110 protein-coding genes and 1 pseudogene (2 of these 111 running past the window's edge) are annotated in these 114,750 nt (G+C 66.9%); 55 read left to right on the top strand and 56 right to left on the bottom strand.

Features of this window, described 5'->3' with window-relative positions:
* From nirB to ACPXCG_RS08575, 5 genes are all read right to left on the bottom strand, one after another.
* On the bottom strand, positions 1–203 hold the beginning of the coding sequence (nirB, locus tag ACPXCG_RS08595; protein ID WP_425791068.1) for a nitrite reductase large subunit NirB. The gene continues 2,371 nt to the left of window position 1, outside the view; 203 of the gene's 2,574 nt are visible here — the first part of the coding sequence; it begins with the start codon at positions 201–203; its stop codon lies beyond the left edge, outside the window.
* A 43-nt stretch (positions 204–246) separates the two neighbouring features.
* Positions 247–1,722 carry a nitrate/nitrite transporter gene (locus ACPXCG_RS08590; protein ID WP_425791067.1) on the bottom strand — a complete coding sequence of 492 codons (1,476 nt, stop codon included), beginning with the start codon at positions 1,720–1,722 and terminating at the stop codon, positions 247–249.
* Positions 1,723–1,902: 180 nt separating this feature from the next.
* On the bottom strand, positions 1,903–2,757 hold the full coding sequence (locus tag ACPXCG_RS08585; RefSeq protein WP_425791065.1) for a TIGR02569 family protein: 855 nt from the start codon (positions 2,755–2,757) through the stop codon (positions 1,903–1,905).
* 124 nt (positions 2,758–2,881) lie between these two features.
* Positions 2,882–4,057, bottom strand: a complete 1,176-nt coding sequence (gene moeZ, locus ACPXCG_RS08580; protein ID WP_425791063.1) for an adenylyltransferase/sulfurtransferase MoeZ — start codon at positions 4,055–4,057, stop codon at positions 2,882–2,884.
* 100 nt (positions 4,058–4,157) lie between these two features.
* A complete protein-coding gene (locus ACPXCG_RS08575) occupies positions 4,158–5,141 on the bottom strand; it encodes a DUF3152 domain-containing protein (RefSeq protein WP_425792080.1) in 984 nt (327 codons plus the stop codon).
* Positions 5,142–5,405: 264 nt separating this feature from the next.
* Between ACPXCG_RS08575 and ACPXCG_RS08570 the strand changes: the two genes are divergently transcribed.
* Positions 5,406–6,050, top strand: a complete 645-nt coding sequence (locus ACPXCG_RS08570; RefSeq protein ID WP_425791061.1) for a TetR/AcrR family transcriptional regulator — start codon at positions 5,406–5,408, stop codon at positions 6,048–6,050.
* 70 nt (positions 6,051–6,120) lie between these two features.
* Here ACPXCG_RS08570 and ACPXCG_RS08565 read toward each other — a convergent pair whose 3' ends face one another.
* Positions 6,121–6,354: a DUF3107 domain-containing protein gene (locus ACPXCG_RS08565; RefSeq protein WP_267629700.1), complete on the bottom strand. Its 234-nt coding sequence runs from the start codon at positions 6,352–6,354 to the stop codon at positions 6,121–6,123.
* 155 nt (positions 6,355–6,509) lie between these two features.
* Entirely contained in the window at positions 6,510–7,211 is a 702-nt protein-coding gene (locus tag ACPXCG_RS08560) for a ferritin-like fold-containing protein (RefSeq protein ID WP_425791058.1), read from the bottom strand.
* Positions 7,212–7,516: 305 nt separating this feature from the next.
* Between ACPXCG_RS08560 and ACPXCG_RS08555 the strand changes: the two genes are divergently transcribed.
* Together ACPXCG_RS08555 and ACPXCG_RS08550 are read left to right on the top strand one after the other, a co-directional pair.
* The gene (locus ACPXCG_RS08555) at positions 7,517–9,157 is read left to right on the top strand and encodes a DEAD/DEAH box helicase (RefSeq protein ID WP_425791056.1); all 1,641 of its coding nucleotides are present in this window, start codon (positions 7,517–7,519) and stop codon (positions 9,155–9,157) included.
* Between the two features lie 41 nt (positions 9,158–9,198).
* Complete coding sequence (locus ACPXCG_RS08550; protein ID WP_425791054.1) at positions 9,199–10,482, top strand: hypothetical protein; 1,284 nt, start codon at positions 9,199–9,201, stop codon at positions 10,480–10,482.
* A gap of 76 nt (positions 10,483–10,558) precedes the next feature.
* Here ACPXCG_RS08550 and ACPXCG_RS08545 read toward each other — a convergent pair whose 3' ends face one another.
* Positions 10,559–11,344, bottom strand: coding sequence for a ParA family protein (locus ACPXCG_RS08545; protein WP_425791052.1), 786 nt, complete (start codon positions 11,342–11,344; stop codon positions 10,559–10,561).
* A gap of 83 nt (positions 11,345–11,427) precedes the next feature.
* Entirely contained in the window at positions 11,428–11,835 is a 408-nt protein-coding gene (locus tag ACPXCG_RS08540; RefSeq protein ID WP_425792079.1) for a hypothetical protein, read from the bottom strand.
* Between the two features lie 227 nt (positions 11,836–12,062).
* On the opposite strand from ACPXCG_RS08540, the gene ACPXCG_RS08535 reads away from it, so the two are divergent.
* Positions 12,063–13,031 (top strand): diacylglycerol/lipid kinase family protein, encoded by a 969-nt coding sequence (locus tag ACPXCG_RS08535; protein ID WP_425791051.1) that lies wholly within the window; start codon positions 12,063–12,065, stop codon positions 13,029–13,031.
* Here ACPXCG_RS08535 and ACPXCG_RS08530 read toward each other — a convergent pair.
* Positions 12,959–14,185 carry an MFS transporter gene (locus ACPXCG_RS08530; RefSeq protein ID WP_425791049.1) on the bottom strand — a complete coding sequence of 409 codons (1,227 nt, stop codon included), beginning with the start codon at positions 14,183–14,185 and terminating at the stop codon, positions 12,959–12,961. The two genes, ACPXCG_RS08535 and ACPXCG_RS08530, sit on opposite strands and share 73 nt — an antisense overlap.
* Before the next feature lie 383 nt (positions 14,186–14,568).
* Here ACPXCG_RS08530 and ACPXCG_RS08525 point away from each other — a divergent pair, with 383 nt between their 5' ends.
* Positions 14,569–14,823: a WhiB family transcriptional regulator gene (locus ACPXCG_RS08525; protein ID WP_161062209.1), complete on the top strand. Its 255-nt coding sequence runs from the start codon at positions 14,569–14,571 to the stop codon at positions 14,821–14,823.
* Positions 14,824–15,012: 189 nt separating this feature from the next.
* On the opposite strand, the gene ACPXCG_RS08520 is transcribed toward ACPXCG_RS08525, so the two are convergent.
* On the bottom strand, positions 15,013–16,518 hold the full coding sequence (locus ACPXCG_RS08520; RefSeq protein WP_425791046.1) for a sensor histidine kinase: 1,506 nt from the start codon (positions 16,516–16,518) through the stop codon (positions 15,013–15,015).
* Positions 16,519–16,591: 73 nt separating this feature from the next.
* Positions 16,592–16,807 (bottom strand): biotin/lipoyl-binding carrier protein, encoded by a 216-nt coding sequence (locus ACPXCG_RS08515; protein ID WP_425791044.1) that lies wholly within the window; start codon positions 16,805–16,807, stop codon positions 16,592–16,594.
* A 171-nt stretch (positions 16,808–16,978) separates the two neighbouring features.
* Here ACPXCG_RS08515 and ACPXCG_RS08510 point away from each other — a divergent pair, with 171 nt between their 5' ends.
* Positions 16,979–17,053: a 50S ribosomal protein bL37 gene (locus ACPXCG_RS08510; RefSeq protein WP_370452957.1), complete on the top strand. Its 75-nt coding sequence runs from the start codon at positions 16,979–16,981 to the stop codon at positions 17,051–17,053.
* Positions 17,054–17,218: 165 nt separating this feature from the next.
* Here ACPXCG_RS08510 and rsrA read toward each other — a convergent pair whose 3' ends face one another.
* Together rsrA and ACPXCG_RS08500 are read right to left on the bottom strand one after the other, a co-directional pair.
* Positions 17,219–17,512 carry a mycothiol system anti-sigma-R factor gene (gene rsrA, locus ACPXCG_RS08505; RefSeq protein WP_223309103.1) on the bottom strand — a complete coding sequence of 98 codons (294 nt, stop codon included), beginning with the start codon at positions 17,510–17,512 and terminating at the stop codon, positions 17,219–17,221.
* A 29-nt stretch (positions 17,513–17,541) separates the two neighbouring features.
* Positions 17,542–18,465 (bottom strand): sigma-70 family RNA polymerase sigma factor, encoded by a 924-nt coding sequence (locus ACPXCG_RS08500; RefSeq protein WP_425792078.1) that lies wholly within the window; start codon positions 18,463–18,465, stop codon positions 17,542–17,544.
* A gap of 155 nt (positions 18,466–18,620) precedes the next feature.
* Here ACPXCG_RS08500 and ACPXCG_RS08495 point away from each other — a divergent pair, with 155 nt between their 5' ends.
* Positions 18,621–19,106, top strand: coding sequence for an aminoacyl-tRNA deacylase (locus ACPXCG_RS08495; RefSeq protein WP_425791042.1), 486 nt, complete (start codon positions 18,621–18,623; stop codon positions 19,104–19,106).
* A gap of 51 nt (positions 19,107–19,157) precedes the next feature.
* The gene (locus ACPXCG_RS08490; RefSeq protein ID WP_425791040.1) at positions 19,158–20,000 is read left to right on the top strand and encodes an SOS response-associated peptidase; all 843 of its coding nucleotides are present in this window, start codon (positions 19,158–19,160) and stop codon (positions 19,998–20,000) included.
* Between the two features lie 12 nt (positions 20,001–20,012).
* Here the strand turns inward: ACPXCG_RS08490 and ACPXCG_RS08485 are convergent, their stop codons facing one another.
* A complete protein-coding gene (locus ACPXCG_RS08485) occupies positions 20,013–21,041 on the bottom strand; it encodes a zinc-binding alcohol dehydrogenase family protein (RefSeq protein WP_425791038.1) in 1,029 nt (342 codons plus the stop codon).
* 31 nt (positions 21,042–21,072) lie between these two features.
* Positions 21,073–22,551: a flavin-containing monooxygenase gene (locus ACPXCG_RS08480; protein ID WP_425791036.1), complete on the bottom strand. Its 1,479-nt coding sequence runs from the start codon at positions 22,549–22,551 to the stop codon at positions 21,073–21,075.
* 230 nt (positions 22,552–22,781) lie between these two features.
* Here ACPXCG_RS08480 and ACPXCG_RS08475 point away from each other — a divergent pair, with 230 nt between their 5' ends.
* A complete protein-coding gene (locus tag ACPXCG_RS08475) occupies positions 22,782–23,207 on the top strand; it encodes a globin domain-containing protein (RefSeq protein ID WP_425791034.1) in 426 nt (141 codons plus the stop codon).
* A gap of 22 nt (positions 23,208–23,229) precedes the next feature.
* On the opposite strand, the gene ACPXCG_RS08470 is transcribed toward ACPXCG_RS08475, so the two are convergent.
* A complete protein-coding gene (locus ACPXCG_RS08470; protein WP_425791032.1) occupies positions 23,230–24,429 on the bottom strand; it encodes an ATP-grasp domain-containing protein in 1,200 nt (399 codons plus the stop codon).
* A gap of 210 nt (positions 24,430–24,639) precedes the next feature.
* Between ACPXCG_RS08470 and ACPXCG_RS08465 the strand changes: the two genes are divergently transcribed.
* Complete coding sequence (locus ACPXCG_RS08465; protein ID WP_425792077.1) at positions 24,640–25,788, top strand: MFS transporter; 1,149 nt, start codon at positions 24,640–24,642, stop codon at positions 25,786–25,788.
* A 2-nt stretch (positions 25,789–25,790) separates the two neighbouring features.
* Here ACPXCG_RS08465 and malQ read toward each other — a convergent pair whose 3' ends face one another.
* A complete protein-coding gene (gene malQ / locus ACPXCG_RS08460; RefSeq protein ID WP_425791030.1) occupies positions 25,791–27,944 on the bottom strand; it encodes a 4-alpha-glucanotransferase in 2,154 nt (717 codons plus the stop codon).
* 138 nt (positions 27,945–28,082) lie between these two features.
* Between malQ and ACPXCG_RS08455 the strand changes: the two genes are divergently transcribed.
* Complete coding sequence (locus tag ACPXCG_RS08455) at positions 28,083–28,697, top strand: cysteine hydrolase (RefSeq protein WP_425791028.1); 615 nt, start codon at positions 28,083–28,085, stop codon at positions 28,695–28,697.
* A gap of 12 nt (positions 28,698–28,709) precedes the next feature.
* Here the strand turns inward: ACPXCG_RS08455 and ACPXCG_RS08450 are convergent, their stop codons facing one another.
* The 4 genes from ACPXCG_RS08450 to ACPXCG_RS08435 form a co-directional block, all read right to left on the bottom strand.
* Positions 28,710–30,065, bottom strand: coding sequence for an MFS transporter (locus tag ACPXCG_RS08450; protein WP_425791026.1), 1,356 nt, complete (start codon positions 30,063–30,065; stop codon positions 28,710–28,712).
* Positions 30,066–30,166: 101 nt separating this feature from the next.
* The gene (locus tag ACPXCG_RS08445; protein WP_425791024.1) at positions 30,167–31,543 is read right to left on the bottom strand and encodes an FAD-binding oxidoreductase; all 1,377 of its coding nucleotides are present in this window, start codon (positions 31,541–31,543) and stop codon (positions 30,167–30,169) included.
* Positions 31,544–31,580: 37 nt separating this feature from the next.
* Entirely contained in the window at positions 31,581–32,228 is a 648-nt protein-coding gene (locus ACPXCG_RS08440; RefSeq protein ID WP_425791022.1) for an SDR family oxidoreductase, read from the bottom strand.
* 60 nt (positions 32,229–32,288) lie between these two features.
* Positions 32,289–32,558, bottom strand: a complete 270-nt coding sequence (locus ACPXCG_RS08435) for a GlsB/YeaQ/YmgE family stress response membrane protein (protein ID WP_425791020.1) — start codon at positions 32,556–32,558, stop codon at positions 32,289–32,291.
* Positions 32,559–32,816: 258 nt separating this feature from the next.
* Here ACPXCG_RS08435 and ACPXCG_RS08430 point away from each other — a divergent pair, with 258 nt between their 5' ends.
* The 3 genes from ACPXCG_RS08430 (at position 32,817) to ACPXCG_RS08420 (ending at position 36,828) form a co-directional block, all read left to right on the top strand.
* Complete coding sequence (locus tag ACPXCG_RS08430) at positions 32,817–33,266, top strand: MarR family transcriptional regulator (RefSeq protein ID WP_425791018.1); 450 nt, start codon at positions 32,817–32,819, stop codon at positions 33,264–33,266.
* Positions 33,267–33,323: 57 nt separating this feature from the next.
* Positions 33,324–35,114 carry an MFS transporter gene (locus ACPXCG_RS08425; protein WP_425791016.1) on the top strand — a complete coding sequence of 597 codons (1,791 nt, stop codon included), beginning with the start codon at positions 33,324–33,326 and terminating at the stop codon, positions 35,112–35,114.
* A gap of 202 nt (positions 35,115–35,316) precedes the next feature.
* On the top strand, positions 35,317–36,828 hold the full coding sequence (locus ACPXCG_RS08420) for an MFS transporter (RefSeq protein WP_425791014.1): 1,512 nt from the start codon (positions 35,317–35,319) through the stop codon (positions 36,826–36,828).
* A gap of 14 nt (positions 36,829–36,842) precedes the next feature.
* Here the strand turns inward: ACPXCG_RS08420 and ACPXCG_RS08415 are convergent, their stop codons facing one another.
* From ACPXCG_RS08415 to ACPXCG_RS08395, 5 genes are all read right to left on the bottom strand, one after another.
* Positions 36,843–37,133 carry a hypothetical protein gene (locus tag ACPXCG_RS08415; protein WP_425791013.1) on the bottom strand — a complete coding sequence of 97 codons (291 nt, stop codon included), beginning with the start codon at positions 37,131–37,133 and terminating at the stop codon, positions 36,843–36,845.
* A gap of 15 nt (positions 37,134–37,148) precedes the next feature.
* Positions 37,149–37,799 (bottom strand): hypothetical protein, encoded by a 651-nt coding sequence (locus ACPXCG_RS08410; protein WP_425791011.1) that lies wholly within the window; start codon positions 37,797–37,799, stop codon positions 37,149–37,151.
* 114 nt (positions 37,800–37,913) lie between these two features.
* On the bottom strand, positions 37,914–38,423 hold the full coding sequence (locus ACPXCG_RS08405; RefSeq protein WP_425791009.1) for an O-acetyl-ADP-ribose deacetylase: 510 nt from the start codon (positions 38,421–38,423) through the stop codon (positions 37,914–37,916).
* Positions 38,424–38,444: 21 nt separating this feature from the next.
* Entirely contained in the window at positions 38,445–38,663 is a 219-nt protein-coding gene (locus tag ACPXCG_RS08400; protein ID WP_425791007.1) for a hypothetical protein, read from the bottom strand.
* A 93-nt stretch (positions 38,664–38,756) separates the two neighbouring features.
* Positions 38,757–39,242 (bottom strand): hypothetical protein, encoded by a 486-nt coding sequence (locus ACPXCG_RS08395; protein ID WP_425791005.1) that lies wholly within the window; start codon positions 39,240–39,242, stop codon positions 38,757–38,759.
* A gap of 90 nt (positions 39,243–39,332) precedes the next feature.
* On the opposite strand from ACPXCG_RS08395, the gene ACPXCG_RS08390 reads away from it, so the two are divergent.
* Positions 39,333–39,806, top strand: coding sequence for an NUDIX hydrolase (locus ACPXCG_RS08390; RefSeq protein ID WP_425791003.1), 474 nt, complete (start codon positions 39,333–39,335; stop codon positions 39,804–39,806).
* 57 nt (positions 39,807–39,863) lie between these two features.
* On the opposite strand, the gene ACPXCG_RS08385 is transcribed toward ACPXCG_RS08390, so the two are convergent.
* Positions 39,864–40,391: an SRPBCC family protein gene (locus ACPXCG_RS08385; protein WP_425791001.1), complete on the bottom strand. Its 528-nt coding sequence runs from the start codon at positions 40,389–40,391 to the stop codon at positions 39,864–39,866.
* Complete coding sequence (locus ACPXCG_RS08380; protein ID WP_425790999.1) at positions 40,388–40,798, bottom strand: ArsR/SmtB family transcription factor; 411 nt, start codon at positions 40,796–40,798, stop codon at positions 40,388–40,390. The genes ACPXCG_RS08385 and ACPXCG_RS08380 overlap by 4 nt, the downstream gene beginning before the upstream one ends.
* A gap of 118 nt (positions 40,799–40,916) precedes the next feature.
* Between ACPXCG_RS08380 and ACPXCG_RS08375 the strand changes: the two genes are divergently transcribed.
* The 4 genes from ACPXCG_RS08375 to ACPXCG_RS08360 all read left to right on the top strand — a co-directional run bounded on the left by ACPXCG_RS08375 (position 40,917) and on the right by ACPXCG_RS08360 (position 45,213).
* Complete coding sequence (locus ACPXCG_RS08375) at positions 40,917–41,846, top strand: NADP-dependent oxidoreductase (RefSeq protein WP_425790997.1); 930 nt, start codon at positions 40,917–40,919, stop codon at positions 41,844–41,846.
* Positions 41,847–41,885: 39 nt separating this feature from the next.
* Positions 41,886–42,722 (top strand): aldo/keto reductase, encoded by an 837-nt coding sequence (locus tag ACPXCG_RS08370; RefSeq protein ID WP_425790995.1) that lies wholly within the window; start codon positions 41,886–41,888, stop codon positions 42,720–42,722.
* Positions 42,723–42,790: 68 nt separating this feature from the next.
* Complete coding sequence (locus ACPXCG_RS08365) at positions 42,791–43,975, top strand: pyridoxal phosphate-dependent aminotransferase (RefSeq protein ID WP_425790993.1); 1,185 nt, start codon at positions 42,791–42,793, stop codon at positions 43,973–43,975.
* A gap of 35 nt (positions 43,976–44,010) precedes the next feature.
* On the top strand, positions 44,011–45,213 hold the full coding sequence (locus tag ACPXCG_RS08360) for a serine hydrolase domain-containing protein (RefSeq protein WP_425790991.1): 1,203 nt from the start codon (positions 44,011–44,013) through the stop codon (positions 45,211–45,213).
* Positions 45,214–45,405: 192 nt separating this feature from the next.
* Here the strand turns inward: ACPXCG_RS08360 and ACPXCG_RS08355 are convergent, their stop codons facing one another.
* Positions 45,406–46,080: a DUF6891 domain-containing protein gene (locus tag ACPXCG_RS08355; protein WP_425790989.1), complete on the bottom strand. Its 675-nt coding sequence runs from the start codon at positions 46,078–46,080 to the stop codon at positions 45,406–45,408.
* Positions 46,081–46,192: 112 nt separating this feature from the next.
* Between ACPXCG_RS08355 and ACPXCG_RS08350 the strand changes: the two genes are divergently transcribed.
* The 5 genes from ACPXCG_RS08350 to ACPXCG_RS08330 all read left to right on the top strand — a co-directional run bounded on the left by ACPXCG_RS08350 (position 46,193) and on the right by ACPXCG_RS08330 (position 51,005).
* On the top strand, positions 46,193–46,849 hold the full coding sequence (locus ACPXCG_RS08350) for a class II aldolase/adducin family protein (RefSeq protein WP_425790987.1): 657 nt from the start codon (positions 46,193–46,195) through the stop codon (positions 46,847–46,849).
* Complete coding sequence (locus ACPXCG_RS08345) at positions 46,846–47,745, top strand: carbohydrate kinase family protein (protein WP_425790985.1); 900 nt, start codon at positions 46,846–46,848, stop codon at positions 47,743–47,745. Before ACPXCG_RS08350 ends, ACPXCG_RS08345 begins: the two co-directional genes overlap by 4 nt.
* A gap of 100 nt (positions 47,746–47,845) precedes the next feature.
* Positions 47,846–48,256: a RidA family protein gene (locus ACPXCG_RS08340; protein ID WP_425790983.1), complete on the top strand. Its 411-nt coding sequence runs from the start codon at positions 47,846–47,848 to the stop codon at positions 48,254–48,256.
* A gap of 183 nt (positions 48,257–48,439) precedes the next feature.
* Entirely contained in the window at positions 48,440–49,783 is a 1,344-nt protein-coding gene (locus ACPXCG_RS08335; RefSeq protein ID WP_425790981.1) for an FAD-binding oxidoreductase, read from the top strand.
* A gap of 82 nt (positions 49,784–49,865) precedes the next feature.
* On the top strand, positions 49,866–51,005 hold the full coding sequence (locus tag ACPXCG_RS08330) for a helix-turn-helix transcriptional regulator (RefSeq protein ID WP_425790979.1): 1,140 nt from the start codon (positions 49,866–49,868) through the stop codon (positions 51,003–51,005).
* 4 nt (positions 51,006–51,009) lie between these two features.
* Here the strand turns inward: ACPXCG_RS08330 and ACPXCG_RS08325 are convergent, their stop codons facing one another.
* On the bottom strand, positions 51,010–51,594 hold the full coding sequence (locus tag ACPXCG_RS08325) for a TetR/AcrR family transcriptional regulator (protein WP_425790977.1): 585 nt from the start codon (positions 51,592–51,594) through the stop codon (positions 51,010–51,012).
* 107 nt (positions 51,595–51,701) lie between these two features.
* Between ACPXCG_RS08325 and ACPXCG_RS08320 the strand changes: the two genes are divergently transcribed.
* The 9 genes from ACPXCG_RS08320 (at position 51,702) to ACPXCG_RS08280 (ending at position 62,129) form a co-directional block, all read left to right on the top strand.
* Positions 51,702–53,477 (top strand): acyl-CoA dehydrogenase, encoded by a 1,776-nt coding sequence (locus tag ACPXCG_RS08320; RefSeq protein WP_425790975.1) that lies wholly within the window; start codon positions 51,702–51,704, stop codon positions 53,475–53,477.
* 32 nt (positions 53,478–53,509) lie between these two features.
* Positions 53,510–54,271, top strand: a complete 762-nt coding sequence (locus tag ACPXCG_RS08315; protein WP_425790973.1) for an SDR family NAD(P)-dependent oxidoreductase — start codon at positions 53,510–53,512, stop codon at positions 54,269–54,271.
* 23 nt (positions 54,272–54,294) lie between these two features.
* Positions 54,295–55,059: an SGNH/GDSL hydrolase family protein gene (locus ACPXCG_RS08310; protein WP_425790971.1), complete on the top strand. Its 765-nt coding sequence runs from the start codon at positions 54,295–54,297 to the stop codon at positions 55,057–55,059.
* 34 nt (positions 55,060–55,093) lie between these two features.
* On the top strand, positions 55,094–55,882 hold the full coding sequence (locus ACPXCG_RS08305; RefSeq protein WP_425790969.1) for an SGNH/GDSL hydrolase family protein: 789 nt from the start codon (positions 55,094–55,096) through the stop codon (positions 55,880–55,882).
* 133 nt (positions 55,883–56,015) lie between these two features.
* The gene (locus tag ACPXCG_RS08300; RefSeq protein WP_425790967.1) at positions 56,016–57,251 is read left to right on the top strand and encodes a DUF222 domain-containing protein; all 1,236 of its coding nucleotides are present in this window, start codon (positions 56,016–56,018) and stop codon (positions 57,249–57,251) included.
* A gap of 232 nt (positions 57,252–57,483) precedes the next feature.
* Positions 57,484–57,984, top strand: coding sequence for a PH domain-containing protein (locus ACPXCG_RS08295; protein ID WP_425790965.1), 501 nt, complete (start codon positions 57,484–57,486; stop codon positions 57,982–57,984).
* On the top strand, positions 57,971–59,485 hold the full coding sequence (locus ACPXCG_RS08290; protein WP_425790963.1) for a PH domain-containing protein: 1,515 nt from the start codon (positions 57,971–57,973) through the stop codon (positions 59,483–59,485). The genes ACPXCG_RS08295 and ACPXCG_RS08290 overlap by 14 nt, the downstream gene beginning before the upstream one ends.
* Positions 59,486–59,643: 158 nt before the next feature.
* Positions 59,644–61,455 carry a hydroxysqualene dehydroxylase gene (locus tag ACPXCG_RS08285; RefSeq protein ID WP_425790961.1) on the top strand — a complete coding sequence of 604 codons (1,812 nt, stop codon included), beginning with the start codon at positions 59,644–59,646 and terminating at the stop codon, positions 61,453–61,455.
* 32 nt (positions 61,456–61,487) lie between these two features.
* On the top strand, positions 61,488–62,129 hold the full coding sequence (locus ACPXCG_RS08280; protein ID WP_425790959.1) for a TetR/AcrR family transcriptional regulator: 642 nt from the start codon (positions 61,488–61,490) through the stop codon (positions 62,127–62,129).
* Between the two features lie 15 nt (positions 62,130–62,144).
* Here ACPXCG_RS08280 and ACPXCG_RS08275 read toward each other — a convergent pair whose 3' ends face one another.
* Positions 62,145–62,630, bottom strand: a complete 486-nt coding sequence (locus ACPXCG_RS08275; RefSeq protein WP_425790957.1) for an NUDIX domain-containing protein — start codon at positions 62,628–62,630, stop codon at positions 62,145–62,147.
* Between the two features lie 213 nt (positions 62,631–62,843).
* Between ACPXCG_RS08275 and ACPXCG_RS08270 the strand changes: the two genes are divergently transcribed.
* From ACPXCG_RS08270 to rsgA, 4 genes are all read left to right on the top strand, one after another.
* Positions 62,844–63,080: a hypothetical protein gene (locus ACPXCG_RS08270; protein WP_425790955.1), complete on the top strand. Its 237-nt coding sequence runs from the start codon at positions 62,844–62,846 to the stop codon at positions 63,078–63,080.
* A gap of 2 nt (positions 63,081–63,082) precedes the next feature.
* Entirely contained in the window at positions 63,083–63,469 is a 387-nt protein-coding gene (locus ACPXCG_RS08265; protein ID WP_425790953.1) for a VOC family protein, read from the top strand.
* 75 nt (positions 63,470–63,544) lie between these two features.
* Positions 63,545–64,810, top strand: a complete 1,266-nt coding sequence (gene aroA, locus ACPXCG_RS08260; RefSeq protein ID WP_425790951.1) for a 3-phosphoshikimate 1-carboxyvinyltransferase — start codon at positions 63,545–63,547, stop codon at positions 64,808–64,810.
* A gap of 1 nt (position 64,811) precedes the next feature.
* The gene (rsgA, locus tag ACPXCG_RS08255) at positions 64,812–65,846 is read left to right on the top strand and encodes a ribosome small subunit-dependent GTPase A (protein WP_425790949.1); all 1,035 of its coding nucleotides are present in this window, start codon (positions 64,812–64,814) and stop codon (positions 65,844–65,846) included.
* A 166-nt stretch (positions 65,847–66,012) separates the two neighbouring features.
* Here rsgA and ACPXCG_RS08250 read toward each other — a convergent pair whose 3' ends face one another.
* Together ACPXCG_RS08250 and ACPXCG_RS08245 are read right to left on the bottom strand one after the other, a co-directional pair.
* Positions 66,013–66,750, bottom strand: a complete 738-nt coding sequence (locus ACPXCG_RS08250) for a GntR family transcriptional regulator (protein WP_425790947.1) — start codon at positions 66,748–66,750, stop codon at positions 66,013–66,015.
* Between the two features lie 64 nt (positions 66,751–66,814).
* Positions 66,815–67,834, bottom strand: a complete 1,020-nt coding sequence (locus tag ACPXCG_RS08245; RefSeq protein WP_425790945.1) for a LacI family DNA-binding transcriptional regulator — start codon at positions 67,832–67,834, stop codon at positions 66,815–66,817.
* A gap of 143 nt (positions 67,835–67,977) precedes the next feature.
* Here ACPXCG_RS08245 and ACPXCG_RS08240 point away from each other — a divergent pair, with 143 nt between their 5' ends.
* From ACPXCG_RS08240 to ACPXCG_RS08220, 5 genes are read left to right on the top strand one after another with little or no spacing between them, the layout of a single operon-like run.
* Positions 67,978–69,180: a phytanoyl-CoA dioxygenase family protein gene (locus tag ACPXCG_RS08240; protein WP_425790943.1), complete on the top strand. Its 1,203-nt coding sequence runs from the start codon at positions 67,978–67,980 to the stop codon at positions 69,178–69,180.
* A gap of 18 nt (positions 69,181–69,198) precedes the next feature.
* On the top strand, positions 69,199–69,978 hold the full coding sequence (locus ACPXCG_RS08235; protein ID WP_425790941.1) for an SDR family oxidoreductase: 780 nt from the start codon (positions 69,199–69,201) through the stop codon (positions 69,976–69,978).
* Positions 69,978–71,015, top strand: coding sequence for a Gfo/Idh/MocA family protein (locus tag ACPXCG_RS08230; RefSeq protein ID WP_425790939.1), 1,038 nt, complete (start codon positions 69,978–69,980; stop codon positions 71,013–71,015). Before ACPXCG_RS08235 ends, ACPXCG_RS08230 begins: the two co-directional genes overlap by 1 nt.
* An 11-nt stretch (positions 71,016–71,026) precedes the next feature.
* Positions 71,027–71,932 (top strand): sugar phosphate isomerase/epimerase family protein, encoded by a 906-nt coding sequence (locus ACPXCG_RS08225; protein ID WP_425790937.1) that lies wholly within the window; start codon positions 71,027–71,029, stop codon positions 71,930–71,932.
* Positions 71,929–72,930 (top strand): Gfo/Idh/MocA family protein, encoded by a 1,002-nt coding sequence (locus tag ACPXCG_RS08220; RefSeq protein WP_425790935.1) that lies wholly within the window; start codon positions 71,929–71,931, stop codon positions 72,928–72,930. The genes ACPXCG_RS08225 and ACPXCG_RS08220 overlap by 4 nt, the downstream gene beginning before the upstream one ends.
* Positions 72,931–72,972: 42 nt before the next feature.
* On the opposite strand, the gene ACPXCG_RS08215 is transcribed toward ACPXCG_RS08220, so the two are convergent.
* The 7 genes from ACPXCG_RS08215 to ACPXCG_RS08185 all read right to left on the bottom strand — a co-directional run bounded on the left by ACPXCG_RS08215 (position 72,973) and on the right by ACPXCG_RS08185 (position 80,485).
* On the bottom strand, positions 72,973–74,154 hold the full coding sequence (locus ACPXCG_RS08215; RefSeq protein ID WP_425790933.1) for a substrate-binding domain-containing protein: 1,182 nt from the start codon (positions 74,152–74,154) through the stop codon (positions 72,973–72,975).
* Between the two features lie 114 nt (positions 74,155–74,268).
* Positions 74,269–75,081, bottom strand: coding sequence for an ATP-binding cassette domain-containing protein (locus ACPXCG_RS08210; protein WP_425790931.1), 813 nt, complete (start codon positions 75,079–75,081; stop codon positions 74,269–74,271).
* 7 nt (positions 75,082–75,088) lie between these two features.
* Positions 75,089–76,147, bottom strand: a complete 1,059-nt coding sequence (locus ACPXCG_RS08205) for an ABC transporter permease (RefSeq protein ID WP_425790929.1) — start codon at positions 76,145–76,147, stop codon at positions 75,089–75,091.
* A gap of 35 nt (positions 76,148–76,182) precedes the next feature.
* Complete coding sequence (locus ACPXCG_RS08200; RefSeq protein ID WP_425790927.1) at positions 76,183–77,202, bottom strand: substrate-binding domain-containing protein; 1,020 nt, start codon at positions 77,200–77,202, stop codon at positions 76,183–76,185.
* Positions 77,203–77,285: 83 nt separating this feature from the next.
* Positions 77,286–77,426 carry an aquaporin gene (locus ACPXCG_RS08195; RefSeq protein WP_425792076.1) on the bottom strand — a complete coding sequence of 47 codons (141 nt, stop codon included), beginning with the start codon at positions 77,424–77,426 and terminating at the stop codon, positions 77,286–77,288.
* A gap of 426 nt (positions 77,427–77,852) precedes the next feature.
* On the bottom strand, positions 77,853–79,184 hold the full coding sequence (locus ACPXCG_RS08190) for an MFS transporter (RefSeq protein ID WP_425792075.1): 1,332 nt from the start codon (positions 79,182–79,184) through the stop codon (positions 77,853–77,855).
* A gap of 92 nt (positions 79,185–79,276) precedes the next feature.
* Positions 79,277–80,485, bottom strand: a complete 1,209-nt coding sequence (locus tag ACPXCG_RS08185; protein WP_425790925.1) for a Gfo/Idh/MocA family protein — start codon at positions 80,483–80,485, stop codon at positions 79,277–79,279.
* A gap of 189 nt (positions 80,486–80,674) precedes the next feature.
* On the opposite strand from ACPXCG_RS08185, the gene iolC reads away from it, so the two are divergent.
* The 6 genes from iolC (at position 80,675) to ACPXCG_RS08155 (ending at position 88,501) form a co-directional block, all read left to right on the top strand.
* Positions 80,675–81,667: a 5-dehydro-2-deoxygluconokinase gene (gene iolC, locus ACPXCG_RS08180; protein WP_425790923.1), complete on the top strand. Its 993-nt coding sequence runs from the start codon at positions 80,675–80,677 to the stop codon at positions 81,665–81,667.
* Entirely contained in the window at positions 81,660–82,601 is a 942-nt protein-coding gene (locus ACPXCG_RS08175) for a Cgl0159 family (beta/alpha)8-fold protein (protein WP_425790921.1), read from the top strand. Before iolC ends, ACPXCG_RS08175 begins: the two co-directional genes overlap by 8 nt.
* Positions 82,602–82,605: 4 nt before the next feature.
* A complete protein-coding gene (gene iolB, locus ACPXCG_RS08170) occupies positions 82,606–83,478 on the top strand; it encodes a 5-deoxy-glucuronate isomerase (RefSeq protein ID WP_425790919.1) in 873 nt (290 codons plus the stop codon).
* Positions 83,479–83,744: 266 nt separating this feature from the next.
* Positions 83,745–85,769 (top strand): 3D-(3,5/4)-trihydroxycyclohexane-1,2-dione acylhydrolase (decyclizing), encoded by a 2,025-nt coding sequence (gene iolD / locus ACPXCG_RS08165; protein ID WP_425790917.1) that lies wholly within the window; start codon positions 83,745–83,747, stop codon positions 85,767–85,769.
* Positions 85,766–86,824: a Gfo/Idh/MocA family protein gene (locus tag ACPXCG_RS08160; protein WP_425790915.1), complete on the top strand. Its 1,059-nt coding sequence runs from the start codon at positions 85,766–85,768 to the stop codon at positions 86,822–86,824. Before iolD ends, ACPXCG_RS08160 begins: the two co-directional genes overlap by 4 nt.
* Before the next feature lie 180 nt (positions 86,825–87,004).
* Positions 87,005–88,501, top strand: a complete 1,497-nt coding sequence (locus ACPXCG_RS08155; RefSeq protein ID WP_425790913.1) for a CoA-acylating methylmalonate-semialdehyde dehydrogenase — start codon at positions 87,005–87,007, stop codon at positions 88,499–88,501.
* 94 nt (positions 88,502–88,595) lie between these two features.
* Here the strand turns inward: ACPXCG_RS08155 and ACPXCG_RS08150 are convergent, their stop codons facing one another.
* On the bottom strand, positions 88,596–89,606 hold the full coding sequence (locus ACPXCG_RS08150) for a LacI family DNA-binding transcriptional regulator (protein WP_425790911.1): 1,011 nt from the start codon (positions 89,604–89,606) through the stop codon (positions 88,596–88,598).
* A gap of 105 nt (positions 89,607–89,711) precedes the next feature.
* On the opposite strand from ACPXCG_RS08150, the gene ACPXCG_RS08145 reads away from it, so the two are divergent.
* Both ACPXCG_RS08145 and ACPXCG_RS08140 read left to right on the top strand, forming a co-directional pair.
* On the top strand, positions 89,712–90,776 hold the full coding sequence (locus tag ACPXCG_RS08145; protein WP_425790909.1) for a Gfo/Idh/MocA family oxidoreductase: 1,065 nt from the start codon (positions 89,712–89,714) through the stop codon (positions 90,774–90,776).
* A complete protein-coding gene (locus ACPXCG_RS08140; RefSeq protein WP_425790907.1) occupies positions 90,776–91,549 on the top strand; it encodes a TIM barrel protein in 774 nt (257 codons plus the stop codon). Before ACPXCG_RS08145 ends, ACPXCG_RS08140 begins: the two co-directional genes overlap by 1 nt.
* Here ACPXCG_RS08140 and ACPXCG_RS08135 read toward each other — a convergent pair.
* On the bottom strand, positions 91,530–92,429 hold the full coding sequence (locus ACPXCG_RS08135) for a LysR family transcriptional regulator (protein WP_425790905.1): 900 nt from the start codon (positions 92,427–92,429) through the stop codon (positions 91,530–91,532). The genes ACPXCG_RS08140 and ACPXCG_RS08135 overlap by 20 nt on opposite strands.
* A gap of 81 nt (positions 92,430–92,510) precedes the next feature.
* Between ACPXCG_RS08135 and ACPXCG_RS08130 the strand changes: the two genes are divergently transcribed.
* Entirely contained in the window at positions 92,511–93,782 is a 1,272-nt protein-coding gene (locus ACPXCG_RS08130) for an MFS transporter (protein ID WP_425790903.1), read from the top strand.
* A 147-nt stretch (positions 93,783–93,929) separates the two neighbouring features.
* Here the strand turns inward: ACPXCG_RS08130 and ACPXCG_RS08125 are convergent, their stop codons facing one another.
* From ACPXCG_RS08125 to ACPXCG_RS08100, 6 genes are all read right to left on the bottom strand, one after another.
* Complete coding sequence (locus ACPXCG_RS08125; protein ID WP_425790901.1) at positions 93,930–95,129, bottom strand: fatty acid desaturase family protein; 1,200 nt, start codon at positions 95,127–95,129, stop codon at positions 93,930–93,932.
* A 68-nt stretch (positions 95,130–95,197) separates the two neighbouring features.
* Positions 95,198–96,520 carry a fatty acid desaturase family protein gene (locus tag ACPXCG_RS08120; RefSeq protein WP_425790899.1) on the bottom strand — a complete coding sequence of 441 codons (1,323 nt, stop codon included), beginning with the start codon at positions 96,518–96,520 and terminating at the stop codon, positions 95,198–95,200.
* 122 nt (positions 96,521–96,642) lie between these two features.
* Positions 96,643–97,743 carry a GNAT family N-acetyltransferase gene (locus ACPXCG_RS08115; RefSeq protein WP_425790897.1) on the bottom strand — a complete coding sequence of 367 codons (1,101 nt, stop codon included), beginning with the start codon at positions 97,741–97,743 and terminating at the stop codon, positions 96,643–96,645.
* A 45-nt stretch (positions 97,744–97,788) separates the two neighbouring features.
* Positions 97,789–98,913, bottom strand: a complete 1,125-nt coding sequence (locus ACPXCG_RS08110; protein WP_425790895.1) for a ferredoxin reductase — start codon at positions 98,911–98,913, stop codon at positions 97,789–97,791.
* A 113-nt stretch (positions 98,914–99,026) separates the two neighbouring features.
* On the bottom strand, positions 99,027–99,593 hold the full coding sequence (locus tag ACPXCG_RS08105; RefSeq protein ID WP_425790893.1) for a DUF6912 family protein: 567 nt from the start codon (positions 99,591–99,593) through the stop codon (positions 99,027–99,029).
* Between the two features lie 119 nt (positions 99,594–99,712).
* Positions 99,713–101,215: a wax ester/triacylglycerol synthase domain-containing protein gene (locus ACPXCG_RS08100; protein WP_425790891.1), complete on the bottom strand. Its 1,503-nt coding sequence runs from the start codon at positions 101,213–101,215 to the stop codon at positions 99,713–99,715.
* Positions 101,216–101,345: 130 nt separating this feature from the next.
* Between ACPXCG_RS08100 and ACPXCG_RS08095 the strand changes: the two are divergent.
* Positions 101,346–101,486, top strand: a pseudogene (locus ACPXCG_RS08095) (2,3-butanediol dehydrogenase); the annotation flags it as partial.
* Positions 101,487–101,506: 20 nt separating this feature from the next.
* Here ACPXCG_RS08095 and ACPXCG_RS08090 read toward each other — a convergent pair.
* From ACPXCG_RS08090 to hpf, 3 genes are all read right to left on the bottom strand, one after another.
* Positions 101,507–102,061 carry an Rv3235 family protein gene (locus ACPXCG_RS08090; RefSeq protein ID WP_425790889.1) on the bottom strand — a complete coding sequence of 185 codons (555 nt, stop codon included), beginning with the start codon at positions 102,059–102,061 and terminating at the stop codon, positions 101,507–101,509.
* A gap of 50 nt (positions 102,062–102,111) precedes the next feature.
* The gene (gene secA, locus ACPXCG_RS08085) at positions 102,112–104,961 is read right to left on the bottom strand and encodes a preprotein translocase subunit SecA (RefSeq protein WP_425790887.1); all 2,850 of its coding nucleotides are present in this window, start codon (positions 104,959–104,961) and stop codon (positions 102,112–102,114) included.
* A 166-nt stretch (positions 104,962–105,127) separates the two neighbouring features.
* Positions 105,128–105,943 (bottom strand): ribosome hibernation-promoting factor, HPF/YfiA family, encoded by an 816-nt coding sequence (gene hpf / locus ACPXCG_RS08080; protein WP_425790885.1) that lies wholly within the window; start codon positions 105,941–105,943, stop codon positions 105,128–105,130.
* Between the two features lie 560 nt (positions 105,944–106,503).
* Here hpf and ACPXCG_RS08075 point away from each other — a divergent pair.
* Positions 106,504–107,199, top strand: coding sequence for a ComF family protein (locus ACPXCG_RS08075; RefSeq protein ID WP_425790883.1), 696 nt, complete (start codon positions 106,504–106,506; stop codon positions 107,197–107,199).
* A gap of 45 nt (positions 107,200–107,244) precedes the next feature.
* On the opposite strand, the gene lpqB is transcribed toward ACPXCG_RS08075, so the two are convergent.
* The 3 genes from lpqB to mtrA are packed head-to-tail and all read right to left on the bottom strand — an operon-like array spanning position 107,245 to position 111,432.
* Entirely contained in the window at positions 107,245–109,023 is a 1,779-nt protein-coding gene (gene lpqB / locus ACPXCG_RS08070) for an MtrAB system accessory lipoprotein LpqB (protein WP_425790881.1), read from the bottom strand.
* A complete protein-coding gene (gene mtrB, locus ACPXCG_RS08065; protein ID WP_425790879.1) occupies positions 109,010–110,758 on the bottom strand; it encodes an MtrAB system histidine kinase MtrB in 1,749 nt (582 codons plus the stop codon). The genes lpqB and mtrB overlap by 14 nt, the downstream gene beginning before the upstream one ends.
* Positions 110,755–111,432 carry an MtrAB system response regulator MtrA gene (gene mtrA, locus ACPXCG_RS08060; protein ID WP_004023513.1) on the bottom strand — a complete coding sequence of 226 codons (678 nt, stop codon included), beginning with the start codon at positions 111,430–111,432 and terminating at the stop codon, positions 110,755–110,757. Before mtrA ends, mtrB begins: the two co-directional genes overlap by 4 nt.
* 105 nt (positions 111,433–111,537) lie before the next feature.
* Here mtrA and ACPXCG_RS08055 point away from each other — a divergent pair, with 105 nt between their 5' ends.
* Both ACPXCG_RS08055 and ACPXCG_RS08050 read left to right on the top strand, forming a co-directional pair.
* Positions 111,538–112,173: a dTMP kinase gene (locus ACPXCG_RS08055; protein ID WP_425790876.1), complete on the top strand. Its 636-nt coding sequence runs from the start codon at positions 111,538–111,540 to the stop codon at positions 112,171–112,173.
* 302 nt (positions 112,174–112,475) lie between these two features.
* Positions 112,476–113,207 carry a hypothetical protein gene (locus ACPXCG_RS08050; RefSeq protein ID WP_425790874.1) on the top strand — a complete coding sequence of 244 codons (732 nt, stop codon included), beginning with the start codon at positions 112,476–112,478 and terminating at the stop codon, positions 113,205–113,207.
* A 141-nt stretch (positions 113,208–113,348) separates the two neighbouring features.
* Here the strand turns inward: ACPXCG_RS08050 and ahcY are convergent, their stop codons facing one another.
* A protein-coding gene (gene ahcY, locus ACPXCG_RS08045; RefSeq protein WP_425790872.1) for an adenosylhomocysteinase crosses the window boundary here: on the bottom strand, positions 113,349–114,750 show its 3' portion. It continues 65 nt past the right edge of the window; 1,402 of the gene's 1,467 nt are visible here — the last part of the coding sequence; the start codon falls outside the window, past its right edge — the gene reads right to left on this strand; the stop codon is at positions 113,349–113,351.

The following is a 114,750-nucleotide window of genomic DNA, read 5'->3' as shown; positions in this document are numbered from 1 at the left end:
TTTCCCTCCAGCGCCAGCGAATCACGCTGCCACGAGCCCACATACGAGGACAGTCCCACGCGGTCATAGGCTGGATCCGGCTCTTCGCACACCACCTCGACACGCCAGATCCCGTCGGTGTCACGGTCACGTAGCGTCTGCACGAAACGGTGACCCACCATGCCGTGGCCCACCACGACAACCGTCCTGGATTCGCTGGTCACTGGTAACTCCCTTGATGTTCGACTTCGGAAACCCGACTCGCGGTCAGGCCATCGCCTTGTCGGTGGACCCGGGGTCCGTGGTCGGCTCGGTCGACGCGGCGGTGGGATCTGCCACCTGGAGGTCGGTGGTCGCCCCGGCGACGATCGGGCGGCGGGCGTAGAACCACCAGGTGATGATCCCGGCCACCACGTAGAAGCCCAGGAAGATCCAGAAGGCGACGGTGGCCGACTGATTCGACTTGTAGCTCGCCCGCAGAACGAGGTTGATCCCGACGCCGCCCAGACCTCCTGCGGCACCGGCGATCCCGATCAGTGCACCCGACATGCTGCGCGACCACTTGGCCTTGCCGTTCGCGTTGAGGCCGGTGATGTTCTGCGACTTGTGTTCCCAGATCGTCGGGATGATCTTGTACACCGAGCCGTTGGCGATCCCGGAGATCAGGAACAGCAGGATGAAGCCGACGATGAACGCCGCGAGGACACCGCCGCCGATCACCTTGCCGTTGGCGTCGGCGATCGAACCCGCGACCACCAGGATCGCCGCCGAGAAGGTCATCGCGACAAAGCTGTACATGGTCACCTTGCCGCCGCCGACACGATCGGCCAGCTTGCCACCGTACGGACGGGACAGCGACCCGAGCAGTGGACCGATCCAGGCGATCTGCGCGGCTGCGAGCGCCGGCTTGGCAGCGCCCGCGGAGGTGAAGCTGATGTTGAGGACCTGACTGAACGCGAAGCCGAAACCGATGAACGAACCGAAGGTGCCGATGTAGAGGAAGCAGATCAGCCAGGTGTCGCGGTGCCTGAGGCAGTCCAGCATCGCGCGGCCGCTCGACGTCTGGTGATCGAGGTTGTCCATGTAGATCGCCGCACCGACACCCGCGATGGCCAGGGCCACCAGGTAGACGGCACAGACGATCTCGGGTTGATCGGCCGCCAGCCAGATCACCAGCAGACCGATCAGTTGGACGACCGGGACACCGATGTTGCCGCCGCCCGCGTTGAGACCGAGTGCCCACCCCTTCAGCCGCTGCGGGTAGAAGGCGTTGATGTTGGTCATCGACGAGGCGAAGTTGCCGCCGCCGAAGCCGGTCAGTGCGGCAACGGCGAGGAACCAGCCGAACCCGAACTCGCCGGGATTCATCATCAGCATCATCGTGAGGCCGGTGGGGACCAGCAGCACGATCGCACTGAAGATCGCCCAGTTGCGCCCGCCGAAGCGCGCTGTGGCCTGGGTGTAGGGGATCCGCAGGCACGAGCCCACAAAGGTCGCCGTCGCGGCGATCACGAACTTCTGATCGAGGCTGATGCCGTACTCCGGCCCCATGAACAGAGCCATCACCGAGAACAGGGACCAGATCGAGAAACCGACGTGTTCGCAGATCACCGACCAGACCAGATTGCGCTTGGCGACAGCTGCGTTGCCGCCGTCCCAGGCCTCCCGGTCCTCGGGATCCCAATCGGTGATCTTGTGGTCACGTTTCAGCGCGCTCCGCAAAGAGGCGACGGGTGCAGGCATGGGCCATCCAATCGTGTGTTGAGCTGGTTGGCCGACGACAGTGTCGGACGATTGGATTCCAAGTTAGGTAGTCAGTGTTGCCGGGATTTTCCCTCGCGTGACCGAAGAGTCACGTTGTGCTCACTTTGTGGCGCGTTCCCTGTGAGAAGGCGTCCAGAGGCCCTACCTGCGACGATTGTCCTACAGTAGCAATCGGACGAGGTCGACGACCCGCTGCAGACCGGGCAGGGCGCCCGCGGTTGCCCGCGGATGTAACGCATGGACCCCCAGCCGGAACATCGTCGCCCGGAGCATCATCTGGGGCCACTCCGGCTGATCCGCCCAGCGATGTACCAGGTCGTCGTCGGCGCCACCCCACGCCAGCGAGTCGACAACGACGACCGCGGCGGCCCAGGGAGCGGGCCGCCAGTACGGGACGATATCGGTGATGCCGGGTGCCGCGGCGCCCGCGAACAGCACCGTGCCGAACAGGTCACCGTGTACCACCTGCGACTGCAGATCCACGTTCTTGCGAAGTGTGGCAAGTGTTTTCAGCATCTGGACGCTCGCCACCCCGTCTTCCGAGGTCGGCTCCCCCATGCCGGCCGCGCGCGCCGTGCGCATCGGCACGTCCTCCCAGGCCGCACGGTCGGCGGCGGTGAACACGTCGACGTCGGTATGCGGCGGTGCAGGCGACTGCAGCAGGAACCTCGGCCGCTCGAGCTCGGCGGTCGCCGCGTGCAGTCGATCGGCCACCAGGACGACCTCGTCATGACGCGGCTCGGGTATGCCCGCGATATAGGTGTCCGCACGCCAGCCCGACACCACATAGCGGCCGTCGGTGGCGCGGAAAGGGCGCGCGACCCGCAGCCCCTCGACGTAGAGCGACTCCCGGACCGATGCCGACCACGCCGCACGCGCGTGGTCGGGGACCAACGACAAGACCACCTCACCGACCCGCCAGCCGCCGATCCAGGAATCGCCCATGGGGATCGGCGGGTGGGCGGTCAGCCCGAACGTGTTGAGCACGTGTTCGGGCGGCTCGAGGGTCTTCACAACTGCAGAGATTACCGATGGAACCAGGGAGAACGCGGGAGCGACGCGGTGCCGTGGGCGACCGGGATGACGGATCGGTTGCTGTTCGTGCCGCAATTCGGCACCAACAGCAGCCCGCCTGCGGTCAGTAGACCGGCAATGTCTTGTCCACCTGGTTGGCCCAGGCCGTCACGCCGCCCTGCAGGTGGGTGGCGTCGGCGAACCCTGCGCGCTTGAGCGCGGCGAGCGCCTCGGCCGACCGGATGCCGGTCTTGCAGTACAGGACCGTCGGCCGGTCCTGCGGAACCTTCGCCAGACCCGCGCCCGAGAGGATCTCGTCCTTGGGGATCAGCGTCGCGCCCTCGATGTGGACGATGTCCCACTCGACGGGCTCGCGGACGTCGATCAGTGCGACTTTGTGGCCCTGATCGATCTTCTCCTTGAGTTCGGCCGGGGTCAGTGTGGAGCCTGCCGCGGCGTCGGCCGCGTCGGTCGAGACCACGCCGCAGAAGTCGTCGTAGTCGATCAGTTCGGACACTCGTTCACCCTCGGGATCCTTGCGGATCCTGATGGTGCGGTAGGTCATGTCCAAGGCGTCGTAGACCATGAGTCGACCCAGCAACGGCTCACCGATGCCGCAGATGAGCTTGATCGCCTCGGTACCCATGATCGAGCCGATGGAGGCGCACAGGATGCCGAGCACCCCGCCCTCCGCGCAGGACGGCACCATGCCGGGCGGTGGTGCCTGCGGGTACAGGTCGCGGTAGTTGAGGCCGCGACCGTCCGGCGCGTCCTCCCAGAACACCGATGCCTGACCTTCGAACCGGTAGATCGACCCCCACACATACGGCTTGTGCGCCAGCACCGCGGCGTCGTTCACCAGGTAGCGGGTCGCGAAGTTGTCGGTGCCGTCGAGGATCAGGTCGTACTGTGAGAACAGTTCGATGGCGCCCTCGGGTTCGAGCCGTTCGTCGTGGATGTTCACCGTGACGTACGGGTTGATCTCGCAGATCGAGTCGCGCGCGCTCTCGGCCTTGGGGCGACCGATGTCCGACTGGCCGTGGATGACCTGGCGCTGCAGGTTCGACTCGTCGACGACGTCGAACTCGACGATGCCGATGGTCCCGACCCCGGCGGCGGCGAGATAGAGCAGCGTCGGCGAGCCGAGCCCTCCTGCGCCGATCACCAGCACCTTCGCGTTTTTCAACCGCTTCTGCCCGTCCATCCCGACATCGGGGATGATCAGGTGCCGGCTGTAGCGCGCCACCTCTTCGTTCGACAGTTCCGCTGCGGGTTCGACCAGCGGGGGCAAGGACGACACGGGCGCCTCCAGTACATCTGACTCAAAGTGGACTGTTGTGGTCAACGGTCTGGACCCCGCGGTCATTCCGCCGCGACGGGTGACACGCGTGCCGCAACGTTCACTTGTTGGGGAACGGCCAGGGGTTCGGCTTGCAGACGAGGTTCCGATTGGCCTGCATCTGCGGATCGAGAGCCATGATCTGGCTGTTGGCGACCCCGAACGACTGCTGCATCATGACCGGGGCGAGCGCACCGTTCTCTTTGCAGGGTTCGTGCGACTCGTAGCCGATGCCGTGGCCGGTCTCGTGATTGACCAGGTATTGCCGATACAGCAGATCGTCGCCCTCATAGGACAGTGCCCCCCGGACCCAGCGCGCCTCGTTGAGGGTGACGCGCTTCTCCGGCGGGTAGAAGCACGATGTCTCGAGTTGGATCTGGTAGCCGCAGAGTTCGCGGGCGGTCGCCGGCGACGCGAGCGTGATCCGCAGGTCGGGTTCGCCGGCGGCGATCCGGCGGAAGGCCACCTTTCCGTCGCCGATCCAACTGCGCGGGTTGGCCAGCGTGGAGTCGACCATCTTCGCGAACGAGCGGTCGCCCCCGAAGTCCTGCGAGTTGACGCCGTTCTCCACCTCGACGGTGTACGTGTACACCTGCGCGCCGGTACCGATCTGCTTTCCCGCGCCGGGCACCGCGTGGTACGACTCCCGGCCCTTCTGCGTGTACGGCCCGCCCGGCGGCAGAGTCCCCGCGGGAAGCGACGCGGCTTGGATGGTGCCGGTGGGCGCGCCGATCGGTTTGGTCTCCTTGCTGACGTCGGTGTTGCGCGATGCCGAATCCGGATTGACGTCGGCCGTGGGCGTCACGGCGGAGTCGTTCCCGTCCCGGACGGTCACCACGATCAGCACGATCGTCAGGATGATGAGCAGCGGGATCGCATAGGCCCGCCAGCCGTAGGTCGCCACGAACCGGCCGAGAGCACTCTGCTTCTTCCGCTCCGGCTGCGCATCGCGGTCGACGCGGGCACGTCCGCTGTCGTCGGTCGGATCCCACCGCGCCCGTAATGGCTGATCGGGCCTCGGACGGGTCCGCGGCCCCGACTCCATGGTCGACGGCCCACCGATCGTCGGTCCGCCCGACGACCCACCATCCCGCCGGGGCGCCCGCGGCCCCCTGTCCCTGGCACGTGCTCGCGTGCCGCCGACCCCGGCGTCGGGTGCGCCGGCACCTGCGCTCCCGGAGTTCGGCCCGCCTCCTGGGTGACTCACAGGATCAACTTTCTCACAGGTCAGCGTGGATCCGGGGAACCGAGGGCCGACGTCGGTCTGTGCGAATCGGTTCCGCCGTATGACGCCGAGTACTCTCAACGCATGTCGACCACCACGAACTCTGCGCACAGCGCGGGGCGGAGCACGCGTCTGCCACGTAGTGCACGTCGGATGCAACTACTCGACGCCGCCAGCGAGATCTTTGTGGAGCGTGGCTACCACTCGGCGGGGATGGACGAGATCGCGGTACACGCCGGCGTCAGCAAACCTGTTCTCTACCAACATTTTCCGTCGAAGCTCGACCTCTACATCGCCGTGGTGGATTCGCATGCGGAGAAGTTGGTCAGCGATGTGAACCGCGCGCTGCTCACGACCACCGACAACAAGCAGCGCGTGCAGGCGGCCGTGCAGGCCTTCTTCGACTTCATCGACCAGGACAACTCGGGATACCGACTGATCTTCTCCTCGGACGCGATGGACCCCGCGGTGATCCGGCGGGTCGAGGGCGCCACCGAGGCCTGTGTGGATGCCGTTTACGGACTGGTCATGCACGACTCGGGCCTGGACCCGTACCGATCACGGATGCTGGCTGCCGGACTGGTCGGGGCGAGCCAGGTGAATGCGCGCTATTGGCTCGAGGCGAAACGTCCCGTGGACAAGCAATCGGCCGTCGACACGACCGTCGCGCTGCTCTGGGGTGGACTGTCACACGTGCCGATGCACGAATCGGCCGAGGAAGAATCCTGACCGACCGGCGGCTGTCGGGCACTCGGAGCGCAGTGCCCGGTCCCGACAGCAACCGATCGGAGAGCGCGGATCAGGTGGCGCCGAAACCGACCCGGCGATTCTCCGAGCTACCCACCTCGACGTAGGCGATCTTCGTGACCGGAACCAGGAACCGCGCACCCTTGTCGTCGACAAGAGCGAGCAGCTGCTGCTTACCCGACAGTGCAGCCTCGACCTCGGCGTACGCCTTGTCACTGGTGAGCGTGGTCTGAATGGACAGCTCACGTGAACTGTCGGTGATACCGATCTTCACTTCAACGGCCATGGCCACCCTTCTTCTCCTCTGACGGCGCCCACGCCGACGGGCCGACACCGGTGGTGCCGACGCCGATGGCGCACGACGACTCTGTGCCGCACCAGGCTAGTTCAGCCGACGACGGCCCCGACAGCGGCTCCGCTCACAGCGGAAACGGCGGTCCCTCAGCCGAGACCGAGCTCGTTCATCCTCTTGCCGTGCTCGTCGGCGATCGCATCGAAGAAGCCCGCGACCCCGTGCAGGGAGGCCGCCCCCGCAAACAGCAGATCGGTGACCTCCTCCTCGGCCGCGAGAACCCACTGCGCATGGGTGACCGCCTCACCGAGCAGCCGACGGCCCCACAGGGTGAGGGGCGACTTGAGCGCCGGATCCGCGGTCACGGCCGCCGCGACCTGCTCCCGGGCGAACCGCGAGTTGGCGGTCTCCGCCATCACCTCGCCGACGATCGCCTGGGCCTCGACGGGCAGCACGCCCGCGACCTCGGTGTAGAAATCGGCGGCGAGCCCGTCACCGAGATACGCCTTGACCAAGGACTCATACCAGGTCTTGGGCGTCGTGACCTGGTGATACTGATCGAAGATCCCGCGATATCGTTCGACGGCCTCGGTCGGGTCGATCCCACGGGCCGCCACCTGCGCGGCGAGCGTGTCGAAATGTCCGATCTCCGAAGCGGCCATCCGGGCGATCGCGATCCGGCTGTGGACGTCCGGTGCCATCCGCGATTCGTCGATCAGCCGGTAGAAGGCGGCGTACTCACCAGCGAGGAGTACGGCGAACAGCTTGGCGATCCCACCGCCGTCGCGGTCGGTTCCCGGACGTGCTGCGGGATCAGGCGTGACTCCGGATGGGGGCGGCGCAGTCGACATGCTGGAGATGGTAGGCGGGGCCGAAGCGTTCACCAAGTACACTTGACAACGGTGCACTGACGCGACCATGACGATCCGGTGTCAGCCCGACGGCCGTATGGCCGGTCGACCGATCCGGATCACCCGCGCAGGCACCGAGACAATGTGCGCGCACTCATGTCGGGCGATGCCGCCCGACCTGGCCACCACACAGTCACCGACCACGGTTTGCCCGGTCCACCCGGACCCTTTCTCCGCAAGCCGCTCGATCCCACTGTGGTGCCTTTCGTGCGTGCGGGAAAATGCAGAAAGGCATACAACCTCACATGAGCGATTCCATCGCGACACAGACGAACCACACCGCGCCGACCAGCGGCACGGACGACGACGTGAAGACCACCATCGTCGACGAGACCCACACTTCCCCCACGTTCGCCGAACTCGGCGTCGACGAACGGATCGTCGCGGCCCTGGCCGAGGACGGCAAGACGCACACCTTCGCGATCCAGGAGCTGACCCTCCCACTCGCCCTGAGCGGCGACGACCTGATCGGACAAGCCCGCACGGGCATGGGCAAGACCTTCGGCTTCGGCGTTCCGCTGATCCACCGCCTCGCACACGCCGAGGAATCGGGCCTGCGCGCCCTCGACAACACGCCGCGCGCGCTGATCATCGTGCCGACCCGCGAGTTGTGCCTGCAGGTCACCGGTGACCTCGAGGTCGCCGCGCCCAAACTCGACGTCACCCTGGCCGACGGCACCAACCGGCCGCTGAAGATCACCTCGATCTATGGCGGTCGGCCCTACGAGTCGCAGATCGCCGAACTCAAGTCCGGCGTCGACGTGGTCGTGGGCACACCGGGCCGATTGCTCGATCTGGCCCAGCAGGGCCACCTGATCCTGGGGAAGGTGTCGATCCTCGTCCTCGACGAGGCCGACGAGATGCTCGACCTCGGCTTCCTCCCCGACATCGAGCGGATCATGTCGGCACTGCCCACACCGCGGCAGACGATGCTCTTCTCGGCGACCATGCCCGGCCCGATCGTCACCCTCGCCCGGACGTTCCTGCATCGACCGACGCACATCCGCGCCGAGCACGCGAACGATTCGGCCATTCACGAACGCACGACCCAACACGTCTACCGCGCCCACGCACTGGACAAGGCAGAGCTCGTCGCTCGCATCCTGCAGGCCGAAGGCCGTGGCGCCACAATGATTTTCACGCGAACCAAGCGGACCGCACAGAAGGTCGCCGACGACCTGGGCGAACGCGGGTTCTCGGTCGGCGCCGTCCACGGCGATCTCGGTCAGGTGGCACGAGAGAAGGCGCTCAAGCGATTCCGCAACGGCGACATCGATGTCCTCGTCGCCACCGACGTCGCGGCCCGCGGCATCGACATCGACGACGTCACCCACGTCATCAACTACCAGTGCCCCGAAGACGACAAGACCTACGTGCACCGTATCGGCCGCACCGGTCGCGCGGGCCGCACCGGCATCGCGATCACCTTCGTCGACTGGGACGAGATGCACCGCTGGGAACTGATCAACTCGGCCCTCGGCCTCGACATGGCCGACCCCGTGGAGACCTACTCCACCTCCGAACACCTGCGGTCGGAACTCGGAATCCCCGAATCGGCCACCGGACGGATCGCCGCGCCGAAGACGAGCTCGGACGACGACGCGAAGTCGGAGCGGCGTCCGCGGTCGGAGCGCCCCAAGTCGAATCGGACTCGTCGGCGCACCCGCGCCGGCCGCTCCTCGACCGCCGACGGCTCGCAGGCCGGTTCCGAGAAGTCCGCGAGCACGGCCCCGGCCACCTCGGCCGCCGACAACACCGATGCCTCCGCCGACGAGACCGGCGACAAGCCACGTCGACGTCGCCGCCGTGGCGGTGCCAAGCGCGGCGGTTCCTCGTCGAACGGACAGCACACCGAGGAGACGCCGGCCGCCTCGGCCGCCGAGTGATCCCGGCCTAGTCACTTCCCAGCGCGGCGACCGGAGGGTGCGTGGTACGAATCCGACCTGAGCGACGAACACCGGTCGACCTCGTCGTCAGCGCTGCCATCGTGGTGATCCTGCTCGTCGCAGGGCTGTTGGTGTGGGCCCACAGCGCGGTGCGTCACACCGACAGCATCCAGGCCGCGGCGTCGGTGCCCGACGTCGCCCCGGCCACTGCCGTACCGGCAGGATTCACGCCACTCTGGCGCGCACGGTCGACCGTCACCCACACCCCCGCGATCGCGCGGTCACTGGTGGTGACCGCCGACGGCGGGTCGGTGACAGGTCGGGATCCCGCCACCGGTCACGAGGTCTGGCACTACCGGCGCGATCTCGCCCTGTGCGCCGTACTCGCGGCCTGGCCGTCGAGCAACAACGAGGTGCTGGCCGCCTATCGGAACTCCCGTGGATGCGGCGAGATCACGGCTCTCGACGGTTCGTCCGGGCAGCGCGAAGGTGCCCGCAGCTCAGACGCCGACGACCGCGTACAGCTGGTGTCGGACTCGGGTTATGTTGTGTCCCAAGGCTCGACACGGCTCGAGACCTGGGGGTCGAATCTCGTCCGCGGCATCGAGTACGGGCGTGTCGACGCGCCAGTCAAACCGGACGTGCAGCCCGGCCGGACCGGATGCCGACTCATGTCGGCGACGACCGGAGGCGACCGCGTCGCGGTCATCGAACACTGCGGAGACGAACCCGGCTATCGGCTGACCGTCCTCGGAGCGGTGCTGAACAAGGACGAGGAGGTCCAGCAGTACAGGTCGTCGCTGATCACCGACGGCACATCCGGGCCTGCTCCGGTCGCGATCGCCATGAGCAGTTCCGGGATCGCGGTCTACGACGGCGGCGGCAATCGTCCCGCGCCGGCGTCGAATGACGCACCGGCGGGACCGGTCGCCCCCGCGGTGCGGCAGTTCACCACCGACGGCGTGCCCACCGTGGTGAACACGGTTGCCGGTGCCCCCGCTCCACCCGACGACGTCGTGCCCGTCACCAACGGCGGGCTGACCTCCTATTTCACCGGCGGTACCACCGTCGTGCTCGACGCCCAGAACGTGCGTCCGATCTACCAGGTGCCGGGCGCCATCGGCACCGGCGACGTGATGGCCGGTCAGCTCCTGCTGCCGACCGCGACGGGGATCAGCGTGCGCGACGCGGCCACCGGCCGCGAGGTGCGATCGATCCCGGTCCGGCGTGACGGATACACCCGCGGTCCGATCAGCCTTCGAGTACTGGGTTCCACCGTGATCGAACAGTGGGGATCGACCGTCGCGGCCTACGGACCGGCGTAGCGTCGGCCCCGAAGCCCGCGGCCGACGCCGTCGCGGCGATTCCCTCGAGGACGGAGCGGGTGGCCCGACCGCGGCCTCAGGCGGAGGTGCGGACCGGCTCGCCGGCGTCCCAGTATTTCCACAGATTCTCGGCGAGTTCACGATACGCGTTCGCGCCCTTGTTCTTTCGGCCACGCATCACCGAAGTTCCAGACGCCGATGCCTCCGCGAACCGCACGGTGCGGGGAATCGGCGGTTCCAGCACCGGGAGGTCGTAGCGGTCCGAGACATCGGACAACACGTCACGACTGTGAGTGGTCCGCGCGTCGAACAGCGTGGCCACCGCTCCGAGCATCGTCAGGCCCGGGTTGGTGATCTGCTGCACCTCGGTGACGGTCCGCAGGAGTTGTCCCACGCCGCGATGGGCCAGCATCTCACACTGGAGTGGCACCACCACCTCATCCGCGGCGGTCAGCCCGTTGAGGGTGAGCACCCCCAACGACGGTGGGCAGTCGATGAGGACGACGTCGTAGTCCTCGGCCACCTCGGCGAGCGCCCGTTTGAGTGCGTACTCGCGGCCCGGTCGCATCAGCAGCAACGCCTCCGCACCGGCCAGATCGATCGTGGCCGGCAACAGGGTCACGTTGTCGTCGGTGTCGAGGAGCACGTCGGCGATCTCCTCCTCGCCGAGCAGCACATCGTGCACCGACGACTCGAGCTGATCGGGGTCGTGTCCCAATGAAAAGGTAAGGCAGCCTTGGGGATCGAGGTCGACCACGAGGACGGACACGTCGAGGTCGGCGAGAGCCGCCCCGAGCGAAGCCACCGTCGTCGTCTTGGCCACCCCACCCTTTTGGTTCGCGATGGCGAGCATACGGGTCATGGCACAACTGTACGACCGATCACCGCCGCCGTCGGGGTTAACGCCGGGCGGGGCGAGGAATCGCCATCGGCGGCGCGCGAAGTTCAGCGCTTGCGCGCCCGGGAACCCTCGTCGGGCGGGCCGTCGGGCCCGTACTCCCCCACCAGCCAGTGCGTCGACGACGGACTGAAGATGAGAACCAGTACGGCCAGCGCCGCGACGGCCAGCGGAATACCGAGCCACGGCTGATGGCTGTCGGTGAGCAGTGCGTAGGCGACGGGCAGCAGCAGGATCTGGGCGACGACGGCGATCGCGCGCCCCCAGCGCCGCCCGGTCAGCAGGGCGATCCCGCCGATCATCACGCCCACGCCGATGATGCCGAACCACGCTGCCGTCCCGTAGCCGCTGATCGCGGCTTCCCGGTGACCGCCTGCCTCGCGAATCGCCAGGACGACGGCCACGATGACCGCGATCGCACCCTCTAGCGCGGTGACCGCCCCGGCCACCCGGATCGTTGTCGGCGCCTGGTCGGAATGGGTCTGTTCATCCGGCTCCCGATGCTGGTCGTCGCCTGCATCGGCGTTGCCGCCCCGCTTCGTGCTCACCCGTCCAGCCTATGGGTGAGGACTCGTGCGGCGCCGCTCGCCCCCGCACGGGAAGCCGGCCGGGACGGCCGCCGCACCGCACCGACGACGGGCGGATGTACGTCACACCTGCACACCCAATATCGTGGGGTCTCGTGCGCGTCATGCTCATCGTCAATCCATTCGCCACGGCCACCAGTCCGGCCGGCCGCGATGCGCTGGCGCACACCCTCGGCTCCCGGTTCGCCCTCGACGTCGAACACACCACGCACCGTGGACACGCAGGTGAACTGGCGCAACGTGCGGTCGTCGAGGGCGTCGACGTCGTCATCGTGCACGGCGGAGACGGATCGGTGAACGAGGCCGTGAACGGAATCTTGGGGGCACCGGGCGCCACCGATCCCACCCGCCGGCTGCCGAGCATCGGGGTGATCCCCGGCGGCAGCGCCAATGTGTTCGCCCGCACCTTGGGCATGCGCTCGGACCCGCTGGCAGCCACCGCGCAGATCATCGACCTCCTCGAAGCCGGTCGGTGCAGGCGGATCGGCCTGGGTCACACGCAGGACCGCTGGTTCCTGTTCAACACAGGCATGGGTATGGACGCCGTGGTGGTGCACGCCATGGAGGACAAGCGCCATGCGGGCAAGGCCGCGACTCCTTCCCGGTATCTGTGGACGACCGTCGCGTCCTTTGTCCGCCATGCCGCCAGCCGCGCGTCGTTCACCGTCGAGATCCCCGACCACGAACCGATCACCGGCGTCCGATTTGGATTCGTCAGTAACACCAGCCCGTGGACCTACTTCGGCGACTACGAGATCCGGACCAACCCGACGACCGGATTCGACACCCGCCTCGGCCTGTTCGCGGCGACCTCGACATCGGTGGCGCGGAATCTGCCCCTCGCCGCGCGGCTGCTCACGCACCGCAAGCCGAAGGCTCGGCATCTCCATCGCGACGACGACGTGGCGTGGGTGCGGTTCCGGGCCGACGAGCCGATCGACGTCCAGATGGACGGTGACTACATCGGGGCCCATCAGTCCATCGACTTCGGCTATCGCCCGGAGGCCCTCGCGGTGGTCGCACCCGACGACGAGACCATCAACACGACGGCGAGCACAGCGTAGGGAACCGCGGCCACGGCGAACGACGTCGTGGGCGCCAGCCACACCGATCCGGCCGCCCACGCACCGAAGGCGGCGATCGCGACCGTCTCCTCTCCCACTCCGACCACCGAGGTGATGGTGGCGCGGGCGCCCGTCGGGATGCGGTGCTGCATCATCGCATCCGCCATCACCAACGCCCAGCCGAAGACGCCGAATGCGAAGGCGACCAAGATGATTCCGACCGGATGACCGGAGATGGCGCCGAGCCCCAGAGCGATTGCACCGGCGAGCAGCCAGGGCGCCAGACGACGGGGCCGGAAGTCGGTGACGTCGGTGCGTGATGCCGCATGGCCACCCGCGATGTCCCCGACGGCCACCACCACCATGAGCATCGAGACGCCGGTGGCCGCCGCCGAGCCCGACCACATGGCGTCCGACCACATGGCGTCTGCCAGCAGTGGCAGATATTCGTCGAGAGCCGCCACCCAGGTCAGCGCGATCAGCAGGACGACGACGCGACGCAGTAGACGGTCGCCGCGTAGGCCGGCGAACGCTTCGCCGACGACGATGCGCCACCCCGCCGCGGTTCCACCGCACTCGGGGTCGGCCTCGTCGTGGTCGGCCTCGCGGCGTGGCGGCGCATCCTCGGGCAACATCGCCGACGCGACCGAGCAGACGATGCAGGAGGCGACGCCGGCCGCCCCCACGGCCGCGTAACCGCCCCAGGCGGTCAGTGGGATGGCCGCGGCGGTCCCGAGCAGGACTCCGGTCGCCCCCATCGCCCGGACCCGACCGGCCAGGGCTGCGTACTGCAGTGCCTGCCCCCGAGCCGCGAGGGTGTCATAGAGCAGTGCCTGCAGCGAGCCCGAGCGCAGCGCGGTACCCGCGGCCCACAGCACGAAACCGGCCGCGAAGGCCCCGAACGACGGCCACCAGGTCCACAAGGCGAAGCCCGCCCCGCTGCACAACGGCCCGGTCACCAGCAGCGCTCGGCGTGGTACGCGATCGGCCAGAATCCCGGTCGGGATCTCGAACAGGAAAGAGCATGCCGACCACAGGATGAACAGAGAGGAGATCGAGGCCGCCGACAACCCTGCCCCCGGTACCGTTGGGTCGGCGAATATCACCGCATAGAGCGGATAGAGCGGGTTGGCGTCTTCGGCCAGAGCGGCCACAGAAGCGGCCGCCCTCAGTCGATGTGATGAAGATCAACATCGTCGTCGTGGCATGGCTCACAGAATACTGTGGGTGACGCCAATGCCACCAGTGATCCGTGACGACGACCTGGGAAATCAGGCGAATTCCCCGTAAAGAACGGGTAGACTAGTCCATCGGTGCGCAAGGAGTGCAAGCACCCCCAGGAAATCGGGGTGGTCGCCACAGTGATATTGCACACGTGTTAACGGAACACCATTGACTTCGCCTGGATTCGTGAAAGTATTCACAAGCAACAGTGCGGAAACATTTGGTGGGTCCGCGTGAATTAGCGGTTACAGCCACAACAAACCAGACATGGGAGTTGTCGAGTGGTGCGCAAAACGCACCTGAAGGAGAAGGAATGGACTGGCGTCACAACGCAATCTGTCGCGACGAAGATCCGGAACTGTTCTTCCCAGTGGGAACCAGTGGCCCGGCCATCGCGCAGATCGCTGATGCGAAGCTCGTCTGCGCCCGGTGCCCCGTCACGGCCGAATGCCTTTCGTGGGCCCTGGAATCCGGCCAGGATGCAGGCGTCTGGGGAGGCATGAGCGAAGATGAGCGGCGTGCGCTCAAGCGGCGCACCGCACGAACCCGGACACGCAGCAGCGTCTGAGGCATGACCCCGAGCCGCGCGAGCGGCCATGAAAGAAACCCGGCCGCGGCCGGGTTTCTTTCGTTGTGCGGAGATCTGCCGGCGGCCTGACGTGCTGAGCGAACAGGGTTTCCGTGCCTGTTTTGTCGTAACCCGAACCGCTACCGGACAATTCGGCTCGGCGAACCTGCGATCGGTTGTCGCGCACGGCTAACGCAACGGGATGACGATGTTGACCTCGGTGCCCCAGCCCATCGGGTTCGGGCCCATCGTGAGGGTTCCGCCCAATTCGATCGACACCAGGGTCTGCACGATCTGCAATCCGAGTCGGTCGGACGTCGCCACATCGAATCCCTCAGGAAGTCCGGAACCGTTGTCACGCACCGAGATCCGCAATTCTCGGACATCTCGGTCGGCGACCACCTCGATCTCGCTGTCAGCAGTCGATCCGGTGAATCCGTGCTCGATGGCGTTCTGGATCAACTCGGTCAGCACCATCACCAGCGGCATCGCCAGTTCGGCGGTGAGCACGCCGAGTCGATCGCGGTGGGTCACCCGCACCGTGGCATCCCCGGACGCGACGTCCACCAGGATGGGGACCAGCCGATCGACCACCTCGTCGAGATCGACCTCCTCGTCGACGCTGCCCGAGAGCAGTTCGTGGACCAGCGCGATCGACGCCACCCGGCGGACCGCCTCGGTGAGAGCGCCGCGGGCCTCGGGATTGGTGGTGCGGCGGGCCTGTAGTCGCAGCAGCGCGGAGACCGACTGCAGATTGTTCTTGACCCGGTGATGGATCTCCCGGATGGTGGCGTCCTTGCTGATCAGTGCCAGGTCGCGCCGCTTCACCTCGGTGACGTCACGGATCAGGACCACCGCCCCGGTACTGGCACCGCGGGGGCGCAGCGGAACGGTCCTGAGCAATGCCGTCGCGCGCCGCGCGTCCGCTTCCATCCGCATCCCGACCTCCCGGTAGGGTCCGGTCGGCGGAGCGCTGGTGCCGACCGCCTCGTCGATCATCACCGCGACGTCCTCGGATTCGAACGGGTCGGTCAGCAACGACGCGGCCACCTCGGACAGGCGGGTGTGGGTGAGCTCGGCGGTCCACCCCATCCGGTGGAACGCGGACAACGCGTTGGGACTTGCGTAGACCACCATGCCGTTCTCGTCCACCCGGACGAACCCGTCGCCCGCACGCGGGGTGGACAGGCCTCGCGGATTGCCCTCCAGTTGCGGGAACGAGCCGTCGGCGACCATCTGACACAAGTCGTTGGCCGAATCCTGATAGGCGAGCTCCAGCGGCGACGGCAGGCGCGGATGGGTCAGATCGATGGCACGGGTCAGCACAGCGATCACACCGTCGGCGTCGGTGAATCCGACCGGCACCGCCTCACGCCTGATCGCCACCGCACCCAGCCACTTCGGATCCTCGTCGCGCAACACCCGGTCGGCGGAGAACGCACGTTCGAGCTGCCGGTTGACCGTGGGATCCGCGATACGACCCACCTCGTCGCTCGGGAAGACCGTCGAGGCCGTGTTGGGGCGGCACTGGGCCACCGTGACGATGTCGCCGTTCTCGGTGCGCACCGACATCAGGAAGTCGGCGAACGACAGATCGGCGAGCAGCTGCCACTCGGCCACGAGGCGTTGCAGATGCGCTGCCGCCGCGTCCGACAACGTGGTGTGCTCGGCGAGAAGGTCGGCCAGGGTGGACATGACGTGACCGGCTCAGCGGAGCCGCGACCGCAGCGGTGTCGGCGGGGAAGGATTCGGTGCCACCTCGGACGGACTACTCGTAGACCGCGATGGTGTCGCCGGCCTGGATCACATCACCGACCTTGACCTTGACGTCCGCGATCGTGCCGGATTCCTCTGCGAGGACGGGGATCTCCATCTTCATCGACTCGAGCAGGACGAGCGTGTCGCCGACGTCGACCAGTTGACCGGCGGTCGCCCGCACCTCCAGCACGCTTGCCACGATCTCCGCAACGACGTCTTCAGCCATGCACATAACCTAGCCCACTTCCGACGGCCCCATGACGGGTCCCGGCCGCCTCTCGACGGTGTCTCGGCGAGCCGGGCACCGGTCCCCGACGGCCTCGAGGCGAGGCGATTGGGACCGCGGACCCTGGACATGGGAGAATCGAGGACGCACACAGCACGAAGGAGGTCCGTCATGGGTAAGCGCGGACGCAAGAAGCGCGCTCGGAAGAAGAACGCTGCCAACCACGGCAAGCGTCCCAACTCCTGAGTCGAGCACGACTCAGCCGAGTACGAGCACAACATCCGGGCGCCGGCCGACGACATCACGTCGACAGCGCCCACCGAGACATCGAGAGCATCCACACCGGCCTCGCGAGCGAAAGCTCTGGGGCACCGTGGATGCTCTCGACGTTTCTGGGCGTCGAACGCGAGGTCAGTCGGCCGAGCCGCCGGTCTCGCGGACGATGACGGTCTTGCGGATCTCGATCCGCAGGCGGTCACGCAGCCCCTCGGGCGCGTGTTCGCCGCCGCATTTGCGGTTGATCAGGGTCTTGAGCTGCTGCTCGATGCCGTAGTGGGCAAAACAGGACGGGCAGCTGTCAAGATGCCCCTGAAGGCGCGATCGCGCGTCCGAGTCGCACTCGTTGTCCAGCAGCAACCACACATCGGCGATCACCGCCGAGCAGTCGAGCTGCAAGAACTCCGGATCGATGTCGTCGGAGCCCATCCGCGGCTCCTCGGGACGAGGTGTGCCTGTCATCGTGCCGCCCCGCTCTCCGAGGTCTGGGCGGATCGGTTGAATCCACGTTCACGAGCGACGTCGGCGAGCAGTTCGCGCAGTTGACGGCGTCCGCGATGTAAACGCGACATGACGGTGCCGATCGGCGTGTCCATGATCTGGGCGATCTCCTTGTACGGCAGACCCTCCACGTCGGCGTAGTACACCGCCATGCGGAAGTCCTCGGGCAATTCCTGCAACGCCGCCTTGATGTCGTCGTCCGGGAGCGCGTCGAGGGCCTCGATCTCGGCCGACCGCAAGCCGGTCGAGGTGTGTTCGGCAGTGGCGGCGAGCTGCCAGTCGGTGATCTCGTCGGTGGGGTACTGCGCGGGCTGCCGCTGCTTCTTGCGATAGCCGTTGATGTAGGTGTTGGTGAGGATCCGGTACAGCCAGGCCTTCAGGTTGGTGCCCTCGCGGAACGAGGAGAAGGCCGAGAACGCCTTGACGTATGTCTCCTGGACGAGGTCCTCGGCGTCGGCCGGATTGCGCGTCATGCGAAGGGCCGCGCCGTACATCTGGTCGAGCAGCGGCAACGCGTCGCGCTCGAAACGCTCGGTGATGGCCTCGGGCGTCTCGCCCGGATCGGCTCGACGGGGAGCCTGTGACCCGGCACCCGCCGATTTCGACGCCGACCGGGACGCCTTCGCCGGGGCCGGCTCTGCGCGGTCGATGTCCTGGGGCGACTGATCCTGTGAATCGGGTTCGACCACTACGATCCCTTCGGTGACGGCATGCGCGGAACCGATGTCCGCCGGCGTGACCTTGCGGGACGCCGACGCGATCTTTCCGCTGTCGGTCAAGCTTACCGATGCTGTCGCGGTCGCGAGGCCGCGCGGGGCGACGGCCTCGGAGAACCTGTCGTGAACCGCTGGAGTGGGTGCGAGCAAGCCGGTGGTCATCAGGCTGATCGACCTTCCTTCGGAGTCGTGGGTGGTGCAGTGGTCACGGCGACGATACGGCTCTCGCCCTCGTCGCCAACCGTGTCAACAGACGAACCGCGACAAATGTTCCACGGCGACCGATGCGATTGGGTCCCGACCAGGAAAGAGGCGATCGAATGGCCGCGACGCCTGCGGTGATGGTGCTCGAACGCGTCGGCATCGACCACGCCGTACATCGATACCCACACGACCCCCGCGGCGATTCCTACGGTGACGAAGCCGTCGCCGCGCTCGGCGTCCATGCAGAGCAGGTCTTCAAGACTCTGGTCATCGACATCTCGGGTGCGCTCGCGGTGGCGGTCGTTCCGGTGCCGCGACGTCTGTCACTGAAGGCAGCGGCCGCCGCGCTGTCGGAGGCCACCTCCGGCGGGACCAAGGCACGGATGGCCGACGAGAAATCCGTGACCCGCGCGACCGGCTACGTCCTCGGCGGCGTCTCACCGATCGGGCAGCGGACCGTGTTGCCCACCGTGGTGGATCGAACGGCGCTCGACTGGCCCCTGGTCTTCTGCAGCGCCGGGCGACGTGGCCTGGAGGTGTCGCTGGCGCCGGCCGACCTGATCTCCGTCACCGGTGCCGTCGTGGCCGACGTCGCCACCTGAGGCCGCGCGCAGACGCGCACATCGTCGGGGCCGCGTGACAGCATGGAGATCATGTGCGGACGTTATGCGGTGACCACCGACCCGGCGAAGCTCGCCGCGGAGATCGACGCGATCAACGAGGTCCCGGTCCCGTTGGACCCGGGAACCGGCTCCGGTCGTACCGAGGATTCGTCCACCGCCGAACCGGACGCTGCCGAGTCGAGTACCGACGGGTCGACTGCCGCCGATACGGACACGCCCGCCCGGCGGGCGCCCGGCCCGAACTACAACGTCGCCCCGACCACCACCGTGATGACCGTGGTGAAGCGTCACTCCCCCGACGAACCGGACGACGACCCCGCCCTGCGTATCCGCGCGATGCGCTGGGGTCTGGTACCACCCTGGGCGAAGGAGGTCGGCAAGGGGCCGCTCCTGTTCAATGCGCGCGCGGAGAGTGCGGCCGAGAAGAGCTCGTTCCGGACCTCGGTCAAGTCCAAGCGCTGCCTGGTCCCGATGGACGGCTGGTACGAGTGGAAGAAAGGCCCGTCGGACGCCAAGGGCAAGCCGACGAAGGTGCCGTTCTTCATGTCCCCGCACGACGGCACGCGGCTGTTCATGGCCGGCTTGTGGTCGGTGTGGCGCCCGAAGGGTGCGTCGAAAGACGAGCCTCCGCTGCTGAGTTGTTCGATCCTCACCACCGATGCCGTCGGTCAGCTCCGCGACGTACACGACCGGATGCCACTGATCATGCCGTTCGCGCAGTGGGACCAGTGGCTCGATCCCGACCACACCGCACCCGAGGACTTCTTCGCGCCACCGACCGAGGCGATCGCGGACGCCATCGAGATCCGTGAGGTCGCGCCGCTGGTCAACCGCGTCGCCAACAATGGGCCGGAGCTCCTCGAACCCGCGTGACGCCGACCCAGCTCAGTCGGGAACCAGAACTGCTGCGCCGTCGAATCGTCCGGCCTCGAGGTCGCTCAGCGCGTCGTCGGCTCGTGATAGCGGATAGACGTGCGTGGTGGAGGTGATGCCGTGTCGTGCCGCCAGGCGCAGGAACTCGTGGCCGTCGTCCCGGGTGTTGGCGGTCACCGACCGGATCTCCTTCTCGTAGAACAACTCCCGCTCATAGTTCAACGACGGGACATCGGACAGGTGGATGCCGGCGATGGCGAGGACCCCACCGCGGTCGAGCGCCCGCATCGCGACCGGGACCAGTTCGCCGACCGGCGCGAAGGTGATCGCCGCATCCAGCGGCTCGGGCGGGCCGTCGGCGGGGTCGCCGGCCGACGCCGCACCCAGGGCGAGCGCGAGCTTCCGCGCAGGTGCTCCCCGCGTCATGACGTGCACGCGTGCGCCCAGAGCGACGGCGAGCTGGGCACACAGGTGAGCGCTCGCACCGAAACCGTAGAGACCGAGTCGCGGCGGCACCGTCAGCGTGGTGCCGTCCGACCCGGCGACCGCGCCGGCCCGCTTCAGGGCGCGGTATCCGATGATGCCCGCGCACAGCAGTGGTGCAGCAGCGACGCTGTCGAGGTCGTCCGGGATTCGATAGGCGAAGGCTGCGGGTACCGTCGTGTACTCCGCGTATCCACCGTCGGCATCCCATCCCGTATAGGACGAAGCGGGACAGAGGTTCTCGGCGCCGCGTCGACAGTACGAGCACGTCCCGTCGGTACTGCGCAGCCACGCCACCCCGACGCGGTCGCCGACCGAGAATCCGGCGGTATCCGCACCGAGTGCGACGACCTCCCCGACCACTTCGTGACCGGGCGTGACCTGCTCCCGATGAACGGGGAGATCACCTTCGGCGACATGCAGATCGGTGCGGCACACCCCGCACGCGAGCACCTCGACGACGAGCTCGTCGGCAGCCGGATCGGGTGTCGGCTTCGCCACCCACCGCAAGGGGTGTTGGTCGATCGGCCCCGGTCGGTTCACCACCCACGCGCGCATGTGGTCAGGATAGGACGATCTGGGCCGATACTCAGCTGTAGCGGTAGGCGTCGAGGGGGAAACGCTCCATCCGGCGCAAGGTGCTCAGGGTCGAGTTGGGGCGCAGCAACGCGGCCTCGCCGTGCTGATTGAAGTAGTAGCTGCGCGACGAGGCGCAGTTGCCGTTGTAGAACACCGACGACTGCAGGTTGTCGGTGACCTCCGCGAGGAACGCGTCATTGGCTTCCTCGGTGACCTCGAAGGTGGTTCGGCCGCGACGTCGCAACTCACCGAACAGTCGACGCATGTGCTTCATCTGGCCTTCGATCGTCGTGAAATACGACAGGCCACTGTAGGAATACGGACTGTTGAGCGACAACAGGTTCGGGAACGACGGAATGGTGATCCCCTCGTAGGCCTGAAAACGGTTCTCCCGCCACCACTTCCCGAGATCTTTTCCGTCCCGACCGACGATCTGGAATGCCGGGAAGTTGACGTCCCACAGATTGAAACCAGTGGCGAGCACAAGAGTGTCGACGAGGATCTTCTCTCCGTCGGCGGTCACGATCCCATCGGGTTCGACGCGCTCGATCGAACTCGTCCGCAACGAGACGTTGGGCTCGTTGAACGTGCGGAAGTACGCGTTGGAGAACGTCGGTCGCTTGCAGCCGAAATCGTAGGACGGCGTCAGCGACCGCCGTGTCGCGCGATCGCGCACCTGAGCGCGCAACTGCGCCTTGGCGATCAGCGCCGCCAGGCGATTACCGGGTTTGGCCTGCTTGAAGTGCAGCACCCCGAACACCATGAGCGCCTCGAGTAGGGACGTGTTGACCGTTCGCGCGATCCGCTGCGTGAACGGGACCCTGGCGAAGATCTTCTGCACACCGGACGGGATCGCGAAATCGAGCTTGGGCACCACCCAGATGGGAGTCCGCTGGAAGACCGTCAACTCATCTGCGCTCTCGGCAATCTCGGGGATGAGCTGCACCGCGGTCGCGCCGGTGCCGATGATCGCGGCACGCTCACCGGCGAACTCGTGGCCGTCCTCCCACGCGGTGGTGTGGATGATGGCGCCCGCGAACGAGTCGATCCCGGGAAAGTCCGGCGTATGGGGCTGGGAGAGGAACCCCGTCGCGGTGACGAGATACCGACAGGTACGCACGCCGTTTCCAGTGGTCACCCGCCAGACCTGTTCGGCTTCGTCCCATTGCGCCGTCCGCACGACCGTACCGAACTCCATGTGCCGCTTGAGGTCGTATTTGTCCGCGACATGTTCGGCATACCGTTTGAGCTCGACGCCCGGGGCGAACAGTCGTGACCAGTACGGATTGGGCTCGAACGAGTAGCAATAGGTCACCGATGCGATGTCGACCGCGAGGCCCGGGTAGTGGTTGACATGCCACGTTCCACCGAGATCGTCTTCTCGTTCGAGAACCGCGATGTCGTCGATGCCGAGCCGCTTCAGCTCGATTGCCGCACCCATGCCGCCGAACCCCGCACCGACGATCACCACGTCATGGTCTGGCCGCATGTCCCACTCCCGTGTGACGTCAGAGGGACGTCGTCCCCAGAGTTACTGTTACTCGAGACACACTAACCTTCCGCGCGCTCCGTGGCCAGGGCCCACCGGCCCCGTTCCGGCGTTTCCCACGGTTCTCACCGCGCGCCGATCGCTCTGTGAGAAGTTCGTTACCAGGTCCGCCACCAGCCTTGCCTCCGCGGTAATTGCCCGGTAACGCACCTTCACCACCATCGTTGTGCATGAACAAGACACTTCTCGAGCACAGCCTCGCGCTCGTCGATCTCCCCGATGACGGGCTCACCGTTCGCTTCTACGACATCCTTTTCGCCCGCTACCCCGAGGTGGAACCGATGTTCAGCCGGGAGACCCGGCAGCAGGCGGCCATGCTGCGAACCGCGATCGTCTCGGTCGTCGATCACCTGGACGACTCGGCGTGGCTGTGGACGAATCTCGGGGCGCTCGGTCGACGACATGCCGGTATGGGCGTCACGGAGCCCATGTATGCCGCGGTCGCCGAGTGCATGATCGCCGCGATGGCCGAGATCGGCGGCGAACGGTGGACCGCCGAGATGACCGAGGGGTGGGGTGAAGCGCTCACCGCCGTCGCATCGTTGATGCTCGCCGGCTACCCGGCCGAGGACGACGCCACGTCCGGCGCGGCGTGAACCCGCAGCCGGGCCGGACGACTCAGCCGATCGCCGAACCGTCCCACGACACATCGAAGAACTGTGTCGCCATCAGCTGCTCACGGGTGTTGCGATCGATCCCGAGTTCCTTGCGGTAGTGCATGACGTGCTGGAGGGACAGTGCCGAGTACAACAGCGGCAGGCGATCCCCCTTCTGGTCGTACACGCCGGTGGCCCCGCGAGCTGCCACGAGGTCGGTGTGCAGGTGACGCGGGTGCTTCAGGACATCGCGGAGGACCGCTGCGGTGATCATCTTCTTGCGCCCGGGCGGAACGACGACAAGACCGTCGGGATCGAACAGAGCGGTGGCGAACTCCGGGGCCGAGGCGACGGTGCAGCCCGCCGTCGGGCGGGGATTGCACTCGACCATGTGGTGGACACCGTCGCCCGTCATCAGGTAGTCGAAGCTGAGTTGCCCGTGCCAGTTCAGCGCTCGTGCCACGGTCTGCGCCGTGGCGAGCGATTCGGGTGACTCGACCGACTCGAAGACGATGCCGCCGCGGTTGTCGATCGCGAGTGGGTGTTCGTAACACGAGTGCAGGACCACCTCTCCGTGGTGGACCACACTCCAACTGCAGCGATCGACGCCCTTCAGGTACTCCTGCACCAGCCACGGTTCCTCGGCGGTCGGATGGATCTCGTCGAGGGCGGTTTCACCGGCGAGCGGACCGGAATTGGTGATCACATCCAGACCACCGCGACCGAACGCCGCCCGGGCGAACCACCCATCCCACCGACCGACCGCCGCACGCAGTTCTCCGGCCGTGGTGGCCGTGATCGATTCCGCCACCGGCAGTCCCAGGCCTTGGCACAGATCGGCGAACGAGACCTTGTCGTGCACCCTCGCCAGGATGTCGAACGAGGGAAAGAACAGTTCGAGATCCGGTCTGCCTGCCGCCAGGCGATCACGGTGCGCGGCAAGGTAGAACACCTCCTCGAACATCGGCAGGAGCCAGGTGATCTCGAACCTGTCCAGTGCATCGACGACGGCCGCGACGAATTCATCGGGGTGCTGCGTCGGGGCGGGTACCTCGACATGCCGGCGGGCACCGCGCGAGTGACTGCCCGGCGACGCCGAGAACGTATCGGCGGCGGTGACCTCGTGGCCGGCGACACCGAGTTTGTGGATCTCGTCCACGGCGAAGGGCATCCGGGACGTGGTGGCGAGGACGCGTTCGACCGACGCGGCGGGACCTTCCATCGACCGACCGTATCCAACCGCGGGTCACGACGCTGAGCGGATGCGAATCCTCGGCACCGGCGGAGGCGCCCGCGATGAGGAATAGTGTCCGAGGTGATGATGCTGGGTAGGGGTATGCCGCACGGACACCCGAAATCGGATGGCGACGCGCCACGGAACGCCGCGGGCGTGCGGGCATTCGTGTCCGTGGTCTTCGCGTTCACCGTGGTCATGCTCGGGACCACACTGCCCACTCCCCTCTACGCGATCTACTCCGGCGACCTCGGCTTCGGAGTGACCACCACGACCGTGATCTTCGCGATCTACGCGGCCGGTGTGATCGCCGCGCTGATCGTCTTCGGACGCTGGTCCGACGTGGTGGGACGCCGGCCGCTGCTGGTCGCCGGGGCGCTGTTCTCGGTGGCCAGCGCGATCGTGTTCATCACCGCAGGTCCCGTCTGGCAGCTCATGATCGGACGCGTCCTGTCCGGACTCTCCGCAGGCATCTACGCAGGCGCCGCGACCGCCGCCGTCATCGAGCTCGCCCCACCGGGATGGCGGCAGCGCGCGCCCGCGATCGCGACCGCCGCGAACATCGGCGGTCTGGGGCTCGGACCGCTGATCGCGGGACTCCTCGCCCAGTTCGCGCCCGCGCCGCTGCATCTCCCCTTCGCCCTCGACCTCGTTCTCCTCGTGCCGGTCCTGGTCGGGATCTGGCTGATCACCGAGCCTGTCGAGGTCAAGCCCGGAGCGCGGCTCTCGGTGCAACGGCTGTCGGTGCCGCCAGAGGTACGCGGGGTGTTCCTCCGCGCCTCGATCGCCGCCTTCGCGGGATTCGCCGTGATGGGCACCTTCACCGGTGTGACTCCGTCGTTCATCTCGCACATCCTCGGGATCGACAGCCATGCGGTCGCCGGGACCGTCGTGGCGGTGCTCTTCCTGTCGTCGGCGGCCACTCAGATCGCGGGACGGGGCTTTCCCACCGAGCGTGCACTGGTCGCCGGCTGTGCGATCCTGGTGGCCGGGACCCTGGTCCTGATCGCCGGCCTCCTCGCGTCATCGCTCGTCGCGCTCATCGCCGGTGCCGTCGTCTGCGGTGTCGGACAGGGACTCTCGTTCAGCAAAGGCCTTGCCGCCGTCGTCGCGGCCAGCCCGGCCGAGCGGCGCGCAGAGGTCACCTCGACGTATTTCGTGGTCGCCTATGTCGCCATCTCCATCCCGATCGTCGGCGAGGGAATCGCAGCCGCGCACTGGGGATTGCGCACGTCGGGCGTGGTGTTCAACATCGCGGTCGCCGTCCTGGCGCTGTTGGCGCTGCTACTGACCGCGGTCGCCGTCGCCCGGTCCCGGCGCACCGACGACACCCCGTCACCTGGCTGACATCACGCCCAGCCGGAGCCGACTCCGGCGTCGTTCAGCGCCGCGACGAGACTCGCGAAGCGGGCATTGCCGGCGAGATCCTCCACCAGGACCGGATTTCCGCGGTCGTCGGCGAGCGGAATACACCAGTTCGGGTACTGCGCCGACCCGGTGCCCGGCTGGTTCTGGATGCGCCGCTCCCCGACCGCGTCGACGAGTGCGACACCCAGGAGCGCCGACGGAGTGGCCGCGATGAGGCGGTAGAGCGCCTCGACCGTTCGCTGGTCCGTCCGCGGAGTCCCCTCCTGCAGCAGCCCACGATCGCGCGCCATCGCCAGCACGGCGTCACGCTCACGCGCGTCGCGCGCCCGTTCGGCCTCTTCGCCGGTCTCCAGCAAACCGAGCCGGGAACGCAGTTCGATGTGATCCCCGGCGAGGTGGCCGACGGTCGGCGGTAGGTCGTGCGTCGTCACGGACGTCAGGCAGAGCTGTCGATATTCTTCCGGCGGGATGGCACCGTCGGGACCGTGTTCGAACCAGAGGATCGATGTCCCGAGAATCCCCCTCTCCGCCAACGCATCCTGGACATGACGCTCGAAGACCCCGAGATCCTCGCCGATCACCACAGCGTCGGCCCGCTCGGCCTCCAGTGCCAGAATGCCGATGAGAGCGTCGTGGTCGTAGTGGACATAGGTGCCGTCGGCAGGCCCCATGCCATCCGGAATCCACCACAGCCGGAACAGCCCGAGGATGTGGTCGACGCGCAACCCTCCGGCATGCCGCAGCACGGTCCGGAGCATGTCCCGGTAGGGCCCGTACCCTGCCTCCGCCAGCCGCCGGGGATGCCATGGCGGCTGATCCCAGCCCTGACCCTGCTGATTGAAGCCGTCCGGAGGCGCACCGACCGTTGCCCCGCGCGCCAGGACGTCGCCGAGCATCCAGACGTCGGCACCATGCCGGGCCACCCCGACCGCGAGATCGGCGATGATCCCGATGTCCATCCCTGCCGAGCGTGCCGCGTGCTGCGCGGTGGCCAACTGCTGGTCGCAGATCCACTGGAGCCAGGTGTGGAACTCCACCCGGTCCGCAAGACGACGACGCTGTCGTTTGACAAAGGCCTTGTCCTGCAGCCGATCGGACCACTTCGGATCGTCCGGTGCGTATCGCTCGGCCAATGCGCACCAGGTCGCGAACCGGCGCAGCCCCTTGCCCTCGCGTTTGCGGAAGGCGCGATACTCCGCCGCCCGGACCGCATCGAGTGGTTGTCGATGGATCAACTCGAGGATCGCCATCTTGGCGCGGAAGGACTTGTTGCGCTTAATCTTCCGCGGGTTCAGATTGTCGTCGAAGAATTTCTGCTGGAGCGAGCGAAGCGCTTTGCGCGCGCTCTTGTCCAGCCCCGACAGCTCAGGGATGTCGGTGACTCGGATATAGAGCGGGTTGACGAACCGACGGGTCACCGGCAGGTAGGGCGACGCCTCGATGGGCGCGTGCGGCTGTGCGGCGTGCAGCGGATTGACCTGCACAAAGTCCGCGCCGTAACTGCTCGCCGCCACCTCGCAGATCTCGGCGAGGTCGGCGAAGTCGCCGACTCCCCACGATCCGGCCGACCTCGTCGAGTAGAGCTGTACCGCCAGACCCCACCGCTTTCGACCGGTCAGCCGCTGCGCGGTGGACAGCCGTCGGGGCGTGACGATCAGCGGCCGCTCGGCCGTCGTCTCGGCGACGGGATCGAGCGCGTGCAGCACGTGGTAGCCGGGTGCCAGTTCACGTGGGACCTCGAATGTCGCACGGCCGACCAGGGTCTCGTCGACCTCGCAAGGCTCCACCCAGACATCGACCTGCAACGGGTGCGCGGCACCTCCGTCTTCCGTGGTGATCCATACGTGCACGGGATTCCAGTGCGGAACATGGACGACGAACGTCGATCCGGACCCCTCGGTGGACACCGTCACCGGCGGGAGCATCGTGCGCCACGGTTCGTCGTCGAGAGCGGCGTGCGCCGCGGCGATCTCGACGGCCGAACCCGCCGCGATGCCCAGCGAACCGAGCACCGAGACGATCGTCGTCGAGCTCACGTCGTGATCGAGCTCATCCCAGCCCACGTAGCTCGTTGCCACACCACACCGCCGGGCGAGTCCGGCCAGCTCCCCGCGGGCCACATCGTCGGTCGTCACGTCTGCATCGTCTCAGGATTCGGGCAGGCGCGCGCGTCATCGTCACTCTGCGGGCGCCCGCCGAATCGCTCGGCTAATGTGATCGCCATCACCACAATCGGTGGCGCCGGCGAGCCCCACCGCACCGAAAGGGACACCATGGCCGACACCCTGACGCTCGACCCCGCCACCACCGCCCTCGTTCTGATCGAATTCCAGAACGAGTTCACCAGCGACGGCGGGGTGCTGCACGATGCCGTCTCCGAGGTGATGGACAAGACCGGCATGCTCGCCAACACCGTCGCGCTGGTCGAGAAGGCCCGCGACGCGGGTGTGACGATCATGCACGCCCCGATCACCTTCGCACCGGGCTATGGCGAACTCACGCGACATCCGTACGGGATCCTCAAAGGTGTCGTCGACGGCAATGCGTTCGTCAAGGACTCCTGGGGCGCGACGATCGTCGACGACCTCACCCCGGCCGGCGGCGACATCGTCATCGAGGGCAAGCGCGGACTGGACACCTTCGCGAGCACCAACCTCGATTTCATCCTGCGCAGCAAGGGCATCACCACGATCATCCTCGGAGGATTCCTCACCAACTGCTGCGTGGAGTCCACCATGCGGTCGGGGTACGAGAATGGGTATCGGGTCATCACGCTGACCGACTGCACGGCGGCGACGTCGGTCGCCGAACACGACAACGCGATCAGCTTCGACTACCCGATGTTCTCCGAACCGGTGGAGTCGACGGCGGTCCTGTCCGCCCTCTGATCCGGCACCCGATCACAATGACCGGGTCCCGGTCGCCAGCTGCAGGTCGCGCTGCCGGATCAACGACGTGGCGATCACGCTGATGACCGCCGTGAGCGCGAGGTACGCCGCAGCGAGCCACGGCGATCCACCCGCCGCGCCGATCAGGGCGGTCAGGATCAGCGGCGTCAGGCCGGACGCATAGATGCCGGAGAACTGATAGACCACCGACAGGCCGGTGTAGCGGACCTCGGTGGGGTACAGACTGGCGAAGAGCGTGCCCTGCGCGCCGTAGAAGAGTGCGTGCACCACCCCGAAGACCACGACGAGGGCGACCGTGAACCACACCAGGTCCTCGGTGCCGAACAGCGCGAACACCGGGAACACCACGACTCCGTACGCTGTGATACCGATCAGATAGATGCGTTTGGGTCCGTATCGGTCGGTGAGCAGCCCCGACACCGGCAGGAGCAGTGCCATCACCACCGATGCGATCGTGACGGAGATCAGCACCGGCACCTCGGCGAGATCGAGTTCCTTGGTCGCATAGGCGATCGCGAAGACACCCCAGGTGTTGAACGCCGAACCCTCACCCCAGCGCGCCAGCATGCCGAGGACTGTGTTGCGCGTGTTGGGCGGCAGCACGACGTCGCGCAGGGGCGCCGACGACCTCTTCGAGAGCGCCGCCACCTCGGCGAATGCGGGAGTCTCGTCGACCTTGAGGCGAACGACGAAGCCGACCACCACCAGCACGACGCTCACGAGGAAGGCGATCCGCCATCCGTAAGTGAGGAACGCGTCGTCGTCGAGGGTCACCTGCAGGATCGCGAAGACCGCTGTTCCGAGCGCGAGGCCGAGGGCCAGACCGATCTGCGGGATGCTGCCGAACAATCCACGACGACGGCGCGGGCTGTGCTCGACGGCGAGCAGGACTGCGCCCGCCCACTCTCCGCCGAGCGCAAAGCCCTGCAGCACACGGAGCGCGAGCAGCAGGACGGGCGCGAGGACGCCGATCGACGCGGCGGTGGGCAACACGCCCATCAGAGCGGTCGCGGCACCCATCAGAACCATGGTCAGCGCCAAGGTTCGCTTGCGCCCGATGCGATCTCCGATGTGGCCGAAGACGATCCCGCCGATCGGACGGACGACGAAGCCGACTGCGAAGGTGGCGAACGAGAGCAGGGTTCCGACGAATGAGCTCTGATCCGGGAAGAACACCGTGTTGAAGACGAGACTCGCCGCGGTGGCGTACAGGAAGAAGTCGTACCACTCGATGGTGGTGCCGAGCAGACTCGCGGCGACGACGGTACGGAGCCGCTTGCGGCGCTCGTCGTCGGTCTCGTCGGACAGGTTCGGCAGGTCCGGAGCGGTGAGGGTGGTGGTGGCCATGACCGCAGTACGGTAGCGACACCGCGGCGCGCACCCCAGGGTCCGAATCACGGTGATCAGAACTCTCCGACCGTGAACGGCCGCGTGGACAGACGGCACACTCAGCCGAAGAGGACTCCCGGATTCAACAGGCCGGCCGGGTCGAATGCGTCCTTGACGGCACGCATCGCCGCAAGGTCGACCTCTCCCCGACCGAGATGGGTCCACGCGGTCTTCGCACGTCCGATCCCGTGCTCGGCACTGATGCTGCCGCCGTTGGCCGCGACGATGCCGAACACATGTGAGGTCAGCTCCTCGACGCGATTCTCGGGAACGTCGAGCAGATTGACGTGGATGTTGCCGTCACCGATGTGGCCGAAGAGGATCGGACGGCACGGATGGTCGACCACCCCGGCCACCGCCTGGAGTTCGGCCAGCGCCTCGGGTAGCGCTCGGATCGGCACCGACACATCGAGTTTGACGACTGCCGTCGTGCTCGACCGCGCGATGGACTCGGTGTGCTGTTCCCGTGCTGCCCACAGAGCTCGCGCCGGACCCGGTTCGAGCACGGCGTCGGCGACTGGTGCATTCTTCAGGGCCTCGAGGACCGCGGCCTCGACGTCGCCGGTACCGGACGTCTCGACCAGTACGTAGAAGGGTGCCCGCGCCGCAACGGGACGTCGTGGTCCGAAATCCTCGACGAGCGTGATACCCGCCTCGGTCATGACCTCGGCGGCCTCGATGGTCAGCCCCCTACCGGCCAGGGAGCCGAGAAGATCGATCGCGTCGGCGACGTGGTGTACGGCCGCCACACTGACGATCGTGTCGCGCGGTGGTGCGACGAGACGGAACAGCACACGCGTGATGACCGCGAGGGTGCCCTCGCTGCCGGCGAGCAGTCCCGGGAGGTCGTATCCCACATTGTCTTTCACGAGAGATGTCCACCGGCGCAGGATTCGGCCGTCTGCCAGGACGGCCTCGACGCCGAGAACCTGGCTGCGGGTGTTGCCGTGCCGGATCATCCGGATTCCGCCCGCGTTGGTGGCGACCAGACCTCCGGCGGTGGCCGATTCCCGGGATGCGAGGTCGACGGGAAACCTCAGCCCCGACTCGGTGGCCTGGCGATCGATCGCGTCGATCGTCGCACCGGCCTGCGCCCCGACGCACCGGCCGATGGTGTCGACGCCGTCGATGTCGGTCATCCGCGTGGTCGTCACCAGGACCAGTGGACGGTCCGCGGGGTCGCCACCGACAGGCGGTACCGACCCACCGACCAATCCGGTGTTACCGCCCTGCACGCAGATCGCGATCCCGGCGTCGGCGCACCGGGCGACGACGGCGGCCACCTCCTGGGTGGTACGTGGCCGGATCACCGCGTCGGCGCGGCCGGTCCACCGGCCGGTCCAATCGGTCAGGTAGCCGGCAGCCGCATCCGCGTCGTCCAGCACGTGCGCTTCACCGACGACGGCGCGTAGGTCGGCCAGCGGTATCGGGTTCATCCGTCGATCCCGGTCATCGACCAGAAACGCGGGCTTTTCAGGCGAGCGCGTCGGCGATCGGGGTGTCTCCGTCGTCGAACTCGATGGTGCGATGGATCGTCGCCGGGTCGGCGAGCACCGCGGCGGCCACCAGCGCAACGTTGTCGCGGCTGACCTCGCTGCTCGCCGAACGGTCCTCGCCCGTGGTGATCCGACCGCTGCCAGGCTCATCGGTGAGCCGGCTCGGTCCAAGAATGGTCCAGTCCAACCCTGTGCCCTTCAGGTGCGTGTCGGCCGCCGCTTTCGCCTCGGCGTAGGGATAGAACGAATTGTCCTCGGGGACACCGTGGTCGGGTCCGGCACCGAAATAGGACACCATGACGTAGCGCTTCGCCCCGGCCGACGCGGCGGCATCCATCGAACGGATCGCCGCGTCGCGATCCACGGCGTAGGTCCGGTCCGGGCTGCCGCCCCCGGCCCCCGCTGACCACACCACCGCGTCGTGACCCGCCAGCACGGATGCGAGCCCGGCCGCGTCCAGGTCCTCGACGTCGGCGACGACGGGTGCGGCGCCGGTGGCGGCCACGTCGTCGACGTGCGCCTCGTTGCGGATGATCGACGTCACGTCGTCACCGCGTTCGGACAACGTCTTCGCCAAGCGCAACGCGATCTTGCCGTGTCCTCCGATGATTGCCACGCGGGCCATTCTGGACTCCTCTCGATCGGGATCGTCTCGGTCCACGCTACCGACGTCAGACCACCGGCGTCAGACCTTGGTGCGCCCCCGCACGAGGCCGACCAGCCAGATCAGCAGACACGCCCCGGCCAAGCACGTCACGAAGCTGAAGATGAGGCCACCGCCCTCGACGTCGACGCCGAACAGTCTGAGGATGAACCCGCCGATCAGTCCGCCGACGATGCCGACCACGACGTTCAGCAGAATGCCCTGCTGGGCGTTGGTCTTCATGATCATGCTGGCCACCCAACCCGCCAGTCCGCCGATGATGATCCATCCGATGATTCCCAGTCCGAGCATGGCTCCTCCAGATCTTCGGCGTCGGCACACCTTCGCCGCTGCGATTGGTGCCCTGAGTGGTGCGGACGCTACGCCCGCACCACTCAGGGCGGACCCACGACGCCGGATTCGTCGCGAAGACGAGACCACGGACACAGCCTTCGTCCCTCTGAGACCTTTACCATTCGCTTACTTAGCACTAAGCAACTAATGTGCTGGAAAAGCGACAACCACATGGCCGCGGCGTCTCACGCGACCTCTCTGGCGAAGGAACAGGCCATGACACGAGCCGTCCCCGGCGCGGACATCGTCGGCACCACCGATGTCGCAACGCTCTATCACCAGCTCACACGCATCAACCGGACGCTGCGCACCCGTGGCGGGAACCGCAACCTCAGTGCCGGGGTCGCCGCAGCACTGTGGACGGTCATCAATCACGCCCCCATCCGCCTGTCGGAACTCGCCGAGCGCGAGTCCGTGACCGCGCCGACCATGTCCCGGATCGTCGCGGCACTCGAGGAACAGGGCTTCGTGGAACGGACCCCGGACCCCGACGACGGCCGGGCACGGTTGCTGAATCCGACGCCGGCCGGGGTGGAACTCATCGCGAACGCCAGGACCGAGCGGGCCCGGGTGCTCGCGGAGGCCCTCGACGCCCTCGACGACGACGACCGATCGACCGTCGGCCGCGGGCTGATGATCCTCGCCGCGGCGCTCGGTACGACCTGACCCCGTCCACCCTCGCGAACCCGACCCGTCGGCTCCCTGCCTCCCCCAAGGACTTCCATGACCTCCGCCGCACTCGCCGCACCCGCCGCGGCCGACCCGGGTCCCGGTCCCGGATACAAATGGATCGCGCTCTCCAACACCACCCTGGGCATGTTGATCGCGACCATCAACAGCTCAATCGTCCTGATCGCGCTGCCCGACATCTTCCGTGGGATTCACGTCAATCCGTTGCTCCCCGAGAACACCAGCTACCTGCTGTGGATGATGATGGGCTTCCTCGTGGTCACCGCCGTGCTGGTGGTGAGCTTCGGACGCCTCGGCGACATGTTCGGTCGCGCCCGCATGTACAACCTCGGTTTCGCGATCTTCACCGTCTCGTCGATCTTTCTCGCCATCACCTGGTTCGACGGCAGCGCAGCCGCCATCTGGCTCATCGCGTGGCGCATCGTCCAGGGCGTCGGCGGTGCATTTCTGATGGCGAACTCGTCGGCGATCCTCACCGACGCCTTCCCCGCCGACCAGCGTGGACTCGCGCTCGGCATCAACGGCGTCGCAGCGATCGCCGGCTCGTTCCTCGGCCTGTTGGTGGGCGGCATCCTCGCACCCATCCACTGGAACCTCATCTTCCTCGTGTCGGTGCCGTTCGGTGTCATCGGGACCATCTGGGCATACCTCAAACTCCGAGACACCGGTGTGCGCCGCCGCGCACAGATGGACTGGTGGGGCAACATCACCTTTGCGGTCGGGCTCGTGGCCGTCCTCGTCGGCATCACCTACGGCATCCAGCCGTACGGCGGACATAGCATGGGCTGGTCCAGTCCGATGGTGCTGTCCTGCCTCATCGGCGGCACCCTCATGCTGGTCGCCTTCGTCTTCATCGAGACATGGGTGCCGAGCCCGCTGTTCAACCTGCACCTGTTCGCCAACCGCTCGTTCACCTTCGGCAACATCGCCAATCTCATGTCGTCGATCGGCCGCGGTGGACTGCAGTTCATCCTGATCATCTGGCTCCAGGGGATCTGGCTCCCCCAGCACGGGTACAACTTCGAGCAGACGCCGCTCTGGTCGGCCATCTACATGATCCCCATCACCATCGGATTCCTGCTGACCGCACCGCTGTCGGGCGCTTTGTCGGACCGGTTGGGCACCAAGTGGTTCACCACCACCGGCATGCTCATCACCGCCGGCACCTTCGCCGCGCTCATCGCGATGCCGGTCGACTTCTCCTACCCCACGTTCGCAATCGTGCTGTTCCTCAACGGCGTCGGCATGGGGATGTTCTCGTCGCCGAACCGCGCCGAGGTGATGAACAGCCTGCCCGCGGACGCCCGCGGCTCCGGGTCGGGCATGATGACGACCTTCCAGAACGCCGCCATGGTGCTGTCGATCGGTCTGTTCTTCAGTCTGATGATCAGTGGACTCTCGGCTCATCTCCCGGCGACGATGGGCGCCGGGCTCACCGCGAACGGGGTACCCGCGGTGCAGGCCGATCAGATCGCGCACCTGCCGGCGGTCGCCGTCCTCTTCGCCGCCTTCCTCGGCTACAACCCGGTGGAGCAGCTACTCGGTCCACAGCTTTCGAGCCTGCCGCAGGGCAATCAGGACACGCTGACCGGACTGGACTTCTTCCCCCACCTCATCAGCAGTCCGTTCGCCGACGGCCTCACCGCCGCGTTCACCTTCGCCATCGTGTGTTGTGTGATCGGTGCGCTCGCATCACTGTTCACCGGCGGCCGCAGGCCGAAGGCCGTCGAACTCGAGGAGATCGACGAGGAGACCTCCGGCGGGGCGAGCGCAGACGTCGTCGAGCCGGTCACGTCCGAACTCTCGCCGCCGCTTCGGTCGTGACCTCCTGAGCGAGCCCGCCATCCGTCAGGCGGCCGCCCCGAGATGTTTGCTTCATCGCGATCCGATGAACCACAAGTGAATGGTGAACGATTTCTCGCGCAGGGCCCTTCGACGCGAGAGAGGAAGAGGGCGGCCGGTGCTGTCGACGGAATTTCGGGCAGTCCCGGTCGACGACGGGCTACCGGTCGTGTGAGGAGAGTGCATGTTGTCTGGGCACGAGCAACCGGGACGGACGGTCCAGGAGTACATCGACGACAAACCCCTCTGGCGGGACGGTACCGACACCGCGATTCCGCCGATGACCGGGATGCAATGGCGGATCTGGTGGCTCGCCGCCGCGGGTAAGTTCTTCGAGGGCATCATGATCTTCATGACCGGGGTCGCCCTGCCCCTGATCACGATCGACTTCTCCCTGAACACCACCCAACAGGGCTTCATCTCGTCGGCGTCGTTGGCCGGCATCCTGGTCGGCGCGACCGCGCTCGGCAGCCTCGCCGACCGATTCGGACGGAAGAGGATGTTCATCGCCGAGATGGCGATCTTCGCCCTCTTCGTCACGGCGACCACGTTCGCGCCGAACTTCATGGCGCTGGTGGTCTTCCTCTTCGGCGCGGGGATCGCCCTGGGGTGCGACTACCCCAGGGCCCACATGGTCATCTCCGAGAGCACGCCCACGCCCCGACGGGGCCGGCTCGTGCTGTCCGCGTTCGGGTTCCAGTCCGTCGGCGCGTTCGCGGGCACATTCCTGGGCTTCTTCATCCTGTACCACAACCCGGACGTCGAGGCCTGGCGCTGGATGTACGGGGCGGTGATCATCCCGGCCATCCTGGTCCTGATCGGCCGTTTCTACCTTCCCGACAGCGCGCATTGGCTGCTGTCCCGCGGCCGGCTGCATGATGCCGAGGTCGAGACGCAACGACTGCTCGCCCGGAAGCCCGCCTACCCCAGCCAGGTGATTTTGCGGCCCGATGGGGAGAATCCGGCACATTCGGCACGGTCTGGCCGATATCGCGACCTCTTCGGCGCGAAATACCGCAGGGTGACGATCTTTGCGTCGGTGCCCTGGGTTCTCCAGGACCTGTGCACCTACGGGGTAGGCATCTTCACCCCGGTCCTCCTCGCCGCGGTGGTCGGCCGCCAATCCGACCTCGACTCGCTACAGGATGTCATCCACAACGACATGCTGGGCGCCAAGGGATCCGCCCTGATGGACATCGTGTTCATCATCGGGATCGTCGTGGCGATCTTCCTCGTCGAGCGTGTAGGACGCCTGCGTCTGCAGATCACCGGCTTCGTGGGTTGCGGACTCGGTCTGTTCCTGGTCGCGATGGCCACCCTGGATCCAGACGACTACAACATCCCATTGCTGTTCGGCGGCTTCGTGCTCTTCTACTTCATGAACAACCTCGGGCCGAACTCTATGACCTATCTCATCTCCGGCGAGGTCTTTCCCACCGAGATCCGAGGCAAGGGAGCAGGATTCGCGGCATCGTTCGCCAAGGTGGGCGCGGTTGGCGCGGCGTTCTTCTTCCCCATGCTCGCGGATGCGATCGGGACCAGCGCGCTGCTCTTCCTGCTCGTCGGCACGACGATCCTCGGAGTCATCGTGACCATACGTTTCGGGTTCGAGACCAGCGGCATGAGCATCGACGCCCCGGGTCTGGGAGCACCCGACCCTCGCGCGTCCGCCATGTCATCGAGCACCAGCGCCTAGCAGGACTCACGCCGTCAGGCGTGGAACTCGTTCTTCGGCAACCGAGGTCGCGCTCCGGCAGGCCAACGCCGACCCGGCACACGCAGCGTCCATCCGGCCGGTACCACGGTGAAGTCCATCCACCGACCGTCGCCGAGCCAGAGCGACCACAGGTCCTCATCGGGAAAATCGCCGATCCGCACGAACAGGTCCTGCCGGCCGACGTGTGCAGTCATCCAGCCCTGGTCGTCCGGATCATCGACGAAGACCGCCGTCGCGGCCAGCGCGGCCTCCAGGTCGTCCACGCGGTCGGAACGTTTGACCATCTGATCGTCTCCCCCTCAGTCCTCGAAGCGGACCGAGCTGACCGCAGATGCGATCGACCGCCGGAACGTGTCGCCCTCGCGAGCCGGCGCGGTCCCGGTCGCGTGCAGGAGATACGCGACGTTGCCGCGGCGGTAGGCGGCGTACCGGATCGCGCAATACCAGGTCTGATCGTCACCGACGTAGGTACCCGTCTGCAGCGAGGAGCCCTCGGTCCGGAAGCCCGGTTGTGTTCGGGTGGCCTCGTTCTCGGTCCACTCGGGCAGCGCACGCGGCTCGACGAAGGCGTGATCGATCAGACGGGAGACATCGGCGGCGTGGTCGATGACGAAACGGGTCACCACGATCGCCACGGTCCCGTCGTTGCCATGGTCGGCGATGAACAGCTGAAGGTATCCCGGCACAGTGGCAGGCCGCCAGACGTCGCGGTCGATGTCGATCAGCACCTCACCCGGGATGGATCGCTCATCGGACACGCGACTGGCGGTGACCGCCATCCGCTCGAGGCGTTCGAGAATCGGCGTCTCGTCGCCGTCCTGGGAACGGTCGATGCGACGAGCACGCGCCGCAACGTCATAGGCGACTGAATACGGTCGCAGCATCGTTGGCTCCACCAACCGGGTCTCGTCCCGGGATGGGCGGTCGAGTTGATCGGTCTCGGCGGTCACCGCGGGTCACGCACCCTGCCACCTGCTGCTTCGGCGCGCGAATCCGCACCCGTCGCGTCCACCCAGTATTCGGCCACCAGCCGAGAATAGTCAGGCGGACCGACCAATGGGTGATCAACTCAGCGCACGGCGTGTGAGATTCGCGATCTCGTCCGAAAAGGCAACGAACATAATGGATTCGACAGTCGAATTTGCTTCTTTGACAGCCCGAACCTGCTGGTCGACGGCGTCGTGGAGGGGCCACCCGTAGGCGCCACCGGAGATCAGCGGGAACGCCAGGGATTGCGCGCCGAGCGAGTCCGCCAGACGCAGGCTGCGGGTGTAGCACGACCGCAACACCTGCGACTGGTCCTCACGGTCGGAGTACACCGGACCGACCGTGTGGATCACCCAGCGCGCCGGCAGGTCACCGGCCGTGGTGGCGACGGCGGCACCGGTCTCGAGACCGGACGGCAGCGTGGTCTCGCGGAGCAGACGGCATTCCCGAAGGATGGCGGGGCCGCCGGCGCGATGGATCGCACCGTCGACTCCACCGCCGCCGAGCAACGAGGAGTTCGCGGCATTGACGATGACGTCGGTACGCACCGATGTGATGTCACCGGTGACGACGTCGATACCGCTCATGTTCCCCGATTGTAGGCGCGCCTACAGCGAAGAGGAACCGTTCTGACGTTTACCCGACTTGGACCGGTAGAGCATGAAGCCGCCGTAGATCGCGAGGCCGAACAGCGCAATCCAGAAGAGTCCCTTCAGAAGTGGGCCGACGATCGCGAGGGCGAGGAGCACCACTGCAATGATGCCGAGCACTTTCCAGAAGCCGAGGCCGTTGCCCGTCGTGTTTGTGGGGGTTGTTGGTGTGGTCATGACTCCACTGTGGACTTCCCGCGGCCGGAAATCATCAGGTCCCGGTCGAATTCGGGGAAAGATCAGGGGCATCCCTGACCCCCGTCTTCCCCGTCACCGCGGCGCCGACCGCGGGAGCCGCACCGGCTCGGTGTACGAGCAGCCGAGATCGCCCGGAGACGCGAAGCCGCATCGGTCCCGGAACCACGCGACGCCGATCTCGGCGACGCGGCGCCGGGAGCGACTCATCAGGTATCCGTGGGTGCACTCGTCGAAGACGTCGTCGTAGAACCAGGTGTCGAGCGCGGTGCGCGGCACGCTGAACGACGCGAGCAGCGGCACCGACATGACGACGGTGGAGAGCCGGAGCAGGAACGTCTCCGAGCTCAGCGACTGGATCTGTGCGCATTCGACGTCGTCGGTGTCGTCGACGCGGACTCCGGCCGGACCGATGTCCAGGATGGCGGCCCGGGGCATCTCCCCCATCGATTCCACGAGCCACCGTTCCATCGCGCCCCAGCTCATCGTCGGCGACGCACCGGTCCCGTCCGACTCCATGCCGTGCATGTTCGGATGGGGATCTGGTTGCTGCGGGTTCACGGGCACCTCCTGTGGTCGGGATGGCGTCAGTGAATCACCGGCCACCGACAGACCCCGTGGCCCGCCGGCCGTCTTGGCAGGATGGATTCCGTGCCCATCCCAGATTTCATCCGTGACCTACGCCGCCACGTCGGACATGAGCCACTCTGGCTGTCCGGGGTGAGTGCGGTGGTGCTCGACGCCACCGGACGCATCCTGCTCACCCATCGAGCGGACACCCGCGAATGGGCGGTGGTGTCCGGCGTCCTCGAACCCGGCGAGGAACCTGCTCGAGCGGTGCTGCGCGAGATCGCCGAGGAGACCGGCGTCCGAGCCGAACTGGTACGCCTGACCAGCGTTGACGTGACGCCCATGATCGTCTATCCCAATGGCGACCACTCGCAGTACCTCGACGTCTGCTTCCTGGCCCGCCATATCGACGGCGAACCGCACGCGGCCGACGACGAGAACACCGACGTCACCTGGTTTCCCGCTGACGACCTACCCGAGGACCTCGCCGAGACCTCCCGGCTCCGCATCCAGAACGCTCTCCGCGACGATCCGGCGGCGTGGTTCCGCCCGTAGGCCGGGCGGGTTCGTCGACCCGTGCGCGTCAGGATTGCCGTGATCCGGCGTCACCGGTCACTGACTGCTGTCACCGATCACCGACTGCTGAATCGCCAGGTAGTAATCACGCTGCGCCGGGTAGTAGTCGTCGAAATCGATGACGTCCGGATCGCACCCGCCGATCACCGCCGACAGTCGGTCCAGGTAGTACTCCCAGCCCGGGCCGGTGTTCTCGATCATCGAGGGATCGTCGATGATCTGGCTGAGCACCAGCGTCGTGATCCCGTCGGACTCGGACAACTCGACGATCAGATCCCAGGTGCCGAAGTCGTCGGTGGTGTGCACCCGCAGCAGCCGGGGCGGCTCACAGCGACGGATGTCGTACCGGGTCGGCGACATGTTCTCCTCGCCCTCGGCGTTCATCGTGAAGTCGACGTGGCCGCCGGCGGGGTCGCCGCTGTAGAAGCCGATCCACCGGGCCAGTCGATCGGACTCGGTGACCGCCGCCCACACGTCATCGATGCCGGCGCGAAACGTGCGGGTGAACTCCATGGCGTCGCCTTCTGCGCGGACGAGGTGGCGGCCGGACGGATCTGTGGTCATGCGGAGTCCTCCTGTGGGTCGACGGCCACCCTGCGGCCGTCGCGTCTGGTGCGATACACCTCGGTGTCGAGGGCATCGAGCATCCCCTCGTCGATCCTCGATCGGTGCGTGCCCGCCCGCCCGGCGCCGGGCAATTCGTCGGGTCGCGGACCCAGGTCTGCCAGGAATGTCCGGACATCCTCCAGCGGTTTCGGGTCGAGGCGGTAGTGCCTTTCCCGGCCCCGGTCGGTGACGTCGACCAGCCCCGCGGCGGCGAGTACCCGCAGGTGACGGCTGATGGCGGGCCGGGAGATCGGGCGGTCGCCGGCGAGCACATCGGTGATGTCGACGACCCGACAGGGACCGTCGACCAATATCCGCAGGATTCGGCGACGTACCGGATCGGCGATCGCGTCGAAGACACCCATCACAGAATGGTAACTGAACGGTTACCAATTGCGCCACCGGTCGACGTCGGCCCCCGGTCGGCAGCGCAGGCCGACTCGCATCGGAATACTCGCCCCGGGCCGTACCCTTGAACCACACATGGCCAAGAGATTCGTCGCGACCGCCTATGGCGACCCTGCAGATGTGCTCGAGTATGTCGATCACGAGATCCCGGCTCCCCTGCCGGGACAGGTGGTCGTGCAGACACGGGCCATCGGGATGAACCCGGTCGACGTCAAGTCCGTCCGTGGCCAGACCGGCACCGACGAGTCGAAACTCCCGCTGGCGATCGGTTACGAGCTGGCGGGGACGGTGACCGCGGTCGGCGACCTCGCAGATCCCTTCGCGGTCGGCGACGAGGTCATCGTGTACCGGGCTCACGGCGCGTACGCCGACAGCGTGCTCGCGAACGTCCGCGCAGTTCATCCGCGGCCTGCCGAACTCGACGTCGAGCGCGCGGCCGGGCTCCTCCTCGTCGGGGTCACTGCGGCCGACGCCGTGCGCACCGCAGACGTGACCGAATCCGATGTGGTTCTCGTCCACGGCGGTTCCGGCGCGGTCGGCTCGATCGCGGTGCAGCTCGCAGTGACCGCGGGTGCAACCGTCATCGCCACCGCGGGTCCCGCCAACCAGGAACACGTGCGCGCACTCGGCGCGACCCCGGTGCCCTATGGCGACGGACTCCTCGAGCGCATCGCGGCGCTCACGCCGGCCCCGGTCACCGCCGTCATCGACACGGTGGGCAACGACGACGCCATCGACACCTCACTTGCCCTGGTCGACAATCCCGGAAAGGTCGTCAGTGTCGCCGCCTTCGGACGTGCCGCCGACGGAATCGTCCTGGTGAACGGCAGCACCCCGGAGAGCAGACGACATCGGGCCGCGGCCGTCGAAGGCCTCATCGCCGACGCCGCGGCGGGAACACTCCTCACCGAGGTCGCCGCGACCTTCCCGCTGACCGACGCCGCGACCGCACTCACCGAACTCGAGCACGCACATCCACGGGGCAAGTTCATCCTGCTGCCGTGAGCCACCTGAAAGCTGATCCAACCGAAAGGAAGTAGCCGAATGTCGGTTCCCACAATCACTCTCAACAATGGTGTACAGATCCCCCAGCTCGGTTTCGGCGTTTTCCAGATCCCGCCGGAGGAGACCGAGGCGGCCACGCTGGCCGCGCTGGACGTCGGTTACCGCCACATCGACACCGCCGAGATGTACGGGAACGAGAAGGGCGTTGGCGCCGCCCTGGCCAAATCGGGGCTCGATCGTCGCGACGTGTTCATCACCAGCAAACTGAACAACGGCTTCCACGCCTACGACGACGCCCTCAAGGCCGCCGATCAGACACTCGCGGACCTCGGTCTCGAGCAGATCGATCTCTTCCTGATCCACTGGCCGCTGCCCGGGGTCGGCGACTATGCCGAGACCTGGCGGGCCCTCGAGAAGTTCCACGGCGACGGCAAGGCACGAGCGATCGGTGTCTCCAACTTCCAGCGCGCTCACCTTGAGCGACTGTTCGCCGAAACCGATGTGGTGCCCGCGGTCAACCAGATCGAGGTCCATCCGTACCTGACGCAAAATGCCTTGCGCGCATTCAACTCCGAGCACGACATCGCGACCGAGGCGTGGTCGCCGATCGCACAGGGCGACGTCCTCGACGACCCCGTACTCGTCAAAATCGCCCAGGAGAAGAACCGCAGCACAGCTCAGGTCACCCTGCGCTGGCACATCCAGCGCGGCGACATCGTGTTTCCGAAGTCGGTGACCCGCTCACGGGTCGAGGAGAACTTCTCCCTCTTCGATTTCGAGCTGTCCGTCGAAGACATCGCCGCCATCGACGGGCTGAACAAGGACCGGCGTCGCGGACCGAACCCTGACGAGTTCAACTACATCCCGGAGAGCTGACCCGCCGCGAACCGGAAACGATCCGGCCCGCTTCGCACGGCCTCGGCCGCTGGGCCCACAATGACCCCATGAGGATCTCCCAGCGCGCCGAGGCCGTCGCGCCGTTCTACGCGATGGAGTTCGGAAAGCGGGCCGCCGAACTCGAGGCCGCCGGTCACGACGTCATCAAATTGAGTATCGGCGAGCCCGACTTCGGTGCACCGCCGGCCTTTCTCGCCGCGATCCGTGAGCTGACCGACGGCCAGCCGCTGACCTACACCGGGGCACTCGGGTTGCCCGAACTGCGCACGGCGATCGCCGGGTTCTGCCGCACCGAATTCGGTGTGGATGTCGCCCCCCGGCGAGTGGTCGTCACGTCCGGGGCCTCGGCCGCACTGCTGTTGAGCTGCGCTGCCCTCGTCGATCCGGGCGACGAGGTCCTCGTCGCCGATCCGTCGTATCCGTGCAACCGGCAGTTCGCGGAGAGCTTCGGGGCGCATGTGCGTCTGATACCGACCACCCCGGCAACGCGCTTCCAACTGACGTCGGCACTCGTCACCGACGCCTGGGGCGAACACACTCGGGGAGTGATGGTCGCGTCGCCGTCCAATCCGACCGGGACGTCGGTGCCGTACGACGAACTGGTCCGGATCTGCGCCGACGTGGCCGACCGCGACGGATGGCGGATCGTCGACGAGATCTATCTCGGCCTGGCCGATCCCGGGCCCGACGGCGCCCGCCCGACGAGCATCCTGGCCGCGGACCCAGGTGCGATCGTCATCAACAGCTTCTCCAAGTACTTCGGGATGACCGGCTGGCGTCTGGGCTGGTGCATCGTGCCCGACGATCTCGTCCCGGTGATGGAACGACTGGCGCAGAATTACTACATCTGCCCTCCGACACCGGCGCAGTACGCCGCACTCGAGTGCTTCACCGACGAATCGCTCACGTTGGCCGAGGCCCGCCGCGAGGAGTTCCGCATCCGGCGCGAACTCGTCGTCGACGGTCTGGCGCGGATCGGACTCGATGTGCCGGTGGTGCCCGACGGCGCGTTCTACGTCTACCTCGATGTCTCGCCGACCGGACTCACGTCGTCGGAGTTCTGTGACCGAGCATTGCGTGAGGTACACGTGTCCCTCACTCCGGGAAAGGATTTCGGCCACCATACCGCCGACGACCACGTTCGGCTGTCGTACGCAGCATCGATCGACGAACTGACCGAGGGACTACGGCGGCTCGGCGAGTTCGTCGACACACTCCGGCGACCTGCCTGAGATCGACCGTCAGCGCATCGAGGAGGATGAGCGCCATGGGTCCACAGATCATCGATTCACGGAAGATCGAGCGTGCGGTCGGCGAGGTACTCGACGCCGCGGTCACCGGCTCGGCACGAGTGCCCGGCGTGGTCGCGGGCGTCACCACCGACACGGAGCTCCTGACGCTGTCCGCTGCGGGCCTGCGCGCTGTCGACGGCACCGATCAGATGACCATCGACAGCGTATTCGCCATGTTCTCCACCACCAAAGCGATCACCGCAACCGTCGCTCTGCAACTCGTCGAGCGCGGCCTGCTCGATCTCGATGTGCCGGCCAGGGAATACGTCCCGCAGTTGCGCGACGTCCAGGTGCTCGACGGCTTCGCGGACGACGGCAGCCCCCGACTCCGCCCACCGTCCTCCGACGTGACGGCACGCCAATTACTCACCCACACAGCCGGTTTCGGATACGACTTCTTCAACGAGAACTATCGTCGGCTGACCGGTGACCACGGCGTTCCGGGTGTCATCAGTGCGACGATGGAATCATTGTCCACTCCGTTGCTCTTCGATCCCGGCACACGGTGGGAGTACGGCAGCAGCATGGACTGGGCCGGACTCGTCGTCGAGGGCGTCACCGGTCACCGACTGGGCGACGTGATGTCCGAGCACGTTTTCAGCCCCCTCGGTATGTCCGACACGTCGTTCACCCTCCCCGACGATCTGGCCCGCCGACGTGCCGTCCTGCACCACCGAGCGCCGGACGGTTCCTTGTCCCCCAACCACAAGTGGAAGATGCCCGACGACCCCGAGGTGCACATGGGCGGCCAGGGCCTCTACTCGACCGTGCGCGACTACCTGGCGTTCATCCGGATGTGGCTCAACGACGGCCTCTCCGACTCGGGCGAGCAGATTTTGCGGCCCGACACGATCGCGGACGCCTCGCGCAACCACCTCGGCGACCTCACGGTGACCACGCTGCCCGGCGTGATCCCCGCGCTGGCCCACGATATGGACTTTTTTCCGGGAATCCCCAAGTCCTGGGGACTCAGCTTCCTGATCAACGACGAGGACGCTCCCACGGGCCGACCCGCGGGATCGCTCGCCTGGGCCGGGCTGGCCAACCTGTACTACTGGATTGATCGACGCACCAAGATCGGCGGCTTCTGGGCGACCCAGATCTTCCCATTCCTCGATCCGACCGCGTACGGCAAGTACCTGGACTTCGAGCGGGCCGTCTACCGCTCACTCGGCTGAGGACCCACCCGCCTGACCCACGAGCTCGCCCATCGGGCACAGAACCTGGCCGATCGGGCACAGAACCTCGCCGATCGTGCACAGAACCTCGCCGATCGTGCGCGTGGGGGGGGTCATCCGGCCGGGCATCGCGCCTTGCTGGGCCGACGACGCGGTCGCCCGATCCGTAACTCCAGTGCGCGAGCAATGATTCTACGCCCGATCAGTGACATTCTGTGGCAACGGTTTACGCCATTCCTTGACATTGACACCGATCCGGTCGTGCCGGGAACCCGACCACGCGACATCGAGTCCGTGCCGCCGAAGGGTCCCGACGATCTGCTCGGCGAGCAGGGTCTCGGTGCGCTCGTATGCGACGTGCTCGGCATCGGCGTCACCGGCCGACATCGCGTCCAGCAGCGATTCCGGCAGGGTCGGATGCGGACGAAAGGCACTGTAGCCGAGATAGAGGACTGCGTCGTCGTCTGCGAGCCGTTCGGCGTCCTGTTCGTGGAAGAAGACGTAGGCCCACTCGCGGAATTTGTACCAGTCGTCGCGATCCGGGTCCGGGGTGCGTTCACCATCGATCTCCTGTGTGGCGCATCGGCTACAGCACGAGAAATTCATCCGGGCCAGCACGCCTTCTGAGTCGAGATCATCGAAGGCAGCCCGCAGCCGCGCATAGTCACCGTTGTCGGTCCACTGCCGTTGCGCTTGCGCCCGATCGTCCCAGAGCCGGCGAACCTCCCCGACAGCGGCATCGGCCGACTCACCGACGTCCTCGGCCCAGTCGCGCGCGTCCGCCTCGATCTCGACGAGCCCGGTGAAACCGGGGACCAATCGAGACCTCACGAGATCACGCAGATCGGTAAGGTGCGCTCCCTGCATAGATGCTCCCATCCAACGGGTCTGATTGGCTATTGGACGTCGCCACCGATCGCATGGTTCCGGCGATGGCGACGGTTCGTCTGTTCGGACGACACCGCGTAACCTCTCGGGCGTGCGCTTCTCCGAGGAACGCGCGGCGCTCGGCGCCGCTGCTCATCGACTTGCCCGCGCGGGGATGACCCACGGCACCGGCGGGAATCTCTCGGTCCGCGTGGACGATCACGTTCTCCTGACCCCGTCGGGCTGCCGGCTCGCCGACGTCACGCCCGACCAGATGGTGGCGGTCGACCTCGACGGAACGATCGTGGAGGACACGCCCTTTCAGCCGACATCGGAATTGCGCATCCACCTCGACGTGTATCACCACACGTCGGCGGCCGCGGTGGTCCACGCACACCCGATCGCGTCGACAGCCGCTGCCAACGTCGTCGATGAGCTGCCCGTGGTGCATTACACGGCCGCCCTCATCGGGGGTGCGATCCGGGTTGCGCCGTATGCAGTGTTCGGCAGCCGCGCACTCGGCGATGCGGTGGCCGCGGCCCTGACCGATCGCACGGCCGCCCTCATGCGCAACCACGGTTCCGTCGCATACGGCGACGACCTCGACTCGGCCTGCGACCGAATCGAACTCGTGGACTGGCTGGCCGAGCTGTACCTGCGTTCCGCGGCGGTCGCCCCGCCCGCGACCCTCACCGACGACGACATCGTCGACGTCGTGATCACCGCGACGCGACGACAGTATTCACCGTTCCCCGGGAGGAATCCATGAGAGTGGCCACGTTCGGAGCACACGTCCTCGACGTGCTCGCACAACCTGTGGACGAGATCCCCGGAGGTCAGGGTGCTGCCCTCGTGCAGAACATCCGGATGTCACCGGCGGGACCGGCCGGCGGCACCGCTCTCGCCCTCGCCAAGCTGGGCGTCGAGGTCTACACGGTGGGCGCGATAGGCCACGATGACCCCGGCGACCTGCTGACCACCATGCTCGATCGCAACGGAGTGAACACCGACCATCTCGTCACGGTCGACCAACCGACGTCGATGAGCATGTTGCCGATCCGCAGTAACGGGGACCGACCTGCGCTGCACCTACCCGGCGCCAACCTCGCCTATCCGCTCGACAGCGCCCCGTTGGAGCTCCTCACCGGGATGGACCACGTGCACATCGGTGCACCGGAGCTCCTCAACCCGCCGGAACTGGCCCCGCTGCTCGCCGACATCCGCGCCACCGGGACCACCATCTCCGCCGACATCCTCGCCGACGGCGATCCCGGCCTACTGGCATGGATCGAACCTGTTCTGCCACAACTCGATTACCTCCTTCCCAACGACGACCAGGTCCGCGGATTCACCGGCGAGTCAGACGTGATCGCCGCGTGCCGACGCCTCGTCGACCGCGGCGTCAGCTGCGTGGCGGCCACCGCGGGCGCCGACGGTGCCTACGTGGTGACCGCCGACGACGCCGAGCATGCTCGTGCCCACGATGTGACCGTCGTCGACACCAGCGGTTGCGGCGATTCGTTCTCGGCGGGCTTCCTCGCCGCTCGCGGGCACGATCTGGGACTCCTCGCCGCCGCGGAGATCGGCTGTGCGGTGGCCGGGATCGTCGCGACCGGACTGGGCAGCGACCACGGCGACTTCACCTGGGCGTCGATCACGGGCTGACGCGTCATCGATCGATCGGATGACCCCCAGAAATCTGGGCGCAGAACTCCACTGACGCTCGGGATGGGAATCGTCGAGTGCACGAGCGAGTCTCGTATGCATGAGCACTCCGGCCCGCACCACCATCCGCATCAACCCGACGAGCTGGAACGCCGGGTTCCGCTTCGACCACGCCCAGCTACGGCCTGCGCCGCGTGAAGTCCTGACCATCGCCGGCCAGGCGTCCGTCGCCGACGACGGCAGCCTGCTGCACGAAGGTGATGTCGCCGCGCAACTCTCGCTCGCCGTCCACCATGTCGAGGAGATCTTGGCGCGCGTCGACCTCACGCTGGCGGATGCCTTCTCGATCACCATCTTCACGACCGACGTCCCGGCGACCCTGGCCGCCTACGAGGCACTCACCGAACGCCTCGACGCGCACGGTGCGACGCCACCGGCCGCCCTCGTCGGTGTCGCCGCCCTCGCCCTCCCCGGACTCGCCGTCGAGATCACCGCCCAGGCCGGTCGCTGAACGTCCATGGCGAGTGTGGTCTCGATACGCCCCTCGCCTGGCGGCTCGGGGCTACTCGACCAGCGGAAAGCCACACAGCGACCACTGTCCGCTGATCGAGTAGGCAGCGAGCGCAGCGAGCCGCCGTATCGAGATCAACCTCACCACAACCTCTTCAGACCCCTTCACAACCAGGAGAACCCCATGTCCCTCACCACACCCGACGCCGCCACGGTGGCCGGCCCCGTCCTCACCCCAACCGATCCCGGATACGCCGCGGAACTCGCCGGCTTCAACGTAGCCACCGTCCAGACCCCCGACATCGTCGTCGGTGCCACGTCGGCCGACGACGTCGCGGCCGCGGTCCGATATGCCCGCGACCACGGTCTCCGGGTGGGCGTTCGCGCCACCGGCCACGGCCCGGTCGTCGAAGGCAACGGGTTCCTCACCATCGTCACCTCCCGCATGACCGAGGTCAGCGTCGACCCGGTCACCAGGACCGCGCGCGTCGGGGCAGGCGCCCGGTGGCGTGACGTGATCGCCGCGACCGCGGCACACGGACTGTCCGGCCTCGTCGGGTCGTCCTCGTCGGTGGGCGTCGTCGGATACACGCTCGGCGGCGGATTGAGCCCTCTCGGAAGGCAGTTCGGCTACGCCGCCGACCACGTCCGCAGCATCGAGGTGGCGACCGCTGACGGCACCATTCGCACGGTCGACGCCGGCGCCGGGCCCGACCTGTTCTGGGCGCTCCTCGGCGGCCGGGACGGCTGCGGGATCGTGACAGCCGTCGAGTTCGACCTGATCGAGCTCTCCAGCATCTACGGCGGGGGCATCTTCTTTGCCGGATCGGCGGCCGAACAGGTTCTGCATGCCTGGCGCCGATGGGCACCGACCCTGCCGGAAGAGGCGGGCACCTCGGTTGCCATCCTGCGCCTCCCGCCGGACCCTGCGCTCCCTGCCCCGCTGCAGGGTCAGATGGCGGTCCACGTCCGATTCACCTACACCGGAGATCCGGCGATCGGTGCACAGTTACTCGCCCCGATGACGACCGCCGGACCGGTCCTGCTGCAGAACGTCGCTGTGATGCCGGTCGCCGCGCTCGACGCCGTGCACATGGATCCGCCGGGACCGATGCCCAGCATCGAACGTGGCAGCGCACTACGGGAGCTCCCGGCCGAGGCCGTCGACGCCGTCCTCGCCGTGGCCGGACCGGCGGTCGCAAGTCCGCTGGCCATCGTCGAGCTTCGCCTCTTGGGCGGGAAACTGGCTGCACCCCAGGGTGTTCCGAATTCGGTCACCGCCCGATCAGCGGCCTACAACATCCTCGCCATCGCGGTCCCGGCAGGTGCTGCCGCCGAGCTGGCCGGCCCGCACGTCGGAGCGGTGAACGCCGCGGTCGCACCATGGGCCGACGGAGCCGCCCTGAACTTCGCCGGCCAGACACCGGCCGTGGAGTTGCCCGAACTGTGGTCGCCGGACGATTGTGACCGGTTGTCCGCCATCCGCGAGCGCCACGATCCGGACGGGGTGTTCCGCCGGACGGCCTGATCGCGACCAGCACAGTCCCCCGAATGTCTGCCCCACAAATCTGGGATGGACATCTGACCTGCGACGACGGACACTGATGACCATGGCCACAGCAGCCTTGACCGCCGAGCGCGTACGCCGCGACATCGACGTGCTGGCCCACGCGGGCCTCGGGGTGAGTGACTTCATCGACGAGACCATCGAGTCGCTGACCCGTGCGGTCCCGCACGCCGCGGCGTGCGCCGCCACCGTCGACCCGAATTCGTTGATCCTGACGAGCGTTCGCAAGTACGGATCGTTGGTCGGACGCAACACCCATGACGACGAGTTCGGGCTGATGGAGTACGGCCGCGCGGAGGACTCGTCGTTCCGCGAACTCGCACTCGCCCGTGTCGACGCGGTCGGCGTGCATGAACTGACCGGCGGCGATAGCCGGCGTTCGCCCCGGATGGCCGAATTCATGACGCCGCACTTCGACTTCCGGGACGAGGCGCGGCTGATCCTGCGCGACGGGGCGCAGGTGTGGGGTGCCATCGCGTTCTTCCGGGAGGCCGGGGAGGCGCCGTTCGATACCGGCGAGATCGACTATCTCGACACCTTGTCGCAGTCCATGGCACGCGGAGTCCGGACCGGGCTGCTCACCACGGTCGTCGCCGAACCCCAGGCCACCTCCGCCGGGCCGTGCGTCCTCATCGTCGACAGCACCAACCAGATGATCCAGATGAGTTCGGGCGCCGAAGAGCGCCTCGACGACCTACTGACCGGAAGAAACAGCGGCGCAGCGAGTTCGGTGATCACCTCGTTGGTGGGTGCGGCCCGCCGCTACGGACGGGGAGAGACCGATGTCCCGCCTCGACTGCGCGTCCGGGGGGCTTCCGGGATGTGGTTGGTGGTGCACGCGTCACCGCTCTCGAACGCCGAGGGACGAGTCGGCGAGGTGGTGGTGACGATCGAGGAGGCGCGCCCCCCGGAGATCGTGCCGATGGTGGTCGCGGCCTTCGGCCTCACCGCCCGGGAACGCGACGTCACCCAGATGGTGCTGCAGGGCGTGGCGACCAAGGACATCGCGACCGCACTGCACGTGTCCGCCTACACGGTCCAGGATCACCTCAAGTCGATCTTCGACAAGGCAGGCGTCCGGAGTCGGCGCGAACTCATTGCGCGGGTCTACTTCGATCAATATGCCCCGCGGATGAACGATCCGTTGCTGCCATCGGGGTCATTCGACGTCGCCGGCGGGTAGCGGGCTACCTGACCATCCGCACAGCAAGGTCGCCGTACGCGCGACCCAGTGCCTCGGGGTCACGGTGCGTCCGCGAGGGAAACCAGCGACAGACGTCGACGCACAACGAGGACAGCGCCAGCACGACATCGCCGGCCGCGGCGACGGTGAACTCCCCCGACGCCACGCCTTTGCTCACGATGGAGCTGATCACATCGGACGTATCCCGTCGGATCGCAGTGATCTCGCGGTAGTGCTCGCGCGTCAGTCCGTGGAGTTCGTATTGCACGACTTTCGCGAGCTGATGGTGTTCCGCCTGCCACTGCGCGAATTCCCTCACGACGGCCCGTAACCGCTGGTCGTCGGGCAAGGACTCGTCGTCGACGGCGCGCAACGCCGCCAGCACACCGCGGTGTCCCTGGAGCGCGATCGCGTAGAGCAGTTCCTCTTTCGATCGGTAGTGCGGGTACATCGCCGCGGCGCTCATGTTCAACCGCTTGGCGATCTGCCGGGTGGATGTCCCCCCGTAGCCGACCTCGGCGAAGGACGCAATCGCCGCCTGACGAATCCGTTCCGCTGCCACGGAGTCACCGGCACGCGACACGGCCATCTCCCACCTCTCTCCCGACCACAGCCTTGTTGACCAGATCGCACTGTACGGTGCATCATAAGCGAGCGCTTAGAAATGAGCGAGCGCTTAGTTGCTGAAGGAGTCCCATGGCCGCCCCGATGTCCCGTCGCGATCTCGAGTTCCTGCTCTACGAGTGGCTCGAGGTCGAGAAGCTCACCAGTCGCGATCATTTCCGTGAGCACTCGCGGGAGACCTTCGACGCGGTACTCGAACTCAGCGAGAACCTGGCGACCAAACGCTTCGCCCCGGTCAACAAGCTCGGCGACCAGAACGAACCGTACGTCGGTGACGACGGCAAGGTCGTGCTGCCCGACGAGATCACGTCCGGCATCGCCGAGTTCGTGAAGGCCGGCCTGATGGCGGGTTCGTATGACGAATCGTTGGGCGGTATGCAACTCCCCACCGTGATCAGCCGGGCCTCGAGTGCGTGGTTCCAGGCCGCCAACGCGGCGATGTCGTCGTACACGTTCCTGACCGTCGGCAACGCGAATCTGATCGCCGAGTACGGCACCCCCGAGCAACTCGACACCTGGGTACGCCCCATGGTCGAGGGCCGGTACTTCGGCACGATGTGCCTCTCGGAACCGCAGGCCGGATCGTCGCTCGCCGACATCACCACCAAGGCCGAGCCGATGCCCGACGGCACGTACCGGATCACCGGCACCAAGATGTGGATCTCCGCAGGCGACCACGAACTCGCCGAGAACATCGTGCATCTCGTGCTCGCGAAGGCACCCGGAGGCGGGCCCGGCGTCAAGGGCATCTCCTTGTTCATCGTGCCCAAGTACCTGGCGGACGGCACCCGCAACGACGTTGCCCTCGTCGGCCTCAACCACAAGATGGGCAACCGCGCGACCACCAACACGCTGCTGAACTTCGGCGACGGCACGCACTCGCCGACGTCGGAGACAGGCGCCGTCGGCTACCTCGTCGGCGAGGAACACCGCGGCCTCAGCTACATGTTCCACATGATGAACGAGGCACGGATCGGGGTCGGATTCCTGGCCACGTCACTGGGATACGCGGGGTACCTCGCATCGCTCGAGTACGCGAAGGTCCGCACGCAGGGCCGACCGGTGGACCAGAAGGACCCGGCGAGCAAACCCGTGCCGATCATCGAGCACGCCGACGTCAAGCGCATGTTGCTCGCCCAGAAGTCCTACGTGGAGGGCGCTCTCGCGCTCGGCCTGTACTGCAGCAAGTTGGTCGACGAACAGTCCACCAGCAGCGGCGACGACCAGGCCCGGGCGGGTCTCCTCCTCGATGTGCTCACCCCGATCGCGAAGAGCTGGCCGTCACAGTGGTGTCTGGAGGCCAACAGCCTGGCCATCCAGGTTCACGGCGGCTACGGCTACACCAAGGAATTCGACGTCGAGCAGTACTACCGCGACAACCGGCTGAACCCGATTCACGAGGGTACCCACGGCATCCATGGACTCGACCTGCTCGGCCGCAAGGTGGTCATGAACGGCGGCGCAGGCCTCGCCCTGCTCGCCGAGACGATCGGCGCGACCATCGACCGCGCGGCCTCGGGCGAGAGCACCGCGGAGTACGCCACCGACCTCCGGAAGGCTGTCGACCAGCTGGTCACCACCACCGCACAGGTGTGGTCGGCCGGCGATCCGGCGCTGTCGCTCGCCAACGCCACCGCGTATCTGGAGGCGGCCGGACACATCGTCGTGGCCTGGATGTGGCTCGAGCAGCTGCTGGCGGCCGCGGACCGGACGGGCGATTTCTACGACGGCAAACGTGCTGCCGCCCAGTACTTCTTCCGCTACGAACTGCCGAAGACGGCTGCGCAGCTGTCGCTGGTCGCCGCGCTCGATCGCACCACCCTGGACACCGACCCGGCCTGGTTCTGACCGGCCACCGCACCGACCCAAGGAGTCATCACATGCCCCTGCTGGACATGTTCAACCTGACCGACAAGGTCGTTGTCGTCACCGGCGCGTCGTCGGGTCTCGGGGTGTCGTTCGCCACCGGGTTCGCCGAGGCCGGAGCCGACATCGTGCTCGCCGCCCGGCGCGCCGAGCGCCTCGCCGACACCGCAGCCAAGGTGGAGGCCCTGGGCCGCAAAGCGCTGTGCGTGCCCGCGGACGTCGCCGATCCCGACCAGTGCCAGGCCGTCATCGATGCGGCGATGGAAGCCTTCGGCCGGGTGGACGTCCTGATCAACAACGCCGGTGTGGGTACCGCGGTCCCGGCGACCCGCGAGACCCCCGATCAGTTCCGCTCTGTTGTCGATGTCAACCTCAACGGGTCGTACTGGATGGCGCAGGCGTGCGCTCGGGTCATGCAGCCCGGCAGCGCGGTCGTCAACATCTCCAGCGTCCTGGGCATCACCACCGCCGGACTCCCCCAGGCCGCGTACGCGGCCAGCAAGGCCGGCGTCATCGGACTCACCCGCGATCTGGCTCAGCAATGGGCGTCGCGCAAGGGAATCCGGGTCAATGCGATCGCGCCGGGATTCTTCGAGAGCGAGATGACCGACACCTACCACGACGGCTACCTGGAGTCCCAGCTGCCGCGCGTTCTCCTCGGCCGGATGGGCCAGGGCGAGGAACTGGCGGCGACGGCTGTGTGGCTGGCCTCGCCGGCATCGGGTTACGTGACCGGGCAGACCATCCCGGTCGACGGCGGCGTGACCATCACCTAGAGACCGGAAGACACGGGGGCACAATGCGATACGTTGCTATCGGCGACAGTTTCACCGAAGGCGTCGGCGATGAGCCGGACGGCGTCCATCCTCGCGGGTGGGCCGACCTGGTCGCGGAAGGTCTCGCGGCCGAGCACGGTGGCGTCGAGTACGCCAATCTCGCGATCCGTGGGCGCCTCCTGGAACCGATCGCCACCGAACAGGTCGATACGGCACTCGCATTGAATCCACTGCCCACCCTGCTCACCTTCAACGGGGGCGGCAACGACATGTTGCGTCCGGGCGGGGATCTCGCGCGGTTGATCGAGCTCACCCGCCAAGCGGTCCGACGATGCCGCGACGCGGGGATCGAGGTCGTCCTGCTCGCCGGCGCGGACCCCTCGTCTGGGTTGCCGTTCCGCGACACCATCCGGTCCCGCGGCGAGTTCCTCACCACCGAGATCGCCACCCTGGCCGCCGACGAGGATCTGACGTTCGTCGACATGTTCCACGACAGCGAGATCCGGCGACCGGCCTACTGGTCCGACGATCGACTCCACCTCAATCCGATCGGCCATCAGCGGGTTGCGGCACATGTCCTACGCGCCATCGGCGTCCACACGCTTGCGATGCCCGACCGGCCGGTGGAACCGATCATCGGATACCGCTGGACCGAGGATCTGCGTTTCACGCGTAGTCACCTGGCCCCGTGGGTCATCCGGCGACTCCGAGGCCGATCGTCGGGAGATGATCGGGATGCGAAGCACCCGACCTGGATCGCCGTCGAACCACGAGCCACAACGCGGTAGTCGTCGCGCTCGGCGACCCTGGCACGATGGCCAGGTGTCCCACATCCGCCGCATCGCTGCCCTGGGAAGCTCCTATGCGGCCGGCCCCGGAATTTCGCCGATGGACGATTCGGCGGCAATGCGCTCCACACGGAACTATGCCCATCTCCTCGCCGAGCATCTCGACGCCCGCCTGGTTGACCTCTCGGTGTCGGGTGCGACGACAGACAACATCGTCCGCACCGAGCAGATCTCGCCGACCGGAACACGATTCGGGCCGCAGATCGACAAGCTGCCTGCGGAGGCCGACGTCGTCACCGTCACAGCGGGTGGAAACGATCTGCAGTACATCGGCTTCATGCTCGCCGCGGCGTGGCGACAACATGCTCCGGCATCACCGATCGCGAAGCTGGTGGCCGGAATGGTCAGCGACCCCGTTCCGGATCCGACGAGTGCCGACATCGAGCGCACCGCCGATGGTCTCGTCGTGGTGGTCGGTGAAGTACGCGAACGCGCTCCACGAGCACGGATCGTTCTGGTCGACTATCTGACCGCCGTCGGTGACCGCACCGTCGCCGGACATGACGTCCCTTTTCCCGCAGCAGATCTGGCAAAGGCGCGCCGCATTCAGGCCGCCGTGCGCGAGGCGCACCTGGTGGCCGCAGATCGGTCCGGTGCCGAACTGTTTTCCGCGTCTTCGTTGAGCGAAGCCCATGCGCTCGGTGACGCGGCACCCTGGGTCTTCGGGTTCTTCACCGATCTGAACCGGATCGGCGCTTCCTTCCATCCCAACGCCGAGGGAATGGCGGCGGTGGCGGAGGGCCTGCGCGAGTTGCTCGGCTGATCCCTCGAGCCCGGCCGATCTTGTCGTTGCGTCGCGATATCCTGGAGAGTTGCGTGAGGCCAGAATTGGCGAGTTTCTTTGTGGCACTGAAGAAATGCTTGACTCGAACACGCGTTCGAGTATGCTGGATGACATGGGGGAGATCAGCTCGATCATTGCTTGTGCGCGTGAGGTCACCGTCGCCGATGCAGCGTCAGGGCGGCAGGTGTTCGACGCCACCAAGGCGTTGCTGGAACTGCGTAACGTTGTCGATCACCGGCTGGCGATCCACGCCGCGGCGCTCGACCGGTTGGGCGTCGCACAACAGTCCGGCGGCACAACCCGCAACCTGCTGATCGACATGGGCGCCGCACCCGGCGTCGCGTCACGCTGGCTGCGGATCGGCACAGCACTGGCGTCCCTGCAACGACTGCCGGGCTACGCAGGAGATGGGGTGTTCTCCGGTGAGCATGTCGATGCGATGGTGGCCGGCATGGTGCACATCATGCGTCGCGCCGCCGACGGACTCTGTGATGAGGAACGCCTCGAACACGAGCAGGCGCTGATCGCCCACGCGCTGTCCGGAGCCGCGCCGAAAGAGATCGAGAAGGTCGCACGTGGGCTCGGTAACCAGGTCGCCGCCAGCACCGGCGGCCTGCCCGCCGGTGAGGACCGCCGACTCAACGAATTCAACGTCGTCCCGACCACGGATGGGCGAGTGAAAGTCTCTGGTGACCTCGACATCGTGATCGGCGAGAAAATCACCGCCGCCATCGACTCACTCACCCAGGCACGACCCGAACCCGACGGCTCCCCCGACGCCCGCACCCCCGGTCAGCAACGCGCCGACGCACTCGAACAGATCCTCGACGCCGCCACGTCGGCGAACACCCCGTTCATGACCGCACCGAAGACACACATCAACCTGACCATCCCGGTCGACACCCCCGACCTCGCGTCGCTGCCATGGCTCGGCCCGGTATCGCAGGCGACGGCAAAGATGTTGGCGTGCGATGCCGGCATCACCGAGATCATCATCGACGGCAACCGCGCACCACTGGACATGGGCTTTGAACAACGCCTGTTCACCCCACACCAACGCAAAGCCATCATCGCTCGCGACCAATGCTGCATCAAATGCGGGGCACCCGCCTCCTGGGCACACGTGCACCACATGGTGTTCTGGAGCGACGGCGGACCCACCGACCTCGACAACGGCTGCCTCTTATGTCCGTCCTGCCACGCCCAGGTCCACGCCCACAGGTGGGACATCGCCCTCGGCATCGACCGCCGCCCCTGGCTCATCCCACCGAGCACCGTTGACCCATACCGAAAACCATTGCCCGCCCATAACCGACGCACCCTGCACCTCGACAACATCGCCGCCTGAGGACGCGAAACGCCTCCTCACCACGTCCGTCGGCCACTCGACCAGCGGACCGGGAAAGATCCGCACTCCAGCGCAGCACATTTCAGGTAAGCACCTTCACCGCGCACCCGACCCCCCGACGGGACCGCGCACGACCATTGACAACTCCATAGCGTGGGGGGCCTCGCCCCGGCGGCCGCAGCCAGGGTCGTATCGAGATCGTCGCACCGACTGTCGAATAGACTCGGCCGAGATGGAACCGACACCGCCGTTGCTGCTTCGCGAACCCGTACACCAGGTGGATCCACGCGCTGTCACCATGTGGCGGATGACGCCACTGCTGACGGGTATCCCGGTCCTTGCCGCGGCCGTCGTCGTCGCAGCACTCGCCGATCCGGCGCGCTGGGCAGCACTTGCCGTCGCGGTGGTCGCCGTGGTGGTCACGGCGTTCTTCGTGATCGTGGTGCCGGGATGGCGGTATCGCTTTCACCGGTGGGAGATCAGCGACGACGCCGTCTACACCCAGTCCGGCTGGTTCGTGCGGAGCCGCGTGATCATCCCGATCGCCCGCATCCAGGTGGTCGACACCGCGGCCGGGCCGATCGAGCAATTGCTGAACCTGGCGACTCTCACGGTCACCACCGCGTCGTCGGCGGGAACCATCCGGATCGTCGGGTTCGATGCCTCCGTCGCGCGGAACGCCGCCGCAGATCTCACCGCTCGCACCCAGGCCCACACCGATGACGCGACCTGACAATCCACCCGCCGAGATCTTCCGCGACGACGGCCCGGAGGTCTGGCATCGACTGTCCCCGTGGATGATCGCGGTCAGGCCGATCGAGCAGCTGCCGCAGCTCATCCCGCTGGTCATCGCGATCGTCTTCGCCGGCCGCGGCGCGCCGGACATCAGCATCATCCTCACCCTGATCGCGGTCCCGCTGATCACGATCGTGCCCTGGCTGATGACCCGCTACCAGGTGACCGACGAGCATGTGCGGGTTCGGAGCGGCCTGATCACGCGCAAGGTCGCGACTGCGCGACGAGATCGCATACGCAGCGTCGACCTCACCGCGTCGGTACCGCATCGGGTGCTGGGCCTCAAGAAGGTCCGGATCGGCACGGGGGGCGACAAGGAGTCGTCGGTGGTGGAACTCAACGCCATCCCTGCCGCGGAGGCCGACACGTTGTACCGCCACCTGATGGCGACCGTGGCGCGGACCGCACGCCCGTCGGGTCTCACCGAATACGGACCGTCACAACGGTCCGTGCCGCCGGAACAACTGTCCCGACTCCAGCTCTCGTGGTTGCGTTTCGCGCCGTTCTCGTTGACCGGTTTCGCTGCGGCGGCCGCCGCGGGTGGTCTGGCGGCACAGTTCGCCAACGAAGCGGGCCTGTTCGAGCAAGGTGCCACCGCCGCCGAAGACGCCATCAACCGCATCCGTGACATCCCCGTCTCTCTCGTGGTGACCGTGTCGGTGATCGTCGTGATCGCCGTGGGGGCGGTGCTGTCCTTCGGCGGCTATGTACTCGCGTACTGGAACTTCTCGCTGGTCCGAAACCACCGGGACGGAACACTCCTCATCCGCCGTGGCCTCCTCACCACAAATGCAAGCAGCCTCGACGAGAACCGTGTCCGCGGCGTGCATCTGCACGAGCCGGTACTCATGCGCGCGGTCCGCGGTGCCCGGCTCAACGCCATCGCCACCGGGTCATCCAAGAACCCATTGCTTCTGCCACCTGCGCCGTTCGACGAGGCCGTCCGGGTGGGTCAGCTCGTCGCACACGACGGCGACGAGCTCACCTCGCCCTTGAACCGGCATGGTCGCGGCGCGCTGGGGCGGCGCCTGACCCGCGGATTCTGGGGTGGCCTGCTGTTCGCCGTCATCGTGGTGGTCGCGGTGATCGGACCGCTGACCTGGCCATGGCTGATCCTCGCCGCGGTCGTTGCCGTCGCGTCGTCGGCACTCGGTGCCCTTCGGTACCGAAATCTCGGCGTCCGCGTCACCGGGACAGCTGTCGTGATCGCCCCGCCGCGTATCGCACGGCACCGCTACGTCGTCAGCCGCGACGGAGTTGTCGGGTGGGCGTCCTCGGCATCGTTCTTCCAGCGACGTCGAGGCGTGGAAACCACGGTCGTCGCCACCGCTGCCGGGGCCGAAGCCTATGCCGCGGTGGATCTCGACCCTGCCGCCGCAGCAGAGCTGATGACGACGGTCTCACCAGAGCTGTTGGCACCCTTCGTCGTGTCCCGATGACGAACCACATCGAGTGATCCCCCGGGTCGACGACGTCGCATAGTGAGACGATTGACCAACTTTTCTGAGACTTTTCGTCGAATCAGTCCCAACCCTGGGCAAATGAGTGGTAAACCTCACAATCAGTCAGTGCTGACTGATTTGAAGGGGACGGGGACATGGACGACGACCACAACGACTTCTCCCGACGTTCGGTACTGAGGGGCGCGGCCGCCGCGGCGGTGCTGGCCGGCACCGCCGTCGCGCTTCCGACTGTGAAAGTACCTTCGGCGCAGGCAGTTCCACGAACCACAAACCGCCGGAAACGCGAGGTCGCCATCTTCGGTGGCGGCATGTCCGGGCTGGCCGCCGCCCACGAGCTCGTCGAACGGGGATTTCGGGTCACCGTGTACGAGCCTGCATTTCTCGGCGGGAAGGCGCGCAGCCACGACGTCCCGGGCACCGCTCGCGGCGGCCGGCTCCCACTCCCGGGAGAGCATGGCTTCCGATTCTTCCCGGGGTGCTACCAACACGTCACGGAGTCGATGGAACGCATCCCTCTCGCGGGCGGCGGCAACGTCAAGGATCGGCACCTCATCAACGTCGAGACCGCGGTCATCGCGTTCGACGAGGCCGGGTACGCACCCACCACCGCGCCGGCCTCGATCATGGGGTTCGTCGACCATGCGTCCTCGATCGTCGAATTGGACAACCTCCGCAATGCACTGACCACCGGCCTGAAGTTCGTCGTCGACGTGCCGCCGCAGGAACTCGCCTATTTCGTCACACGCGAGCTCATCATCGCGACGAGTTGCCAGGAACGGCGACTCGGCCAGTGGGAGAATCAATCCTGGATTCAGTTCGTCAAGGCGAAGGGGAAATCGCCAGCTTACCAACGCTATCTGGCCGGCGCCCTCACTCGCGCTCTGGTGGCAGCCAAATCGCAGACCGCATCGGCGCGGACGATCGGGCAGATCGGCCTGGCGCTGGCCACCTCCGCGACCGGTCTGCTCAGCCAATACGACGCAGGCCTCGTCCACGGCGGGGTTGATCGAATCCTCAACGCCCCCACCAACCATGCGTGGATCGACCCGTGGGTCGGACACCTCCGACGACTCGGGGTGAATTTTGTGATGGGCGAGGGAGTTGCCGAGTTCCAGATCTCCCGGGGGCGCATCACCGGTGCACGGCTGCGGTCCGGCGCCTCGGTCTCCGCCGACTGGTACGTCGCCGCGGTGCCGCTCGACCGTCTCCGGCCGCTGCTCACACCGGCGCTGGTGAATGGGGCTCCCTCCCTCGCGGGAGTGCGTCATCTCGAGGCCGACTGGATGGTCGGTATCCAGTACTTCCTCTCCCGGCGCTCGGACCTGCCGCCCAGCCACATCGCCGCACTCGGCACCCCGTGGGCCCTGACCGGACTGTTCCAGGCACGCCCCTGGGGGGTCGACTTCGCCAAGACCTATGGGGACGGTCGGGTCCGCGACTGTCTCTCGATCGACATCTCCGACTGGGACAAGCCCGGCATCATGTACGGCAAGTCCGCCAAGCAGTGCACGAAACGCGAGATCGCCCGCGAGGTGTGGGCGCAGATGAGCCGGGCGATGAACTCCGGGGGCAAACGAATCCTCCGTAGCGAGGAGATCGTCACCTGGTCGCTCGACCCAGGGGTCACGTGGTCTCCGCAGATCGCCAATGCGACACCCCTGATGGTCAATACCGCCGGGTCGTATCAACACCGGCCCACCGCGTACACGACGATCCCGAACCTCTTCATCGGTGGCGATCATGTTCGCACCAACATCGATCTCGCCACGATGGAAGGCGCCAACGAGTCGGGGCGCCGGGCCGCCAACGCGATCCTGGCAGCGGCGGACAGTCCGGCCCGGCCCGCGCCGGTCCTCCCGCTGTGGGAGCTGCCGATGCTCGACCCGATCAAGGCGGAGGACCGCAAACGGTATCGGGCAGGCCTACCCCACTTCCTCGACTTCTGATCACCGACCTGCACGGCGGATAGGATCAGCGAGTGGGCCGATCGGAGTTCGACGCGACACCGCCAGGTGCGGAAGCGGCGGCACCGGGAACGGGCACACAACAGCGCGGCGACCGGACCCGCACCCGGATTCTCGATGCCGCAATCCGAGTTCTCGTCGACCGCGGATACTCCGGCGCGAGCACGCTCGCGATCCAGGCGGAGGCCGGCGTGAGCCGCGGCCGCCTCCTCCATCACTATCCGTCGCGCGACAAGCTGCTGATGGCTGCCGTGGACCATCTGGCCCGAACGCGTATCGAGTCGATGCCTGCGCAGGTCGATTGGCCACACGATCCGGCCCAGCGGATCGGTCCGGCGGTCGATCTCGGGTGGACCACATTTCATCAGCCGTACTTCGTCGCCTCGATGGAACTGTGGACCGCGGCCCGCACCAACGAGGCGCTGCGTGATGCGCTGCTGCCCACCGAACGGCGCCTCGGTCCTACGGTCCGGCAGGCCGTCGCAGGGTTCCTCGGACCCGAATTGGCCTCGCGTCCAAGATATCCCGAGTTGTACCCACTCCTGCTCTCCAGCATGCGCGGGGTCGCCGCGACCTACCTGATCGATCGGCGCGATCCGACCACCGATCCACACCTGGATCTGTGGAAGGCGATGACAGCCACCTACCTGCTGTGAGTTTCTGTTGTGGGTTCAGGCGTTCCGCGCCTCGAGGTGATCCCGCAAACGGTCGATGAACTCGGCTTGTGCCGGATTGAGTTTCACCCGGGCGGTGTCGGGGGTGACCCACTCGGCGCGGTCGATCTCCGGAAAACTCTGCGTGCGCCCCGACCGCGGCGGCCACTGCATCTCGAACGTGTTGCTCACGACCGACGTCGTGTCGAGGTCACCCTCGACGGCGAATCCGGTCACCACCTTCCCGCTCGCCAGCGTGACGTCGCCGAGTTCGAGGACCGGACCGTCGGGGGCCCACGCGCCGATCTCCTCGGCGAACTCGCGCCGCGCCGCATCGAGCGGGGGCTCGTCCGGCTCATAGAGTCCCTTCGGCAATGACCAGGCGCCGTCGTCCTTCTTCGACCACAGCGGCCCACCTGGATGGGCGATCAGCACCTCGAGCGTCGGCCCGGCTCCCCGGTACAGCAGCATTCCCGCGCTCCGTCGCCTCGACGCACTCGCCATGTCCCCATTCTGTCGTCTGTTCTCGCTTTTCCGAAACGGGTATGCGAACCATGGACCCGAAGGTCCTCCGGGTGGTCGAGACCAGAGACGCGCACACCGCCGGCCGATTCTCCACGCGGGCCGTGGTTACTTGCGGCGGCCACCGGACACCACACGGGTACCGTTCTCGCGCAGCACACCGTGAAGTGCGCCTTGTCGGCTTATCGTGGGTCTATGTCCAACAGCCCACGTCACGACCACGACCCGGCCGACGCCCTGACCGACGACGACCCCGACATGCCGCACGAATACGCGCACGACTCGGCCTTCGCATTCGGCGACGCGACGCCGATCGGTGAGACCGATCGAATCGCACGGGAGAAAGCCATCTACGAGGCCGCGCGGCACGGCAACGACCTCAATCGCGGACATGCCCTGGGTGGCTCCGACGGGACCACCGAGGGCCAGTAGACGTGGAGGTTCTCGGCAGCCGGGTCCTGCTGCGCACGCCGGACCCGCAACGATTGCAGCACTTCTACCGCCACCGCCTGAAGCTCGCCGTCGCGCGCGAGTACCCGGGTGGTGTGGTGTTCCATGCCGGCAACGGACTCATCGAGGTTCCCGGGCACATGAGTGATGGCGTCGGCGAAGGCGGTGGGGCCGATGCCGCACTGTGGCTGCAGGTCCGCGACGTCGAGGCGGCCGAGCGTGAATTGCGCGCCGCGGACGTCTCCATCGTCCGGGACGCACGCACCGAGCCGTGGGGCCTGATCGAGATGCACATCGCCGATCCTGACGGGCGGACCATCATCGTCGTCGAGATCCCGGAGGACCATCCGCTGCGGCGTGATACCAGGTGATCTGCCGACGGCACGCGGCCCGGGGGCCTGCGGCGTCCGGCCGGGGCGGTCATCGGTCATGACAAACTGGAGCGCATGAGTATCTGGAGCGCACCCGTCGTGACCTCGCCGGTGGTCGCAACCGTCGAGTTGCCCGGCTCCAAGTCGATCACGAATCGGGCGTTCGTCCTCGCGACATTGGCCGAGGCCCCGTCGACCATGCGCGGCGCTCTGCGTAGTCGGGACACCAACCTGATGCTGAACGGCCTCAGCGGGCTCGGGGTCGGGGTGCAGGTCGACCCCGACGACGAGACGACCGTCACCATCGATCCCCGGCCCATGCACGGCGCCGACGTCTATTGCGGTCTGGCCGGGACCGTGATGCGGTTCCTGCCCCCGGTGGCGGTGTTCGCCGACGGCGCGGTCGCCTTCGACGGAGACGAGCAGGCACGCACCCGTCCGCTCGCGACGATCCTCGACGGCCTGCGCGGTCTCGGCGTCGAGATCGTCGGCGATCGACTGCCGTTCACGATCACCGCCCGCGGTTCGGCACGCGGGGGCGAGATCACCATCGACGCATCCGCGTCGTCGCAGTTCGTGTCCGGCCTCCTGTTGTCGGCGGCGCGATTCGACGACGGCGTGACGATCCGGCATGTCGGTCCGCCGGTGCCGTCGATGCCGCACATCGACATGACCCTCGAGATGCTGGGCATTGCCGGCGTCGGCGTCGAGCGCCCCGGCCCAGATGAGTGGCGGGTGGCACCGGGCCCCATCCGCGCCGTCGACTGGGAGATCGAGCCGGATCTGTCCAACGCGGCGGCGTTCCTGGCCGCGGCCGCCGTCACCCACGGCGCCGTCACCGTGCCGCGGTGGCCCGCGACCACCACACAGCCGGGTGCGCAGATCGTCGACATCCTGGCCGAGATGGGTTGTGCCATCGAATGTGCCGACGGCACACTGACCGTCCGCGGCCCGGAGAAGCTCACCGGGATCAGCATCGACCTGCGCGACGTCGGCGAACTGACCCCCACGGTCGCGGCGCTGTGCGCCCTCGCCGACGGCGAGTCGGTGCTGTCGGGCATCGGCCATCTGCGCGGCCACGAAACCGACCGCCTCGCGGCGCTGTCGACCGAGATCAATCGGCTCGGCGGCGACTGCACCGAGACCGACGACGGTCTGCGGATCAGGCCGACGACGATGCACGGAGCGGTCTGGCAGTCCTATGCCGATCACCGCATGGCCACCGCCGGCGCGCTCATCGGGCTCCGGGTACAGGGGGTCACCGTCGACGACGTGGAGACCACCGCCAAGACCTTGCCCGACTTTCCGGGTATGTGGCAGAAGATGATCGGGCACGTGTGACGTGACGCGCCGCGCCTCGAGCTACGACGAATCCGACGTCCGGATTCGTCCTGGCAAGGGCACCCGGCCGCGCACCAAGACGCGGCCGAGCCACGACGATGCCCAAGACGCGATGGTGGTGTCGGTCGACCGGGGCCGGTGGGGTTGTGTGATCGCCGGCGATCCGGATCGTCACGTGGTGGCGATGCGGGCGCGCGAACTCGGACGCACACCCGTCGTCGTCGGCGATCGCGTGTCGATCGTCGGTGACCTGACCGGACGAGCGGATACGTTGGCGCGCATCGTGAAGGTCGCCGAGCGGAGCACCGTGCTGCGTCGGACCGCCGACGACACCGATCCCTATGAGCGCATCGTCGTGGCGAACTCGGATCAACTGCTGATCGTGACTGCATTGGCCGATCCGCCACCGCGCACCGGGTTCGTCGAGCGCGCGCTCGCCGCAGCATTCGTCGGCGGGCTGATGCCGATTCTGTGCCTGACAAAATCCGATCTCGCCGACCCCGCCGAATTCACCCGTGCGTTCGCCGGTCTCGACCTACCGATCGTGCTCGCCGGTCAAGCCGATCCACTCGACGCGGTGTCGGGCATCCTCGCCGGACACATCACCGCGCTCATCGGACATTCCGGGGTCGGAAAATCGACCTTGGTCAATCGGCTTGTGCCCGATGCGGATCGGGCAACCGGGGTGGTTTCCGGTGTCGGCAAGGGCCGGCACACGTCCACCCAGTCGGTGGCACTGCCGCTGCCCGGCCGGGCCGGGCCGCAGGGTTGGGTGATCGACACCCCGGGCATCCGGTCGTTCGGACTGGCCCACGTGACCCCCGACGACATCGTCGATGCCTTCGATGACCTGCGCGACGCCATCGAGGACTGTCCGCGGGGCTGTACACACCTCGGCCCGCCCGCCGACCCCGAGTGTGCGCTCGATCAGTTGGAGGGAAATTCCCATCGGCGAGCCATGGCGGTACGGGCCCTTCTCGTGGCGGTCACCGGATCGCCCGAGACCGATTCCGAACGCATGCACGACCACTCCTGACCTCCCGACCGGGCGCAGAATTCCGTCGATCGTGCGCAGAATTTCATCGATCGTGCACGTCCGCGCACGATCGGCGAGAGGAAGCGCACAATCGGCGAAGGGAAGCGCACGATCGACGTAGAACAGGGCACGATCGGCGCGAAACTGTGCCCGATCGGCGGGTGGGTCAGCGGTCGACGACGGTGGTCTCGAAGAAGTAGCGATCAGCGCGGTAAGCATGCCGCCCGACCTCGACGACCCGTCCGGCATCGTCGAATGCCGTGCGCTGCATGGTCAGCAACGGCGCACCGACCTCGTCGCCGAGGAGAGCGGCCTCGTCGGCATCGGCTGCCTTCGCCCCGATTCGCTGACGGGCGAGGCGGATGTGCACACCACGTCCACGCAGCCCCTTGTAGAGGCCACCGTTCTCGAGCTCACCGGCGGGCGGGCAGATGTCGGCCGGCAGGTGATTGATCATCAGCGCCAACGGGTCTCCCCCGGCACTACGCAGTCTCTTGACCGTGACCGCCTCCGCACCCACCGCCATCCCGAGTTCGGTGCGCAGCTCGTCGTCGGGCACCCCGATCCGATATTCCAGCAGCTGCGTCGTGGGATGCATTCCCGCCGTGGTGAGGTCGTCGTACAGACTGGTCAGCTCCACCGACCGATGGACCGGGTTCTGCACCACCTGGGTTCCGACACCACGCTTGCGGACGACCACGCCCTTGTCGACCAATTCCTGGATCGCCTGCCGGATCGTGGGGCGGGACAATTTGAGCCGACTCGCCATGTCGAGTTCGTTCTCCAGCCGATCACCGGGCGTGAGGTCACCACCGACGATCGCCGCCTCGATGGCCTGCGCGAGCTGGTGGTAGAGCGGAACCGGGGTCGACCGATCGAGTTCCACCGGGATGGGCGTGATCACCTCGACACATTAACACCAGTGACATGGACATTAATATGTCTTGACAAGAATCGGTTCGTGAAGGTCAGCCGGGCAGATTGTGCGGGGTGATCACCTGGATACCGGACACCCGCGGCAATTGATCGCCGGGTAGTGCGCCGTGGAACCGCATCACCGACTGCGCCACCTGGCGCATGTCGGCGCGCAGGTCGTGGTGCAGCACCGCGGTCAGGTGGCCGCTGCGCAGCAATGCCCGGTTGGCGTCACCCAGGTCGTGTCCGATGAACGCCTCGCAGGTCCGGTCGGCGGCACCGAACGCCGCGACTATGCCCCCGTTGCCACCGCCGATCGAGTAGACCGCGCCGATGTCCGGGAAGTCGCGCAGGGCGCGGGCGGTGAGCGTCCCACAGGTTGCGTCGAGACCGTCGGAATCCGACACCTCGACGACCCGACGGCCGGGATCGTAGGCGCGCATCGCCGACCGGAAGCCCATCTCGCGTTCTTCCTCGCCGCGGAACATCGCACTACTGGTGATCACCAACACGTCCGCGTGCGCGTGCCGAAGCCATTGGCACATCAGGTATCCCGCGGTGGCACCGGCGGCACGGTTGTCCATCCCGACATAGGCGATCCGCGTACTCATCGGCACATCGGTCACCAGCGTGATCACCGGCACGCGGGCGGCGGTGAGCCGACCGATCGCGGCCGCGACCTCGGGTGTGTCCGGCGCCTTCAGGACCACCGCATGACTGCCCTGTCGGCCGATCGCATCGAGTTGGGCGATGAGGTCGTCGGTCGCCCAGGTCTCCCGGAGGTGATAGCGCGCCCGCATCACCGCCGGCCGCAGACCTGGGAACTCCTGTTCCATCGCCTCCCGGACCAACCCGGAGAACTGGCGCGGGGCCTCCATCACCAGGTCGATCAGGAATCTGCGTCCGGACAGTCGCAGCTGGGTGCGCTGACGATCGAGATCGGTGATGGCCTGCTCGACCTGCAGCACCGTCCCCTCACGCACGCCGGACCGCCCGTGCAGTACACGGTCCACGGTCGCCTCACTGACCCCGGCCTGCCTGGCGATCTCCCGGATCGGATAACGATGTGGCACGGAACACTCCTGAGGGATTCTTGATGGAAATCTGCCCTTGTCCGGACAATAAGATCTTGCCATTCTGGTCAAGTGATCACGGCGGAATCGCCGAGGGCCCGATCTCGCACCACCGACCTTCATCCCGAGAGGAACGCACGCACATGACACTGCGCAGCGCCGGCCCCGCCACCGAGGTCCGCGACGTCACCCGGAGACGGGCCGACCGGATCACCGAGTCCGAGTGCGACCTCGAGGAGTTCGTCGCGCTCACCCAACGCGCCACCGATCTCGCCGACTATCCGCATGCCGACTCCACGGAGCACGGCGTCCTGTTCTACGACTCGGCCTCCGTCGTCTCGGCGAGCGGCGAGGGTCGGGAGGCGCTCGCCGACGAGTTGGCCGATGCATTGCTCAACGGACCCGGCATCGTCGTCTTCCCCGGAGCGTTCGATGATCGCCACGGACTCACCGAGATGACCACGCTGTTCGGGGAGATCATCGCCGACCAGAAGGCATCCGGGACCGTCGGCGGCGATCACTTCGCCAAGCCCGGGGCCAACGATCGGATCTGGAACGGAGTGCAGAAGGTCGCGCTGCGATCGCCCCAACTCTTCGCTCGCTATTACGCCAACGACATACTCGCGCTCATCAGCGAGGCCTGGCTCGGCCCGATGTACCAGGTGACCTCGCAGCCCAATGTGGTCAACCCGGGCGGCACGGCACAGAATCCACATCGCGACTACCACCTCGGCTTCATGAGCACCGGCACCGCAGCCCGGTTCCGGGCGCACACCCATCGTGTGTCGCCGGCCCTGACGCTGCAGGGGGCCGTCGCCCACGTGGCCATGCCGATCGAGTCCGGGCCGACGATGTATCTGCCCTTTTCACAGCTCTACGAGGCCGGCTACCTTGCCTTCAACCTGCCGGAGTTCCGCGAGCACTTCGAGAAGAATTACGTCCAGCTGCCACTCCACGCCGGTGACGCGGTGTTCTTCAATCCCGCGCTGTTCCATGCCGCCGGCCAGAACACGTCGTCCGACATCAAACGCATGGCCAACCTGCTTCAGGTGTCGTCGGCATTCGGTCGTGCCATGGACGCGGTCGACCGCAGCGCCGTGGTGCGCGCGCTCTATCCGACACTGCTTGGCCTCGCCGAGGCAGGCGACACCCGTGCGGTGCGGAACGTGATCGCGTCGTCGGCCGAGGGCTACGCCTTCCCGACGAACCTCGACATCGACCAGCCGATCACCGGACTGACCGGCGAGACACAGGCCGAACTCGTGGCACGAGCGGTCGCCGGCCGATTCGATGTCGAACGGTTCGAGCGCGAACTCGCCGAGCTCGCTGCGCGCCACACGGCCTGAACCGAAAGGGTTTCGACGATGACAATCCCATCGAGTCTCGCCGACAGAGTGCTGCTGGTCAGCGGCGGCACTCAGGGCATCGGCGCGGCGATCGTGCGTGCCGCCGCCGAAGCGGGCGCACAGGTCGCGTTCAGCGGGCGCACCGTCGAGAAGGGTGAACAGCTGGCCGCCGAATGCGATGGACGCCCGGTCGTCTTCGTCCAGGCCGACCTGTCCGATCCGGCGGCGGCGACCGAGAGCGTGGCCGCGACGATCGCCGAGTTCGGCCGCATCGACTGCCTGGTGAACGCGGCGGGTACCACCACCCGGGGCAGTCTGCTCGACACCACCCCGGAACTGTTCGACAACCACATCGCCGTCAACATGCGTGCGCCGTTCTTCACCATGCAGGCCGCGGTGAGAGACATGATCGGCCGCGGTGCACCGGGCAGCATCGTCAACATCATCACCATGTCGTCGTACGGTGGGCAGGCGTACCTCGCCCCGTATTCGGCGTCCAAGGCGGGTCTCGTCGGGTTGACCAAGAACGCCGCCCACGCCCACCGCTGGGATCGTATCCGGATCAACGGGATCAACATCGGGTGGAGCGAGACCGAGGGTGAGACCGACATCCAGAAGCGATTCCACGGCGCCGACGACACCTGGATCGACCAGGCCAACGCCTCGGTGCCGATGGGGAGACTCGGCCAGCCCGACGAGATCGCCGACTTCGTCGTGTTCCTGCTGTCCGACCGCAGCGGGGTGGTGACCGGCTCGGTCATCGACTGGGACCAGATAGTGATGGGTGGGTTCGACTGATGGGACTGACAATCGGGGTCATCGGGCTCGGGCGCATCGGCGGATTTCATGCCGACACACTCGCCGCCCTACCCACCGTCGACCGCCTCGTGGTCACCGACGCCCACCCGGCCGCCATCGACGCGACCACTGCCCGGCTGAGCACGGCCCGAGCGGTTTCCGACGCCGACGCACTGTTGAGCGCCGGGATCGACGCGGTGGTGATCGCCAGCGCCACGCCGACGCACGCCGCATTGATCGAGCAGGCCGTCGCCGCCGGGGTTCCGACTCTGTGCGAGAAGCCGATCGCCTTGTCGGTCACGGATTCTGCCGAGGTGGTCCATCGGGTCGCCGACTCCGGTGTGCCGGTGCACATCGGGTACAACAGACGATTCGATCCGGCGATGGCCGCGGCACGTGCGGCGGTCGCCGCGGGCGATCTCGGGTTCATCACCACCGTGCGATCGACCACCCTCGACCCGGCGCCGCCGCCGCGCGACTACATCGCGGCCTCGGGCGGCATCTTCCGGGACTGCGCGGTGCACGATTTCGATACGCTACGTTGGCTACTCGACGATGAGGTGGTCGAGGTGTACGCCGCGGGCGGCAACCAGGGCGACGCGCATTTCGCGGAGGTCGGCGACGTCGACTCCGCGTCGGTCCTGCTGACCTTCGCATCCGGCACCATCGGCGTGGTTTCGGTGACCCGCTACAACGGGCGCGGTTACGACTGCCGGCTCGAGGTGCACGGCAGCACCGATTCCGTCGTCGCCGGCTGGGATGACGGGACTCCCACCCGGAACCTCCAGCCGGGCTACGACTTTCCCGGCGGTACCCCGCACACATTCTTCATGGACCGATTCGCCGCCGCCTACCGCGCCGAGCTGACCGCATTCTGTGACACCGTCACCGGCGACGGATCGCCCGCGCTGTGCACTGCCCGCGACGCGCTCGAAGTCGCGGTGATCGCCGAGGCGGCCAGGCGATCAGCCGCCACCCACCGACCGGTCCGCACCGACGAGGTACGGGCGCATTACGTTACCGCACAACGACAGTGAGGACCCCCGACATGACCAGCGCCGACACGACCACCGGCAGACTGCGTATCGCCGCCGCGCCCATCTCCTGGGGAGTCTGCGAGGTCCCCGGATGGGGATACCAGCTCAGCCCGGAGCGGGTTCTCGGCGAGATGCGCGAACTCGGTGTGACCGCCGCCGAGACCGGCCCCGAGGGGTTCCTACCCACATCGCCCGCGCAGTTGCGCGACACCCTGGCCTCCTACGACCTCCGCTGCGTCGGATCGTTCGTGCCGGTCGTCCTGCACAAGTCCGACCACGATCCGGCCCCGGCGGTGAACGAGGTCCTCGACCGGCTCGAGACCTCTGGCGGCGATGTCCTCGTCCTCGCCGCGGCGACCGGCGTCGACGGCTACGACGACCGGCCGGATCTGACCGATGAGGAGTGGACGACGTTGCTCGCCAACCTCGATCGCCTCGGCGACCTGGCGACGGAGCGCGGTGTCACCGCCGCCCTGCATCCGCACGTGGGCACGATGATCGAGAAGCGCGACGAGGTCTACCGCGTGCTCGAGAACTCGACGATCGGCCTGTGCCTCGACACCGGCCATCTGTTGATCGGGGGTACCGACCCTCTCGAGGTCACCCAGGCGTTCACTGACCGCATCACGCACGCACACCTCAAGGATGTCAAGGTCGAGCTCGCCGAACAGGTGCAGCGCGGTGAGATCACCTACACCGACGCGGTGGCCCAGGGCATGTACGTGCCACTCGGCGCCGGTGAAGCCCATATCGCACGTGTTGTCGGAACCCTCGTCGACGCCGGCTTCGACGGCTGGTACGTGCTCGAGCAGGACACGATTCTCGCCGACGAGTCCGACGGCGACGCCGCCGCAGGCAACGTCGCGGTGTCGATGTCGTTTCTGCGCAAGGCCGCTCAGCGGCCGGTGCGGGTGTGAGCGCCGCATCGGCCCGCCCGCTGCGGATCGGGGTGCTCGGCGCGTCCCGTATCGCCGAGTCGGCGATCGTCGGCCCGGCGCAGGCGTTGGGCCACCGCCTGGTGGCGGTCGCCGCGCGCGACCGCGGCCGGGCGGAGGCCTTCGCGGGCAAGTACGGGGTGGAGCGCGTCCTCGACACGTACCAGGATGTGATCGACGACCCCGAGGTCGACGTCGTCTACAACCCGCTCGCGAACGCCTTGCACGGACCGTGGAACCTCTCGGCGGTGCGGGCCGGCAAACCCGTTCTCAGCGAGAAGCCGTTCGCACGCAACGAGTCCGAGGCACGGCAGGTGGCGGCGGCCGCACAGGCCGCAGGCGTTCCGATCCTCGAGGGATTCCACTATCTCTTCCATCCGCTCATGGCACGCACCTTCGAACTGCTCGACAGCGGGTCGATCGGCGCCGTCCGTCACGTCGAGGTGGTGATGGCGATGCCCTCCCCCGGCGACGAGGATCCGCGGTGGTCCTACGAACTGGCCGGTGGCGCGCTGATGGACCTCGGCTGCTACTCACTGCACGTCTCGCGCGTCTTGGGGCCCTGGTGTGGTGGTGCACCGGAGATCACGGGCGGGCGAGCCGTGCTCCGCGGACCACAGATCGACGAGTCGGCGGTTCTCGACATCCGATATCCCAACGGCGCGACCGGAACCCATGCGATTTCGATGGTCGCCGGCGAATACGTGTTCAGCCTCCGGATCGTCGGCGACGACGGCAGTCTGTACCTCCATGACTACCTCGCCCCCAGCCGCGACGACCGCCTGACCGTCGTGTCGTCGTCGGGCGGGACGGTCGCCGTCGAACATCGCGGCACCCGGTCGACCTACACCTACCAGCTCGAGGCGCTCGCCATCGCCATCGAGCACGGCACCGCGCTGCCCATCGGTCTCGACGACGCCGTCGAGAACATGCGGTACCTCGACGAGGCTTATCGCGCAGTCGGTCTCGATCCGCGCTAGTCCGATCTCGTAGTACAAACACGCGGAATCCGCGTGTTTGTACTACGAGATCTGTGAGACCCGCACGAGCTTTCCGGCCTCCCGCGCCTTGATCGTCCAGACCTCCTGAGCATCGACGGGTAACGCGATGTAGATCGCATCGATCTCCGGGTCGTCGATGAGGTCTTCGTAGAGCCCGTAGCTGACCAGGATGCCCAGCCGGTCGGCGATCTCCCACGCGACCGCGGTGGACGCGCTCGCGACCACCTCGAGGGGACCCGAGACCACTCCGGGCGTGCCCAGTTCACGCACCAGTGCGTCGTCGCAGGTGTCCGCCAACAGGCCCCAGCGAACGCGTTCCCGACCGGCGTACACGAGATCGGGATCCGTTCCGGCGGGTTGCGCCGTGGTCCCGCGCACCATCAACTCCGGTTCCAGCGCGATCGCTCCGTAGAAGCCGAGTCCACCCGTGTTCGCAGGTCGCTCGGAGTCACCGACGAGCGACGCCACCGCGTCCATGGCGGCGTGGCCCAGACCCGCCACGTCCTGGCGGATCGTCGTGAGGTTCACATGTCCGAGCACCATGTGCGGACCGTCGTCGTAGCCGACCACGGACAGGTCGTCGGGGACACGAATCCCGTTGTGTCGCATGACATCGATGAAACCGACCGCCATCCGGTCGTTGGCCAGGAAAACCGCCGTCGGCAGGCGCAACTCGGCCAGCAGTCGCTCCGCCGCCAGCGCTCCGGCCTCCTCGGTGTAGTCGCCGACCAGCGTCCGGCATTCGTCGCGGTACCCCGCCGCGGCCATCGCGCCGAGGTATCCGCGTAACCGCTCGGCAGCGCAGGGATGGTCGCCGCCCTCGATGTGGACGATCGAGGTGTGCCCGAGATCGATCAGATGCTGAACCGCCATCTGCGCGCCACGCCATTCGTCGGTTCCGACGGTCACCGCGACGAGATCCGGGATTCGCTCACCGACCACGACGATCGGCACCTCGCATACGAATCGATCGCCGTGCTCCGCGCCGATCACGATGACCGCCGCGCAGCCCTGATCGGCGAGATCCGCCACTGCGCGGGCCCGTGTGCGCTCCGCGCCGTGCAGCCCCAGTGACAATCGATAGCCGACCGTGTCTGCTCCCGCGTACAGTTCGGCGACCAGATCCGCCTCGAACGGACTCGACGCACCGAACACCACCCCGACCAGGCGATGTTGTCCGCCCGACTTCTCCCCCTGCACCATGACCGGTCCTTTCCGCTGCCTCACAACGTATCCCGCGCGTTCACCGGAATGTGACGGAAACGCGAACCCGCCCGACCCACGAATGGGCCGGGCGGGATCACCGCGGTCTCGGGTTCAGCGACGCAGTTCGTGACTCAAGGTATCGAGTTCGTCACCGCCGGCCATCTGCTGGGTGAGCTCGTCGAGAGTGATCTCGTCGTAGGTGCAGTCCAGCTTCTGCCGCCCGCGGTTGAGCAGGACGAAATGGTCGCCGACCATGTGCGCGTGGTGCGGGTTGTGTGTGATGAAGACGACGCCGAAACCCTGATCGCGCGCTGCCGAGATGTACCGCAGCACTGTGCCCGACTGCTTGACCCCGAGGGCGGCGGTCGGCTCGTCGAGGATGAGCACGCGGGCGCCGAAGTAGATCGCCCGCGAGATCGCCACACACTGCCGCTGGCCGCCCGAGAGTGAACCGATCGGTGCGTCCACGTCAGGCAGGTCGATGCCCATCTTGAACAGCTCTTCCTTGGTGGTCGCCCGCATCGACTGGATGTCGAGCATCCGGAACGGGCCCTTGCGCAGCTCCTGGCCGAGGAAGAAATTGCGCCACACCGGCATCAACCCGACGACCGCGAGGTCCTGATACACGGTGGCGATGCCGGTCTCGAGGGCGTGCTTGGGAGATTCGAGCCCGGTCTCCTCGCCGTCGATGAGCAGTTCACCCTCGGTCTGCTGATGCAGGCCGGCCATGATCTTGATCAGGGTGGACTTGCCTGCGCCGTTGTCGCCGAGCACGCAGGTCACCTCGCCGGCGTTGACCCGCAGACTGATGTCCTTGAGCGCGATGATCGCGCCGTAGGACTTGCCGACGTTGCGGAGCTCGATCAGTGGCACCTTGCCGCCGCTGGATTCCGATTCGGGTCGCGTCTCGATTGCTGAACTCATTGTCATGTCACCTCTTGGCCGCGTAGTTGCGGAAACTGTTGTTGGCGATCACCGCGAAGAGCAGCATCGCGCCCATGAAGAACTTGAACCAGTCGGGATTCCAGCCGGCGTAGACGATGCCCTGGTTCACCATGCCGAAGATGAAGGCACCGATGGCCGCGCCGACCGCAGTTCCGTACCCGCCGGTGAGCAGGCAGCCGCCCACCACCGCGGCGATGATGTAGAAGAACTCGTTGCCCACACCTTGACCGGACTGCACCGTGTCGAAGGCGAACAGCAGGTGCATACCGACGAACCAGGCGCAGAACCCGACGAACATGAACATGCCGATCTTCACCTTGGTGACCGGCACACCGACCGCACGAGCCGATTCCTGCCCGCCGCCGACCGCGAAGATCCAGTTGCCGATGCGGGTTCGCATCAGCACCCAGGTGGCCACCAGCGTGAACAGAATCCACCAGACGACCGTGATGCGCACGGACACCCCGAAGAGGTTGAACGAGGAGGCGAACACCTTCTGCGCGGAGTCGAAGCCCTGCATGTCCGAGATGGACGGCGTCGCGACCTGCCCGGTGACCAACTTGGTCACCGCCAGGTTGATACCCGTCAACATCAGGAACGTCGACAGGGTGATCAGGAACGACGGGATCTTCGTCTTCATCACCAGATAGCCGTTGAAGAATCCCACCGCGAGCGCCAGCACGAGGGCGAGGACTGCTCCGAGCCAGACGTTGAGGTGCAGGTTGTAGGCGAGCATCGAGGCCGCGAGGGACGAGAACGTCACGGCGACGCCGGTCGAGAGGTCGAACTCGCCGCCGATCATCAGAACCGCGACACCGCAGGCCATGATGCCGATCGTCGAGCTCGCGTACAGGATGGTGGCCAACGCCTCCGGGGTCCGGAACGGCGCGGCGACGATGCAGAAGAAGATGAAGATCGCGATCGCGCCGAACAGGGCGCCGATCTCCGGCCGGACCAGCAGACGCTGCCACGGCTTCTGCCGTTTCACCCGTTCGTCGGTGACGACCTTGTGCGTGGACAGGTCGAGATCAGTGTGTGTGCTCATCGGATTTCCTCGTGGTTCCTGTGGCGGGACCCGCGTCAGCGGGTGCCACCCTTGGCGTACTCGGCGACCTTGTCGATGTTCGATTGATCGATGAACGCGGGGCCCGTGAGTACGGCCTCACCACCGCCGATGGTGTTCCCGTTGGTCAGGTAGAGCCACAGGGAATCGACTGCTTCGTAGCCCTGCAGATAGGGCTGCTGGTCGACGGCCCACGTCACGTCGCCGTTCTGGATCAGCGGAACCAGGGCGGCGTTGGTGTCGAAGGTGACGATCTGGGCTTTGGAGCCGGCGTTGCCCTTGGACTGGACGGCGGTCTGCGCGATCGGCGCACCGAGGGTCACAACCGTGTCGATGGACGGATCCTGCTGCAACTTGGCGGTCATCGTCGCCTCGACGGACGGCATGTCCTTGCTGTTGACGTTGAGGATCTCGAAGCCGCCGGTGAAGCCCTGCTTCACGCCTGCGCATCGGGACTCGAGAGCGACCTGCCCCTGTTCCTGGATGACACACAGGACCTTCTTGCGCCCCTCCTTTGCGAGGCGCTCGCCTGCGGACTTGCCGGCCAGCGTCTCGTCCTGGCCGAAGTACTGCTGGACGCCCATCGCCTTCCAGTCGTCGTAGCCGGCGTTGAACGCGACCACCGGGATCCCGGCGCCGAGTGCCTTCTTCACGGCCGGGGCCATCGCGTCGGGCTTGGCCAGTGTCAGTGCGATGCCGTCGACCTTGCTGTCGATCGCCGTCTGCACCAGGTTCGCCTGGTTCGGCGCCTCGGGATCGGCGGAGTACTGGAGTTTGATGTTGTCCTTCTTGGCGGCCATCTCGGCCCCCTTGCGGATCAGATCCCAGAACGAGTCACCCGGGACCTCATGGGTGATCATCGCGATGGTCTTGGTCGGCGTGCCTGCGTTGCCCGCGCCGCCGCCACCGTTGTCGTTGTCGTCGGGCTTTCCGCCGGTGCTCGAGCAGCCCGCGATGACGACCACTGCCGATGTTGCGACGGCGGCGAGTGCTGCGAGTCGCCGCGCACGTCCCGGTCGACGCCCTGAGGAATGCATCGTTGTATCTTCCCTTCGATGTGAACTGCAGAGCGGCAAGCCACTCTCCTGGTCATGATGTAATACCCGTCACACCGCCGCTGTCAAGACTTTGTTAAGACATACTGATCTACGCGTATCAGCATGGACGGTCGACAGGCACCCACGCAGCGCGCGATGTACACCCAGTACGAGGAGAAGTCGGCGCCCACCAGGTCGGGGCCGAAGGTGCGGGCCGGGTTCATCGAGGTGCCGGAGATCGGACTGCCCCAGAGTCCGGCGAGCGCGATGTAGCCGAGCACGAACGTGCCGAACATTCCGAGACGAAGCATTCCGAGACGAGACATTCCGAGACGAGGCGCCGCCACCCCTGACGGGGATTGTGGACGTCATCCTTCGGTTCGAGGACCTCGTTCTCGAACAATGTGTCGTCTCCTTCGAGCAGCCGCCAGGAGGCCCTCGGGTCAGGTTCGTATGGAAGGGCTGGGTCTGGGCGGTGCCGTTGTTGCCGGCAGATAGACCGCAAAACCCGTGGGACGGCCGGTGAAGGTGCTCCGTCATTCCAACTCGCAACGCAGTTCGGCCATTCCGGCCCTCCCAGTCGGTGAGCCTGAATTTTGGGGCGTCCGCGTCCCAGGCGTGAGTTGAATCTCGGCACCGGAGCCGATCCACTATCGACGTGGCCCCAAGGCTCGTGCGCCCGCCGCGGTGGGCAGTCGGGTGGCTCCGAACACACAGATCACGGTCAGAGCGGCGAGCAGCATGAATGCTGCCGAGTATGCGCCGGCGGGCAAACCGCGGACGTCGGCGAAGACGGATATGGCGACGGCCACGAGAGCCACCCCGAAGGCCGACCCCAGCTCTTCGACGGCGGCGTGCACCGCATTTGCGTCACTGAGTTCGGCCGCGTCGACGTCGGCGAACGCGAGGGTGTTGTAGGCAGAGAACCCGATGGATCGCAACGCCCCAGACACCACCAGCACCACCACTATCACCGCCGTCGCCGTGCCGGGCCCGAGGACCGCGAGCGCGACGAAAGCGACCACCGACACCACCAGATCCACCACCAGCACGCGTCGGATACCCCAGTGCTGCATCATCGGCGTGGTGAGCGGCTTGACGCCGACGTTGCCGACGAACAGGGCGGTCACCATGGCCCCGGCAGCGACCGGCGACCAGCCGAACTCCAGCTGGAACATCAGCGGCAGCAAGAACGGCACCGCGCTGATCACCAGGCGGTACACCGTCCCGAAACCCACCACCGAGGCGAACGAATGAGTTTGCAGCACATCAAGATTCAGCAATGGATGCGGCGATGTTCGCATCCTCCGCACCGCCCCGACGCCGAGTACCGCCGCAGCGACGACACACCCCGCGATCACGGCCCACTGCGGTGAGTCTGCGGCAACCTGTTGGGCGGCGTATATCGCGGCACCGATCGCCAGGGTCGTGAGTGCGACGCCGGTGACATCGAGTCGTCGACGACCCAAATGACGCTCGGCCGGACGACACCACATCGCCGCGGCACCCAAGCCGACGACACCGATCGGGATGTTGATGGCGAAGATCAGCCGCCAGTCGGAGTGCGTCACGATCAGCCCACCGAACAGCGGCGCCACCACCGGCGCGATCAGCGCCGGCCACGTCAGGTAGGCGATGGCCCGGACCAGCTGTGATCGCTCGACGCTGCGTAACACCGCGAGCCGGCCGACGGGGACCATCATCGCGCCACCCGCGGCCTGCAGCACGCGCATCCCGACCAACGTCGTCAAGTCCGGCGCGAGCGCGCAGCCGGCCGATGCCAGGGTGAACACCGCCACTGCGACGAGGAACACGCGCCGCACCCCGAACCGGTCGGCGACCCACCCGGACAGGGGAATGAGCACGGCGAGCGTGATCAGATACGCCGTCACCACGGCGGTGGCGTCCAGCAGGCGCACACCGAGCTCGGCCGCCATGGCGGGTAGCGCGGTCGCGACGATGGTGGCGTCGAGGATCTCCATGAACAGCGCGCCCGCGCCCAGCAGGGCCAGAGCGTACGGGAAGTCGGCGGGGGCCGACGTCGCCTCGTGCCCCTGTCTCGCGGAGCGGCCGATCACCTCATCGACGCCGGTGAGATCCAGGCCGCCTCCCGCACCGAGGTCTTCATCGCGTCCAGCACCTCGGCGCTGCGCACCGCATCGTCGATCGTGGCACCGCCGGTCCCACCGGTGATCGACGCACAAAAACGTGCCGCCTCGATCACCTTGAGATCGTCGTAGCTCATCGGATTGGCGGCGCCGGGCTGGAACGCGGCGTAGTCACCCGCGCCCGGACCCACGAATCTGGTCGCCACCGCCAGGTCCTGATACTCGTGACCGTCACCGACCTCGAGTTCACCCATCCGCCGATAGTCCCACCGCACGACGCCCTCGGTGCCATGGACTTCGAAGCCGTAGGAGTTCTGCGCTCCCACCGACACCCGACTCGCCTCCAGTACGCATCGCGCACCCGAGGACATCCGCATCTGCGCGGAGACGTAGTCCTCGTTCTCCACCGGGCCGCGTTCACCCCCGGACGCGAGTTGGTGACCCGACGTCGAACCGGTCGGCCGTGGTCGATCAGGGACGAAGATCGCGGTGTCGGCAACCACCGATTCGATGTCGCCCAGCAGGAACCACACCAGGTCCGCGCCGTGCGACGCCAGGTCGCCGAGCACTCCGTTGCCACCGCGTGCACGCTGGAAACGCCAGCTCAGGGCACCGTCGGGATGGGCAGCGTAATCGCTGAACAACCGGAATCGCGCATGGGTGACCTCGCCGATCCCGCCGGCGGCGATCAGCTCGCGCGCCGCTGCGACCGCGGGTACGTTGCGGTAGTTGAAACCGACCGCGGTCTGCACTCCGGCGGCCCGTGCGGCGGTGGCCACGGCTCGTGCGTCGTCGGCCGACAGACCCACCGGCTTCTCGATCCAGAGGTGCTTGCCCGCCGCGACCACGGCACAGCCGATCTCCCGGTGCAGGAAGTTGGGGGCGGTGACGCTGACCGCACCGATCGCCGGGTCGTCGACCACGTCGTGCCAGTCGGTGACCGTGGACGGCACGTCGAATTGAGCGGCGGCCTCGGCGGCGCGCTCGGCGACCTCATCGGCGATCACCATCAGCTTCGGTACGGGCGTCAGCTGCGGATAATGGTGACGAACCCGTGCGTACGCCTGCGCGTGGGCGCGACCCATCCAGCCGAAGCCCACGATGCCGACAGGCACGACAACGCCTGCGTTGCCGGTTTCGGTGGCGGTGACTTCGGTAGCGGTATCCACTGTCATCTCCAGTCCCTTCGACAGGGCCCCGAATCGGGCCGTGTGATCTCCGACACCACTATGCCAGGTAATAATGTCCGGACAAAGTATTGACTTTGGGCTGTGAACTGACGCACAGTGGATGGCAATGGAAGCCTCGGCCCGTATGTCCAATCGAGGGCCCTCACCCGTCCAACCACGAGCAGGGAGCAGTACGTGACCGCACAGCAAGAATCCCGCCTGGGCGAGACACCACACTTCGATGTGCTGGCCATCGGCCGCAGCGGTGTCGACATCTACCCCCAGCAGATCGGGGTCGGCCTCGAGGAGGTCACCAGCTTCGGCAAGTTCCTCGGCGGCAGCGCGGCGAACGTCACCGTCGCCGCGGCGCGACTCGGAGAGCGCAGCGCACTCATCTCGGGTGTCGGTGACGACCCGTTCGGTCGGTTCGTGCGCTCCGAGCTGGTTCGTTTGGGGGTCGACAACCGATTCGTCGGGATCGACGACGAGTACGCCACTCCCGTCACCTTCTGCGAGATCTTTCCGCCGGACGATTTCCCGCTGTACTTCTACCGCAAGCCGACCGCCCCGGATCTGCAGGTTGCGGTCGCCGACCTCGACATCGCCGCGGTCCACGACGCGCGCCTCTATTGGTCGACCGTCACGGGTCTGTCCGAAGAGCCCTCGCGCAGTGCCCACTTCGCCGCATGGGAAGCACGCGGGCGTCAGTCGCTCACGGTTCTCGATCTCGACTACCGACCGATGTTCTGGTCCACGCCGCAGGCAGCCACCGAACAGGTTCGCCGCGCGTTGTCACATGTCACCGTCGCCGTCGGCAATCGCGAAGAGTGCGAGATCGCGGTCGGCGAGACCGACCCGCACGCCGCGGCCGATGCGCTGCTCGACCTCGGTGTCGAACTGGCGATCGTCAAGCAGGGCCCCAAGGGAGTGCTCGGCAAGACCCGCACCGAGTCCGTCGAGGTCGCGCCCATGCCGGTCGACGTCGTGAACGGGCTCGGCGCGGGCGACAGCTTCGGCGGCAGCCTGTGTCACGGATTGCTCGAGGGCTGGCCGCTGGAGAAGATCTTGCGCCACGCCAACGCAGCCGGCGCGATCGTCGCAGGCCGACTCGAGTGCTCTACCGCCATGCCCACCGCCGACGAGGTCGCCGAGCTCGCCACCACCGCTGAGGAGAAGATCCATGTCTGAGGTCGCGACGCCCCCCGGCCCACCCGGAGCCGTGATCGACCGCAACGGCGTGGCGGCAGCAGCGTGCTCGACGTACGCCGAGGTGACCGCCATCCGGGCCACCCACCCACAGGCCATCGCCGAGGCATGGGCACGACGGCGGCGGCGCGCGACGGTCACCGGTTCCGACCGCCTCATGATCGTCGCCGCCGATCACCCCGCTCGTGGCGCACTCGCCGTCGGATCGAATCCGACCGCGATGAACAGCCGTTCCGATCTGCTCGACCGCCTGCGCACCGCCCTGGCCAACCCCGGCGTCGACGGCGTGCTGGCCACCTCCGACGTCTTGGAGGACCTGCTGCTGCTCGGCGCACTCGAGGACAAGGTCGTGTTCTCCTCGATGAACCGCGGTGGCCTCGCCGGTGCGTCGTTCGAGCTCGACGATCGGATGACCGCGGCGACCGCGTCATGGACCATCGACGCGGGTCTCAACGGCGCGAAGATGCTGTGCCGGGTGGACCTGGCCGACGAGGGGACGCTGAACATGATGACGGCTTGCGCCGCTGCCGTCGACCAGCTCGCCGCCGGCGGATCGATCGCCATGCTCGAGCCGTTCCTGTCGTCACGTATCGACGGCAAGGTGCGCAACGACCTGACCGCCGACGCGGTGATCAAGTCGATGCACATCGTGCAGGGCCTCGGCTCGACGTCGGCCTACACGTGGCTGAAGCTTCCGGTGGTCGACGAGATGGAACGCGTCATGGACGCCACGACACTGCCCACCCTGTTGCTCGGTGGCGACCCGCAGACCGCCCCGGACGCGACATTTGCGAGTTGGGAACGCGCCCTGCGTATCCCATCGGTCCGCGGTCTGATCGTGGGCCGCACGCTGCTCTACCCTGGCGATGACGATGTGGCCACCGCGGTCGACACCGCGGTCAACCTGGTGAGGTGATCCGATGAACGGCAAGTACTACATTCCGACGCTGTCTGCCACCGCACCGCTGACGGTCGACGTCACGCCGGAATCGGCGGGCTGGACAGAATCATCTCTGTTCGTCGTCGAACTCGTTGCCGGCGAGGCGATCACCCGGCGGTCCGGTGAGGACGAGATCATCGTGGTGCCGCTGTCCGGCTCTGCGGCGGTGGCTTCCGGTCACCGGTCCTTCGAGTTGGCCGGGCGCGCAAGCGTGTTCGACGGTCCGAGCGACTTCGCCTACGTCGGTCGGGATTCCGAGTTCACCGTGACGAGCGCGCCGGGCGGGCGCTTCGCTCTCTGTGGCGCCCGAGCCGCGACGACACTGCCGTTCCGGTACGTGCCGGCCGCCGACGTCGCGGTGGAACTGCGCGGTGCCGGCAATTGCAGCCGACAGGTGCACAACTTCGGTACCGCAGACGCATTCGAGGCCGACTCGATCATCGCCTGCGAGGTCATCACCCCCGGCGGCAACTGGTCGAGTTACCCGGCCCACAAGCATGACGAGAACAGCGAGAACGAGTCCCAACTCGAGGAGATCTACTACTTCGAGATCGCCGACGGCCCCGACGGGTCACCGGGCTTCGGCTACCACCGCGTATACGGCACCCCCGAACGTCCGATCGAGGTGCTCGAAGAGGTACGCAGCGGCGACGTGGTCCTGGTCCCACACGGCTACCACGGGCCATCCATCGCAGCGCCCGGCTATCACATGTACTACCTGAACGTGATGGCCGGATCGGGCGAACGCACCTGGAAGATCTGCGACGACCCCGCCCACACCTGGTTGCGCGGGAGTTGGGAACACCAGGACATCGATCCACGACTCCCCCTGCACGAGAGACCAGCCCGCTGATGGATCTCGATTTCGACAAGCTCAACCCGGCGGATACGCCACTCACTTCGTTCCTGGCTACTCGATCAGCGGAAGGCACGAGAGACCGAACGCGCGATCTCGACCGCCGATCGAGTAGCCCGAGGCGCCGGCCGAGGGCCATCCATCCGCCGATCGAGTAGCCCGAGGCGCCAGTCGAGGGCCATCCATCCGCCGATCGAGTAGCCCGAGGCGCCAGCCGAGGGCGTATCGAGATCCTCACCCGACCAACACAGAAAGAAGCCATCGTGGCACCGATCAATCAGGGACGAGACGGCGGCGTGACCGGCGTGCGGACGCCCCACGGTGAGCCGACCGTCCGACTGACCGTTTCGCAGGCGACCGTGCGATTCCTCGCCAACCAGTTTGTGGAGCGTGACGGCGAGCGTATGAAGTTCTTCGCCGGTTGTTTCGGCATCTTCGGTCACGGCAACGTCGCCGGCCTCGGTCAGGCGTTGCTGCAGAACGAGATCGACGATGTGGACAACGGTCGTGACCTGTCGCTCACGTATGTCCTCGGCCGCAACGAGCAGGCGATGGTCCACTCCGCGGTCGGCTACGCCCGGATGAAGGACCGCCTGCAGGCCTGGGCCGTCACCGCCTCGGTGGGCCCCGGCGCTACCAACATGCTCACCGGTGCCGCATTGGCCACCATCAACCGCATACCCGTCCTTCTCCTGCCGGCAGACACCTTCGCCACCCGGGCCACCTCTCCGGTGCTGCAGGAACTCGAACTCCCGTCGTCGGGCGACATCAGCGTCAACGACGCATTCAAACCCGTCTCGCGCTACTTCGACCGCGTGTGGCGACCCGAGCAGCTGCCCGGCGCACTCCTGGGCGCCATGCGGGTGTTGACCGACCCGGTGGAGACCGGCGCGGCCACCGTCGCCATCCCACAGGACGTCCAGGCCGAGGCGTTCGACTGGCCGGAATCGCTGTTCGCCGAACGCACCTGGCATGTCGCCCGGCCATTGCCGGAACGCCACGTGATCGCCGAGGCAGCCGAGATCATCCGGTCGGCCAGGCGGCCGCTCATCGTCGCCGGCGGCGGCGTCATCTACAGCGACGCCACCGAGTCGCTCGCGAGGTTCTGCGCCCGCACCGGAATCCCGGTCGGCCAGAGCCAGGCCGGCAAAGGTTCGCTCCCCTACGATCACCCGCAGTCGGTCGGCGCCATCGGCTCGACCGGCACCACCGCGGCCAACGCTCTGGCGGCCGAGGCGGACGTGGTGATCGGGATCGGCACCCGCTACAGCGACTTCACCACCGCCTCCCGCACCGCCTTCACCGGCGATGGGGTGCGATTCGTGAACATCAATGTGGCATCGCTGGATTCGGTCAAGCACAGCGGGTACAGCGTGGTGTCCGACGCTCGCGAATCGCTGGACGCGCTCGCCGAACTGCTCGTCGACCACACCGTCGACGACGACTACCGCGAGCGCGTCGCGACGCTGGCGGCCGAGTGGGATGCCATCGTCGAACAGGCCTACTCCCCGACCGCGGTCGGCACCAACGTCGCCACCGGCGAGGAGGCGCTCACCCAGGGCGCCGTGATCGGCCTCGTCAACGAAACCTCCGATCCACGCGATGTGGTGGTCTGCGCCGCCGGCTCGATGCCGGGTGATCTCCACAAACTCTGGCGCACGCGAGATTCCAAGGGCTATCACGTCGAGTACGGGTACTCGTGCATGGGTTACGAAGTCGCCGGCGGCCTCGGCGTGAAGATGGCCTGCCCGGACCGCGACGTCTTCGTCATGGTCGGCGACGGCTCCTACCTGATGATGGCCACCGAACTGGTCACCGCCGTGCAGGAGAATCTCAAGGTGATCGTGGTCCTCGTGCAGAACCACGGCTTCGCATCGATCGGCTCGTTGTCGGAATCGCTGGGCTCGCAACGCTTCGGCACCAACTATCGTTACCGCGGCGACAACGGCCGTCTCGAGGGCTCGACGCTGCCCATCGATCTCGCCGCCAACGCCGCGTCGCTCGGGGCCGACGTCATCCGCGCCACCACCACCGCCGAGTTCGCCGATGCCATCAAGGCGGCCAAGGCCGGGGAGCGCACCACCGTCATCCACGTCGAGACCGATCCGTTGATCGGCGCGCCGGACAGCGAATCCTGGTGGGACGTACCAGTGGCGGAGACCTCCACCCTCGAATCCACGCAACAGGCGCACGACGTCTATACGAAGTGGAAGGCCGTTCAGCGGCCGTATCTGAGCCCCACCTCCACCAGCGACCCGACCTCGTCCACGAACGGAGAGAACCAGTGAAAGACTTGCGCATCGCCGTCCTCGGCGTCGGCATGATGGGTGCCGACCACGTCGCCCGCATCACCGAGCGCACCAAGGGCGCCACCGTCACCGTGCTCAACGACTACTTCCCGGAAAAGGCCGACGAACTGGCCGCGAGCATCCCGGGTTGTCGGGTCATCAACGACCCGCTCGACGCGATCGCCGATCCTGAGGTCGATGCAATCATCCTGGCCACGCCCGGACCGACGCACGAGAAGCAACTGGTGGCCTGTCTGGAGAACGGCAAGCCGGTCATGTGCGAGAAGCCGCTGACCACCGACGTCACCACCTCGCTCGAGATCGTCAAGCGGGAGGCGGAATTGGGCCGCAAGCTGATCCAGGTCGGCTTCATGCGGCGGTTCGACCACGAATATGAACAGCTCAAGGGCCTGATCGACGACGGTACGTTCGGTCAGGTGTTGCTCGCCCACTGCGTGCACCGCAACCCGGCCGTCCCGCCGAGCTTTGACAGCTCGATGATCGTCAAGGACTCACTCGTCCACGAGGTCGACGTCACGCGATTCCTGTTCGACGAGGAGATCACCTCGGTCCAGATCATCGCCCCGGGCGCGAATCCCAATGCGCCCGAGGGACTGAAGGATCCGCAGATCGCGATCTTCACCACCGAGTCGGGTCGCCACGTGGATGTGGAGTGTTTCGTCACCACTGGTGTGGCCTACGAGGTGCGCACCGAGCTCGTCGGCGAGCTCGGTTCGGCCTTCATCGGCCTCGATCAGGGCCTGATCCGCAAGCAGCGCAACCCGGTCCAGTCCGACACCGGTGACGGCCGCAAGATCGCCGGCATCGTCGGCGGCAACATCACACCGTCCTTCGTCGAGCGATTCGGTCAGGCCTACGACAACGAGATCCAGCGCTGGGTCAATGCGGTGCGTGCCGGGATCAACGTCGATGGCCCGGGCGCCTGGGACGGGTACGCCGCCGCGGCCGTGTGCGCCGCAGGTGTCAAGGCGCTCGACACCGGAGAGCGTCAGACGGTCGACATGGTTTCCCGGGCGTCGATTCCGGGAGCCTGATCGCGCTCGACTCAAATCCCCCAACCGCCCGGTCGAGTAGCTCCGAGCCTCAACCGCCGGTCGAGTAGTTCCGAGCCGCTAGGCGAGGAACGTATCGAGACCCCCCCAACAGGTCTCGATACGCCACTCACGCCGTTCGCGGCCACTCGACCATCGTGAACAACCCCACAGGAGAACACCATGTCCGTCAACACCATCGGCCATTGGCTCAACAACAAGGCCTACCCCGGCACCAGCAGCAATTCCGCACCGGTCACCAATCCGGCCACCGGCGAGGTCACCGGCGCGGTCGCGCTGGCCAATATCGAAGACGCGCGTGCGGTGATCGACGCCGCCGCCGCCGCATTCCCCGCCTGGCGCGACACGTCATTGGCCAAGCGCACCGCGATCCTGTTCAAGTTCCGCGAACTGCTCGAAGCCCGCAAGCCCGAACTGGCCGAGATCATCACCGCCGAACACGGCAAGGTCCTCTCCGACGCCCTCGGCGAGATCAGCCGCGGCCAGGAGGTCGCCGAGTTCGCCTGCGGTATCCCACATCTGCTCAAGGGCGGCTTCACCGAGAATGCCTCCACCAAGGTCGACGTCTTCTCCGTGCGCCAGCCGCTGGGCCCGGTCGGCATCATCAGCCCGTTCAACTTCCCCGCCATGGTGCCGATGTGGTTCTTCCCCATCGCCATCGCCGCCGGCAACACCATCGTCCTCAAACCCTCGGAGAAGGACCCGTCGGCGTCGCTGTGGCTCGCCGAACTCTGGAAAGAAGCCGGCCTGCCCGAAGGCGTCTTCAACGTCCTGCAGGGCGACAAGCTCGCTGTCGACGAACTGCTGACCAACACGGCGATCAAGTCGATCAGCTTCGTCGGCTCCACCCCGATCGCCCAATACGTCTACGCCACCGGCACCTCCGCCGGCAAACGCGTCCAGGCCTTGGGCGGCGCCAAGAACCACGCCATCGTGCTACCCGACGCCGACCTGGACCTCGCCGCCGACGCCATGGTCAACGCCGGCTTCGGCTCCGCAGGCGAACGCTGCATGGCCATCTCGGCCTGCGTCGCCGTCGGTGACATCGCCGACGAACTCGTCGCCAAGATCGCCGAACGCGCCAAGACCATCAAGACCGGTGACGGCACCAAGAACTCCGACATGGGACCGCTGGTCACCAAGGCCCACCGCGACAAGGTCGCCTCCTACGTCGACGCAGGCGAGGCCGACGGCGCCACCCTGATCCTCGACGGACGGGAGGTCACCGCTGACGGCGGAGCCAACGGCTTCTGGCTCGGCCCGACGTTGATCGACAACGTCACCACCGACATGAGCATCTACACCGACGAGATCTTCGGCCCGGTCCTCTCGGTCGTCCGGGTCGACACCTACGACGAAGCGCTCGAACTGATCAACTCCAACCAATACGGCAACGGCACCGCCATCTTCACCAACGACGGCGGCGCAGCACGCCGATTCCAGAACGAGGTCGAAGTCGGCATGGTCGGCATCAACGTGCCCATCCCGGTCCCGATGGCCTACTACAGCTTCGGCGGCTGGAAGAACTCGCTGTTCGGTGATACCCATGCCCACGGCATGGAAGGCGTCAACTTCTTCACCCGCGGCAAAGCCATCACCAGCCGCTGGCTCGACCCTTCACACGGCGGCCTCAACCTCGGCTTCCCCCAGAACGCCTGAGACAGAACGCATGAGACAGCGCGCTTGAGTCACAGCACCAACCGGAGCAGTTACCATTTGGCTCGCCCGCCGGGCCAAACGGCAACCTCTGGATTCACTCGACAAAGTGGACCGGTGCGGTGGTGCCTCGAACCACGAGCTGCGGGCGGCGCACAATCGCCGGAGGATCACTCCCACCGATCATCGCGAGCGCCCCGGACACCGCGTCGCAGGCCATCTGGCGCGCATCCTGGGACACCGTCGTCAGCGGTACCCGCAGCCCCGCCGCCAACCGTGCATCGTCGTAGCCGACCACCGAGATATCCTCGGGCACAGACATTCCCGCACGGATTATCGTGTCGATGACGCCAGTTGCACAGTCGTCATTGAAGGCGATCACGGCGGTAGGCAGGTCACCTGCGTCGAGTATCGTCCCCATCGCTCGAGCACCGTCGATCTGCCCGAGTCCGCCGCTGACGATTCGCAGCCCGCGGTCCTGCCGATGGCGACGCATCGCAGCGCGGAAGCCGGCTCGCCGCTCATCCGCACCGGGCGCATCTCCGCCGTCGATGTGCACGACGGCGGAATGTCCGAGTTCCACGAGGTGATCGACGGCCAAGCCGATACCCGCGGTGTCATCGCTGCGCACGTATCCCGTCCGCGGATCGTCGACCCCCTGTGCGACCACGACGACCGGTAGACGCTCCACGAGCGTCGACAACTCGATGCCGTCGAGACGAGGCCCCAGCAAGATCGCCGCCTCGCAGCGCTCACGCACAACTGTCTCGACCGCACTCGATTCGGACCGGCTCGGCGCGACCGCACTGATCACCACGTCATATCCGGCCTCGGCGGCCTCGCGATAGATCTCCTCGACCAGGTCACCATGGAAGGGTTCACGTAGTTCGAAGGTGACGCCGAGCAGTCGCGACGACGACTGCCGCAGCTTCCTGGCCCGTTGATCCGGTACGTAGCCCATCTCATCGGCGATCCTCAGCACCCGCTCACGGGTTTCGTCGCTGGCACCCGGCACGCCGCGCATCACAATCGAGACAAGGGCCTTCGACACGCCCGCCGCTTGTGCGACGTCGATGAGCGTCGTTCTGCTGCCGCGCCTCTCCACCATGTATCCCTCTCTTGACCAGATGTGAATGCCGGCACTACTCTAGCCTAGAACGTTCTACTAGAACGATCTAGTCCGATTCCTTCCCGCTCGCGTCCGGAGACTCACATGACCGCCACCACCCCCGCCTCGATCCCGGTGCCGTCGCGCGGCGCGACGGCACCGATCCGCATTGCCACCATCGGAGCCGGCCGCATCGGCAGCAGTCATACCGAACTGATCACCCGGCACGTGCCGGGTGCCGTCGTCGCGGCCGTCGCCGATCCGGTCGACGGTGCGGCCGAGCGGCTCGCGGCGGTGGCCGGGGCCGGGTTCGCCACCACCGACATCGACGACGTGTTCGCGTCGCCCGATGTCGACGCCGTCCTGATCACCGCACCCGCACGTAGCCACAGCGAATTGGTCTGTCGCGCAGCGGCGGCCGGAAAACACGTCTTCTGCGAGAAGCCGATGGCGGTGACCCTCGACGAGGCCGATCAGGCGATCGCCGCGGCATCGGACCACGATGTCGTGCTGCAGGTCGGGTTCAACCGCCGGTTCGCCCCCGGTTTCGCCGCCGCCCGCCGGGCGGTCGACGACGGCCGGGTCGGCACCCCGCAGCTGCTGCGCTCGCTGACCCGCGATCCCGGCCCGTGGCAGGTGGATCCGGCCCGCGTCCCGCAGTGGACGATCTTCCTGGAGACGCTGATCCACGATTTCGACACACTGTGCTTCCTCAATCCGGGCGCCCGCCCGGTGTCGGTCCACGCCTTCGCCGATGCGCTGATCCGGCCGGATGCCCGAGAGAGTGGCCATCTCGACACCGCTGTCGTGACGATCACTTTCGACAACGGCGCGATCGCCACCGCCGAGGCCAGCTTCTCGGCGCTGTACGGATACGACGTCCGCGCCGAGGTGTTCGGCTCGGCGGGTATGGCGACCGCTGGTGACGGACGCACCACCGACATGACGTTCTACGGTGCGGCGGGAGTCGAGATCGACACCGCCCGGCGCGACACCGTGCTCCTGCACAGTGCCTACGTAGGCGAGCTCACGGCATTCGTCGAGTCGGTGCGCGGCGGATCGCCTGCCCCGGTCGGCGGGGCGGACGCCCGGACCGCGTTGCAGATCGCATTGGCGGCGATCCACAGCGTCGAGACTGGCGGCACCATCACGATCGGCGAGGTCCGCTGATGAGCTACCGGCTGGCGGCCAGTGCCGAGATGCTCTATCTCAACCGGCCTTTCGTCGATCGGGTGCGGACCATCCACGAACGAGGGCTCCTGGTGGAGGTCTGGGACTGGTCTACCAAGGACATCGATGCCCTTGTCGCCACCGGCGCCGAGTTCGCCTCGATGACCGGGTACCTGACCGGCAATCTCACCGATTCCGACGGCATCTCCGCGTTTCTCGACTCGGCGGAGGAGTCGATCACGGTAGCCGCCCGCCTCGACTGCCCAAGCCTCAACGTGCACGGCACCGGTCTGGGCCCGGAGGGCCTGCCGATCGCTCCGGTCGAAGTGGTGACGCCCGAGATGTGGCTCACCGCGGCGGACACCTTGGGCCGGCTCGCGGAGATCGGCGAACGTCACGGCAGGGTCTTCACCCTGGAGAACCTCAATCTCGCCATCGACCATCCAGGTACCCCCTTCGCGACCGCCGCGGACACCATGACCCTGGTGAGGGCCGTCGGCTCCCCGCACCTGCGGATGAACCTCGACCTGTACCACGCTCAGATCGGTGAGGGTAACCTCATCGAATTGATCCGGGCAGCAATGCCTTTCGTCGGCGAGATCCAGGTTGCCGATGTGCCAGGCCGTTGCGAGCCGGGAACCGGGGAGATCAACTACCCGGCAATCGCCACCGTGCTGAAAGAGATCGGCTACACCGGCGTCGTCGGCCTCGAGGGCTGGGCAAGGACCGACCCGGACAGCGCCCTCGACGCCTTCATGACAGCGTTCGCCTGACCCGTACGGGCCGCGCCAACTCGAGCACGATGTCAAGCACGGCCCGGGCCGCGCGTGATGGCGTGCGGGTGGACGAATGGGCAATCGCGATGTCCCACATCAACGGGGTGTCCGAACACGGCACGATGACCGCACCGGCCTGCATGTGCGCCACGCCGAGCGGAACGAGTGTCACCCCGAACCCCTTGACCGCCAAGCTCATCCCGAAGAACTGATCGGCCACCTCGATCACCGTCCGCCGGTTCGGGATGTCGCGGTCGACGACCGCGCGGGTGCCCCAACCGGGTGGATAGTCGATGACGCGTTCCTCGGCAAGGTCAGCGGTCGCGAAGGTGCCGGCCTGCGCCAGACGGTGATCGGGCGAGCACACCAGTACCAGCGGTTCCTGCGCGAGCCGGTGAACCGCGATGCCGGGGATCAGCTCCGGGTACGCCCCCAGGAAGGCAAGGTCGAGGGTGCCGGCGCGCACCCCGACGATGTTGCCGGAGCTGCCGTGGGGATTCTGACGCATGGCGATCGTGATCCCGGGATGCCGCCGGTGGATCTCGGCGAATGCCTCGGCCAGATCTATGGAGACGACATTGATGAGCGCGCCGACAGCGACCTCTCCGCGGATATCGCCGCGGACTTCGTCGACCGCGTCGAAGATGTCCGCGCGTGCGCGCAGGGCGGCGCGCGCCGGGCTGACGATCGCGCGACCGGTGTCGGTCAGGACGAGCACTGTGGGTGTGCGATCAAAGACGCGCTCCCCCAGTTCACGCTCCATCTTGGCGACACCCGTGGACACCGCCGACTGCACGACGTTGAGTGATCGCGCGGCGGCGGTGAACGTGCCGTGGTCGCAGCAGGCGAGGAAGTATTCCAGGTGACGCAGCTCCATGCCGGCCTCCATCGCAATCAAAGATGTCTATATCGAAATCTATCGCTTTTCTTGAGAGCTTGGCAGCCGGACAATGTTCAGATGGCCACCACCATCTCTGTCCCCGTCCGAGCACAGACCCACCTCAGTCGCGTCGTGGTCTTCCTGTTCGCGGTGACTGCGGGTTCATCGGCCGGCTGTCTCTACTACCTGCAACCGCTCCTGCACGAGATCAGCGTCGACTTCTCGATCTCGACCGCGACGGCGGGTTTGCTGATCGCGGTCACCCAGATCGGTTACCTGCTCGGCCTCGCCTTCGTCGTCCCGCTCGGCGACTTCGTCAACCGCCGCCGACTGGTGACCGGTCTCCTCGCCGTGTCGTGCCTCGCCCTGGTGGCCGCAGGCCTGATGCCCGCGTACGGAGGCCTGGTGACGATGGTGTTCGCGGTCGGGGTGTCGGCATCGGCCGCACAGGTCGTGGTGCCGTGGGCGGCCGCGATCGCGGCACCGAACGAGCGCGGCGCGGTCGTCGGGAACGTGATGAGCGGACTGCTCATCGGCATCCTGTCCTCCCGGGTCCTCAGCGGACTGGTCGCCGAGGTCGGCGGCTGGCGGGCGATCCTGTTCGTCGCCGCGGGACTACAGGTGGCGATGGCGGTGGCGGTCTGGTTCCGCGCTCCCGAAGCGCGGCCCGAGGCCGCCGGATCGGGTCAGAGCTATCCCCAGGTCCTCCGGTCGATCCTGACCCTCGTGCGCACCCACGACGTGTTGCGGCACCGCATGTTCCTGGGTGGGCTCAGCATGGCGGCCTTCAGTTGCATGTGGACCGCGATCGCCTTCCTGCTGGCCGGCGCGGGTGACTCGAGCTATTCGTACTCGGAGGCGGAGATCGGCCTGTTCGGACTCGCCGGGGTGGCGGGTGCGCTGATTGCGCCCGTCGTCGGCAAGCTGGCCGACCGAGGCTATCTGCGTCACACCCAGTACGGCGTGTGGGGCGCGCAGATCGCCGGATGGGTCCTGCTGTGGGCCGGTGCACATCACGTCGTGGTGCTGGTGATCGCCCTGCTCATCTTCGATTTCGGCGTCCAGGGCGTCCAGCTGGCCAATCAGACCGGCGTGTATTCGCTTGACGGCCAAGCTCGTTCGCGACTGACCACGGCCTACATGGTGGCGTACTTCGCGGGTGGCGTGATCGGCTCGACGGTCGGTGGCTTGGCGTACCAGGCGGGCGGCTGGCCCCTCGTCTGCACGATCGGGACGGGATCGGCGATTGTCGGGCTCGCGACCTGGGCGATCTTCTCGTGGACCGAACGTGGCCATCCGCTCCAAGGCCGGGCCGCTCATGCCGAATTGCGTGGGGCGGTTCGGGGCTGACGGTTCGCGGTTTCGATACGCCGACTCGCTGCCGCTCGCAGGCTACTCAACCAGCAGGGGGAGGGCTCGCCGGCTATTCAACCAGCCGGGGCGGGCTCGGCGACTACTCAACCAGCGGAAGTCGCGCCTCGCCGGTCGGTATCGAGATCACCTACGCGACAGCTTCTTTCGCCGCAGATCGGCAATGGCGGTCTTCAGCCCGCGGGTCCGTGGCATACCGGCGAAGCGTCGCTCCGACGCCGTCTCCGGCGCGTCGTCGGCGGTGTCACGAAGGAACCGATCGGGCAACGCGAGTTTGTTGATGGTGCGCAGTGTCTGCAGGTACTGCACGAACAGTGAACCGGTCGTATAGGGCAGATCGTACTTGTCACACAGTTCGCGCACCCGCACACCGATGTCGGCGTAGCGGTTACTGGGCAGGTCCGGATAGAGGTGATGCTCGATCTGATAACAGAGATTGCCGCTCAGGAAGGCCGTCGCCGGGCCCGCGTCGAAATTGGCGGTACCGAGCATCTGCCGGAGATACCACTGTCCGGGTGTCTCGTCGGTGAGTGAATCGACGGTGAACTTCTCTGCGCCATCCGGGAAATGACCGCAGAAGATGACCACGTACGCCCAGAGGTTGCGGATCAGATTCGCACTGAGGTTCGCGGTCAAGGTGTGCACATAGTTCGGACCGGTCAGTGCCGGGAACAGTACGTAGTCCTTGCCGACCTGCTTGCCGATCTTGCGCAGGAACACCTTGATCTGAGGTACTGCAACGTCTTTCGGCTTCGTGCCGTTGATGACCTCTTTGAGTTCGAGGTCGTGCAGTCCGATTCCCCACTCGAAGGTTGCGGCGAGGACGAGGTTGAACACCGGCTGCAGGATGCGCCGCGGCTCCCACGGCTCGTCGCGAGTCACGCGGAGGATCTTGTAACCGACGTCGTGATCCATCCCGACCACGTTGGTGTACTTGTGGTGGATGTAGTTGTGCGAGTGCTTCCAATGCGGGGACGCGCACACCATGTCCCACTCCCACGTCGTGGAGTGGACCTCGGGATCATTCATCCAATCCCATTGCCCGTGCATCACATTGTGCCCGAGCTCCATGTTCTCGATGATCTTGGAAAGGGCCAGCGCACCGGTCCCCAGCAACCACAGCGAACGCTTGTGACTGCCGAACAACGCAAGCCGACCGGCCACCTCGAGCGCACGGTGGGCGAAGATCGTCCGACGCAGGTAGCGGACATCACGAACGCCTCGATCGGCTTCGATCTCACGTCGAAGTGCATCGAGTTCAGCGCCCAATGCCTCGACGTCCGCATCACTCAGATGGGCGTAGGCATTGATGTCGGTTATGGCCATCGGCACCCATTATGCCCGTGCAGCGAATGGACGGTCCACGGACCTCGGCCCCCACACATCACCGAGGGTCAGGCCGCCGGACGCTGCTGGAGGTGCACCTCGGTTCGCGCGGCAGACACGTCGGCGCGCCGTCCTCGACGACGCAGCGTCCGGATGGCCGAACGCAGGCCGCGTCGGCGACCGGTCTCGGAATCGACCGACGCCATCAGCCGCGCGCCTTCCGGGAGTCCCTGCTTGAACCGACGCTCGGAGGCCGTCTCCGGCGCATCGTCGACGGTCGCCTTGAGGTACTTGTTCGGCAGCGACAGCTTCGCGATGGTGCGCCACGATTTCGCGTACTGCACCGGGAACGAACCCGTGGTGTACGGGAGGTCGTACTTCTCGCACAACGCCCGCACGCGCACCGAGATCTCGGCGAGCCGGTTGCTGGGGAGGTCGGGGAAGATGTGGTGCTCGATCTGGTAGGACAGATTCCCGCTCATGAATGCCAGCACCGGGCCGCTGCGGAAGTTCGCACTGCCCAGCATCTGTCGCAGATACCACTCGCCCTGCGTCTCACTGTCGACGTCCTGCTTGGTGAACTTCTCGGCACCGTCGGGAAAATGGCCGCAGAAGATGACCGCGTTGGTCCACACGTTGCGGATGAAATTGCCCATCAGGTTCGCCGTCAGCGCCTTGCGGAAGGCTTGTCCCACGCCGACGCTCCGGCCGGTCGCCCCGGCCACCAGCGCCGGATACACCGCGTAGTCCTTGACGACCTGCTTGCCGACCTTCTTGCCGACGTCGGCGAGGTCGCGGTGGAACTGCTCTTTGGCCTCGGGCGTCTTGCGCTTCTTGGCCAGCTCGAGATGCTGTGCGGCGACACCGTATTCGAAGCCCGCGGCCAGCACCGTGTTGTAGAAGAGGTTGCCGAGGTAGAACGGCCGCCAGCGCTGGTCGCGCGTGACGCGCAGCAGGCCGTAGCCCACGTCGTCGTCCATCCCGAGGACGTTCGTGTACTTGTGATGGATGTAGTTGTGGGTGTGCTTCCAGTGCGCCGACGGGCCGGTGTTGTCCCACTCCCAGGTCGTCGAGTGCACCTCGGGATCGTTCATCCAATCCCACTGCCCGTGCATCACGTTGTGTCCGAGTTCCATGTTCTCGACGATCTTGGCGACGCCGAGTGCTCCCGCACCCGCCCACCACATCGAGCGCTTCGACGAACCGAAGATCAGCGCCCGGCCGGCGAGCTCCAGACCGCGCTGGAAGCGGATGGTGTTGCGGAGATAGCGCGCGTCGCGCTCACCGCGATCGGCCTCGATGTCGGCGCGGATCGCGTCGAGCTCCGCGCCGAGTGCCTCGATCTCCACCTCGGTGAGGTGCGCGTACTCGGGGATGTCGGTAATCGCCATGTGTGCTCCCGTTCGCATCGACCTACCAAACCGTAACTTACGCAAGCGTAGGTTGAGCGGCGCGGTCCTGTCCACCCTCTGCCGGGGTTCACCGGGGGAATGTGACCCAACCCACTCGGGGGTCAGTCGCAGAGCAGCTCGAACCCGATGAGGTCCTCGAAGACGCCGGCAGAACTCGCCGCGAGTTCCTGGGTGCCGAACTCTCGGAATCCGGCCGATTGCGCCAGTGACTTCGAGCCCCTGTTGCTCGCCGCTGCGAACATCGTCAAACGGCGCATGCCCATGACGCCGAACGCGTGATCCACGACGGCGGGAAAGGCCTCGGCCAGGACACCGCTGCCTCGCGCATCGGGATGCGTGTAGAAGCCGGCCTCGGCGCCGGTCACCTCGTCGATGCCGAGGAGGGTGATGTCGCCGAGGTAGGTGTCGGTCGCCAGATCGGCCACCACCCACGTGCACGTCTCGCCACGCGCAGCCGTCCACCACTTGCGCTGTCGCTCGGCGGCGGCATGCTCGAGAGTCAGGGGAACCGGCCGCCCGAAGAGGTACTTCCGAGAGACCGGGTCGTCGAGCGTCTCTCGAATCCGTTCATCATCGGACTCCAGCAGTGGCCGCAACCGAAATCGCTCGGTCTCGAAAGTGCTTGCGCACCAAGTGGTCTTCGGAGTGAGGGGATCGTCGGCACGTAAGCTGCCCACCCATGTGTCGCAGATCGTGCCACGGATCTCGACCCCGTCCCGGACGACGGCGTCGAGAGTGAATCCGCAAGCGTGGGCGACCCGGAGACTGGCGAGATTGCCCGCTGCCGCCTGCCACCGCACCACTCGCTTGCCGACACCGAATGCGTGATCGACCGCCAGCCGAACCGAATGCTGCATCACACCGAGACCACGGGCATCGGGATGGAGCGCGAAACCGATGTCGGCGATCGCACCGGCGCCGCGGATGTCGACGTTGCCGACGTACCGATCGCCGTGGTCGATGGCCCAGCCCATCGCGGTTCCCTCATCCCATCCACGTGGGATGTCTGCGAGCGCGAACTGCTCGGCGTCGCCACGTGCGTACGGGGTGGGTACCCGGGTCCAGCGGATCATCTGGGGGTCGGTCGCCATCTCGACGATCCGGCCGACATCCGTCGATCGATGCGCACGCAGCGTCACGACTCCGTCGGTCAGGACCGGGACATCGGGCGACCACGAGGGTTCAGCGGGCACCCGACTCACTCCGCACAGCAGTGTTCACGCGGTCAGCCTAACCGGTCAGACCGGTCATACGCCGAGTGTGCAGTCCCCGGCCGCTGCACTGATACACGTCTGGATCCGTTCACCCTCGACGTGCTCGGTCCCCGACCGCAGATCGCGCACACACCCTTTGTCCAGCATCACGACGCAGCTCTGGCAGATCCCCATCCGGCAACCGAACGGCATCATCACACCTGCGGATTCGCCCGCCTCGAGCAACGTCGTCGCGCCGTCGATCTCGGCGGTCCGTCCCGACCGGCCGAAGGTCACGGTCCCGCCCTCGGCACCTACCGCGCCGCGTTCGAGGGCGAACCGCTCGATGTGCAGGTGGTCGTCCGTCCCGGCATCGGCATACATCCGGTGCACGGCGTCCAGGAACGAAACCGGCCCGCACGCCCACGTCTCCCGCTCGAGCCAATCCGGCGCCAGGTCCGCGAGTCGTGCCGGCGTCACCTTGCCGTCGGTGCGCGTGTACTGGATGTGCAGGTCGACCACACCGTCGGCGGCCATGGTCGCCAGTTCGTCCCCGAACAGCAGGTCGGCGGGTGTGGGGGTCGAGTGGATCACGCGGATGTCCGCGCGCTGCCCGCGGTGGCGCACCATCCGCAGCATCGACATGATGGGCGTGATGCCGCTCCCGGCGGTCACGAAGAGGATCTTCGCCGGCAACGGCTCCGGCAGGACGAACTCGCCGGCCGGCGCCGCCAAGCGGACCACGGTGCCCGGCTGCAGACCGTTCACCAGGTGCGACGAGAGAAAACCCTCGGGCATCGCCTTCACCGTGATCGTGATGGTCTTGCCGTCGACGCCGTCGCCCGACCCGATCGGCGCTGAGGTCAGCGAGTACGACCGCCAGGTCCATCGCCCCTCCATCAGGACGCCGATCCCGACGTATTGGCCGGGGCGGTAATCAAGGGAGAAGCCCCAGCCGGGGCGGATGCGGATGGTCGCCGAGTCCTCGGTCTCCGATGTCACCGAGACGACCTTTCCGCGCAGTTCGCGGGCCGACCAGAGCGGGTTGGCCAGATGCAGGTAGTCGTCGGGCAACAGCGGAGTGGTGATCCGCGCGAACGCCGCCCGGGCCCATTGCGCACCGCGACTGCGCGCGGCGACATCGGCCACCGGTTCCTCGAATCGTTCGAGCCAACCCACCTGAGCACCACCTCACTCGCGTGCCCGGGGGCCGCGCGTCGACAACCTACGCTTCCGTAGGTTACGCGACGGCGGTTGCGCTCGCGCAGATGGTCAGAGCGACTCGGGCAGGATCAGAGCAACTCGAGCAGAAACGGAAGTTCCTGCGTGGCGTACCAGGCGAGGTCGAAGTCCTCCACGTCACCGACTGCGAGCTCGGCGTCCTGATCACCGAGGTCGGCGGCGTCGATCACCACAACGGCGGCCCGGACCTTGTCCTCGGCCTCGGCGACGTCGACGTGGACGGACGCGATGTCGCGCAGCGCGACCGGTCCACTGATCTTGACCACCGCGTCGTCGAGGTCCGGACGCAGACCGACATCGTCGACGTCCGCGGCGACCACCGCGCGGCGGGGCGGGAGTCTGGGCGTGTCTCCGGCTTTCGGGGTGCGCTCGTCCTCGCCGAGGTCCGCGTCGCCGTCGAGGTCACCGGGTTCGGGCGTCTCACCGGCGAGCAGTCGCAGCGACGCACGCGCCGCCTCACGCATCGCCACCTCGGCCAACTCCTCGTCGTCGCCGGAGAGAAACGATTCACGCAACGCCGGGGTGAGGGCGAATCCCGTCCCACCGATGGCCCGGAACTCCCCGCTCTCACTGAGCTCGATCAGCATGGTCAGTGTCGCCGGCAGATAGACCCGCATCGCAACCGTCCCCTCACCCGTTCACCACAACTCGTTCACACAACTCGGCCAACCCTATCCGCCGAAGCGGCTGTTCGGCGGACGCGCCGGTCACCGACCTGCGCGGACGCCGGCGTCGATCACTTGGTCGCCTCGAGTTCCTCATAGGCCTCCGTCACGTAGTCGGTCATCGCCGGCAGATCGCTCAGCACCCCCCGATCCGCGATGAAGGCGAACCGGAGGCTGTTGCGGTAGTCGACGACGCTGATCGCGAGGGCCCGTTGGGCCATGAGTGCCGGGATCGCGTACACCTCCACCACCGGGCAGCCGGCGACGTAACGCCCGGCCACCGGCAGGGTCCCCATCCCGACCGGCACGTTGTAATTGCGTCTGTTCAGACTGCGGAACGCCCGCGAACTGAACTCGGGGAAGGGCACCACACCGAGCTCGGGAAGCAGCGGCCGCGGGCCCATCGAGAGCCGCCGTGACGACTGCGAATACCGATTGGCCAGGCCGGCGACCTGGGCGAGCCGAACGGCCGGATTATCCTCGCCCACAGGCAGATCCGTGACAAAACTGGCCTTGCCGACGGTGATCCAGCGTCCATCGGCGTCGACCCGTCGCTCCACAGCCGGGTCGCGCGCCGACAAGGGCAGGACGACGCGAACGGTGTCGCCGGCTTCCACCGACTCATCGTAGGAGAGCATCCACCTGCGCATCGCGCCAGAGATGATGGCGAGCTCGACGTCGTTGACGGTGCAGTCGTAGCGATCGGCGATCTTGGCACACCCGCGCCGCGGTACCGAGGCGACCGCGAAGGTCCGGGTGGACGTGGTCGAACTGTTCAACCGACTCTGGGGCGCGGAGTCGGTCATCTGCTGGAGCACACTCCCGACCCGGCGGAGAGTGCCTTCGGCCGTCGATCGGAGGTCCCCGACGATGGAGTTGTTGTGCACCAGCGAATCGACCAGGTCACCCGGCCGCGACAGTGCCTCGGCGATGGCACCGAGCGCGAGATTGGCGCTGCCCGGGGGCGAGCCGGGCATCCAGAGATCTTCGGGCAACGGCTCGACCGTACGGGTGTCGTCGCAGATCACCTCGCTGATCTCCAGAGCGTCGTGGGCGTCGACCATGCATCGGTGGGTTTTCGTGAGGATCGCGAGCTTGCCGTCGGGCAGGCCCTCGATGAGGTACATCTCCCAGAGCGGCCGCGTGCGATCGAGAGGACGCGACATGACCCTGGCGATGAGGTCCTGCAACTGGACGGTGTCGCCCGGTCGAGGGAGACCGGAGCGGCGGATGTGGAAGTTGATGTCGAAGTCGCGGTCGTCGACCCACACCGGCCTGGCCAAGCCGAGCGTCACCTCACGGATGATCTGGCGGTAGCGCGGGACCAGCTGAAGGCGATTCTCCACCAGCGCGACCAGGCGCGAATAGTCCAGGACCGGGGCCGGCGGCCTGTCGTCCGAACCCGCTCCGCCCGCTGTGGCCGTCGGCGCCTTCCTCGTACGGGAAGCGCCTGTGCCGCCACGTTTCTCCGTGTGGCTCGGGTCGATCACCAGGAGAGCTCCCAGATGCGTCGTGGAACCCGACTCGTCGAGGAAGTAGAACATCGCGTCATGCGCGGAGAGCCGGTTCACCACGAGGACGATCCTAGTTGCCTCAGCTCGTCTCGCCCGTCGGATGCGGCGTCCGCCTGCAACCGGTGACCGACCGCGGCCCCGGGAAATGGGCTCGAACAGCACACCGACCAGCGGTGCGAACGCACCGTAGGTCGACCTGGCACCGTTCATCACCGGCCGCACCGGCCTCGAGAATCCCGTCGGCGAGCGATTCGACACGTTGATCCATCGCAACGAGACCGCGCTGAAGATCCTCGTCACGTCGTCCGGCGCCGGTGTGTCAGCGGACTGACCATCGCCAGGCAGCGCCGATCAGACGATGGTGAAATCAACCAGTTGCCAACGATATTCGACGTTTCGTGGCAGCGCCGGCCGGTAGCGGCCCGGCGCAACCCGGACCCGGCACGGCAATTGCTCGATGCGTGCGGCGAATGCGCGAACCCGTTCGCCACGACGACAACTGCCGAACACCTCGGCAGCGCCCGGCCCACGCATCTGTACATGGACCCGGCGCAGGGTCGCCGCGTTGTCCATGACGTGAGGCGGTGCGCCAGAGGACGGCCGTACCGGACCGTGGACACGGGCGAGCGCCGTCAGCTCCGCGAGCAACTGCTGCGTGACGACGCCGTCGAGCTGATTCACTCCGCGCCGACGATCGAGCACCTCGAGGACCAGGGTCACGGTGCCGACCGCGAAACGTCTCGCCTCGACGGCCCTCGCCGACCCGTTGATTGCTTCCCGCCGCCGCACACCGGCCGGCGCCGGCGGCGCGGACGGCCGGTCAGCCTCCGCGGACCGAACCGGCGGTTCGTACGGCGGAGCGGGGCGGATCAGGACTCGAGGCGTCTCCATGAGTATCGGACGCACCGGACCTGCGACCGGTTCCCTTCACGCCGGACGAATCCGCCGAGGTCGTGTCAGCGACGCTTCTTCTTGGACTTCGGCGGCTTGGCGCGGCTGTTGCCCTTCGAGTTGTCGCGTGCGGCGGCCCTACGTTCGCGACGGCTCGCCGACACCAGCGCCGGGTCCTCGTGTTCCTCTTCCTCGGAATGGGTCTCGGTCCCGCCACCCTCCGACGGACCCGAGTACGTCATCGGGACCTCGGGCTGCTCGACGCCCACCGCACGCAGTGCAGCGGGAACCTCCTGCTCCTCACCCACCGGTGAGGGTGCGGGCGCCCCGCCGTTGCCGGCACCCACGTATGCGGGGGCCGCGGGTGCAGCAACCGGCGCGGGTGTCGGCGCAGCGGCCGGCTCCGCCTGCTCGGTCTGCACCTGGACGTTGTAGAGGAACTGCAGCGTCTCCTCCTTGAGCCCCTCGAGCATCCCGCTGAACATGTCGAAGCCCTCGCGCTGGTACTCCACGACCGGATCGCGCTGGGCCATCGACCGGAGGTGGATGCCCTCACGGAGGTAGTCCATCTCGTAGAGGTGGTCCTGCCATTTGCGGTCGAGGACCGTCAGCAGGATGGTGCGCTCGAGCTGGCGCATGGCACCGTCGCCGGCGATCTCCTCGATCTCGGTCTCGCGCGCCTCGTAGGCCTGGTGCGCATCGCCCACCAGAATCTCTTTGAGCTCGTCGGCGTCGACGTCGTCACGTTCGCCGAACTCGTTCTCACCGACGACCTTCTTGGGATCGAGGTCGATCGGATAAAGCGTGCTCAAGGCGTTCCAGAGCTCGTCGAGGTCCCAGTCCTCGGCATAGCCCTCGGCGGTGGCACCCTCCACGTAGGCGCCGACCACATCGTCGATCATGGTCTGCACCTCGGCTCGGTGATCCTCACCCTCGAGGATGGTGCGGCGCTCCCCGTAGATGACCTTGCGCTGCTCGTTCATCACCTCGTCGTACTTGAGGACGTTCTTGCGGACCTCGAAGTTCTGCTGCTCGACCTGCGTCTGCGCGCTCCGGATGGCCTTGGTGACCATCTTCGCCTCGATCGGCACGTCGTCGGGCAGGTTCACGCGGTTCATGATCGACTCGAGTGCGGCACCGTTGAACCGCCGCATGAGTTCGTCACCGAGTGAGAGATAGAACCGGGACTCGCCGGGGTCGCCCTGGCGACCCGAACGTCCGCGCAACTGGTTGTCGATACGGCGCGATTCGTGGCGTTCGGTGCCCAGGACGTAGAGACCGCCGGCCTCCTTGACCGCCTCCGCCTCTTCTGCTGCGGCCCGACGGGCGACCTCGATGGCCTCCGGCCACGCCTCCTCGTACTGGTCCGGGGTGTTGACCGGGTCCAGTCCCGCCTTGCGCAGGCGGGCGTCGGCGATGATGTCCGGGTTGCCGCCGAGCACGACGTCGGTACCACGACCGGCCATGTTGGTGGCCACGGTCACCGCACCGGTACGGCCGGCCTCGGCAATGATCTGTGCCTCCTGCTCATGGAACTTGGCGTTCAGCACGTTGTGCGGGATGCCGCGCTTGGTGAGCTGCCGGGACAGATACTCCGACCGCTCGACGCTGGTGGTGCCGATGAGGACCGGCTGGCCCTTCTCGTGGCTCTCGGTGATGTCGTCGACGACGGCGTCGAACTTCGCCTCTTCGGTCTTGTAGATGAGGTCGACCTGGTCCTTGCGAACCATCGGCTTGTTCGTCGGGATGGGCAGCACACCCAGCTTGTAGATCTGATCGAACTCCGCGGCCTCGGTCTCGGCCGTACCCGTCATCCCGGCGAGCTTGTCGTACATGCGGAAGTAGTTCTGGAGCGTGATCGTGGCCAGGGTCTGGTTCTCGGCCTTGATCTCGACGTGTTCTTTCGCCTCGATCGCCTGGTGCAGACCCTCGTTGAACCGGCGTCCGTCCAGCACACGACCGGTGAACTCGTCGACGATGAGGACTTCGCCGTTGCGGACGATGTAGTCCTTGTCCTTGTAGAAGAGTTCCTTGACCTTGATCGAGTTGTTGAGGTAGCTCACCAGGGGCGAATTGGCGGCCTCGTACAGATTGTCGATGCCGAGCTGGTCCTCGACGAACTCGACGCCGGCCTCGTGCACACCGATCGTCTTCTTCTTGATGTCGACCTCGTAGTGCAGGTCCTTCTCGAGCAGGGGCGCGATCCGGGCGAACTCGGAGTACCACTTGCTCGAGCCCTCGGCCGGGCCCGAGATGATCAGCGGCGTGCGTGCCTCGTCGATGAGGATCGAGTCGACCTCGTCCACGATCGCGTAGTTGTGACCGCGCTGGACGAGATCGGGCAACGAGTGCGCCATGTTGTCGCGCAGGTAGTCGAAGCCGAACTCGTTGTTGGTGCCATAGGTGATGTCGGCGGCGTAGGCCTCGCGACGCTGGTCGGAGTTCATCCCGGTGAGGATCACCGCGGTGTCGAGCCCGAGGAAGCGATGCACGCGCCCCATCCACTCGGAGTCACGTTTGGCCAGGTAGTCGTTGACGGTGACGACGTGGACGCCGTCGCCCGAGAGCGCGTTGAGATAGGCCGGCAGCACACAGGTCAGGGTCTTGCCCTCACCGGTCTTCATCTCGGCGATGTTCCCGTAATGCAGCGCCGCGCCACCCATGATCTGGACATGGAAGTGCTTCTGCTCGAGCACCCGCCAGGCCGCCTCGCGGGCGACCGCGAAGGCCTCGGGGAGCAGTTCGTCCAGCGCCGCGCCGTCGGCGTGCCGCTCCTTGAACTCGTCGGTCTTGGCGCGCAGCTCGGCGTCCGTCAGTGCCTCGACCTCGTCGGACAGGCTCTCGACATGCGATGCGATCGCACCGAGTCGCTTGACCATCCGGCCTTCGCCGACGCGTAGCAGCTTGTTCAGCACCGTGGATCGAGTCCCTAACTCTTGTCGACTACACACGAAATCCGGCCCGCAACCTGCACAGGCCGGATTCCATGGTACTCAGCTTGTCTTAGTGCAACCTGATCGGTGCCCCGATCACCTGCACGTGGTCATCATCCCGAGGAGTCGCGTCCTCAGGGTGTCGGCCTCACGCCAGACGTATCAATCCGTAGTCGAAGGCGTGACGCCGATAGACCACCGACGGCTTGTCACTCTCCTTGTCGTGGAACAAGAAGAAATCGTGGCCGACGAGCTCCATCTCGTAGAGGGCGTCATCGACCGACATCGGGATCGCCTCGTGTTCCTTGACACGCACCACCTGGCCCGGGTCGTGGTACTCCACCCCGTCGTCCCAGGACGCCGCCGTGTCGCCGGATTCGGCGTCGGGTTGGGCGCTGAGCTGGTTGTCCCGTAGAGGTGGCGCACCGACCTCGGTGGCCTCGGCGACCGAGAGCGGTCGGCGGTTGCCGTAGGAGACGCGACGACGGTCCTTCACCCGCCGCAGGCGCGACTCGAGTTTGTCGAGTGCGCCCTCGAGCGCGGCATAGAAGTTCTCGCCGCACGCCTGCGCGCGTGCCTTGGGACCCTTGCCGATCGCGGTGATCTCGACCTGTTGGCACACCTTGGACTGCCTGCGGTTGCGTTCGTGATTCAGCTCGACGTCGAAGCGGAAGATGGCGGGGTCGAACCGCTCGAGCCGAGCGAGCTTGTCGCCGACATAGACGCGGTAATGCTGAGGGATATCGACGTTGCGGCCGCTGATGGCGACCTTGGCATTGGGTTCGGCAGGTTCGTCGGCATCGACGGTGCCAGGTGGTCGGACGAAGGCGAAACTGGGATCGAACGCTTGGTCGTCCAGCGATGAGGAATCGGGCGAGGTGTCGTGTTCGGAGTCGTTCTCGGGTGGCCGTGCGTCACCGATCTTCGATTCGCGATGGCCTTTGCGGTGGATGACTGTTGACATATACAACTTCCTCCTCTTGATGGTTCCCGGCCGACCACGCGGAATCTCATCGACGCGAACCCGATCCGACCACCGTGGTAGGGGCGGCAAGGTGCCGCTGGTGGGACCGTCACGCACATCGACCGCCAGTTCTCGAGCGTGCCTGCGGGAGTGCCGCGGCGTCCCGGGGCGCAAGACCTGTCTGGGCCGATAGCGCGCACGTCAAACCTGTTGTCGCGCTGAGACTCTGTTGTCGGATAGGAATCGTGGCCATGCCAGCCGACGGCTGACACTCAGGAGCAGGGGCCTCACCTCCTCGCGAAAAGCGGCGGCTACCTGTTGTGCCTTCGACGGTAGCCCGAAGTTCGCCTACTGGCCACGTTTCTACGCAACATGAGCGATGTCCGTCGAGGTCGGGCCGGAAGTCCCCGTCGTCGTGTACGGCATGTCGGCGGCCCCGGAACTGTTGTGCACAGGCGGTTGTACACAGGCGGTTGTACACAAGCGAGGGATTGTCCACAGAAGGACGGCCCCGCCGTCGGTGGCGTGTACGGCGGCCATGTCAGTGGCACCCTCGAGCCGTGTCCGTCCACCGCCGCAGCCGAACCGTGGCGACCATCGCCGAGATCGTCCGGTCGGGCTCCGATCTCGTCGTCCCACTGGAATGCGGTGGCTGCTCGGCGCCCGACGTCCGCTGGTGTGCCGACTGTGCGGCCACGCTCTCCGACGACCCGGTGGCGCTGAGCCCGCGTGTGGAGGTGGGCGTGGACACCTGGGCGCTGGGTCGCTACCGGGGCCCCTACCGCGCAGCACTGATCGCGATGAAGGAACAGGGCCGGCGTGACCTCACGGTGCCGGTGGGCGCAGCGGTGGCACGCGGTATCGCCACCCTCGCGCGCTGGGGCGAGTTCCCGGATACCCGAGACCTCACCCTGGTCCCGGCGCCCACGCGGCGTTCCTCGGCACGACGCCGCGGCGGCGACCCCGTCACCGCGTTCGCACGTGTGGCGGCGACCCGACTCGGGGCGCGCGTAGGTGTCTCGGAACTTCTCGTCACCACGGCACGAGCCCGCGATTCGGCCGGCCTCGACGCCCGCCACCGGGTCCGCAACCTTTCCGGTTCGATCACGCTGCGGAGGACACGGGCGGCACCGCGCGGCACGATCCTGCTGGTCGACGACGTCCTCACCACGGGGGCGACCGCGTCGGAATCGGTGCGCGTGCTCGCACGGCATGGTTGGGCGTTGCACGCTGTGATCGTCGTGGCGGGCGCCTGACGAACCCGGCGCCCGCGACCACCGCGCCCGGCCGGGCCAGCGCGATCAGGGCAGGACCGGGATGACGTCGGGCGCCATCGCCGGCTCGACCTCCGTCCAGTACTGGTCGGGCTGGCCGTTCGCACTGCCGAACCGCAGCACCCCGCGTGTGTCACCGGCGTAGACGGTGGATTGATCGGCCACGACCGCCCGCACCGGAGGCGAGAGATTGCCGCTGAGCAGGCCGACCGCGGGCGTGCCGTTGATCGAGAGCTGCACGACCGGCGACTCCACCGCATCGCGGGCGACCATCAGGGTCGTCGGCGATGCCCAGTCCAGCGAGACCGCGCGATTTCCGATGTTGTAGGCCGCGATCCGCGGGCTGGTCAGCGAAACCGCACCCTCGGCGTTGGTCGAGACCACCGCGAACACGACCTGCCCTCCGACGAGCAACGCCGCGCGCACACCGTCGGGCGACACCTGCAGCTCGCTGATCGGCCCGCGCGCGACCGTCGCGATCGAGGACGCGTCGACGGTCGTCAGCCGGTCGCTGTCGCCGGACTCCTCACGCACCCACTCGACGGGACGACCGTCGATCACCGTCCAGATCGTGTTCTCGTCGGGGCCGAAGGACGGGCGGGTGATCGAGTTCCCGGACACCACCGTGCCCATCTCCCCGCCGTACGGACCGATGGCCAGATCGAGCCGTGGACCTGCGCCGCTGTGGGCGAGCGCGGCGGCGACCCGTTGCCCGTCCGCCGAGATGGTCGCCGACCGGACTGCCTGTCCGGTCCCCAGCGGGCCTCCCACCGGGACGGTGCCGTTGTCGGTGACCTTGAGCAGGGCGCCGGAGCGGATGATGTTGAGCCCGACGTCGGTGGACGGCACCGCGGTCGGATCGAAGGCCTGCACATCGGTGGTCTGCCATCCCGAGGCTCGCTCCGGGATCAGTGGGCCGCCGTCGGCGTTGATCACGTACGGGCCGCCGATGTCGGCGCCGTCGAGCGTCCAGATGATCTGGGCGGCAAGGACTGTGCGATCACGAACGGACGCCGAGCCGATACCGGTGAGCTCGACGCGAACCCCGCCGCCGGACAACGGTGACACGGGCCCCCGCAGCGCGGAACCGTTCGGGAACCCACTGTCGACGGAGCCGTCGAGGTCGGCGGCCTGACCCGCGATGAGGTGGTTGATCAGCTCGGTCGGCTCCGACGCCTTGCCGCCGTAGAGCCAGCGCGGGTCGGCCACCAGCCGGGTGAGGCTCCGGTCGGTGAAGTACAGGCTCACCGATCGGTAGGTGGCATCGAACTGACTGCGATCGATCATCGTGCCGTTGGGCAGCGGGCCGTCGATCCGCCACTGGTCGCCGGAACGTACGAGCGTCAATGCCGTCTCCACCCGACCGGTCGCGGGCGTCAACTGGCCGTTGGACTTGAGCGTCCCGACGTTGTCACCGATCAGACGAAGTCGCACCGCGTCCTCGTTGCGCTGGTCGACGAACACATTGACCTCGTCGACGACCAGCATGTCGCCCCGGTCGTCCCACTGTTCGGAGGCGGCCGGGGTCAAGAACTTCCGAGCCGCATGATGACCTTCTTCGGGATCGGCGGTCGCCTTGAGGAACGCCCGTACCAATGACTCCGGGTCCATGTCCGACTGCGGAACCGGGACCGCATTGGTCGGCCCCTCGCGCTGGAATGCGGTGATCGGTTGCGGCGACGAACTGTTCGGGATCGAGCCGCAGGCGCTCAGGATGGACGTCGTCAGCAGTGCGACCACCAACGGCCAGCGCCGTCGTCGCCGCCGCGATCCTCGCAGGACGGAGTGCGGATCAGGAGTTCGCACCGTCACCTCCCCCGGGACCGGGCTCGGCGGGCGACGACGACGACGGATCGTCGTGCTCCATTTCCGCTTCGGTCCTGACCGCAGCGCTCTTCGCTGCGCTTCGCGTGGCGGTCGCCGACCTGCCCGCACCCCCGACCGGTTTGAGCGGCAACGGGCTGCCGAGGAGTTTGTGCCCCCGCACCAGCGGCAACGTCAGGCGGAAGCTGGCACCCTTGCCGGGCTCACCCCATGCCTCCAGGCGCCCCTGGTGCAACCGGGCGTCCTCGATGCTGATCGCCAGTCCCAGACCGGTGCCGCCCGAGCGCCGGAAGCGCGACGGATCGGATCGCCAGAAGCGGTTGAACACGAGTTTCTCTTCACCTGGACGGAGGCCTATGCCGTGGTCGCGGACGGTGAGCGCGACCGCGTCGCCGTCCGAGCGCATGGTCAGCGTGACCGGGTTGCGCTCGCCGTGGTCGATCGCATTGGCCAGCAGATTGCGCAATATCCTCTCCACGCGCCGCGGGTCGATCTCGGCGATCACCGGCTCGGCCGGCAGATCGAGGACGAGCTCGGTGCCGGTCTCCTCGGCGAGATGGCTGACCGTGGCGAGGGCACCGTCGATCGGAATCGCCATGTCCATCCGCTCGGCGGCCAGTTCGGCCATGCCCGCGTCGTGCCGGGAGATCTCGAGGAGCTCGTTCAGCAGTGTCTCGAAGCGGTCGAGTTCTTTGTCGAGAAGTTCGACCGAGCGTTTCCGCACCGGGTCCAGGTCGTCGCGACCCTCGTACAGCACGTCCGAGGCCATCCGGACCGTCGTCAGCGGCGTCCGCAGCTCGTGACTCACGTCGGAGGTGAACTGCCGCTGCAGCCCGCCGAACTCCTCGAGATGCGTGATCTGCTTGGACAGACTCTCGGCCATGTCGTTGAACGACATGGCAAGTCGCGCCATGTCGTCCTCACCCCGCACCGGCATTCGCTCTTTGAGCCGGCCGTCGGCGAAGCGCACCGCGATCCGCGACGCGGACCGCACGGGCTGCACGACCTGGCGCGAGACCAGCCAGGCGATGGCGGCCAGCAGCCCGAGCAGGACCACGCCACCGGTCAGCAGCGTGCCCCGGACGAGATCGACGGTGTTCTGCTCGCTGGTGAGCGGGAACACCAGGTACAGCTCCAGGCCGGGTACGGACGCATTGGTCGGCGTGCCGACGACGAGTGCGGGTTCGGTGCCGCCGGACGACGTCGGGATCGAGGTGTACTGATAGGCGACCTGGCCGCCCTGGACCATGTCGCGCAGGTTGTCGGGGATCTCCGTGGCCGGTCCGACCCCGCTGTCGCCGCCGTCGTCGTCGGTGCCGGGTACCAGCAGGACGGTGTCGAAGGTACCGACGCTGCCCGAGCTGTCGGTGGCGTCCACGTCGCGATCCGTGAGCAGGGACCTGGTCTGGCGGAGCCGGTTCTGGACCGAGGTGTTGCCGTTGCTGCCGCCGAGGTCGCGTTCGACCGAGACGCGCGCCCGTTCCACCTCCTCGGTGGCCGCAGTGAGTTTGACGTCCAGCAGGCGATCGGTGATCTGGCTGATCAGCACGAAGACGAGGATCAGGATCACGACAAAAGACAACACCAACGTCGACACCACGACGCGGAGCTGCAGTGATCGTCGCCAGATTCTGCCGAAGGCTCGACCGGCACTGCTTGCGATGCGGGTGATGCGCCCGAAGGTGCTGTTGACGCGGCGGCGGGGCCTCCCGATCACGGTGGGCCGGCCTTGTAGCCGACCCCCCTCACCGTCAGGACCACTTCGGGATTCTCCGGGTCGGTCTCGACCTTTGCTCGCAGACGCTGGACATGCACGTTGACGAGTCTAGTGTCCGCCGGGTGGCGATAACCCCACACCTGTTCCAGCAGGACGTCGCGGGTGAAAACCTGCCGCGGCTTGCGGGCCAGGGCGACCAGCAGATCGAACTCCAGCGGGGTCAACGAGATGGGCACACCGTCGCGGGTGACCTTGTGTGCCGGCACGTCGATCTCCACCGGACCGATCGAGAGCAACTCCGCGGGCTCCTCGTCGGTGCGACGCAGGCGGGCACGGACCCGGGCGACGAGTTCCTTCGGCTTGAAAGGCTTGACCATGTAGTCGTCGGCGCCCGACTCGAGACCGAGGACCACGTCCACCGTGTCGGACTTCGCGGTGAGCATCACGATCGGCACCCCGGAATCGGCGCGCAGTACCCGGCACACGTCGATGCCGTTCATGCCCGGGAGCATGAGGTCGAGGAGGACGAGGTCCGGCCGGATCTCGCGTACCGCGGTCAGCGCCTGCGTCCCGTCGCCGACCACGAACGGTTCGAAACCTTCACCCCGAAGCACGATGGTCAGCATCTCGGCGAGAGCGGCGTCGTCGTCGACGACGAGGATGCGAGGCTTCATGTTCACAATGGTGACACTTTCGTGACCCAACCGCGGCGATGACGCGCCGAACCCGCCGCGACGGCCTGGCGAGCGACCGCCGCGTCGATCGATATCATCGCCCTCGTGGGCCAACTGATTGCGGTCGAGGGACTCGACGGCGCGGGCAAGAACACACTGGTGACCGGTCTGGTCGACCGGTGGCGCGACAAGGGATTGCGCGTATGGACACTGACGTTCCCCCGATACGGCGCGTCCGTCACCGCCGATCTGGCGGCCGAGGCCTTGCACGGACAGCACGGTGATCTACGCGACAGCGTCTATGCCATGGCCCTGATGTTCGCGCTCGACCGCGCGGGCGCCGCCGACGAGATCCGGAAGGCCCTCGGCGAGCACGACATCGTGGTGCTCGACCGGTACGTCGCATCGAACGCCGCCTACAACGCGGCCCGACTCGATCAAGCCGCCGACGGCGAGATGGTCGGCTGGGTTGCCGATCTCGAGTTCGGTCGTTTCGAGCTCCCGGTACCCGATCGCCATGTGCTCCTCGGGGTGCCACCCGAGGTCGCGATGGATCGCGCGGCCCATCGGGCGGCCACCGATTCGACTCGGCCGCAAGACCTCTACGAACGCGACCGCGACCTGCAGGTGCGTGTCGATTCGGTGTACCGCCAACTGGCGCGGTCCCGATGGATGTCACCCTGGGTGGCGACGACCGACGGTGACGTCGAGGAGCTCGCCCGCCGTCTGTCGGCCGAATGAGGATCCGTGCCGATCATCAGGGTTTTCGCTAGCCTGAGATGATCCCGCCCGTATGGAGGACGCCGTATTAAGGACGCCGCATGACCCACCAGCCAGCGCCCGGCGGAGGGGCTCACCACGGCCCCGACCCGGGGACGAACGGTCCGCCGTGGCCCGAGGTCGGAGCGGCTGATCAGAACGGTCCGGCCTCCGGCGAATCACCTGCACCCCGACACGGGCAGCCACCCCAACCCGGTGTGTCACAACCAGGAACGTGGCAGTCGGGTTCGTGGCAACCGGGAACAGGGCAACCGGGAACGTCCGTGCCACCCCCGCCGCCGGGGATGTCCGCCGGCGGCCACCCGATGCATGCGGCCGTTCCTGGTCCACCGGCCGGAGTTCCCCAACCACCGCCATACGGCCCGGCCGGGTATCCGCAGTTTGCCCAGGGCGGCTTTCCGCCCGGCGGATATCCACCGGGCCCCTATGCGCCCGGTGGGCCGATACCGGGGATGCCGTTCCCGCCCCAGCGACGGCGACAACACACCGGCGCGGTGATCGCGGCGGCCGTCGTCGGCATGCTCGTGGTGGTGGCGGTGGCCGTGGTGTTCGTCAGCGCCGCAGTCCGTTCCGTCGACCCGGACGGCGGGGACGTCGCCGTCAACACACCGCCGAACGCCACCGACGGCCAGCCGAGAACGGGATCGCCCGGCTCCGGCGGGACGGCCGCGAACCAGGCCGAGGTGACCGCCATCCGGTCAGCGATGCAGAACTTTGTCGACGCGGTCAACGCGCGCGACGTCGGACGGATTCAGGCGTCGGTGTGCAGCGTGGTGCGCCCGCAGGTCACGCGCCCCCTCGACCTCACCGGCAATGTCGTCCTCGACGCGTTGTCCGCGGTGACCGTGACCGGCGACTCCGCCGAGTCGACGGTGAGTACACATCTCGAGCTCGGAAATCAGCGGTCGACGCCGAAGCAGAACGCCGAGAGCTTCGCCCGCGAGGACGGCACCTGGTTCGTGTGCCCGGGCGCCGAACCCGATATCGGGACGTAGCCTCCTCCGCTGAGCCTCCCCCCGTCGACAGCAACCGGATTCGCGCCGACGGCAACATGTTTCGCGCCGAGAGCAACCGCAAATACGCCGACAGCACCCCGGTTCCGATGAGAACCTGGGTGCTGTCGGGTGCGTGTGCCGTCAGTAGCGGTAGTGCTCAGGCTTGTACGGCCCCTCGACGTCCACGTTGATGTACTCGGCCTGCTCCTTGGTGAGCTTGGTGAGCGTACCGCCGAGCGCCTCGACGTGAATCTTCGCCACCTTCTCGTCCAGATGCTTGGGCAGCCGGTAGACCTCGTTGTCGTACTCGTCCTTCTTGGTCCAGAGTTCGATCTGGGCGATCACCTGGTTCGAGAAGCTGTTGCTCATCACGAACGACGGGTGCCCGGTTGCGTTGCCCAGGTTGAGCAGTCGTCCCTCGGACAGCACGATGATCGACTTGCCGTTCTCGAAGATCCACTGATCGACCTGCGGCTTGACGATGATCCGCTTGGCTCCGGAGCCTTCCAGCCCGGCCATGTCGATCTCGTTGTCGAAGTGGCCGATGTTGCCGAGGATCGCCTGGTTCTTCATCTCCCGCATGTGCGCGAGCGTGATGATTCCGAGATTGCCCGTGGATGTGATGACGATGTCCGCGTTGCCGATCGCCTCCTCGACGGTGACCACGTCGAATCCGTCCATCAGCGCCTGCAGCGCGTTGATCGGGTCGATCTCGGTGACCTGGACCCGGGCACCCTGACCGGCCAGCGACTCCGCACAGCCCTTACCGACGTCGCCGTATCCACAGATGAGGACCTTCTTGCCACCGATGAGAACGTCGGTGCCGCGGTTGATCCCGTCGATCAGCGAGTGCCGGGTGCCGTACTTGTTGTCGAACTTCGACTTGGTGACCGAATCGTTGACGTTGATGGCCGGGAAGGTGAGCTCTCCGGCGGCCGCGAACTGGTACAGCCGCAGCACGCCGGTGGTGGTCTCCTCGGTGACGCCCTGGACCGAATCGGCGATGGTCGACCACTTGGTCTTGTCCGCCTCGAAGCTCGCGCGCAGCAGTTCCAGGAAGACCTTGTACTCGGCCGAATGATCGTCGTCGGCGGGCGGCACGAGACCGGCCTTCTCGAACTCCGCGCCGCGCAGCACGAGCATGGTGGCGTCGCCGCCGTCGTCGAGGATCATGTTCGCCGGCTGATCGGGCCAGGTGAGCATCTGCTCGGCCGCCCACCAGTACTCCTCGAGGGTCTCGCCCTTCCACGCGAAGACCGGCACACCCTTCGGCTCGTCCGGTGTGCCGTGGGGTCCGACGACGATCGCGGCCGCCGCGTGATCCTGCGTCGAGAAGATGTTGCAGGACGCCCAGCGCACCTCTGCGCCGAGGGCGACCAGGGTCTCGATGAGCACGGCGGTCTGCACCGTCATGTGCAGCGAGCCCGAGATGCGGGCGCCCTTGAGCGGCAGCACGTCTGCATTCTCACGTCGCAGCGACATCAGGCCCGGCATCTCGTGTTCGGCGAGCTCGATCTCCTTGCGGCCGAAGTCCGCGAGGGAC

This window comes from Gordonia sp. DT218, from assembly GCF_049847105.1.
Taxonomy (GTDB): Bacteria; Actinomycetota; Actinomycetes; order Mycobacteriales; family Mycobacteriaceae; genus Gordonia.
This window is presented reverse-complemented; position numbering and strand designations above follow the sequence as displayed.

What these genes read in the sequence shown, in the direction of transcription:
- ACPXCG_RS08590 (WP_425791067.1), bottom strand. Translation starts at nt 1,722, where the DNA reads ATGCCTGCACCCGTCGCCTCTTTGCGGAGCGCGCTGAAACGTGACCAC.
- ACPXCG_RS08575 (WP_425792080.1), bottom strand. Translation starts at nt 5,141, where the DNA reads ATGGAGTCGGGGCCGCGGACCCGTCCGAGGCCCGATCAGCCATTACGG.
- ACPXCG_RS08570 (WP_425791061.1), top strand. Translation starts at nt 5,406, where the DNA reads ATGTCGACCACCACGAACTCTGCGCACAGCGCGGGGCGGAGCACGCGT.
- ACPXCG_RS08565 (WP_267629700.1), bottom strand. Translation starts at nt 6,354, where the DNA reads ATGGCCGTTGAAGTGAAGATCGGTATCACCGACAGTTCACGTGAGCTG.
- ACPXCG_RS08560 (WP_425791058.1), bottom strand. Translation starts at nt 7,211, where the DNA reads ATGTCGACTGCGCCGCCCCCATCCGGAGTCACGCCTGATCCCGCAGCA.
- ACPXCG_RS08555 (WP_425791056.1), top strand. Translation starts at nt 7,517, where the DNA reads ATGAGCGATTCCATCGCGACACAGACGAACCACACCGCGCCGACCAGC.
- ACPXCG_RS08545 (WP_425791052.1), bottom strand. Translation starts at nt 11,344, where the DNA reads ATGACCCGTATGCTCGCCATCGCGAACCAAAAGGGTGGGGTGGCCAAG.
- ACPXCG_RS08525 (WP_161062209.1), top strand. Translation starts at nt 14,569, where the DNA reads ATGGACTGGCGTCACAACGCAATCTGTCGCGACGAAGATCCGGAACTG.
- ACPXCG_RS08520 (WP_425791046.1), bottom strand. Translation starts at nt 16,518, where the DNA reads ATGTCCACCCTGGCCGACCTTCTCGCCGAGCACACCACGTTGTCGGAC.
- ACPXCG_RS08515 (WP_425791044.1), bottom strand. Translation starts at nt 16,807, where the DNA reads ATGGCTGAAGACGTCGTTGCGGAGATCGTGGCAAGCGTGCTGGAGGTG.
- rsrA (WP_223309103.1), bottom strand. Translation starts at nt 17,512, where the DNA reads ATGGGCTCCGACGACATCGATCCGGAGTTCTTGCAGCTCGACTGCTCG.
- ACPXCG_RS08495 (WP_425791042.1), top strand. Translation starts at nt 18,621, where the DNA reads ATGGCCGCGACGCCTGCGGTGATGGTGCTCGAACGCGTCGGCATCGAC.
- ACPXCG_RS08490 (WP_425791040.1), top strand. Translation starts at nt 19,158, where the DNA reads ATGTGCGGACGTTATGCGGTGACCACCGACCCGGCGAAGCTCGCCGCG.
- ACPXCG_RS08485 (WP_425791038.1), bottom strand. Translation starts at nt 21,041, where the DNA reads ATGCGCGCGTGGGTGGTGAACCGACCGGGGCCGATCGACCAACACCCC.
- ACPXCG_RS08480 (WP_425791036.1), bottom strand. Translation starts at nt 22,551, where the DNA reads ATGCGGCCAGACCATGACGTGGTGATCGTCGGTGCGGGGTTCGGCGGC.
- ACPXCG_RS08475 (WP_425791034.1), top strand. Translation starts at nt 22,782, where the DNA reads ATGAACAAGACACTTCTCGAGCACAGCCTCGCGCTCGTCGATCTCCCC.
- ACPXCG_RS08470 (WP_425791032.1), bottom strand. Translation starts at nt 24,429, where the DNA reads ATGGAAGGTCCCGCCGCGTCGGTCGAACGCGTCCTCGCCACCACGTCC.
- ACPXCG_RS08465 (WP_425792077.1), top strand. Translation starts at nt 24,640, where the DNA reads ATGCTCGGGACCACACTGCCCACTCCCCTCTACGCGATCTACTCCGGC.
- ACPXCG_RS08455 (WP_425791028.1), top strand. Translation starts at nt 28,083, where the DNA reads ATGGCCGACACCCTGACGCTCGACCCCGCCACCACCGCCCTCGTTCTG.
- ACPXCG_RS08450 (WP_425791026.1), bottom strand. Translation starts at nt 30,065, where the DNA reads ATGGCCACCACCACCCTCACCGCTCCGGACCTGCCGAACCTGTCCGAC.
- ACPXCG_RS08445 (WP_425791024.1), bottom strand. Translation starts at nt 31,543, where the DNA reads ATGAACCCGATACCGCTGGCCGACCTACGCGCCGTCGTCGGTGAAGCG.
- ACPXCG_RS08440 (WP_425791022.1), bottom strand. Translation starts at nt 32,228, where the DNA reads ATGGCCCGCGTGGCAATCATCGGAGGACACGGCAAGATCGCGTTGCGC.
- ACPXCG_RS08435 (WP_425791020.1), bottom strand. Translation starts at nt 32,558, where the DNA reads ATGCTCGGACTGGGAATCATCGGATGGATCATCATCGGCGGACTGGCG.
- ACPXCG_RS08430 (WP_425791018.1), top strand. Translation starts at nt 32,817, where the DNA reads ATGACACGAGCCGTCCCCGGCGCGGACATCGTCGGCACCACCGATGTC.
- ACPXCG_RS08425 (WP_425791016.1), top strand. Translation starts at nt 33,324, where the DNA reads ATGACCTCCGCCGCACTCGCCGCACCCGCCGCGGCCGACCCGGGTCCC.
- ACPXCG_RS08420 (WP_425791014.1), top strand. Translation starts at nt 35,317, where the DNA reads ATGTTGTCTGGGCACGAGCAACCGGGACGGACGGTCCAGGAGTACATC.
- ACPXCG_RS08415 (WP_425791013.1), bottom strand. Translation starts at nt 37,133, where the DNA reads ATGGTCAAACGTTCCGACCGCGTGGACGACCTGGAGGCCGCGCTGGCC.
- ACPXCG_RS08405 (WP_425791009.1), bottom strand. Translation starts at nt 38,423, where the DNA reads ATGAGCGGTATCGACGTCGTCACCGGTGACATCACATCGGTGCGTACC.
- ACPXCG_RS08400 (WP_425791007.1), bottom strand. Translation starts at nt 38,663, where the DNA reads ATGACCACACCAACAACCCCCACAAACACGACGGGCAACGGCCTCGGC.
- ACPXCG_RS08385 (WP_425791001.1), bottom strand. Translation starts at nt 40,391, where the DNA reads ATGACCACAGATCCGTCCGGCCGCCACCTCGTCCGCGCAGAAGGCGAC.
- ACPXCG_RS08380 (WP_425790999.1), bottom strand. Translation starts at nt 40,798, where the DNA reads ATGGGTGTCTTCGACGCGATCGCCGATCCGGTACGTCGCCGAATCCTG.
- ACPXCG_RS08375 (WP_425790997.1), top strand. Translation starts at nt 40,917, where the DNA reads ATGGCCAAGAGATTCGTCGCGACCGCCTATGGCGACCCTGCAGATGTG.
- ACPXCG_RS08370 (WP_425790995.1), top strand. Translation starts at nt 41,886, where the DNA reads ATGTCGGTTCCCACAATCACTCTCAACAATGGTGTACAGATCCCCCAG.
- ACPXCG_RS08365 (WP_425790993.1), top strand. Translation starts at nt 42,791, where the DNA reads ATGAGGATCTCCCAGCGCGCCGAGGCCGTCGCGCCGTTCTACGCGATG.
- ACPXCG_RS08360 (WP_425790991.1), top strand. Translation starts at nt 44,011, where the DNA reads ATGGGTCCACAGATCATCGATTCACGGAAGATCGAGCGTGCGGTCGGC.
- ACPXCG_RS08355 (WP_425790989.1), bottom strand. Translation starts at nt 46,080, where the DNA reads ATGCAGGGAGCGCACCTTACCGATCTGCGTGATCTCGTGAGGTCTCGA.
- ACPXCG_RS08345 (WP_425790985.1), top strand. Translation starts at nt 46,846, where the DNA reads ATGAGAGTGGCCACGTTCGGAGCACACGTCCTCGACGTGCTCGCACAA.
- ACPXCG_RS08340 (WP_425790983.1), top strand. Translation starts at nt 47,846, where the DNA reads ATGAGCACTCCGGCCCGCACCACCATCCGCATCAACCCGACGAGCTGG.
- ACPXCG_RS08335 (WP_425790981.1), top strand. Translation starts at nt 48,440, where the DNA reads ATGTCCCTCACCACACCCGACGCCGCCACGGTGGCCGGCCCCGTCCTC.
- ACPXCG_RS08330 (WP_425790979.1), top strand. Translation starts at nt 49,866, where the DNA reads ATGGCCACAGCAGCCTTGACCGCCGAGCGCGTACGCCGCGACATCGAC.
- ACPXCG_RS08325 (WP_425790977.1), bottom strand. Translation starts at nt 51,594, where the DNA reads ATGGCCGTGTCGCGTGCCGGTGACTCCGTGGCAGCGGAACGGATTCGT.
- ACPXCG_RS08320 (WP_425790975.1), top strand. Translation starts at nt 51,702, where the DNA reads ATGGCCGCCCCGATGTCCCGTCGCGATCTCGAGTTCCTGCTCTACGAG.
- ACPXCG_RS08315 (WP_425790973.1), top strand. Translation starts at nt 53,510, where the DNA reads ATGCCCCTGCTGGACATGTTCAACCTGACCGACAAGGTCGTTGTCGTC.
- ACPXCG_RS08310 (WP_425790971.1), top strand. Translation starts at nt 54,295, where the DNA reads ATGCGATACGTTGCTATCGGCGACAGTTTCACCGAAGGCGTCGGCGAT.
- ACPXCG_RS08300 (WP_425790967.1), top strand. Translation starts at nt 56,016, where the DNA reads ATGGGGGAGATCAGCTCGATCATTGCTTGTGCGCGTGAGGTCACCGTC.
- ACPXCG_RS08295 (WP_425790965.1), top strand. Translation starts at nt 57,484, where the DNA reads ATGGAACCGACACCGCCGTTGCTGCTTCGCGAACCCGTACACCAGGTG.
- ACPXCG_RS08290 (WP_425790963.1), top strand. Translation starts at nt 57,971, where the DNA reads ATGACGCGACCTGACAATCCACCCGCCGAGATCTTCCGCGACGACGGC.
- ACPXCG_RS08285 (WP_425790961.1), top strand. Translation starts at nt 59,644, where the DNA reads ATGGACGACGACCACAACGACTTCTCCCGACGTTCGGTACTGAGGGGC.
- ACPXCG_RS08275 (WP_425790957.1), bottom strand. Translation starts at nt 62,630, where the DNA reads ATGGCGAGTGCGTCGAGGCGACGGAGCGCGGGAATGCTGCTGTACCGG.
- ACPXCG_RS08270 (WP_425790955.1), top strand. Translation starts at nt 62,844, where the DNA reads ATGTCCAACAGCCCACGTCACGACCACGACCCGGCCGACGCCCTGACC.
- aroA (WP_425790951.1), top strand. Translation starts at nt 63,545, where the DNA reads ATGAGTATCTGGAGCGCACCCGTCGTGACCTCGCCGGTGGTCGCAACC.
- ACPXCG_RS08240 (WP_425790943.1), top strand. Translation starts at nt 67,978, where the DNA reads ATGACACTGCGCAGCGCCGGCCCCGCCACCGAGGTCCGCGACGTCACC.
- ACPXCG_RS08235 (WP_425790941.1), top strand. Translation starts at nt 69,199, where the DNA reads ATGACAATCCCATCGAGTCTCGCCGACAGAGTGCTGCTGGTCAGCGGC.
- ACPXCG_RS08230 (WP_425790939.1), top strand. Translation starts at nt 69,978, where the DNA reads ATGGGACTGACAATCGGGGTCATCGGGCTCGGGCGCATCGGCGGATTT.
- ACPXCG_RS08225 (WP_425790937.1), top strand. Translation starts at nt 71,027, where the DNA reads ATGACCAGCGCCGACACGACCACCGGCAGACTGCGTATCGCCGCCGCG.
- ACPXCG_RS08215 (WP_425790933.1), bottom strand. Translation starts at nt 74,154, where the DNA reads ATGGTGCAGGGGGAGAAGTCGGGCGGACAACATCGCCTGGTCGGGGTG.
- ACPXCG_RS08210 (WP_425790931.1), bottom strand. Translation starts at nt 75,081, where the DNA reads ATGAGTTCAGCAATCGAGACGCGACCCGAATCGGAATCCAGCGGCGGC.
- ACPXCG_RS08205 (WP_425790929.1), bottom strand. Translation starts at nt 76,147, where the DNA reads ATGAGCACACACACTGATCTCGACCTGTCCACGCACAAGGTCGTCACC.
- ACPXCG_RS08200 (WP_425790927.1), bottom strand. Translation starts at nt 77,202, where the DNA reads ATGCATTCCTCAGGGCGTCGACCGGGACGTGCGCGGCGACTCGCAGCA.
- ACPXCG_RS08195 (WP_425792076.1), bottom strand. Translation starts at nt 77,426, where the DNA reads ATGAACCCGGCCCGCACCTTCGGCCCCGACCTGGTGGGCGCCGACTTC.
- ACPXCG_RS08190 (WP_425792075.1), bottom strand. Translation starts at nt 79,184, where the DNA reads ATGGAGATCCTCGACGCCACCATCGTCGCGACCGCGCTACCCGCCATG.
- ACPXCG_RS08185 (WP_425790925.1), bottom strand. Translation starts at nt 80,485, where the DNA reads ATGACAGTGGATACCGCTACCGAAGTCACCGCCACCGAAACCGGCAAC.
- ACPXCG_RS08175 (WP_425790921.1), top strand. Translation starts at nt 81,660, where the DNA reads ATGTCTGAGGTCGCGACGCCCCCCGGCCCACCCGGAGCCGTGATCGAC.
- iolB (WP_425790919.1), top strand. Translation starts at nt 82,606, where the DNA reads ATGAACGGCAAGTACTACATTCCGACGCTGTCTGCCACCGCACCGCTG.
- ACPXCG_RS08155 (WP_425790913.1), top strand. Translation starts at nt 87,005, where the DNA reads ATGTCCGTCAACACCATCGGCCATTGGCTCAACAACAAGGCCTACCCC.
- ACPXCG_RS08150 (WP_425790911.1), bottom strand. Translation starts at nt 89,606, where the DNA reads ATGGTGGAGAGGCGCGGCAGCAGAACGACGCTCATCGACGTCGCACAA.
- ACPXCG_RS08145 (WP_425790909.1), top strand. Translation starts at nt 89,712, where the DNA reads ATGACCGCCACCACCCCCGCCTCGATCCCGGTGCCGTCGCGCGGCGCG.
- ACPXCG_RS08140 (WP_425790907.1), top strand. Translation starts at nt 90,776, where the DNA reads ATGAGCTACCGGCTGGCGGCCAGTGCCGAGATGCTCTATCTCAACCGG.
- ACPXCG_RS08135 (WP_425790905.1), bottom strand. Translation starts at nt 92,429, where the DNA reads ATGGAGCTGCGTCACCTGGAATACTTCCTCGCCTGCTGCGACCACGGC.
- ACPXCG_RS08130 (WP_425790903.1), top strand. Translation starts at nt 92,511, where the DNA reads ATGGCCACCACCATCTCTGTCCCCGTCCGAGCACAGACCCACCTCAGT.
- ACPXCG_RS08125 (WP_425790901.1), bottom strand. Translation starts at nt 95,129, where the DNA reads ATGGCCATAACCGACATCAATGCCTACGCCCATCTGAGTGATGCGGAC.
- ACPXCG_RS08120 (WP_425790899.1), bottom strand. Translation starts at nt 96,520, where the DNA reads ATGGCGATTACCGACATCCCCGAGTACGCGCACCTCACCGAGGTGGAG.
- ACPXCG_RS08105 (WP_425790893.1), bottom strand. Translation starts at nt 99,593, where the DNA reads ATGCGGGTCTATCTGCCGGCGACACTGACCATGCTGATCGAGCTCAGT.
- hpf (WP_425790885.1), bottom strand. Translation starts at nt 105,943, where the DNA reads ATGTCAACAGTCATCCACCGCAAAGGCCATCGCGAATCGAAGATCGGT.
- mtrA (WP_004023513.1), bottom strand. Translation starts at nt 111,432, where the DNA reads ATGAAGCCTCGCATCCTCGTCGTCGACGACGACGCCGCTCTCGCCGAG.